Annotated in this window: 118 protein-coding genes (2 of these 118 only partly in view); 53 read left to right on the top strand and 65 right to left on the bottom strand. The window is 59.5% G+C overall.

Annotated elements, in window-relative coordinates; genetic code table 11:
• The 5 genes in view from ACXHRN_RS15320 to ACXHRN_RS15300 are tightly spaced (at most 54 nt apart) and all read left to right on the top strand, a layout consistent with a single transcriptional unit that may run on beyond the window.
• Positions 1-223, top strand: partial view of a GFA family protein gene (locus ACXHRN_RS15320; RefSeq protein WP_488637172.1) — the 3' portion only. The gene continues 281 nt to the left of window position 1, outside the view; 223 of the gene's 504 nt are visible here — the last part of the coding sequence; its start codon lies beyond the left edge, outside the window; it ends in the stop codon at positions 221-223.
• On the top strand, positions 220-1176 hold the full coding sequence (gene pip / locus ACXHRN_RS15315; protein ID WP_488637171.1) for a prolyl aminopeptidase: 957 nt from the start codon (positions 220-222) through the stop codon (positions 1174-1176). Before ACXHRN_RS15320 ends, pip begins: the two co-directional genes overlap by 4 nt.
• 33 nt (positions 1177-1209) lie before the next feature.
• Entirely contained in the window at positions 1210-2829 is a 1620-nt protein-coding gene (gene cimA / locus ACXHRN_RS15310) for a citramalate synthase (RefSeq protein WP_488637170.1), read from the top strand.
• Positions 2830-2883: 54 nt separating this feature from the next.
• Positions 2884-3213 (top strand): type II toxin-antitoxin system RelE/ParE family toxin, encoded by a 330-nt coding sequence (locus ACXHRN_RS15305; protein ID WP_488637169.1) that lies wholly within the window; start codon positions 2884-2886, stop codon positions 3211-3213.
• A complete protein-coding gene (locus tag ACXHRN_RS15300; protein ID WP_488637168.1) occupies positions 3210-3494 on the top strand; it encodes a helix-turn-helix domain-containing protein in 285 nt (94 codons plus the stop codon). Before ACXHRN_RS15305 ends, ACXHRN_RS15300 begins: the two co-directional genes overlap by 4 nt.
• Positions 3495-3535: 41 nt before the next feature.
• On the opposite strand, the gene ACXHRN_RS15295 is transcribed toward ACXHRN_RS15300, so the two are convergent.
• The 3 genes from ACXHRN_RS15295 to ACXHRN_RS15285 all read right to left on the bottom strand — a co-directional run bounded on the left by ACXHRN_RS15295 (position 3536) and on the right by ACXHRN_RS15285 (position 6154).
• The gene (locus ACXHRN_RS15295; RefSeq protein WP_488637167.1) at positions 3536-3745 is read right to left on the bottom strand and encodes a hypothetical protein; all 210 of its coding nucleotides are present in this window, start codon (positions 3743-3745) and stop codon (positions 3536-3538) included.
• Positions 3746-3911: 166 nt separating this feature from the next.
• A complete protein-coding gene (locus ACXHRN_RS15290) occupies positions 3912-4946 on the bottom strand; it encodes an aldo/keto reductase (protein ID WP_488637166.1) in 1035 nt (344 codons plus the stop codon).
• Positions 4947-4978: 32 nt separating this feature from the next.
• Positions 4979-6154: an MFS transporter gene (locus tag ACXHRN_RS15285; protein ID WP_488637165.1), complete on the bottom strand. Its 1176-nt coding sequence runs from the start codon at positions 6152-6154 to the stop codon at positions 4979-4981.
• A 103-nt stretch (positions 6155-6257) separates the two neighbouring features.
• Here ACXHRN_RS15285 and ACXHRN_RS15280 point away from each other — a divergent pair, with 103 nt between their 5' ends.
• A complete protein-coding gene (locus tag ACXHRN_RS15280) occupies positions 6258-7163 on the top strand; it encodes a LysR family transcriptional regulator (RefSeq protein ID WP_488637164.1) in 906 nt (301 codons plus the stop codon).
• A gap of 107 nt (positions 7164-7270) precedes the next feature.
• Entirely contained in the window at positions 7271-8197 is a 927-nt protein-coding gene (gene rarD / locus ACXHRN_RS15275) for an EamA family transporter RarD (RefSeq protein WP_488637163.1), read from the top strand.
• Between the two features lie 10 nt (positions 8198-8207).
• Here rarD and ACXHRN_RS15270 read toward each other — a convergent pair whose 3' ends face one another.
• Positions 8208-8819 (bottom strand): LOG family protein, encoded by a 612-nt coding sequence (locus tag ACXHRN_RS15270; protein WP_488637162.1) that lies wholly within the window; start codon positions 8817-8819, stop codon positions 8208-8210.
• Between the two features lie 156 nt (positions 8820-8975).
• Here ACXHRN_RS15270 and ACXHRN_RS15265 point away from each other — a divergent pair, with 156 nt between their 5' ends.
• The 10 genes from ACXHRN_RS15265 (at position 8976) to ACXHRN_RS15220 (ending at position 20981) form a co-directional block, all read left to right on the top strand.
• Entirely contained in the window at positions 8976-11318 is a 2343-nt protein-coding gene (locus ACXHRN_RS15265) for a LysM peptidoglycan-binding domain-containing protein (RefSeq protein ID WP_488637161.1), read from the top strand.
• Positions 11319-11430: 112 nt separating this feature from the next.
• Complete coding sequence (locus ACXHRN_RS15260) at positions 11431-13320, top strand: ABCB family ABC transporter ATP-binding protein/permease (RefSeq protein ID WP_488637160.1); 1890 nt, start codon at positions 11431-11433, stop codon at positions 13318-13320.
• A gap of 60 nt (positions 13321-13380) precedes the next feature.
• Entirely contained in the window at positions 13381-13698 is a 318-nt protein-coding gene (locus ACXHRN_RS15255; RefSeq protein ID WP_488637159.1) for a hypothetical protein, read from the top strand.
• Positions 13685-13996 carry a type II toxin-antitoxin system RelE/ParE family toxin gene (locus tag ACXHRN_RS15250; RefSeq protein ID WP_488641917.1) on the top strand — a complete coding sequence of 104 codons (312 nt, stop codon included), beginning with the start codon at positions 13685-13687 and terminating at the stop codon, positions 13994-13996. Before ACXHRN_RS15255 ends, ACXHRN_RS15250 begins: the two co-directional genes overlap by 14 nt.
• 29 nt (positions 13997-14025) lie before the next feature.
• Entirely contained in the window at positions 14026-15429 is a 1404-nt protein-coding gene (gene radA, locus ACXHRN_RS15245; protein WP_488637158.1) for a DNA repair protein RadA, read from the top strand.
• Positions 15430-15522: 93 nt separating this feature from the next.
• Positions 15523-16146 carry a CvpA family protein gene (locus ACXHRN_RS15240; RefSeq protein ID WP_488637157.1) on the top strand — a complete coding sequence of 208 codons (624 nt, stop codon included), beginning with the start codon at positions 15523-15525 and terminating at the stop codon, positions 16144-16146.
• A 300-nt stretch (positions 16147-16446) separates the two neighbouring features.
• Entirely contained in the window at positions 16447-17937 is a 1491-nt protein-coding gene (gene purF / locus ACXHRN_RS15235; RefSeq protein ID WP_488637156.1) for an amidophosphoribosyltransferase, read from the top strand.
• Positions 17938-18016: 79 nt separating this feature from the next.
• Positions 18017-18754: an SDR family NAD(P)-dependent oxidoreductase gene (locus tag ACXHRN_RS15230; RefSeq protein WP_488641916.1), complete on the top strand. Its 738-nt coding sequence runs from the start codon at positions 18017-18019 to the stop codon at positions 18752-18754.
• An 89-nt stretch (positions 18755-18843) separates the two neighbouring features.
• Complete coding sequence (locus ACXHRN_RS15225) at positions 18844-20649, top strand: AMP-binding protein (protein ID WP_488637155.1); 1806 nt, start codon at positions 18844-18846, stop codon at positions 20647-20649.
• Entirely contained in the window at positions 20556-20981 is a 426-nt protein-coding gene (locus ACXHRN_RS15220; RefSeq protein WP_488637154.1) for a hypothetical protein, read from the top strand. The genes ACXHRN_RS15225 and ACXHRN_RS15220 overlap by 94 nt, the downstream gene beginning before the upstream one ends.
• Here ACXHRN_RS15220 and pssA read toward each other — a convergent pair.
• The 5 genes from pssA to alr all read right to left on the bottom strand — a co-directional run bounded on the left by pssA (position 20973) and on the right by alr (position 24426).
• Positions 20973-21839, bottom strand: a complete 867-nt coding sequence (gene pssA / locus ACXHRN_RS15215) for a CDP-diacylglycerol--serine O-phosphatidyltransferase (protein WP_488637153.1) — start codon at positions 21837-21839, stop codon at positions 20973-20975. The genes ACXHRN_RS15220 and pssA overlap by 9 nt on opposite strands.
• A gap of 20 nt (positions 21840-21859) precedes the next feature.
• Entirely contained in the window at positions 21860-22558 is a 699-nt protein-coding gene (locus tag ACXHRN_RS15210; protein WP_488637152.1) for a phosphatidylserine decarboxylase, read from the bottom strand.
• Positions 22559-22682: 124 nt separating this feature from the next.
• Positions 22683-22982, bottom strand: coding sequence for a CcdB family protein (locus ACXHRN_RS15205; RefSeq protein WP_488637151.1), 300 nt, complete (start codon positions 22980-22982; stop codon positions 22683-22685).
• Positions 22982-23209, bottom strand: coding sequence for a type II toxin-antitoxin system CcdA family antitoxin (locus ACXHRN_RS15200; protein ID WP_488637150.1), 228 nt, complete (start codon positions 23207-23209; stop codon positions 22982-22984). The genes ACXHRN_RS15205 and ACXHRN_RS15200 overlap by 1 nt, the downstream gene beginning before the upstream one ends.
• A gap of 83 nt (positions 23210-23292) precedes the next feature.
• Positions 23293-24426, bottom strand: coding sequence for an alanine racemase (alr, locus tag ACXHRN_RS15195; RefSeq protein WP_488637149.1), 1134 nt, complete (start codon positions 24424-24426; stop codon positions 23293-23295).
• 100 nt (positions 24427-24526) lie between these two features.
• On the opposite strand from alr, the gene ACXHRN_RS15190 reads away from it, so the two are divergent.
• The 3 genes from ACXHRN_RS15190 to ACXHRN_RS15180 all read left to right on the top strand — a co-directional run bounded on the left by ACXHRN_RS15190 (position 24527) and on the right by ACXHRN_RS15180 (position 26456).
• Complete coding sequence (locus ACXHRN_RS15190) at positions 24527-25387, top strand: AraC family ligand binding domain-containing protein (RefSeq protein ID WP_488637148.1); 861 nt, start codon at positions 24527-24529, stop codon at positions 25385-25387.
• Positions 25388-25461: 74 nt separating this feature from the next.
• Positions 25462-26154 carry an AzlC family ABC transporter permease gene (locus tag ACXHRN_RS15185; protein ID WP_488637147.1) on the top strand — a complete coding sequence of 231 codons (693 nt, stop codon included), beginning with the start codon at positions 25462-25464 and terminating at the stop codon, positions 26152-26154.
• The gene (locus ACXHRN_RS15180; RefSeq protein WP_488637146.1) at positions 26154-26456 is read left to right on the top strand and encodes an AzlD family protein; all 303 of its coding nucleotides are present in this window, start codon (positions 26154-26156) and stop codon (positions 26454-26456) included. The genes ACXHRN_RS15185 and ACXHRN_RS15180 overlap by 1 nt, the downstream gene beginning before the upstream one ends.
• 5 nt (positions 26457-26461) lie before the next feature.
• On the opposite strand, the gene ACXHRN_RS15175 is transcribed toward ACXHRN_RS15180, so the two are convergent.
• The 12 genes from ACXHRN_RS15175 to ACXHRN_RS15120 form a co-directional block, all read right to left on the bottom strand.
• On the bottom strand, positions 26462-26863 hold the full coding sequence (locus tag ACXHRN_RS15175; protein WP_488637145.1) for a type II toxin-antitoxin system VapC family toxin: 402 nt from the start codon (positions 26861-26863) through the stop codon (positions 26462-26464).
• Entirely contained in the window at positions 26860-27126 is a 267-nt protein-coding gene (locus ACXHRN_RS15170; RefSeq protein WP_488637144.1) for an AbrB/MazE/SpoVT family DNA-binding domain-containing protein, read from the bottom strand. The genes ACXHRN_RS15175 and ACXHRN_RS15170 overlap by 4 nt, the downstream gene beginning before the upstream one ends.
• A gap of 59 nt (positions 27127-27185) precedes the next feature.
• Positions 27186-28685, bottom strand: coding sequence for a replicative DNA helicase (locus ACXHRN_RS15165; RefSeq protein ID WP_488637143.1), 1500 nt, complete (start codon positions 28683-28685; stop codon positions 27186-27188).
• A 248-nt stretch (positions 28686-28933) separates the two neighbouring features.
• The gene (locus ACXHRN_RS15160; protein ID WP_488641915.1) at positions 28934-30211 is read right to left on the bottom strand and encodes a cyclopropane fatty acid synthase; all 1278 of its coding nucleotides are present in this window, start codon (positions 30209-30211) and stop codon (positions 28934-28936) included.
• Between the two features lie 68 nt (positions 30212-30279).
• Positions 30280-30615 carry a hypothetical protein gene (locus tag ACXHRN_RS15155; RefSeq protein WP_488637142.1) on the bottom strand — a complete coding sequence of 112 codons (336 nt, stop codon included), beginning with the start codon at positions 30613-30615 and terminating at the stop codon, positions 30280-30282.
• 67 nt (positions 30616-30682) lie between these two features.
• Entirely contained in the window at positions 30683-31258 is a 576-nt protein-coding gene (gene rplI / locus ACXHRN_RS15150) for a 50S ribosomal protein L9 (RefSeq protein ID WP_488637141.1), read from the bottom strand.
• 14 nt (positions 31259-31272) lie between these two features.
• Positions 31273-32247 carry a DUF2232 domain-containing protein gene (locus ACXHRN_RS15145; protein WP_488637140.1) on the bottom strand — a complete coding sequence of 325 codons (975 nt, stop codon included), beginning with the start codon at positions 32245-32247 and terminating at the stop codon, positions 31273-31275.
• 300 nt (positions 32248-32547) lie between these two features.
• Positions 32548-32799: a 30S ribosomal protein S18 gene (gene rpsR, locus ACXHRN_RS15140; RefSeq protein ID WP_258161540.1), complete on the bottom strand. Its 252-nt coding sequence runs from the start codon at positions 32797-32799 to the stop codon at positions 32548-32550.
• A 12-nt stretch (positions 32800-32811) separates the two neighbouring features.
• Positions 32812-33252, bottom strand: coding sequence for a 30S ribosomal protein S6 (gene rpsF, locus ACXHRN_RS15135; protein WP_488641914.1), 441 nt, complete (start codon positions 33250-33252; stop codon positions 32812-32814).
• 326 nt (positions 33253-33578) lie between these two features.
• Positions 33579-33866: a protealysin inhibitor emfourin gene (locus ACXHRN_RS15130; protein ID WP_488637139.1), complete on the bottom strand. Its 288-nt coding sequence runs from the start codon at positions 33864-33866 to the stop codon at positions 33579-33581.
• Positions 33867-33956: 90 nt separating this feature from the next.
• Entirely contained in the window at positions 33957-34988 is a 1032-nt protein-coding gene (locus ACXHRN_RS15125) for a M4 family metallopeptidase (RefSeq protein WP_488637138.1), read from the bottom strand.
• A 140-nt stretch (positions 34989-35128) separates the two neighbouring features.
• Positions 35129-36175, bottom strand: a complete 1047-nt coding sequence (locus ACXHRN_RS15120) for an aldo/keto reductase (protein ID WP_488637137.1) — start codon at positions 36173-36175, stop codon at positions 35129-35131.
• 181 nt (positions 36176-36356) lie between these two features.
• On the opposite strand from ACXHRN_RS15120, the gene fabD reads away from it, so the two are divergent.
• The 7 genes from fabD (at position 36357) to gmk (ending at position 42902) form a co-directional block, all read left to right on the top strand.
• Positions 36357-37301: an ACP S-malonyltransferase gene (gene fabD, locus ACXHRN_RS15115; protein ID WP_488637136.1), complete on the top strand. Its 945-nt coding sequence runs from the start codon at positions 36357-36359 to the stop codon at positions 37299-37301.
• Positions 37302-37325: 24 nt separating this feature from the next.
• Complete coding sequence (gene fabG / locus ACXHRN_RS15110; RefSeq protein ID WP_488637135.1) at positions 37326-38063, top strand: 3-oxoacyl-[acyl-carrier-protein] reductase; 738 nt, start codon at positions 37326-37328, stop codon at positions 38061-38063.
• A 325-nt stretch (positions 38064-38388) separates the two neighbouring features.
• Positions 38389-38625, top strand: coding sequence for an acyl carrier protein (locus ACXHRN_RS15105; RefSeq protein ID WP_488637134.1), 237 nt, complete (start codon positions 38389-38391; stop codon positions 38623-38625).
• 100 nt (positions 38626-38725) lie between these two features.
• The gene (gene fabF / locus ACXHRN_RS15100) at positions 38726-39988 is read left to right on the top strand and encodes a beta-ketoacyl-ACP synthase II (RefSeq protein WP_488637133.1); all 1263 of its coding nucleotides are present in this window, start codon (positions 38726-38728) and stop codon (positions 39986-39988) included.
• 124 nt (positions 39989-40112) lie between these two features.
• Positions 40113-41291, top strand: coding sequence for an endolytic transglycosylase MltG (gene mltG, locus ACXHRN_RS15095; protein ID WP_488637132.1), 1179 nt, complete (start codon positions 40113-40115; stop codon positions 41289-41291).
• A 67-nt stretch (positions 41292-41358) separates the two neighbouring features.
• Complete coding sequence (locus tag ACXHRN_RS15090; protein ID WP_488637131.1) at positions 41359-42246, top strand: YicC/YloC family endoribonuclease; 888 nt, start codon at positions 41359-41361, stop codon at positions 42244-42246.
• A gap of 8 nt (positions 42247-42254) precedes the next feature.
• Positions 42255-42902 carry a guanylate kinase gene (gene gmk / locus ACXHRN_RS15085; RefSeq protein ID WP_488637130.1) on the top strand — a complete coding sequence of 216 codons (648 nt, stop codon included), beginning with the start codon at positions 42255-42257 and terminating at the stop codon, positions 42900-42902.
• A gap of 51 nt (positions 42903-42953) precedes the next feature.
• Here gmk and ACXHRN_RS15080 read toward each other — a convergent pair whose 3' ends face one another.
• The 7 genes from ACXHRN_RS15080 to ACXHRN_RS15050 all read right to left on the bottom strand — a co-directional run bounded on the left by ACXHRN_RS15080 (position 42954) and on the right by ACXHRN_RS15050 (position 50799).
• Positions 42954-43115, bottom strand: a complete 162-nt coding sequence (locus ACXHRN_RS15080) for a Thivi_2564 family membrane protein (protein WP_488637129.1) — start codon at positions 43113-43115, stop codon at positions 42954-42956.
• Positions 43116-43297: 182 nt separating this feature from the next.
• Positions 43298-44137 (bottom strand): 16S rRNA (adenine(1518)-N(6)/adenine(1519)-N(6))-dimethyltransferase RsmA, encoded by an 840-nt coding sequence (rsmA, locus tag ACXHRN_RS15075; RefSeq protein ID WP_488637128.1) that lies wholly within the window; start codon positions 44135-44137, stop codon positions 43298-43300.
• Entirely contained in the window at positions 44124-45155 is a 1032-nt protein-coding gene (gene pdxA, locus ACXHRN_RS15070; RefSeq protein WP_488637127.1) for a 4-hydroxythreonine-4-phosphate dehydrogenase PdxA, read from the bottom strand. Before pdxA ends, rsmA begins: the two co-directional genes overlap by 14 nt.
• A gap of 2 nt (positions 45156-45157) precedes the next feature.
• Positions 45158-46102 carry a SurA N-terminal domain-containing protein gene (locus ACXHRN_RS15065; protein ID WP_488641913.1) on the bottom strand — a complete coding sequence of 315 codons (945 nt, stop codon included), beginning with the start codon at positions 46100-46102 and terminating at the stop codon, positions 45158-45160.
• Positions 46103-46187: 85 nt separating this feature from the next.
• On the bottom strand, positions 46188-48536 hold the full coding sequence (locus ACXHRN_RS15060) for an LPS-assembly protein LptD (RefSeq protein WP_488637126.1): 2349 nt from the start codon (positions 48534-48536) through the stop codon (positions 46188-46190).
• Positions 48536-49624, bottom strand: a complete 1089-nt coding sequence (gene lptG / locus ACXHRN_RS15055) for an LPS export ABC transporter permease LptG (RefSeq protein ID WP_488637125.1) — start codon at positions 49622-49624, stop codon at positions 48536-48538. The genes ACXHRN_RS15060 and lptG overlap by 1 nt, the downstream gene beginning before the upstream one ends.
• The gene (locus ACXHRN_RS15050) at positions 49621-50799 is read right to left on the bottom strand and encodes an LptF/LptG family permease (protein WP_488637124.1); all 1179 of its coding nucleotides are present in this window, start codon (positions 50797-50799) and stop codon (positions 49621-49623) included. Before ACXHRN_RS15050 ends, lptG begins: the two co-directional genes overlap by 4 nt.
• A gap of 393 nt (positions 50800-51192) precedes the next feature.
• Here ACXHRN_RS15050 and ACXHRN_RS15045 point away from each other — a divergent pair, with 393 nt between their 5' ends.
• On the top strand, positions 51193-52692 hold the full coding sequence (locus ACXHRN_RS15045) for a leucyl aminopeptidase (RefSeq protein WP_488637123.1): 1500 nt from the start codon (positions 51193-51195) through the stop codon (positions 52690-52692).
• A 10-nt stretch (positions 52693-52702) separates the two neighbouring features.
• Positions 52703-53149 (top strand): DNA polymerase III subunit chi, encoded by a 447-nt coding sequence (locus ACXHRN_RS15040; RefSeq protein ID WP_488637122.1) that lies wholly within the window; start codon positions 52703-52705, stop codon positions 53147-53149.
• A 49-nt stretch (positions 53150-53198) separates the two neighbouring features.
• Here the strand turns inward: ACXHRN_RS15040 and ACXHRN_RS15035 are convergent, their stop codons facing one another.
• The 4 genes from ACXHRN_RS15035 to ACXHRN_RS15020 all read right to left on the bottom strand — a co-directional run bounded on the left by ACXHRN_RS15035 (position 53199) and on the right by ACXHRN_RS15020 (position 56780).
• Complete coding sequence (locus tag ACXHRN_RS15035) at positions 53199-53789, bottom strand: TadE/TadG family type IV pilus assembly protein (protein WP_488637121.1); 591 nt, start codon at positions 53787-53789, stop codon at positions 53199-53201.
• On the bottom strand, positions 53789-54298 hold the full coding sequence (locus ACXHRN_RS15030) for a TadE/TadG family type IV pilus assembly protein (protein WP_488637120.1): 510 nt from the start codon (positions 54296-54298) through the stop codon (positions 53789-53791). Before ACXHRN_RS15030 ends, ACXHRN_RS15035 begins: the two co-directional genes overlap by 1 nt.
• Before the next feature lie 19 nt (positions 54299-54317).
• Positions 54318-55712, bottom strand: a complete 1395-nt coding sequence (locus tag ACXHRN_RS15025; protein WP_488637119.1) for a TadE/TadG family type IV pilus assembly protein — start codon at positions 55710-55712, stop codon at positions 54318-54320.
• Between the two features lie 141 nt (positions 55713-55853).
• Positions 55854-56780: a Gfo/Idh/MocA family protein gene (locus tag ACXHRN_RS15020; protein ID WP_488637118.1), complete on the bottom strand. Its 927-nt coding sequence runs from the start codon at positions 56778-56780 to the stop codon at positions 55854-55856.
• 144 nt (positions 56781-56924) lie between these two features.
• Here ACXHRN_RS15020 and ACXHRN_RS15015 point away from each other — a divergent pair, with 144 nt between their 5' ends.
• Together ACXHRN_RS15015 and ACXHRN_RS15010 are read left to right on the top strand one after the other, a co-directional pair.
• Positions 56925-57797 carry a GNAT family N-acetyltransferase gene (locus tag ACXHRN_RS15015; protein ID WP_488637117.1) on the top strand — a complete coding sequence of 291 codons (873 nt, stop codon included), beginning with the start codon at positions 56925-56927 and terminating at the stop codon, positions 57795-57797.
• A 136-nt stretch (positions 57798-57933) separates the two neighbouring features.
• Positions 57934-58485: a DUF1269 domain-containing protein gene (locus ACXHRN_RS15010; RefSeq protein ID WP_488637116.1), complete on the top strand. Its 552-nt coding sequence runs from the start codon at positions 57934-57936 to the stop codon at positions 58483-58485.
• A 15-nt stretch (positions 58486-58500) separates the two neighbouring features.
• Here ACXHRN_RS15010 and ACXHRN_RS15005 read toward each other — a convergent pair whose 3' ends face one another.
• Positions 58501-58923: a DUF1801 domain-containing protein gene (locus tag ACXHRN_RS15005; RefSeq protein WP_488637115.1), complete on the bottom strand. Its 423-nt coding sequence runs from the start codon at positions 58921-58923 to the stop codon at positions 58501-58503.
• A 32-nt stretch (positions 58924-58955) separates the two neighbouring features.
• A complete protein-coding gene (locus ACXHRN_RS15000; RefSeq protein WP_488637114.1) occupies positions 58956-60851 on the bottom strand; it encodes an ABC-F family ATP-binding cassette domain-containing protein in 1896 nt (631 codons plus the stop codon).
• Positions 60852-60986: 135 nt separating this feature from the next.
• Here ACXHRN_RS15000 and ACXHRN_RS14995 point away from each other — a divergent pair, with 135 nt between their 5' ends.
• The gene (locus ACXHRN_RS14995; RefSeq protein WP_488637113.1) at positions 60987-61505 is read left to right on the top strand and encodes a GNAT family N-acetyltransferase; all 519 of its coding nucleotides are present in this window, start codon (positions 60987-60989) and stop codon (positions 61503-61505) included.
• Between the two features lie 96 nt (positions 61506-61601).
• The gene (locus ACXHRN_RS14990; RefSeq protein ID WP_488637112.1) at positions 61602-61892 is read left to right on the top strand and encodes a hypothetical protein; all 291 of its coding nucleotides are present in this window, start codon (positions 61602-61604) and stop codon (positions 61890-61892) included.
• On the opposite strand, the gene ACXHRN_RS14985 is transcribed toward ACXHRN_RS14990, so the two are convergent.
• The gene (locus tag ACXHRN_RS14985; protein WP_488637111.1) at positions 61889-62401 is read right to left on the bottom strand and encodes a DinB family protein; all 513 of its coding nucleotides are present in this window, start codon (positions 62399-62401) and stop codon (positions 61889-61891) included. The genes ACXHRN_RS14990 and ACXHRN_RS14985 overlap by 4 nt on opposite strands.
• A gap of 155 nt (positions 62402-62556) precedes the next feature.
• Between ACXHRN_RS14985 and ACXHRN_RS14980 the strand changes: the two genes are divergently transcribed.
• The 3 genes from ACXHRN_RS14980 to ndk all read left to right on the top strand — a co-directional run bounded on the left by ACXHRN_RS14980 (position 62557) and on the right by ndk (position 64529).
• On the top strand, positions 62557-63249 hold the full coding sequence (locus ACXHRN_RS14980; RefSeq protein ID WP_488641912.1) for a glutathione S-transferase family protein: 693 nt from the start codon (positions 62557-62559) through the stop codon (positions 63247-63249).
• A gap of 130 nt (positions 63250-63379) precedes the next feature.
• On the top strand, positions 63380-63979 hold the full coding sequence (locus ACXHRN_RS14975) for an NADPH-dependent F420 reductase (RefSeq protein ID WP_488637110.1): 600 nt from the start codon (positions 63380-63382) through the stop codon (positions 63977-63979).
• A 127-nt stretch (positions 63980-64106) separates the two neighbouring features.
• Positions 64107-64529: a nucleoside-diphosphate kinase gene (gene ndk / locus ACXHRN_RS14970; protein WP_201653640.1), complete on the top strand. Its 423-nt coding sequence runs from the start codon at positions 64107-64109 to the stop codon at positions 64527-64529.
• A gap of 73 nt (positions 64530-64602) precedes the next feature.
• Here the strand turns inward: ndk and ACXHRN_RS14965 are convergent, their stop codons facing one another.
• The 4 genes from ACXHRN_RS14965 to ACXHRN_RS14950 form a co-directional block, all read right to left on the bottom strand.
• Positions 64603-66021, bottom strand: a complete 1419-nt coding sequence (locus ACXHRN_RS14965; RefSeq protein ID WP_488637109.1) for a hypothetical protein — start codon at positions 66019-66021, stop codon at positions 64603-64605.
• 153 nt (positions 66022-66174) lie between these two features.
• On the bottom strand, positions 66175-67605 hold the full coding sequence (locus ACXHRN_RS14960; RefSeq protein ID WP_488637108.1) for a hypothetical protein: 1431 nt from the start codon (positions 67603-67605) through the stop codon (positions 66175-66177).
• Positions 67606-67779: 174 nt separating this feature from the next.
• Complete coding sequence (locus ACXHRN_RS14955) at positions 67780-68280, bottom strand: hypothetical protein (protein ID WP_488637107.1); 501 nt, start codon at positions 68278-68280, stop codon at positions 67780-67782.
• Positions 68277-68840 (bottom strand): CGNR zinc finger domain-containing protein, encoded by a 564-nt coding sequence (locus ACXHRN_RS14950; protein ID WP_488637106.1) that lies wholly within the window; start codon positions 68838-68840, stop codon positions 68277-68279. The genes ACXHRN_RS14955 and ACXHRN_RS14950 overlap by 4 nt, the downstream gene beginning before the upstream one ends.
• Positions 68841-68887: 47 nt before the next feature.
• Here ACXHRN_RS14950 and ACXHRN_RS14945 point away from each other — a divergent pair, with 47 nt between their 5' ends.
• Positions 68888-69799: a branched-chain amino acid ABC transporter permease gene (locus ACXHRN_RS14945; protein WP_488637105.1), complete on the top strand. Its 912-nt coding sequence runs from the start codon at positions 68888-68890 to the stop codon at positions 69797-69799.
• Here the strand turns inward: ACXHRN_RS14945 and ACXHRN_RS14940 are convergent.
• The 3 genes from ACXHRN_RS14940 to pgsA are packed head-to-tail and all read right to left on the bottom strand — an operon-like array spanning position 69796 to position 71109.
• Positions 69796-70263, bottom strand: coding sequence for a molybdenum cofactor biosynthesis protein MoaE (locus tag ACXHRN_RS14940; RefSeq protein ID WP_488637104.1), 468 nt, complete (start codon positions 70261-70263; stop codon positions 69796-69798). The two genes, ACXHRN_RS14945 and ACXHRN_RS14940, sit on opposite strands and share 4 nt — an antisense overlap.
• A gap of 1 nt (position 70264) precedes the next feature.
• Positions 70265-70522, bottom strand: a complete 258-nt coding sequence (moaD, locus tag ACXHRN_RS14935) for a molybdopterin converting factor subunit 1 (RefSeq protein WP_488637103.1) — start codon at positions 70520-70522, stop codon at positions 70265-70267.
• Positions 70519-71109 (bottom strand): CDP-diacylglycerol--glycerol-3-phosphate 3-phosphatidyltransferase, encoded by a 591-nt coding sequence (gene pgsA, locus ACXHRN_RS14930; protein ID WP_488637102.1) that lies wholly within the window; start codon positions 71107-71109, stop codon positions 70519-70521. The genes moaD and pgsA overlap by 4 nt, the downstream gene beginning before the upstream one ends.
• Before the next feature lie 253 nt (positions 71110-71362).
• Here pgsA and ACXHRN_RS14925 point away from each other — a divergent pair, with 253 nt between their 5' ends.
• Positions 71363-72286: a hypothetical protein gene (locus ACXHRN_RS14925; protein ID WP_488637101.1), complete on the top strand. Its 924-nt coding sequence runs from the start codon at positions 71363-71365 to the stop codon at positions 72284-72286.
• 60 nt (positions 72287-72346) lie between these two features.
• Complete coding sequence (locus tag ACXHRN_RS14920; protein WP_488637100.1) at positions 72347-73030, top strand: outer membrane beta-barrel protein; 684 nt, start codon at positions 72347-72349, stop codon at positions 73028-73030.
• 6 nt (positions 73031-73036) lie between these two features.
• Here ACXHRN_RS14920 and ACXHRN_RS14915 read toward each other — a convergent pair whose 3' ends face one another.
• Positions 73037-73642, bottom strand: coding sequence for a hypothetical protein (locus ACXHRN_RS14915; RefSeq protein ID WP_488637099.1), 606 nt, complete (start codon positions 73640-73642; stop codon positions 73037-73039).
• Between the two features lie 328 nt (positions 73643-73970).
• Here ACXHRN_RS14915 and dnaE point away from each other — a divergent pair, with 328 nt between their 5' ends.
• Entirely contained in the window at positions 73971-77462 is a 3492-nt protein-coding gene (gene dnaE / locus ACXHRN_RS14910) for a DNA polymerase III subunit alpha (protein WP_488637098.1), read from the top strand.
• Positions 77463-77721: 259 nt separating this feature from the next.
• Here the strand turns inward: dnaE and ACXHRN_RS14905 are convergent, their stop codons facing one another.
• Positions 77722-78951 carry a L,D-transpeptidase family protein gene (locus tag ACXHRN_RS14905; protein ID WP_488637097.1) on the bottom strand — a complete coding sequence of 410 codons (1230 nt, stop codon included), beginning with the start codon at positions 78949-78951 and terminating at the stop codon, positions 77722-77724.
• A gap of 411 nt (positions 78952-79362) precedes the next feature.
• Between ACXHRN_RS14905 and ACXHRN_RS14900 the strand changes: the two genes are divergently transcribed.
• The gene (locus ACXHRN_RS14900) at positions 79363-80586 is read left to right on the top strand and encodes a hypothetical protein (RefSeq protein ID WP_488637096.1); all 1224 of its coding nucleotides are present in this window, start codon (positions 79363-79365) and stop codon (positions 80584-80586) included.
• 193 nt (positions 80587-80779) lie between these two features.
• Here ACXHRN_RS14900 and ACXHRN_RS14895 read toward each other — a convergent pair whose 3' ends face one another.
• Entirely contained in the window at positions 80780-81187 is a 408-nt protein-coding gene (locus tag ACXHRN_RS14895; protein WP_488637095.1) for a hypothetical protein, read from the bottom strand.
• A 182-nt stretch (positions 81188-81369) separates the two neighbouring features.
• Positions 81370-82656: a DNA polymerase IV gene (locus tag ACXHRN_RS14890; RefSeq protein WP_488637094.1), complete on the bottom strand. Its 1287-nt coding sequence runs from the start codon at positions 82654-82656 to the stop codon at positions 81370-81372.
• An 84-nt stretch (positions 82657-82740) separates the two neighbouring features.
• On the opposite strand from ACXHRN_RS14890, the gene ACXHRN_RS14885 reads away from it, so the two are divergent.
• Positions 82741-83331 (top strand): GNAT family N-acetyltransferase, encoded by a 591-nt coding sequence (locus ACXHRN_RS14885; protein WP_488637093.1) that lies wholly within the window; start codon positions 82741-82743, stop codon positions 83329-83331.
• Here the strand turns inward: ACXHRN_RS14885 and ACXHRN_RS14880 are convergent.
• A complete protein-coding gene (locus ACXHRN_RS14880) occupies positions 83312-83977 on the bottom strand; it encodes a hypothetical protein (RefSeq protein ID WP_488637092.1) in 666 nt (221 codons plus the stop codon). The genes ACXHRN_RS14885 and ACXHRN_RS14880 overlap by 20 nt on opposite strands.
• Positions 83977-84294, bottom strand: coding sequence for a DUF3572 domain-containing protein (locus ACXHRN_RS14875; protein ID WP_488637091.1), 318 nt, complete (start codon positions 84292-84294; stop codon positions 83977-83979). The genes ACXHRN_RS14880 and ACXHRN_RS14875 overlap by 1 nt, the downstream gene beginning before the upstream one ends.
• Positions 84295-84416: 122 nt before the next feature.
• Here ACXHRN_RS14875 and ACXHRN_RS14870 point away from each other — a divergent pair, with 122 nt between their 5' ends.
• The 3 genes from ACXHRN_RS14870 to ACXHRN_RS14860 all read left to right on the top strand — a co-directional run bounded on the left by ACXHRN_RS14870 (position 84417) and on the right by ACXHRN_RS14860 (position 86516).
• Positions 84417-84788 (top strand): response regulator, encoded by a 372-nt coding sequence (locus tag ACXHRN_RS14870; RefSeq protein ID WP_488637090.1) that lies wholly within the window; start codon positions 84417-84419, stop codon positions 84786-84788.
• 14 nt (positions 84789-84802) lie between these two features.
• Entirely contained in the window at positions 84803-86176 is a 1374-nt protein-coding gene (locus tag ACXHRN_RS14865) for a PleD family two-component system response regulator (RefSeq protein ID WP_488637089.1), read from the top strand.
• Positions 86177-86387: 211 nt separating this feature from the next.
• Positions 86388-86516, top strand: a complete 129-nt coding sequence (locus ACXHRN_RS14860) for a hypothetical protein (RefSeq protein ID WP_488637088.1) — start codon at positions 86388-86390, stop codon at positions 86514-86516.
• Between the two features lie 389 nt (positions 86517-86905).
• Here the strand turns inward: ACXHRN_RS14860 and uvrC are convergent, their stop codons facing one another.
• On the bottom strand, positions 86906-88945 hold the full coding sequence (uvrC, locus tag ACXHRN_RS14855; RefSeq protein WP_488637087.1) for an excinuclease ABC subunit UvrC: 2040 nt from the start codon (positions 88943-88945) through the stop codon (positions 86906-86908).
• Positions 88942-89709 carry an SDR family oxidoreductase gene (locus ACXHRN_RS14850; RefSeq protein WP_488637086.1) on the bottom strand — a complete coding sequence of 256 codons (768 nt, stop codon included), beginning with the start codon at positions 89707-89709 and terminating at the stop codon, positions 88942-88944. The genes uvrC and ACXHRN_RS14850 overlap by 4 nt, the downstream gene beginning before the upstream one ends.
• Positions 89710-90069: 360 nt before the next feature.
• On the opposite strand from ACXHRN_RS14850, the gene ACXHRN_RS14845 reads away from it, so the two are divergent.
• Together ACXHRN_RS14845 and ACXHRN_RS14840 are read left to right on the top strand one after the other, a co-directional pair.
• Positions 90070-90708, top strand: coding sequence for an outer membrane protein (locus ACXHRN_RS14845; RefSeq protein ID WP_488637085.1), 639 nt, complete (start codon positions 90070-90072; stop codon positions 90706-90708).
• A 171-nt stretch (positions 90709-90879) separates the two neighbouring features.
• Positions 90880-91203 carry a hypothetical protein gene (locus ACXHRN_RS14840; RefSeq protein WP_488637084.1) on the top strand — a complete coding sequence of 108 codons (324 nt, stop codon included), beginning with the start codon at positions 90880-90882 and terminating at the stop codon, positions 91201-91203.
• Positions 91204-91215: 12 nt separating this feature from the next.
• Here the strand turns inward: ACXHRN_RS14840 and ACXHRN_RS14835 are convergent, their stop codons facing one another.
• From ACXHRN_RS14835 to ACXHRN_RS14815, 5 genes are all read right to left on the bottom strand, one after another.
• Positions 91216-91812 (bottom strand): glutathione S-transferase family protein, encoded by a 597-nt coding sequence (locus tag ACXHRN_RS14835; RefSeq protein ID WP_488637083.1) that lies wholly within the window; start codon positions 91810-91812, stop codon positions 91216-91218.
• 7 nt (positions 91813-91819) lie between these two features.
• Entirely contained in the window at positions 91820-92473 is a 654-nt protein-coding gene (locus ACXHRN_RS14830) for a ribonuclease T2 family protein (RefSeq protein WP_488637082.1), read from the bottom strand.
• A gap of 13 nt (positions 92474-92486) precedes the next feature.
• Complete coding sequence (locus tag ACXHRN_RS14825; protein ID WP_488637081.1) at positions 92487-92936, bottom strand: hypothetical protein; 450 nt, start codon at positions 92934-92936, stop codon at positions 92487-92489.
• Positions 92937-93042: 106 nt separating this feature from the next.
• Positions 93043-93846 carry a phosphodiesterase gene (locus ACXHRN_RS14820; protein WP_488637080.1) on the bottom strand — a complete coding sequence of 268 codons (804 nt, stop codon included), beginning with the start codon at positions 93844-93846 and terminating at the stop codon, positions 93043-93045.
• An 84-nt stretch (positions 93847-93930) separates the two neighbouring features.
• Positions 93931-94779, bottom strand: a complete 849-nt coding sequence (locus ACXHRN_RS14815; RefSeq protein WP_488637079.1) for a 23S rRNA (adenine(2030)-N(6))-methyltransferase RlmJ — start codon at positions 94777-94779, stop codon at positions 93931-93933.
• An 84-nt stretch (positions 94780-94863) separates the two neighbouring features.
• Between ACXHRN_RS14815 and ACXHRN_RS14810 the strand changes: the two genes are divergently transcribed.
• Positions 94864-96978, top strand: a complete 2115-nt coding sequence (locus tag ACXHRN_RS14810) for a molybdopterin oxidoreductase family protein (protein WP_488637078.1) — start codon at positions 94864-94866, stop codon at positions 96976-96978.
• A gap of 63 nt (positions 96979-97041) precedes the next feature.
• Positions 97042-97629, top strand: coding sequence for an NUDIX domain-containing protein (locus tag ACXHRN_RS14805; RefSeq protein ID WP_488637077.1), 588 nt, complete (start codon positions 97042-97044; stop codon positions 97627-97629).
• A 10-nt stretch (positions 97630-97639) separates the two neighbouring features.
• Here the strand turns inward: ACXHRN_RS14805 and ACXHRN_RS14800 are convergent, their stop codons facing one another.
• The 4 genes from ACXHRN_RS14800 to purM all read right to left on the bottom strand — a co-directional run bounded on the left by ACXHRN_RS14800 (position 97640) and on the right by purM (position 101414).
• A complete protein-coding gene (locus ACXHRN_RS14800; RefSeq protein WP_488637076.1) occupies positions 97640-98569 on the bottom strand; it encodes an omptin family outer membrane protease in 930 nt (309 codons plus the stop codon).
• 54 nt (positions 98570-98623) lie between these two features.
• Positions 98624-99451 (bottom strand): hypothetical protein, encoded by an 828-nt coding sequence (locus tag ACXHRN_RS14795; RefSeq protein ID WP_488637075.1) that lies wholly within the window; start codon positions 99449-99451, stop codon positions 98624-98626.
• Between the two features lie 278 nt (positions 99452-99729).
• Positions 99730-100341 carry a phosphoribosylglycinamide formyltransferase gene (purN, locus tag ACXHRN_RS14790; protein ID WP_488641911.1) on the bottom strand — a complete coding sequence of 204 codons (612 nt, stop codon included), beginning with the start codon at positions 100339-100341 and terminating at the stop codon, positions 99730-99732.
• The gene (gene purM / locus ACXHRN_RS14785) at positions 100341-101414 is read right to left on the bottom strand and encodes a phosphoribosylformylglycinamidine cyclo-ligase (protein WP_488637074.1); all 1074 of its coding nucleotides are present in this window, start codon (positions 101412-101414) and stop codon (positions 100341-100343) included. Before purM ends, purN begins: the two co-directional genes overlap by 1 nt.
• Before the next feature lie 716 nt (positions 101415-102130).
• Between purM and ACXHRN_RS14780 the strand changes: the two genes are divergently transcribed.
• The 4 genes from ACXHRN_RS14780 (at position 102131) to ACXHRN_RS14765 (ending at position 105335) form a co-directional block, all read left to right on the top strand.
• The gene (locus tag ACXHRN_RS14780) at positions 102131-102988 is read left to right on the top strand and encodes a DUF4118 domain-containing protein (RefSeq protein WP_488637073.1); all 858 of its coding nucleotides are present in this window, start codon (positions 102131-102133) and stop codon (positions 102986-102988) included.
• Positions 102989-103091: 103 nt separating this feature from the next.
• On the top strand, positions 103092-104228 hold the full coding sequence (locus ACXHRN_RS14775) for an AI-2E family transporter (RefSeq protein ID WP_488637072.1): 1137 nt from the start codon (positions 103092-103094) through the stop codon (positions 104226-104228).
• A 14-nt stretch (positions 104229-104242) separates the two neighbouring features.
• Positions 104243-104941 carry a DnaA regulatory inactivator HdaA gene (hdaA, locus tag ACXHRN_RS14770; protein WP_488637071.1) on the top strand — a complete coding sequence of 233 codons (699 nt, stop codon included), beginning with the start codon at positions 104243-104245 and terminating at the stop codon, positions 104939-104941.
• A gap of 181 nt (positions 104942-105122) precedes the next feature.
• On the top strand, positions 105123-105335 hold the full coding sequence (locus tag ACXHRN_RS14765) for a helix-turn-helix domain-containing protein (RefSeq protein ID WP_488637070.1): 213 nt from the start codon (positions 105123-105125) through the stop codon (positions 105333-105335).
• Between the two features lie 238 nt (positions 105336-105573).
• On the opposite strand, the gene ACXHRN_RS14760 is transcribed toward ACXHRN_RS14765, so the two are convergent.
• From ACXHRN_RS14760 to ACXHRN_RS14735, 6 genes are all read right to left on the bottom strand, one after another.
• A complete protein-coding gene (locus tag ACXHRN_RS14760; RefSeq protein ID WP_488637069.1) occupies positions 105574-105795 on the bottom strand; it encodes a hypothetical protein in 222 nt (73 codons plus the stop codon).
• Complete coding sequence (locus tag ACXHRN_RS14755) at positions 105792-106073, bottom strand: hypothetical protein (protein WP_488637068.1); 282 nt, start codon at positions 106071-106073, stop codon at positions 105792-105794. Before ACXHRN_RS14755 ends, ACXHRN_RS14760 begins: the two co-directional genes overlap by 4 nt.
• Positions 106070-106276, bottom strand: a complete 207-nt coding sequence (locus ACXHRN_RS14750) for a hypothetical protein (protein WP_488637067.1) — start codon at positions 106274-106276, stop codon at positions 106070-106072. The genes ACXHRN_RS14755 and ACXHRN_RS14750 overlap by 4 nt, the downstream gene beginning before the upstream one ends.
• The gene (locus ACXHRN_RS14745) at positions 106255-106551 is read right to left on the bottom strand and encodes a hypothetical protein (RefSeq protein WP_488637066.1); all 297 of its coding nucleotides are present in this window, start codon (positions 106549-106551) and stop codon (positions 106255-106257) included. The genes ACXHRN_RS14750 and ACXHRN_RS14745 overlap by 22 nt, the downstream gene beginning before the upstream one ends.
• The gene (locus tag ACXHRN_RS14740) at positions 106545-107663 is read right to left on the bottom strand and encodes a phage major capsid protein (protein WP_488637065.1); all 1119 of its coding nucleotides are present in this window, start codon (positions 107661-107663) and stop codon (positions 106545-106547) included. The genes ACXHRN_RS14745 and ACXHRN_RS14740 overlap by 7 nt, the downstream gene beginning before the upstream one ends.
• Before the next feature lie 547 nt (positions 107664-108210).
• Positions 108211-108947, bottom strand: the 3' portion of a protein-coding gene (locus ACXHRN_RS14735) for a TIR domain-containing protein (protein ID WP_488637064.1). The gene runs 463 nt beyond the window's last position; 737 of the gene's 1200 nt are visible here — the last part of the coding sequence; its start codon lies off the right edge, out of view; its stop codon occupies positions 108211-108213.

Below are 108947 nucleotides of genomic sequence, written 5' to 3'. Positions count from 1 at the left end.
AATCGTGCTTGGTTCGCTTGACCGGCCCGATCTCGTCAAGCCCACCTGGCAGTCCGATATTTACGCCCATATGCCGTGGTTCGATGAACTGCCCAATCTTCGCGCGCCCGAGAGCAGCGACGTGAGCGAGGAAGAGCACAGCCGTTTCCAGGCCATCCGCGTCACCAACCACCAGCATCCCGACCACGACACCAAATCCTGGCCGCCGGAGGAACATCAATGACCGAGCTGAGAGGCCTCTATCCCGAGATCGAACCGTTCGAAACCGGTTTCCTCGACACTGGCGACGGCCACAGCATCTATTGGGAGCGCTCAGGTACCAAGGATGCCAAGCCGGCAGTCTTCCTGCATGGCGGACCGGGCGGCGGCTTTTCGGCCAAGCATCGCCAGTTGTTCGATCCCAAGCTTTACGAAGTCGTTCTGTTCGACCAGCGCGGTTGCGGCAAGTCGACGCCGAATGCCTCGCTCGACAACAACACGACCTGGCACCTGGTCGCCGATATCGAGCGTCTGCGTGACATGATCGGCGTCGACAGGTGGCAGGTTTTCGGCGGCTCCTGGGGTTCGACATTGGCGCTGGCCTATGCCGAAGCCTATCCGCAGCATGTCAGCGAACTCGTCGTGCGCGGCATCTACACGCTCACCACGCCTGAACTCGACTGGTATTATCAGTTCGGTGTCTCGGAAATGTTTCCCGACAAATGGGAGAATTTCCTCGCACCCATTCCGGCTGGCGAACGCCACGAGATGATGGCCGCCTATCGCCGCCGCCTGACCGGCGCTGACCGCAATGCTCAGATCGAGGCAGCCCGCGCCTGGAGCCTTTGGGAAGGCCAGACAATCACCCTGCTGCCGGAGCCCGAAACATCGGACAAGTTCGGCGAGGACGATTTCGCACTGGCCTTTGCCCGTATCGAGAACCATTTCTTCGTCCATGCCGGCTGGATGGACGAGGGCCAATTGCTGCGCGATGCCGGCAAGCTGGCCGATATTCCCGGCACCATCGTCCATGGCCGCTATGACATGCCATGCCCGGCAAAATATGCGTGGGCTCTACACAAGGCCTGGCCGAAGGCCGAGTTCAAACTGATCGAGGGGGCAGGGCACGCCTATTCCGAGCCCGGCATTCTTGATGCGCTGATACGGGCGACGGACCAATATGCGGGTAAACGATAAGGGCTGAAGGCCCATCACGACGGAAACACTGTAATGTCCAAGGAACGCATCTACCTCTTCGACACGACCCTGCGCGACGGGCAGCAGACGCCCGGAGTGGACTTTTCGGTCGAGGACAAGATCGCCATTGCCAACATGCTCGATCAGTTCGGCATCGACTATGTCGAGGGCGGCTATCCCGGCGCCAATCCCACGGACACCGCTTTCTTCGAGAAGAAGCGCACCGGACGTGCTTCCTTTGTCGCGTTCGGCATGACCAAGCGCGCCGGAATCTCCGTCTCAAATGATCCCGGCATGTCGCTGCTTTTGCAAGCGAAATCCGACGCGATCTGTCTTGTTGCCAAGAGCTGGGACTACCACGTCAAGGTGGCGCTCGGCTGCACCAACGAGGAAAATCTCGAATCCATCGAACAGTCGGTGAAAGCCACGATCGAAGCCGGTAAGGAAGCGATGATCGATTGCGAGCATTTCTTCGACGGCTTCAAGAACAACAGAGACTATGCGCTGGCCTGCGCCAGGACGGCCTATGACGCGGGCGCCCGCTGGGTGGTGCTGTGCGACACCAACGGCGGCACCCAGCCCTCCGAGGTCAGGGAAATCGTTGCTGCCGTCATCGCTTCGGGCGTGCCGGGCGACCATCTCGGCATCCATGCCCACAACGACACGGGGCAGGCGGTCGCCAATTCGCTGGCCGCGATCGAGGCGGGCGTCCGGCAGGTGCAGGGCACGCTGAATGGCATCGGCGAGCGCTGCGGCAACGCCAATCTGGTGACGATCATCCCGACGCTGGTGCTGAAGCCGGCTTTCAATTCGCGTTTCGAGACGGCGATCGATGCGGATAAACTGCAGGGGCTGACCACACTCAGTCACGCCTTCGACGAGATGCTCAACCGTTCACCCGATCACCAGTCGCCTTATGTCGGCGCTTCGGCTTTCGCGACCAAGGCAGGCATCCACGCCTCCGCGCTGCTCAAGGATCCGCGCACCTATGAACATGTGCCGCCGGAAACGGTGGGCAATCTGCGCAAGGTCATGGTGTCGGACCAGGGCGGCAAGTCCAACTTCATCAATGCACTCAAGCGCCGCGGCATCGTGGTTTCCAAGGACGATCCGAAGCTTGATCAACTGATCAGCGTCGTCAAGGAACGCGAGGCCTCGGGCTATGCCTATGAAGGGGCCGATGCGAGCTTCGAGATGCTGGCGCGCCGCATCCTCGGCTCGGTGCCCACATTCTTCGAGGTGGAAGGATTCCGGGTCATGGTCGAACGACGCTTTGACGCCAATGGCCAGTTGAAAACCGTCTCCGAGGCTGTTGTAAAGGTGAAGATCGACGGTGAGCCGATCATGTCGGTGGCCGAGAGCATGCACGGCCCGGTCAATGCGCTTGACATTGCACTGCGCAAGGATCTCGGCAAATTCCAGACCGAGATCGCCGATCTCGAACTCGCCGACTTCAAGGTTCGTATCCTAAACGGCAGCACCGCGGCAGTCACCCGCGTGTTGATCGAATCCACCGATGCCACCGGCGCCCGCTGGTGGACCGTCGGCGTCTCCGACAATGTCATCGACGCCTCGTTCCAGGCACTGATGGATTCCATCGTCTACAAGCTGATGAAGAACCGCGATCAGGCGGGGCAGATCGCCGCGGAGTGAGCTTAGTTCTTCATTCGGTCGAGTTGCATTTATATCGAAACGGATATATTTTGTATGAAGCTGGTGTCCTTTCTAGGAAATTCTCTCGATGAAATTCGTGATTTTCCAGTGGGCGCGCGTCGGCAGGTCGGTTTTCAAATCGACAGGCTTCAAAATGGACTGGATCCGAACGACTGGAAGCCGATGAAAACCATCGGACCGGGTGTTCGGGAAATACGGGTACGCGATGTCAACGGCGCATTTCGCGTAATCTATCTCGCCGCTCTCGCTGACCGGGTCTATGTGTTGCATGCGTTTGCGAAAAAATCTCAGGCGACATCGCGATCGGATGTTGAGATTGCCACAGCGCGGTTTAAAGAACTGATGCGAGGAATAAGGGCATGACCGAATTGAATTTTGAAAGCATTTGGGATGCTATTGAAGACACATCGGTTGAAGCCGCAAACATGAAGGCCAGATCGGAGCTTCTAGTTGCTATTCAAGCGTCTGTTGAAAGCTGGGGATTGACCCAAGTTGAAGCCGCTGCTCGACTTCGCATCACCCAACCGCGTATGAACGACCTGTTGCGCGGCCGTATCGACAAGTTCAGTCTCGATGCCCTGATGAATTTGGCATCGGTCGCAGGCCTTGCGGTCAAATTGGAAGTTACGCGCAACGCTGCCTGAATAGGTATCGTGATCGCTCAGAAGGCGACCACCGCCGCGTCTCAGTTCTCCGATATGCTCGAAAGCGTCGGGGACTGCTGGCTGTAGTGCTGGCCGCTCTGCATGTGATGGCAATCGACGCCGGCGTCGCAATCGGTGTAGCGCTTCTCGATCGGCGATTCGATGCAGTAGCGATTGCCGCCCTGGTCGATGCGGCAGCCGCGCCCGCTGGTGCTCGTGCTGTAGTCAGCCGCAAAAGCGAAAGCCGGCATCGCCACTCCAACCAAAAGCGCATATTTGAACATCGATAAAGCCTTTCCGAGCAACAATTGCGGTGCACAATACTTGGAACCGGCATCAATGCAAAGCCCAATTCGGTGCCTCAACTGCTGATATTTGCAGGCTTTTGGGGAGGGAGCCGTGCTCCCTCCCATGTTCTCAAACCAGCGGCGGGTTCAGCCGCGCAAAACCTTCCTGCCTGTGATAAGGGAAATGCGGGTAAGGCGCGGTGGTGGCGCTGGCCTTGTCGAGCTTGGCGATCTGCTCCGAGGTCAGCGTCCAGCCGATGGCACCGAGATTCTGGCGCAGCTGTTCTTCGTTACGGGCGCCGATGATCACCGATGAGACGGTCGGTCGTGTGGTCAGCCAGTTCAGGGCGATCTGTGGAACGGTCTTGCCGGTTTCCTCCGCGACCTCATCCAGCGCATCGACGATACCGTAGAGCTTCTCGTCGTCAACGGGCGGGCCGAAGTCGGCCGTCTCGTGCAGGCGGCTGTTGTCCGGCATCTTCTGGCCGCGGCGGATTTTGCCCGTAAGCCGTCCCCAGCCGAGCGGACTCCAGACGAGCGCGCCTAGTCCCTGGTCGGCACCGAGCGGCATCAGGTCCCACTCATAGTCGCGGCCGGCGAGCGAGTAATAGACCTGGTTGGCGACATAGCGCGGATAACCGTGCTTGTCGGCGACGGCCAGCGACTTCATGATCTGCCAGCCGGCGAAGTTGGAGACGCCGATATAGCGGATCTTGCCGGACCGCACGAGCTGGTCGAGGGTCGAGAGCACTTCCTCGACCGGGGTATGGGCATCGAAGGCATGCAATTGCAGGAGATCGATATAGTCTGTGCCAAGACGCGTCAGCGCGTCTTCTGTCGATTTGATCAGCCGCGAGTGGGACGAGCCCCAATCATTTGGCCCGTTACCCATCGGCAGCGAGGTCTTAGTCGAGATCAGCACGTCGCCGCGTCGGCCCTTGATCGCTTCGCCGAGGACTTCTTCAGATGCGCCGTTGGAATAGACATCAGCGGTATCGAAGAGGTTGACGCCGGCCTCAAGGCAGATGTCGACGAGGCGGCGTGCTTCTGTAGCGTCAGACGTTCCCCAGTGGCCGAACAATGGGCCGGAGCCGCCGAAGGTGCCGGCGCCGAAGCTGAGGACCGGAATCCTGAGGCCGGATTTTCCGAGTTGACGATATTCCATGGGAGTTTCCTTTCGAGTTCGTGCAGGAGAGTTCAGGCGGCTGCGACGCGGGCTGTCGGTTGGCGCGCATCCAGTCGGATGGCAAAGGCAGAGACGATGATAGCCGTGAGCGGGAAGGCGGCGGCCACCAGCGGCGTGTAGGCAAGGCCGGGACCGTGATCGATGGTCATGCCGCCAGCCCAGGCGCCAATGGCGTTGCCGAGATTGAAGGCGGCGATATTGAGGCTCGAGGCAAGGCTCTGGCCGGCGCCTTCTGCCTTTTGCAACACCCAGACCTGTAGCGGTGCGACGGTGGCAAAGGCTGTGGCACCCAGCAGGCCAGCAAAGATGATCGCGGCGATCTTGTCGTTGAGCGCAAAGGTCATCAGGCCCAGAGTGATTGTCAGCGCGACCAGCGTGCCGAACACGGCGCGGATCAGGTTGCGGTCGGCGAGCTTGCCGCCCACCAGATTGCCGAGCACCAGCCCACCACCGAACACAAGCAGGATCGGCGATACGGCGGCATCGGAAAAGCCGGTAATCTCGGTCAGCGCCGGAGCAATGTAGGTAAAGACCGCGAAAACACCGGCATAACCAAGGACGGTCATCAACAGGCCAAGCAGCACCGGGCGGCGGCCCATGGCCTTGAGGTCGGCGCGCCAATCGCTGGCTTCAGGCTTTGCCCTGTCCTTCGGCACCAGGGCCGCAATGATCACCAGAGCGAGCAGGCCGACGGCGGTAACCGCCCAGAAGGTCATGCGCCAGCCGAACTGCTGGCCAAGCCACGTACCGATCGGCACGCCGAGAATGTTGGCAACGGTCAGGCCGGTAAACATCACGGCGATCGCCGAGGCTTTCTTCTCGGGCGCGACGAGGCCGGTGGCAACCACCGAGCCGACACCGAAGAAGGTGCCATGCGCCAGCGCCGTCAGCAGGCGCGCCGCCATCAGCAGGTCATAGGTCGGTGCGAGCGCACAGGCAAGATTGCCGGCGACGAAGATGGCCATCAGGCCGATCAGCACCGTCTTGCGCGGCCAGCGGCTCGTGAGCGCGGTCAGCACTGGCGCGCCGACCACGACGCCGAGCGCATAGCCCGATATCAGCAGGCCAGCGGCGGCGATGGAGACGCGCAAATCCTGGCTGACATCGAGCAGCAAGCCCATGATGACGAATTCGGTAACGCCGATCCCGAAGGCACCGGCGGTAAGAGCATAGAGAGCGAGAGGCATTGCGGCGTCTTTCCAGAGTGAGTTGGTGTCTCTGAGATAGACAGCGTTTGGCTTGTGAACTAGAATGACCAAAGTAAAAGCATTTGTGAGTTGAATTCACAGTATGGCACGCATCGATATCAACCGGTCCGGCGAGATGGAAGTGTTTGTCCGCGTGATCGAGCGCGGCGGATTTTCAGCCGCGGCCCGCGAGCTGCGGATGACGCCGTCTGCCGTCAGCAAACTGGTGGGGCGGCTTGAGGCGCGGCTTGGCACGCGGCTGGTCAATCGCACGACGCGCAAGCTGTTGCTGACGCCCGAGGGCGCAGCCTTCCACGAGCGTGCCTTGCGCATCCTCTCCGATATCGAGGAGGCCGAGCAGAGCGCGGCTTCTGCCGACAAGCCCCAAGGCCGCATCCGCATCAATACATCAGCTGCTTATGGCACGCATATTCTCGCGCCTGTGCTGGGTGAATTCCTTGCGCGCTATGCCGGCATCTCCATCGACATCTCCCAGACCGACAAGGTGGTGGACCTGCTTGCCGAGCGCGCCGACATCGCCATCCGTGCCGGCCCGCTGGCAAGCTCGACGCTGGTGGCCCGCAAACTCGGCGACACACGGCTGATGATCGTCGCCTCGCCGGGATACTTGGAGCGCTGCGGCACGCCGCGGACGGTCGCCGACATGGAGAAGCATCACCGTCTCGGCTTTTGCTATGTTCGGGCCTCGGAGAGTTGGCGGATGGCGGAGGACGGCAAGGTCTCCGACATCTCGACCAAGGGCAGGGTGCTGGCAAGCGATGGCGAGGCGCTGCGTTATCTGGCGATTGGCGGCGTCGGCATGGCGCGCCTGGCGGCCTTCACCGTCCGCGCCGATCTTGACGCCGGACGGCTGGTCGAAGTGCTGCCTGACATGTTCGTCTCAGAGATCGAGGCGTTTCATGCCGTCTATGTCGGGCAGGGCGGACCGTTGCCGGCCCGCGTCCGGGCGCTGCTAGACTATCTCGCCGAGCACGGCCGAGTCAGCTGACCAAATGTAAGCGGTCTCTTTCGAAATATTGATAATGCCATCACGGGAATGAATTGGTCGCCGACCAGCAGGTAAAATAAACCGCTGCCAACGCGGAGGAGCTTACCATGGCAACGACGGATTCAGCGGCAAAGCCCGTGGTTTCGAATGAAGACACGCTGCCCGGCTTCCTCTTCGCACTGGCGGCGTACCTGCTCTGGGGTGTGCTGCCCCTCTATCTTCATCAAGTCGCACACATCCCCGCCTTCGAAGTCGTCGCCCACCGGATCATCTGGTCGCTGCCGATTGCCGGCGCCGTGCTTGTTGTCATCGGCCGCACCTCCGAGGTGCGCAAGGCGATCAAGACGCCGTCGATGCTCGGCATGGCCTGCATCACGGCAGCCTTCGTGACCGTCAACTGGTCGATCTATGTCTATGCCATCGGCTCCAACCACGCGCTGGAAGGCGCGCTCGGCTACTATATCAATCCGCTGATTTCGGTCGTCATCGGCGCGCTGCTGCTTGGTGAACGGCTGAAAGTACCACAAGTCATCGCCATTGGATTGGCGGCAATCGCGGTGGCAATCCTCGCCTATGAAGCTGGCGGTCTTCCGTGGATCTCGCTCGGCCTTGCCTTGAGCTGGGGCTTTTATGCCTATTTCCGCAAGACCTTGCCGATCGGCCCCAACCAGGGCTTCTTTCTCGAGGTGCTGATCCTGGCGCTGCCGGCTCTGGCTTACATCATCTATCTCGAAGCCACGGGCGCAGGCCATTTCTTCCATGGCGACGGATGGAGCGACATGGGCCTCTTGATTTTCAGTGGTATCGCCACAGCCGTGCCGTTGATGATCTATGCCAATGGCGCAAAGCTGCTGAAGCTATCGACGATCGGCATCATGCAATATATCGCGCCGACCATGGTGTTCGGCATTGCCGTGTTCGTGTTCCACGAGCCGTTCGGCACGTCGAAGCTGGTTGCCTTCTGCTTCATCTGGGCAGCACTGGTGGTCTATTCGTTGCCGATGCTGCGGCGCATCGGCAGGTCCGATAAATAGAAGGTGGGGGTTAAAGCCGGGCGATCACGGCTTCGTCGCCGTCGTCAACCATGCCGGCCTTGATGATCTCGGGCACGATCGCCTCGACATCATCGATAACCATCGGCTTGACGAGATGGGACGTGTGGATGAATCCCTCGCTGGTCATGTGCTCCAGGAGCTCCAGCATCGGCTGCCAGAAATTCTTGATATTGGCAAACACCATCGGCTTGCGGTGACGGCCAAGTTGCGCCCAGGTCATGATCTCAACGATCTCTTCGAGCGTACCAATACCGCCGGGCAAGGTGACGAAGGCGTCGGCTTCCTGGAACATGCGATGCTTACGCTGGTGCATGTCCTGGGTGACCACCAGTTCGGTCAGCGATCCCAGCGAATGCTTGGAAGCCTCCTTGTCCATCAGGAATTCTGGTATAATGCCGGTGACTCGGCCACCATTCGACAGCACGCCGGAAGCAACCGCTCCCATGATGCCTTTGGTGCCGCCGCCGTAGACCAGCCTGAGGCCATGATCAGCGATGGATTTGCCGAGCGCGCGACCTGCTTCCATATAGGACGGATCTCGTCCGGGCTGGGAGCCACAATAGACGCAGATGGATCGAATCGAGACATTTTTGGTTTGCATGGGGTCGAGATGACAATGCTGCGCCCGCACAGTCAAGAAAAATGACGGGAAAATGACGTATGCAATGGGTGCAAGGCGGTGTGACGCTTGAGAATACAATAGGAAACCGCTAGCCCTTTGATGGGGAATGGCGGATTCTCACCGCTCCGGAGATAAATGATGATGAAAAACCGCGCCGTCTGGGTCGCACTTGCCGTAATCGCTGCAGCCGCCGCGCTGATGTTCTTTGTCGTGCTGCCGCAAATGCGCGGTGACAAGGTCGCCCAGGAGGCCGCCAAGAAGGCGCAAGAAACTGTCGAACAGGCCAAGGATGCAGCCCAGAAGACGGTCGAGACGACAACGGAAGCCGCCAAGAACACGGTTGGCGAGACGGTTGCCGACGTCAAGTCTGGCGCCCTCGCCAAGATGGCCCGCCTGAAAGCCGATACCGCTACAGCGACCGGCGAACTGCAGGCGCTGCTTGTCGAAGGCAAGGCCGCGACGCCCGAGCAGATCGGTGCTGCCAAGGCCAAGGTGACCGTAGCGCTCAAGGCAGCCACCGAATTCAAGGCGCCGGAAGGCGTCGATGCTCTGACCGGCGGCATGATAGCCAAGGCCCAGGAAGGTGCCGCCAAGGCGCTTGCATCGATCGAAGCGATGCCGACTGATGCCGAGGGCGCCAAGAAGGCTTATGAAGGCATGAAGTCGAGCCTGCTTTCTGCACTCGATGGCGGCGATGCTGCCAAGACAGCCGACGCAAAGCCTGCTGAAGCCAAGGTCGGGTTGCCGGCGTTCGACGTGCTGCGTGTCGAGCCCGATGGTTCGACCGTGATTGCCGGCTCGGCCGAACCCAACACCAAGCTGGAGGTCATGGACGGCGGCAAGGTTATTTCATCGGTCGAGGTCGGCCCGACAGGCGACTTCGCCGCGGTACTCGACAATCCGCTTGGTGTCGGCGACCATCAGATAACGTTGCAGGCCACCAGCAAGGACGGCAAGTCGAAGGTCTCCGAGGAAATCGCCACCGTCTCCGTGCCGAAGGACAAGTCTGGTGAATTGCTGGCCATGGTCACCAAGCCGGGCGAAGCATCGCGCATCATGACCATGCCGGAAGCCAAGGCCGAAACCCAGGTTGCTGCCAATACGGAGGCCAAGCCTGCCGCCGACGCGGCCAAGTCGGCCGACGCGGTCAAGACGCCGGATCTTCCGGCTGCGTCCTCCGAGCTCTCGGCGGCTGCGCCGGCTGTGGATGCCGCCAAGACCACCGACCAGGCTGCAAAATCTGCGGATACAGCGGTCCAAGCCACTGCGGCTGAAACCAAGGTGACCACAGCTCCCGAAGTGCAAGTCAGTGCAGTGGAAATCGAAGGCAGCAAGCTGTTCGTGGCCGGCAGTGCCAAACCGAATTCGCTGGTGCGGGTCTATGCCGACGACAAGCTGGTCGCCGAAGTCTCCACCGACAAGAACGGCCGTTTCGTTGCCGACAACACGTTGCCGCTCGCCGTCGGCAATCACACTATCCGCGCCGACGTGCTGAGCACCAATGGCACCAAGGTCGAGTTCCGCGCCTCGGTGCCGTTCTTCCGCCCGGAGGGCGAGCAATTGGCTGCTGTCGCCGGCGATCCATCGACGGCGAACAAATCCGAGATGACCCCGTTGGCCGATGGTGCCTATGACAAGGCGCGTGCCGAAGTCAGCAAGGCAACCGGCCTGCTGAAGGATCTTTATAAGGACGGCAAGACGCCCACTGCTGAAGAACTGGCCGCGGCCCGCTCGTCGACCGAGATCGCCCTGAAGACCCTCTCCGAGATTCGCGTGCCCGTCGAAGCCGATCAGATCGCCAAGGACATGGCCGCCAAGACATCAGGCGAGGCGGCCAAGGCTCTCGCGCTGTTGCATGGCCTGCCGCAGGATGCGGCTGCCGTGAAGCAGGCGCTCGGCTCGATCGATAACGCTGTTTCCTCTGCCACTGCGCCGTCGATGCAGGCCTCGTCGGAAGCCGTTGCCCACGAAAAGGCGACAGAAACCGGCGTGGCCGATGCCGGCAAGACGACGGCTACGGAAAGCACCGAGGTCGCCCAGAACGGCAATGATGCCGGCGCCAAGAATACCGCCGATGCTCAGGCTGCCGACACCGCCAAGACACCTGCCAAGGCTACCAATGGCGCTTCGACGACTGAGCAGGAACAGGCCTCCTCGGCCGCATCCAGCGAAACCAGCCAGACTGCGCATGCCGACGCGACCACCGACGTGGCTTCGACCGACGACAAGCCGAAGATCATCGAGCAGGCGCCGCTGAAGCCGAGCGAAACCTCGGTGATCATCCGCCGCGGCGACACGCTCTGGCAGATCTCGCGCCGTGTCTACGGGCAAGGCGTTCGTTATACGACGATCTATCTCGCCAACGAGAAGCAGATCGCCGATCCCGACCGCATCCTGCCAGGCCAGATTTTCGGCGTTCCGGACAAGCCGTTGCCGAACGCGGAAGAATTGCACCGCAAGCGCCTCCACCTGAAATAATATTCGGGTTTTGGCGTTGTAGATCACCAAACCGTGACCTATTTACGAGGTATAAGCGGCGGCCCGGAGGGGTCGCCGCTCTTGTCATTTACATCAGACTGGTGATTTCCCCATGGCGGGCAAAGAGAAAATCGTTTCTTCCGAATCCGGCAAGACGCTGCAAACCATCGTCAATCTGTGGCCCTATATGTGGCCGACCGGGCGCATGGATCTCAAGATGCGCGTGGTTTGGGCGACCTTCTTCCTGCTGATTTCCAAGATCGTGCTGCTGCTCGTTCCCTACTTCTTCAAGTGGTCGACCGATGCGTTGAACGGCAAGCTCAGGGCACCGGATCTCCTGCCGACATTCATGCTCGGCGCGCTGATGCTGGTGGTCGCCTATAATGCCGCCCGTCTGCTGCAAGGCGGTCTCAACCAGCTGCGCGACGCGATGTTTGCCACTGTCGGCCAACACGCCGTCCGCCAGCTCGCCTACAAAACCTTCGTCCATCTCCACCAGCTCTCACTGCGTTTCCATCTCGAGCGCCGCACCGGCGGCCTGTCGCGCGTCATCGAACGCGGTACCAAGGGCATCGAAACGATCGTCCGCTTCACTATCCTCAACACCGTCCCAACACTGATCGAGTTCGTGCTGACGGCGGCGATCTTCTGGTGGGGTTACGGTTTCTCTTATCTGTTCGTCACGGCGATGACCGTCTGGATCTATATCTGGTTCACGGTGAGGGCCAGCGACTGGCGCATCAACATCCGCAAGGACATGAACGACAGCGATACCGACGCCAACACCAAAGCTATCGACTCGCTGCTTAACTTCGAGACCGTCAAATATTTCGGCAACGAGGAAATGGAAGCCAAGCGCTTCGATGCCTCGATGGCGCGCTACGAGAAGTCGGCGACCCAGGTCTGGACGTCGCTCGGCTGGCTGAACTTCGGCCAGTTGGTGATCTTCGGCGTCGGCACGGTCGTCATGATGGTCATGTCGGCGATCGCCGTGCAGAACGGTACGCAGACCATCGGCGATTTCGTCTTCATCAACGTCATGCTGATGCAGCTGTCGATCCCGCTGAATTTCATCGGCTTCGTCTATCGCGAAATCCGCCAGGGCCTTACCGATATCGAGCAGATGTTCGACCTGCTCGCCGTCGATGCGGAAATTGGGGACGCGCCGGATGCACAGCCTTTGATCGTCACCAATGGTGCGATCTCGTTCAAGGACGTGCATTTTGCCTACGATCCGGCCCGCGCGATCCTCAAGGGCATTTCCTTCGACGTGCCTGCGGGCCATACGGTCGCCGTCGTCGGTCCCTCAGGCGCCGGCAAGTCGACGATCTCGCGGCTGCTCTATCGCTTCTATGACGTCCAGAAGGGCACGATCACCATTGACGGCCAGGACGTCAAGAACGTCACCCAGAAGAGCCTGCGCAAGGCGATCGGCATGGTGCCGCAGGACACGGTGCTGTTCAACGACACCATCGCCTATAATATCCGCTACGGTCGCCCTTCGGCGAGCCAGGAAGAGGTGGAAGCTGCGGCCGATATCGCCCAGGTCGGCCGCTTCATCAAGTCGCTGCCGGAAGGCTACAAGGCCATGGTTGGCGAGCGCGGCCTGAAACTCTCTGGTGGCGAGAAGCAGCGTGTCGCCATTGCCCGCACGATCCTCAAGTCGCCGCCGATCCTGATCCTCGACGAGGCGACCTCGGCGCTCGACACCGGCACCGAGCAGGAAATCCAGTCGGCACTCGACGTGGTCTCGAAGGATCGCACGACCCTGGTCATCGCCCACCGGCTATCGACCGTGGTCGGCGCCGACGAGATCATCGTCCTCAAGGATGGCGGTATCGCCGAGCGTGGCAATCACCAGGACCTGCTGGCCCGCAACGGCCTCTATGCCGCCATGTGGAACCGCCAGCTCGAAGCGACGGAAGTCGAGGAGCACCTCAAGAAAGTGCGCGAGACCGACGACCTCGGCATCATCATGCGTGGCGCGCCGGCGGCGGAATAGGGTGTTGCTATTTTGTTCTTGTTTTGCTAGCGTGCCGATCATCGAGCAAGGATAGAACTGATGAACCAGCACGCGATTTCGATCTCGCTTTCTGAAGACGAGCAGGCCTCTGTTGAAGAAGGGGTTGCAAGTGGACGCTTTGCGGATGAACGCGAGGCTTTGCATGCTGGGCTCGCGAGTCTGGAGCTCGAGGCACAGCTTGGCGCGCTCTATCCGTTGGTAGCCGAGCCGGACTTCGTGTCACACTATGTTGCTGATAACGCCCCTTTGCTTGCCGAGCATCTCAAGTCGACCGAATCCGAGGGCGTGAGCTCACGCGGAACTCCTGACATTATGGCGGCGGTAAAGCAAAAGTTGCGTGCTGATGGCAAGCTATAGGCTGACAAAGACAGCCGACAAGAAAATCGCTGTGATCTATGAATATTCTCTGCAGCATTTTGGCGAAGCGCAGGCCGACTCCTACTTTCTCGGAATGCATGGTGTCTTTCACCTGCTAGCGGACCGGCCTGATCTGGGACGACCGTCAGCTGAGCTGGGGGAAGGCGTCAGGCTTTCTTTATCGCAGCCATATCCTGTTCTACAAAACCACATCCTACGGCATTCTCGTGCTCGATATTTTCGGCGTCCGACAGGACATCGGCAATCTGAAGCCATCCCGCTGAACAACGTTCTTTAAAGGCGGGGCAAAGCTCCGATATTCTAGTAATGGCAAAATCCAAAACTCAGTTCATCTGCCAGAATTGCGGCACTGTGCATTCCCGTTGGGTGGGCAAATGCGACGGTTGCGGCGCCTGGAACACGATCATCGAGGAAGATCCGACCGGCGGCATCGGTGGCGGTCCGGCCAGGTCGCCGAAGAAGGGCAGGGCGGTGGCCTTGACCACCCTTTCCGGCGAAATCGAGGATGCGCCACGCATCGAGAGCGGCATTTCCGAGCTTGATCGGGTCACTGGCGGCGGCTTCGTGCGCGGCTCGGCAATCCTGATCGGCGGTGACCCCGGCATCGGCAAGTCGACGCTGCTGATGCAGGCTGCGGCAGCGCTGGCCCGGCGCGGCAATCGCGTCATTTATGTCTCGGGTGAAGAAGCGGTGGCGCAGGTCCGGCTGCGCGCCCAGCGACTGAAGTCGGCTGATACCGGCGTGCTGCTGGCCGCCGAGACCAATGTCGAGGACATTCTCGCTACGCTCGCCGATGGCCCGCGCCCTGATCTGGTCATCATCGATTCGATCCAGACCCTGTGGAGCGACGTTGCTGACGCTGCTCCCGGCACGGTCACCCAGGTGCGGGTAGGCGTGCAGGCGATGATCCGCTTTGCCAAGACGACGGGCGCCACGGTGGTGCTTGTCGGCCATGTTACCAAGGACGGCCAGATCGCCGGCCCGCGCGTAGTCGAGCACATGGTCGATGCCGTGCTCTATTTCGAGGGCGATCGCGGCCACCACTACCGCATTATGCGCACGGTCAAGAATCGCTTCGGGCCGACCGACGAGATTGGCGTCTTCGAAATGTCCGACATGGGACTGCGCGAAGTCGCCAATCCCTCCGAATTGTTCCTCGGCGAGCGCAATGCCAAGGCGCCGGGCGCTGCGGTGTTTGCCGGCATCGAGGGCACGCGGCCGGTGCTGGTCGAAGTCCAGGCGCTGGTGGCACCCACGTCGCTCGGAACCCCGCGCCGCGCCGTCGTCGGTTGGGATTCGAGCCGGCTGGCAATGATTCTCGCCGTGCTCGAGGCGCATTGCCGCGTCAGGCTCGGGAGCCATGATGTCTACCTCAACGTTGCCGGCGGATACCGCATTTCGGAGCCTGCGGCCGACATTGCCATCGCCGCCGCCCTTGTTTCCTCGCTTGCTGGTCTTGCTCTTCCGCATGATTGCGTCTATTTCGGCGAAATCAGCCTGTCGGGAGCGGTGCGGCCGGTTAGCCATACGGGACTTCGCCTTAAAGAAGCCGAGAAATTGGGTTTCCAGAGAGCGGTGTTGCCGAGTGGTTCGGCCGAATTGCCGAAGACGCTGGCGGGCAGCTTGAACTCGATTGAAGGCCTGATGGATCTCGTCGTCAGGATCGCGGGCTCGAAACCTGTGGGACAGCCTGAATCCGACGAGGATTGAGGCTTTTGTTTCAGGAGCTTGCGGTGCTATATGGGGCGCGGCCTGTCGGAATAGCGGCGGACGAATAGATCAGCCGTCTTGGAGAAAAGATATATGCCCATTACAGGTTTTGACGGAATTGTTCTTGCAGTAGCCCTGTTTTCCGCCGTTCTTGCCATGGTGCGCGGCTTTTCCCGCGAAGTTCTTTCGGTCGTGAGCTGGTTCGGCTCCGCTTATGCTGCATACAAACTCTATCCGCTCGGTCTGCCCTACGCCAAGAATTTCATCGCCGAGGAAAAGTTTGCCATCATTGCTTCGGCAGCGGCGATCTTCCTCATTGCACTGGTGGTCATCTCGTTCATCACCATGCGCATTGCCGACATGATCATCGACAGCCGCATCGGCGCGCTCGATCGCACGCTCGGCTTTATCTTTGGCGCCGCAAGGGGTATCCTGATCCTCGTCGTTGCCGTACAGTTCTTTAACGAATGGGTCCCGCCGGCCAATCACCCCGCCTGGATCGCCAATGCCAAGTCGAAGCCGTTCCTCGATGATCTCGGCGAGAAGCTGAAGGCAGCGCTGCCGGAAGACATCGCAGCCCTGCTGCGCAAGAAGATCGAAGAGAAAATGGGCGACCCGGCCGCAACCGATGGTGCCGCGACGCCGCCGGCTGATGGAGCGACCGATCTCGCGCCGGCTGACGATACGAAGAACAGCACGACGACGCCCCAGCAGTAAGCTGGGTGTCCTTGGGGGGACCGAATTTTCCAGGTGGCCCGGTTCGAAGACGCCGGGGCATATGGAGGTAGGCAGCGGCAGGAGGGAGAAAATTCTCGCACGCCATTGCCATCCAAAGGCAGTTCATGTCTTCAAGTCCTGAGACGGAGGCTGATTTCGTCCTGAATGCGTTGGAGCGATTGAAATCGCGGGGAGGGCCCCCATATTTCCAGCTTGTTCCGGCGCCGGATCTGCTTTTCGGATGGATCATCGACGGGTCCTGACCCCCTAGTCTACATCGAGCCAAAGGCCGTAAAACCAATGAGCGAAGACAGTTCTGTCAGATATATCGACGATATCGACGGTGACACCCTCCACGAAGAGTGCGGGGTGTTCGGCATTTTGGGGCATCCCGACGCAGCGGCGTTGACGGCTCTTGGCCTGCATGCCTTGCAACATCGCGGTCAGGAAGCGGCGGGCATCGTCTCATTCGACGGCAAGCAGTTCCGCGCTGAAAAACGGATGGGTCTGGTGGGCGACCATTATACCGATCCGGCAACGCTGGCAAAGCTGCCCGGCTCGATGGCCATCGGTCACACCCGCTATTCGACCACCGGCGAAGTGGCGCTGCGCAACGTCCAGCCGCTGTTTGCGGAACTGGAAGTCGGCGGCATCGCCATCGCCCATAACGGCAACTTCACCAATGGCCTGACGCTTCGCCGCCAGATCATCTCGACGGGCGCCATCTGTCAGTCGACGTCGGACACCGAAGTCGTGCTGCACCTGATCGCCCGCTCCAAGCAGGCGTCCTCGTCCGATCGCTTCATCGACGCCATCCGCCAGATGGAAGGCGGCTATTCGATGCTGGCGATGACGCGCACCAAGCTGATTGCCGCGCGCGACCCGATAGGCATCCGGCCACTGGTGATGGGCGAACTCGACGGCAAGCCGATCTTCTGCTCGGAAACCTGTGCCCTCGACATTATCGGCGCGAAATATGTCCGCGACGTTGAAAATGGAGAAGTCATCATTTGCGAGATCCAGCCGGACGGTTCGGTTTCGATCGACTCGCGCAAGCCCCTCGCTCCGCAGCCGGAGCGGCTCTGCCTGTTCGAATATGTCTATTTTGCGCGCCCCGATTCGATCGTTGGCGGCCGTAGCGTTTATGTCGCACGCAAGAACATGGGCAAGAACCTCGCCATGGAAGCGCCCGTCGAAGGCGATGTCGTGGTGCCTGTGCCCGATGGTGGCACGCCGGCCGCGATCGGTTATGCGCAGCAGAGCGGCATCCCGTTTGAACTCGGCATCATCCGCAACCATTATGTCGGCCGCACCTTCATCGAACCAACCCAGTCGATCCGCGCCTTCGGCGTCAAGCTGAAGCACTCGGCCAACCGGGCGATGATCGAAGGCAAGCGCGTCATCCTGGTCGATGACTCCATCGTCCGCGGCACGACCTCGCTGAAGATCGTGCAGATGATCCGCGATGCCGGCGCCAGGGAAGTGCATATCCGTGTCGCGAGCCCGATGATCTACTACCCCGATTTCTACGGCATCGATACGCCGGACGCCGACAAGCTGCTGGCCAACCAGTATGCCGACGTCGATGCGATGGCTCGATATATCGGTGCGGATTCGCTGGCATTCCTGTCGATCGATGGTCTTTATCGCGCCGTCGGCGGCCAGGATCGCAACAATGCCCGGCCGCAATTTACCGATCACTACTTCACCGGCGACTATCCGACCCGTCTGCTGGACAAGGATGGCGAGACCGTTTCCGCCAAGCTCTCTGTCATGGCGAGCCACGGCTGAGGCCGTTTCTTCACGGATTGAAGACCACGAAGGGCACTATGCCCTTCGTTCTATGAGATAGTGCAGTCAAGGGGGAATGATGAGCGTCAATCTTACAGGTCGCATCGCTGTTGTGACCGGCGCTTCGCGCGGCATCGGCTATTTCACGGCGCTCGAGCTTGCCAAGGCCGGCGCGCACGTGGTGGCTTGCGCGCGCACCGTCGGCGGCCTCGAAGATCTCGACGATGCCATCAAGGCTGTGGGCGGCAACGCCACGCTGGTGCCTTTCGATCTCGCCGACATGGGTGCTATCGACGCGCTTGGCGGAGCCATCTTCGAACGTTGGGGCAAGCTCGACATCATGGTCGCCAATGCCGGCGTGCTTGGCACGATCGCGCCGATCGGCCATGTCGAGGCCAAGACCTTCGAAAAGGTGATGACGGTCAATGTCACGGCGACATGGCGGCTGATCCGCTCGCTCGATCCCTTGCTGCAGAAATCCGACCAGGGCAGGGCGCTGATCCTGACCTCCAGCCTGGCGCACAAATGCAAGCCGTTCTGGGCGCCTTACTCGGCCTCCAAGGCGGCGGTCGAGGCGCTGGCGCGCACCTGGGCAAACGAGAGCGAGCGCCTGCCGCTCAAGATCATCAGCGTCGACCCCGGCGGCACGCGCACCGCGATGCGCGCACAGGCCTATCCAGGCGAAGATCCCGAGACGCTGCCGCATCCGCGCGACGTTGCCAGGGTGATTGCCGGCCTGACAGGTCCGGATATGAACGAGACCGGCAAGCTTTATCTCGTGCGTGAACAACGGTTTGCTGACTACGTGCTGCCCTGATCCGTCAGCATTGCGGGCGGAACCGCCCTTCAACCAGCCGTGATTTTCTGGCAAGCTGCCGCTGCATCCAGGAATAGAAGGAGGAGCCGGTGCTGAACGCCATTATCGCCGTCATCGGCGCAGCACTGGTGGCCTGGGCCGTCACGGCGCTTCGACAGAAATCCGTCACTGGCCTCACCTACGTCCAGGCACTCGGCTACACCTTGTTCCGGTTCCTGTTCGGCGCACGCTTTGTCGGTTTCGAGACTGAGTCCGACACCAGTAGCCCGACTGCCTTTATCCTCCCGGCCCAGTCCCGGCTCGACAAGTGGCTGCTGAAATCCTACCTGCCGATCGGCACGTTCCATCTCGACCCGATGCGGGACCGTGAGCAGATACTTACGCTGATCAAGTCGGTTTTCGCCGGACGTGGACACGTCTGCCTCTATCTGCCGCCTGAGGTCGAGGCCAAACCTGAAACGATGGCGGTGCTCGCCGATATCGGCCGCTTGCTGCGCGAAAGCACGGCCCGCGTGGTCCCGATCCATGTGCGCGGCTCACGCATGTCGCTCTACTCCTACTGGAATCGCGAGAAGGCGCCGCGCAGCCTGTTGCCGCAGATCACCGTAGCGGCAGCCCCTTCCCAATCCATGGCAACGATCAGCGACAGAATGCTTGGTGACAGCCTGTTGGATGGCATGATGGCGGCCAAGTTCCGCTCCACCAATCTTGCGCAGACGCTGCACGAGGCGATCGTGACCTCAGCCCGGATCTTCGGGCCGTCGCGGGAAATTGCCCAGGACGCGCTGGGTTCGAAACTGAGTTATCGGCAGGTGCTGATCGGCGCCCGCGCGCTGGCCACGCGCTTCCAGAAGGTTGCGGAGAAAGGCAAGCCCGTCGGCGTGCTGCTGCCGAACTCCAACAGTGTTGTGCTGGCAATCTTTGCGCTGTTCTCGGCCGGCAGACCCGCGGCATTGTTGAACTACACCGCCGGCACGGCTGCGGTGGTTTCGGCGATCAACACGGCGGGCATTCGCGCCGTCGTCTGCGCCCGCGGCTTCGTCGATAAGGCGGACCTGCAGCCACTGGTCGATGCGATCGTGGCCAATGGTACCAGCATCCTCTACGTCGAGGATGTCAGGGCGTCATTGACATTCAAGGAGAAGGCCAAGGCCTGGCTCTTCTGGCGCAGGCCTGTCGTCAAGACCAAGGCCGAGGATGCTGCCGTAATCCTGTTCACGTCGGGCTCCGAGGGTGCGCCGAAAGCAGTCGTGCTCTCTTCGCGCAACCTGATCGCCAATGCCTCGCAGGCCGATTGCCGCGTCGATATCTCGCCTGCCGACAGCCTTTTCAATGTCCTGCCGGTGTTTCACTCCTTCGGCCTTCTCGGCGGTACGCTGCTGCCGCTGCTCTACGGCATCCATCTTTTCCTCTATCCGTCACCCCTGCATTACAAGATCATCCCTTCGGTGGCACGCAAGGTGGCGCCCACGGTGATGTTCGGTACCGACACGTTCCTGATGGGTTATGGTCGCGCCGCCAGGGACGGCGATTTCGACAGCTTGCGGATGATTGTCGCCGGCGCCGAGGCGGTAAAGCCCGAGACGCGCAAGATGTTTGCCGATCGTTTTGGTGCAGCAATTGTCGAAGGCTACGGAATGACCGAATGCGCGCCGGTGGTGGCCGTCAATTCTGCTGTATTCTCCAAGGATGGTTCGGTCGGCAAGCTGTTGCCCGGCATGGAGATGAAGCTCGAGCCGGTCGAAGGCATCGAAGATGGCGGACGGTTCTATGTCGCCGGACCGAATGTGATGATGGCTACATGCTCGCGGACAAGCCGGGCGTGCTGCAACCGCTCACGGACAAATGGCATGATTCCGGCGATATCGTTGCCGTCGACGAGCGTGGCTTCCTGACGATCAAGGGCCGCGCCAAGCGCTTTGCCAAGATCGCCGGCGAGATGGTGTCGCTCGGTGCGGTGGAACTCATGGTGCAGAAGCTATGGCCACAGGCAAACCATGCCGCCATCGCCGTGCCCGACAAGCGCAAGGGCGAGCGGATCGTGCTGCTGACCACCCAGGCACGGCCGATGAAGGAAGAGTTGCTCACCTATTCCCGGCGCTATGGTGCCACCGAACTGATGGTGCCGCATGACATCGTCAATGTCGACGCCATTCCGGTGTTGGCCAGCGGCAAGGTGGATTACGGCGCGGCCACCACGATGGCCGCTACGCAACTGTCATTTTAGATCGTCGTCTTCCGGCGGCTTGACGTCTGGCACCACGCCCTCCTCGACATCGGTCTCATGTGACGGGAGGTAACCGTATTTCTTCGTCCAGTGCCGCGCGCCGAAGGGCAGGGTGCAGAGGTAGAAGATGGACGTAAGGGCAAGCACTTCCCAGGTGAAACTCATCAGCAGTGCGACATAGACGACAACGATGAGAATGAAGGGCAGCGCATTCTCGCGGCGGATCACGCCCTGCGCCTTGCCCGACCACACAGGAATGCGCGAAACCAGCAAATAGCCGATCCCGACCGTATAAATTGCTGCGCCGTAGGCGACGAAGCGCGTTACCTCCATGCCGAGGAAACCGAGATAGACCGGCAGCAGCACCAGCAGCGCGCCGAGCGGCGCCGGTACGCCGACAAAGTACTCCGAGAGCCATTTCGGCTTGTTGGGCCGCTCGGTCATGACGTTGAAACGCGCGAGCCGCAGGCCGGCCGAGATCGCATAGATCAGCGCCGCGATCCACCCAATCGAACGCGCCTGGTCGAGCATGTAGACGTAAAGCACGAGCGCGGGCGCGACACCGAAATTGATGATATCGGCGAGCGAATCCATCTGCACGCCGAAATTCGACGTCGCGCGCATCATCCGCGCGATGCGTCCGTCGATGCCGTCGAGAAAGGCCGCCAGCAGCACCATGCCGACGGCAAGTTCATAGCGTCCCTCGAATGCCAATCGAATGCCTGTGAGGCCGGCGCAGATGGCGAGCACGGTGATCAGGTTCGGCACCATCATCCTGAGCGGAATCTCGCGCAGGCGCGGTCCACGGCCGGTATCGTCCTTTTCGTGTTCGTTCGGCGGGGTGGCGACGTTGTCCATGAATTTATCGTCTCCCATGGTCAAAGGCGGCGGCTCAGGACCGGACCCTTGGCGCCCTCATATTCGGCCAGCACGGTTTCTCCGGCAATGGCGGTCTGGCCGACGGTGACCCGCGGTGTGAAGCCTTCCGGCAGGTAGACGTCGAGGCGAGAGCCGAAACGAATAAGACCGAAGCGCTCGCCTGCGACCAGCGACGAATACGGCGCAGTCCAGCAGACAATGCGCCGGGCGACAAGGCCGGCTACCTGCACGACGCCGATGCGGCCGTGGACTGTATCGATAACGAGGCCGTTGCGCTCGTTTTCCTCGGATGCCTTGTCGAGATCGGCACTGACGAACTTGCCCTCGCGATAGACGATGCTTTCGACGCGGCCGCTCATCGGCGCGCGGTTCACATGGCAGTTGAAGACATTCATGAAAATCGAGATCTTCAGCATCGGCTCGCCGGAAAGCGCCAGCTCGGCGGGCGGCGGCGTCACGGAGATCAGCGACACCCTGCCGTCTGCAGGGCTGATCGCCCAATCCTCTTCCTGCGGCACCATGCGCTCGGGGTCGCGGAAGAAATAAACGCACCAGGCGGTCAGCAGCATGCCGACCCAAAACAGCGGCATCCACAGGAAGCCGAGGATCACGGACGCGATGAAGAAGGCGAGGATAAACTTATGGCCTTCCCGATGGATCGGTACAAATGTGCTCTTGATCGAATGAACCAGGCTCATGGATCCGATTTCTCCTTATTATTGTCGCAGACGGCCTAGCGCGAAATAGGTCGTGCATCAACCGTGTTCAATGCGCGAGAGCCAACAAGACGGGATGGGATGGGGATAAGAAGGCCGCAGCGGCTCAGAAGCCATGGAAGAGCATGTCGAGGGCGGACGTAATGCGATAGTTCTCATGCAGTAGGTTGGCGATTGGGTTGCGCAGATCGCGCGCGGGAACAGAGAGTATGTAATGCGTCATCATCACATACACGTCGCCGTCGACGCTAAATTCCGGGTTTAATTGCGGCGACGTCTTAAGGAAAGGACTCTTAATCTGCAGGGGGACGCAGGCCTTCGTGGCGAGATCATCCAATATTCGGCTTTGCACGTCGAGCAGAAAATGGGACGCATTGGGTCGCCGATACACATCGAACTGCCCCATTAAAACCGCCGATACTCTGGAAAAGGTAGTCCCTCTTTCTCAAAATGCTCGTTGAGGGAAGCGATAACCTCGGCATTCTCCAGTTTCCAGATGCGCTCCTTTTCCTTACGAACCGCTTCGAGAAGACCCTGCTCAGCAGCACGCGAAATGTTGATCTTCAAGTTTCGCGCTTGCTCAAGCAATTCGCTGTCGATGCTGAGATTTGCTGCTTTACGTTCTGAAGCCATGAGACTGTATCCTTTCAAGATATGCGCATGAATATACGCATATCTAGCGGAAGTTCAATCGCGACCCGAAGGCCCGGGAAGGCTCAGACATACCGCCTGACGTATCGCTTCCCCATGCTCGTCAGCAGTTCGAAGCTGATCGTTCCGGCGCTACAGGCAGCATCGGTGATCGCGATCTCGCTGCCGAACAGTTCGACATAGTCGCCAGCCGCGACCGCGCCTTCGGGCAGGTTGCTGATGTCGAAAGTGGTGAGATCCATCGTCACCCGGCCGACCACCGGCACCAGATGGCCGGCGACATAGCCCATGGCACCGGCGCTACCATCATTACGCGCAGCGACGCCAGAACCCGACATGGCGCGATGCCAGCCGTCGGCATAGCCAGCCGCGGCAACAGCAACGCGGCCGTCACGCGAAAATGTGTGGGTCGCGCCATAGCTGGCCACTTCGCCTTTACGAACGTTTCTCACTTGCAGCACCCGCGCTTCAGCCGTCACCGCCTGCAGGGTTGGATAGCGTACGCCGTCAATATCGAGCCCGCCATAAAGGGCGATCCCCGGCCGCGTCAGGTCAAAATGATAATCTGCGCCCAGCAGAATTCCGCCAGAACTTGAAAGGCTTGATTCAACGCCTTCGAACAGTCCAGCAACCTGTTGGAAAGATTCAAGCTGCCGTCGATTCATCACATGCGCGGGATGGTCGGGGCAGGCGAGATGGCTCATCACCAGCTGTGGCTTGGGACCGGGTGTGGCAGCCAGTTCCGCGGCCTCCGCAAGGGTCAGGCCCAGCCGGCTCATGCCGGTATCGACATGCAGGGCGTAAGCGTGATTGCCGCCAACGGCCTTCAGCAGCTGAAGTTGCTCCGGCGAATTGATCACGGGGATCAAATTGGAGTGGAATATAGTCTCTTCGGCGCCGCTCCAAAGGCCGGTCAAGACGAAGATCCTGGCATCGCCGACCTCCCGTCTGAGCTCCGCACCCTCTTCGGGTGTCGCTACGAAGAAGTCGCGGCAACCGGCGCGATACAGGGCGCTGGCCACAGGTCCTGCCCCCACGCCATAGGCATCCGCCTTGACGACGGCGGAGGTGCGCGCCTTGCCGGAGAGCTTCGAGAGTAGGCGCCAGTTGTCGACGATAGCCGAAAGATCGATCGTCAGGCGTGCCGGTGCGGCATCGAAGCTGGAGGTGCCGGTTGGGCGGGAGATCATTTCTTGCATGGACCGCTCTTAATTCCAAACCCGCGGCAGGGCAATGGTGCTGCGCTCAGAGAGCACTTTTGTTCAAGACCGGCCGCCTGAAATCGGCTAATGATCCGATATGCACAACGTTTCGCAGCGGCAGGCCACCGACGCCATGCCGGTGACCGCATCGGAGACGACCAAGTTCTGGAGGGATCGCCGCTTCCGGAACATGGAATGCATGGCCGCAACCTTCATCACCCATGAATTTGCCCCGCATGCGCATGACACATTCTCCATCGGCGCGATCGAGGCCGGCTGCCAGATCGCCAGCATCCGCGGCGCGCGAGAATTCACCGGTCCCGGTGCGCTCTACCTGCTCAATCCCGGTGAAATCCACGACGGTGCCCCGGGCATCAACGAGGGTTATCGCTATCGGATGATCTATCCGGATATCGATCTCTTCACTGGGATCCTGGAAGACGTGACGGGTCGGGAATTCAATGGCATGCCAAGCTTTTCGCGGCAGTTGCTGCATGATCCGGAACTCGCCGCGCGCTTTCACCATGCCCATCGGCTGGCGGAGCAAGGCATCGATGCGCTGGCTGCCGAGGAGGGGATGTTCAATGTCTTATCCTCGATGTTTGCCAGATATGGCAGCGTTATCATCGCTCCGCCGAAAGCAGACGACCGCTCTGGCCTCAGGCGCGCCCGCGACTATCTCGCCGACAATTATGCTGATGATATCGGCCTCGAAGAATTGTCCGGAATCTCCGGGCTCAGCCGCGCGCATCTGATCCGCGCCTTCCGCAAGCACTATTACATCACCCCGCACGCCTTCCAGACGGACATGCGCATCCGCCATGCGCGACGCATGCTGCGCTCCGGCATCAGCCCGTCGGAGACGGCGCTGAATTGCGGCTTTGCCGACCAGGCGCACCTTACGCGCCATTTCAAGGCGCGCACAGGCGTGACACCGGCGGCATTTCGCAACGGCTGAAATTCCCTTCGAGCACTTTCGTTCAAGACGGCCCTTGCCGCACGCGTTACAAGTCTGCATTTCGAGGAGGAATCATGACCTGGCGAACGGAATTTTTCGATGGCGTGAAGACGATTGCGCCGATCATCGTTGCGGCCGTGCCGATCGGCCTCGTCTTCGGTGCGGTGGCTGCGTCGAAGGGGCTTTCGCCGCTTGAGGCGACGCTGATGAGCGCCATGGTGTTTGCCGGCGGCTCGCAATTCGTCGCCATGGATATCTGGACGCATCCGGCCTCGTGGACCGCACTCGGCTTTGCGGCGCTGCTGGTCAATATTCGCCATGTGCTGATGGGTGCCTCGATCGGCCGGAAAATGCAGGCTTTCAAGCCCTGGCAGAAATATCTCGGCGTGCTGGTCATGGCTGATGAGAATTGGGCGATGGCTGAGGCCCGCGCCGCCAAGCGCAAGCTGACGCCGGCGTTCTGGGCCGGGCTCGCGGTGCCGTTCTATTTCAACTGGGTGATCTGCAGCCTCATTGGCGCGCTGCTCGGAGCGTTCCTCGGCGATCCCGCCGCAATCGGCCTCGATTTCGCCTTTCCCGCTGTCTTCATCGTGCTGGTCATGGGGTTCTGGAAAGGACCGGCGACGGGCATGGTGTTGATCGCCAGTGCAGCGGCCGCCATCCTCGTGCATCGCTACGTGCCCGGCGCTTGGTATATCGCAGCCGGTGCGGCAGCCGGCCTTGCGGCCGCGTTGCTCCATGGGCGCTTCAGAACGGTGGCAGCATAATGGCCCTCGACTATCAGACATTCCTGGCCATTCTGGCGATGGCCGTCGCAACGTCGCTGACACGGCTTTCAGGCGTTTTCCTGCTACGCTATCTCTCGATCGGCGAGCAGACGCGTGAGGCGCTCGATGCGATCCCGCCCGCAGTGCTGATGGCAGTCATCGCGCCTACCGCGCTCGCGACCGGCTGGGCGGAAACGATCGCCTGCGTCATCACAGCGCTCGTTGCCACGCGACTGCCGCTGCTCGCCTGCGTGGTGATCGGGGTGGTGTCCGTGGTGGCTTTGCGGGCTATGGGGCTTTAGTGGCGTCAGCTCGTCAACAATTTCGTCGGTCGACCTTGCCCCGCCAAGATCTTTGACGCTTTTTTATCAAATGTCACGAAGGTTTCACCGCCGAGCCAATCGCCTTCAAAGGCAATAATGCCGTCTGCGAAATCTCCTCCCGCTTCCAGCACTGCCAATCCGGCCTCGACGGCCGGGCGATTCATTGTGACCTTTTGAGTGCCAAGCAATTGCCGCAGCGCAATGGAAATATCCGACCGTGACGTTTCGTAGTGGCGATCCAACACCCATACGAATTCGCAGAGGGCTTGCAAGGTAACCGCAAGGACTTCGGCGTCATCCAGTACTTTCAGCGCAGCCTGGGCTTGCTTCGGATCATCATCGACAAATGTGCGCAGCAGCACATTTGTGTCGATTGTGACCTTCATCTGCGACCTCCGCCGGCTAAAGCGCCACTATCGGCGATTGCCTCGCCGATTTCGTCGATGGTTAGCATTCGCCCATTGGTCTTGCCCTTGAGAAGGCCATGCAAGTCCCTGAACGTTCCGCTCGGCTTGTCGGCTCTCAGCTCGGCGCGTCCATCAGGCAGAAGATCGATGTGGATCTTACCGCCTGGCTCGATGCCGAGATGTTGCAGAACATCCTTGCGAAAGGTGACTTGTCCACGCGTCGTTACGCTCAAAGTCGTCATAGTTCTGATCTCCGTTTCAACAAAAGTAATGCATATTTGCATTACTTTCAAGGAGTCGTTCAATGCTCGTACTGCGTAAAGCTCGGGTCGGCGAGGTCGGTGAACCGGGTGAATTCCGACTGGAAGGCGAGCTTGACGGTGCCCGTTGGTCCGTGGCGCTGCTTGGCGATGATCACGTCGGCAGTGCCCTTGACCTTGTCGAACTGCTGTTCCCACTCGGCATATTTCGGATCGTCGGGATCGCGCGGTTCGAGGTTCTTCACGTAATATTCTTCGCGGAACACGAACAGCACCACGTCGGCGTCCTGCTCGATCGAGCCTGATTCACGCAAGTCCGAGAGCTGCGGGCGCTTGTCTTCGCGGCTTTCGACCTGTCGCGACAGCTGCGAAAGGGCAATGATCGGCACGGCGAGTTCCTTGCCGAGCGCCTTGAGGCCGGTGGTGATTTCGGTGATTTCCTGCACTCGGTTTTCGCCGGATTTCTTCGATCCCTGCATCAGCTGGATGTAGTCGATCACCAATACGTCGAGGCCGCGCTGCCGCTTCAGGCGGCGGGCGCGTGCTGCAAGCTGCGCAATTGAGATACCACCGGTCTGGTCGATGAACAGCGGCACCTTCTGCATCATCTGCGAGCAAGCGACGAGCTTTTCGAAATCGGCTTCGGTAATGTCACCACGGCGGATCTTGGAGGAGGAGACTTCGGTCTGCTCTGAGATGATACGGGTGGCGAGCTGCTCGCCGGACATTTCGAGCGAGTAGAAGCCGACGACCCCGCCATTCTTGGCCTTGAATGAGCCGTCCGGCAAAACTTCCGGCTCGTAGGCTGCGGCGATATTGTAGGCGATGTTGGTGGCAAGCGACGTCTTGCCCATGCCGGGGCGTCCGGCAAGCACGATCAAGTCCGACCGCTGCAGACCGCCCATCTTGCCGTCGAGTGCATGAATGCCGGTTGATATGCCCGACAGATTGCCGTCGCGCTCGAAGGCAGCGCCGGCCATGTCGATCGCCTGTGCAATGGCATCGGCAAACGACTGGAAGCCGCCATCATAGCGGCCGGTTTCAGCCAGTTCGAACAGCCGGCGCTCGGTGTCTTCGATCTGGGTCTGTGGCGGCATGTCGAGCGGCGCGTCGAAGGCGATGTTGACCATGTCTTCACCGATGGTGATCAGCGAGCGGCGCAGCGCCAGATCATAGATCGCGCGGCCATAATCCTCGGCATTGATGATCGTCACGGCGGAGCCGGCAAGCGCGGCCAGATACTGTGCGACCGTCATGTCGCCGACCTTCTCGTCGGCTGGCAGGAAGGTCTTGATCGTGACCGGATTGGCCGTCTTGCCCATGCGGATGATGTCGCCGGCCACCTCGTAGATGCGCCGATGCAGCGGTTCGTGGAAGTGCACAGGCTTGAGGAAGTCCGATACCCGATAAAAGGCGTCGTTGTTCACCAGCATGGCGCCCAGCAGGGCCTGCTCGGCTTCAATGTTGTTGGGTGCCTCGCGATAGTGCGGGGTGGCATCCGTGTTGCTGATGGCGCTCAGTTTGCGCGCTGCGTCCTTCATCGTCCCTGCCTGTCATCCGTCGGTCATCTCATCCGATCCTATAGACCGGTCGGGGCGTTTGCGCAGATCAAAGTTGCCATCGCGTTAACTTGTGGACGATGTCCACAGGGCGACCGAGATGGTGGATAACATTCGTCATCTTTCCATCGTCGGATTGACTCCGAATTACGATTCGCTTGGTACAAAAATAGAACAAAAAAGCCCACATCGGAAGATGCGGGCTTTGATGAACTGCGGGATCACAAGGCCTATTCGGCCGCTTCCTGCGGGAACGACGCTGCGCCGACAGCCTGCTTCTGCTCCATGTTCTTCAGGCAGTTTTCTGCCGTCTGGATATAGTCGCGCGTCAACGGTACGGCTTGCTGATCGTGGGCGATTTGCACCTGGAAAATCACCAGGTTCTGCCAGCGGAAAGCACTCTCCGACGAGGCGAGATAGAACTCCCAGATCCGGCAGAACTTCTCGTCATAAAGCGCCTTGGCTTCAGCGCGATGAGCCATGAAGCGCTCGCGCCACGCCTTCAGCGTTTCGGCATAATGCAGCCGCAGGATCTCGATATCGGTGATCTTGAGGCCGGAGCGTTCGATCGCCGGCATTACTTCCGAGAGAGACGGGATGTAGCCGCCCGGGAATATGTATTTCTCGATGAACGGATTGGTGGTCGAGGGCACGTCCGTGCGACCGATCGTGTGCATCAGCATCACGCCGTCTTTCTTGAGCAGTTTGGCCGACTGCTTGAAATACTGGTCGTAGAACGGTCGGCCGACATGCTCGAACATGCCAATCGAGACGATGCGATCGAATGTCTCCTCGACATGGCGATAGTCCTGCAGCTCGAAGCGCAGCTTGTCTTCCATGTGGCTTTCGACGGCACGCTTCTTGGCGATCGCCAATTGCTCGTCGGAAAGTGTCACTCCCTTGACCTTGGCGCCAAGATAGCGGGCGAGATAAAGCGCCATGCCACCCCAGCCGCAGCCGATATCCAGCACGGAAAGGCCCGGACGGCTCATCACCATCTTGGCCGCGATGTGGCGCTTCTTGGCGAGTTGGGCCTGTTCGAGATCGGCATCCGGCGTCTCGAAATAGGCGCAGGAATATTGCCGGTCGCTGTCGAGGAACAGATCGTAGAGCGCGCCTGTCAGGTCATAGTGATGCTGGACGTTCTGGCGCGAACGCTTGGCCACGTTGTTCTCGCGGAAGTTGCGGAACTTGAAGCGTATGGCGGCCAGCGCTTTCATCCATGGCTTGTATTCGAACTCACCATGCGGATTGCCGGTGAACACCGCTTCCAGCAGGTCGTACATGTCACCTTCGATGATGTCGAACCCGCCATTGGCGTAACCTTCGCCAATGTAGAACTCCGGGTTGGTCAGGAGCTGCCGTTGCGCCTTGCGCGAATTGAAGCGGAGATGGACGGGTTTTCCAATGCCTCCGCCATAAGTCTTGGTCTTGCCGTTAGCATAAGTGACCGTCAGGTTTCCCTGGCGGACGATCGTCGAAATAAAGCGGTCCAGTATCGCGTTCAACATGTCAGCACCACACGCATTCGAGGTTTGCTGGCCGAGATAGCATCGCGACGCCATTCGGCAGCACGTTACAAAACGTTAATCTTTGGTAAACTTAGCAAAAAGAAAAGGAATTTCAACCAGAGGAAAGAAGGTTTTATGTCGGTGAAATCTCTTAAGGCGAAAAATTCGCTTTTATGGTTAATCGCACTAAAAAACGCCCCATGCGCGGGCAGGGAGCGCTTTTCCGATTCAATTGCTGCCTGACGAGGCAGAACAGGCCATTTCGCGGCCCGCGCAGAGCCACGTTTCGATTTCGGCCAAGGGCTGCACACGGCGTAAATTATCATCCGCCAATAACGCAGTTTGGCCGCCTTGGTTCCGACCGAATCTGAATTTTTCGACATCAAAGATGTCAAAAACAAAAACGCCTCCTGCGAGATGCAGGAGGCGCTTGTCTGGTCACTCCGCCGGGCAGGCCGGCAAAGCAGATTACATTTCTTCGCCGTCGTCCATCTGGCTAGCGTCGAAGAAGTCTTCCGGCTTCAGGGCGTCTTCGTCGACGCCGTAGATGGCGTCGGCCGAGGTCAGGCTTTCGCCCTTGGCCTGGCGGGCCGCTTCGTCGGCCGAGCGGGCGACGTTGATCTCGATCTTGAGAACGACTTCGGCGTGCAGGTGCAGTTCGACTTCATGCAAGCCGATGGTCTTGATCGGGGTGTTGAGGTCGACCTGGTTGCGGCCGATCAGGAAGCCTTCGGTCGACAGCGTCTCGATGATGTCGCGGGCGGCGACCGAACCGTAGAGCTGGCCGGTTTCGCCGGCGGAGCGAACGATCACGAAGGACTTGCCTTCGAGCTTGTCGGCGACAGCCTGGGCTTCGGACTTGCGCTCGAGGTTGCGGGCTTCAAGCGTGGCGCGCTCGGCTTCGAAGCGGGCCTTGTTGCCGGCGTTGGAGCGCAGCGCCTTGCCGAGCGGCAGCAGGTAGTTACGGGCGTAGCCGTCCTTGACCTTGACGGTTTCGCCCATCTGGCCGAGCTTGTTGACGCGTTCGAGAAGAATGACTTGCATTTCCCTGGTTCCTTTCAGTTTTGATTGGCTGGATTCTGGTCTGGTTTATTCGGCGTCAATGCGATCGCACGACGCGGATTGGCGAGGCCGCCGGCAATGATCAGCACGATCGGAATGATCGGAACCATCATCGTCAGTAGGTATGCGAGAATGAGCCCTGGCAGCCGCCAGCTCTTGTCCCGCAATGTATTGTGCAGGATGGCGAAACCGGAAAGCAGGTAGCCGCCTGCAACGGCGCCGGCAAAGCCTGCACCGATCACTTCGATCTTGTCGCCGGCAAACATCAGTGCGATGCCGGCAAGGAAGACGGCGATCGACAGCCGGTTCATGCGCAGGCTCGAACGGATGTCCTCGCGTGGGCGGGCGCTGCGGCCAGTCGCGGTCAGGATGCGCATGGCGACATAGAAGCCGGCAAACAGCGAAATCATCATCTGCAGGCTTTGGATCAGCGGAAACAGCACCTGCAGGAAACCGACGATCTGCGTCTTGGTCTCCGTCGTCATCGGAACATTCGGATCGACCTCGCTCATCATCTGTCCGACCATCTCGGCGACCGCGATATAGACGGCGTTCATGTCGGAATGCAGAAGCAGCGTCGCAATCGTGCCGAGAGCGGTCATCACGGCGCCGGCCAGCAGGACGTCTGATAGCGGATACCATGCCATTGCGGCATCGGGGCCGCCGAGCTCATTGGCCGGGCGCGCCATATTGGCGAGGTAGCTCATGACCACCGCCGGCAGCAGGATCAGCGCCATGCCGAGCGCGCTCATGGGATTGGAATAGAGAAGGCCGCTCGCAAGCCCAGCCGTGGCAACGGCAACAAGGCAGGCGACGAGGCCAAAGCCGAGGCCGGCGACAAAGATCGCGGCCATGGCGGCAATCGACAGCACGATGGCGAACAGCGACGCATACGCAGCCACGCCCAGCAAAATAGCTGAGGCCAATCCGGCAATGATGCCGATCAGGATCGGGTTCTTCGGTGCGTTCATCTCTTCTCGCTGTCCTGCTCATTCAATCGAATGAAGCAGTTAGGGGTGTTTCCTGATCTATTGATTCAGGCCCCAACATGGGATTTTCAGCGCATAACCCCATAAATCAATACCGATTTATGGGAAAGGATTATGCGCCACTAAAATGCTACTGCGTCCTTTGCGCGTCCAAACGGACGCGCGGCGCAGTAGATTCCGATCCGCGCCCATCGCGGAAGGGAGAGGGAAGGCTCAGCGCCTTCCCCGGAGTCAGTTGCCGCAGAGTCAAGCTCTGAGACAGGCCTTACATTACGGCGCTAATTAAGCGACGACGTAGGGCAGGAGGCCGAGGAAGCGGGCGCGCTTGATGGCCTGGGCCAGTTCGCGCTGCTTCTTCTGCGAAACCGCGGTGATGCGGGACGGAACGATCTTGCCACGCTCGGAAATGTAGCGCGACAGGAGCTTGACGTCCTTGTAGTCGATGCGCGGCGCATTCTGGCCCGAGAACGGGCAGGTCTTGCGGCGGCGATGGAAGGGGCGGCGTGCTGCCGGTGCGGACGAAGTGTCAGCCATGTCAGGATCTCCTTAGTTTTCGCGCGGGCGGAACGGACGGTCACCGTCGCGACGCGGCGGACGATCGCCATCTTCGCGGCGCGGACGGAACGGACGGTCGCCATCTTCGCGGCGCGGACGGTCGTCACGGTCGCGCTTCTGCATCATGGCAGACGGGCCATCTTCGTGGGCTTCGACCTTGACGGTCATGAAGCGCAGGATGTCTTCGTTGTAGCGCTGCTGGCGCTCGACTTCCTGGAGGGCCGCCGCCGGAGCATCGACGTCCATGAGCACGTAGAAGGCCTTGCGGTTCTTCTTGATGCGGTAGGTGAGGGACTTGAGGCCCCAGTTTTCGATGCGACCAACCTTACCACCGGCTGCTTCGATCACGCCCTTGTAGGTTTCGACGAGAGCGTCGACCTGCGGAGCGGCGATATCCTGCCGGGTAAGGAAAATGTGTTCATAGAGAGCCATGAAACTTTTGCCTTTCTTGCGTTTCATCAATCCCACCCGGATTGGCGCCAAGCCTCAACGACTGTTCTTTGGTTGCGGGCAGGGCCCACGGGCAAGAAAAGCGTCTGTTCGGTACGGTCGAGAGCGGAGACACGGGAAGCCGGAACCCTGTGGTTCCTAACGGTTTCGACGAAGAAACCGGCCTTCCGTAAAGCCACCAGCCAGATGACCGGGTGTTTGATGAGGCGGCTTATACAGGGAAATCGGTGGAATGCAAGAGGGCGGCCGGAAAACGACGAAAGCAGGCCGTGTTCAGTCCGAGCGGTGTTGTCGAAACCGAAGCGAAGCTATTCGATCTCGTCTCTTACGACGGAAGCAAGCGCATGCGGCACCAGGTTTTCGGGAACCTCGATGGTCTTGCCGCCAGAATCCGTCTGCCAGGTAATCCGGTAGGTGAAGCCGTCGCGGGTTTTAGAGTGACCGGCCTTAAGGTTTTCGGCAAACAGTCTTTCCACCGCGTCCTTGTCCGCACGGGACAACTGGTCGAACGAAACGCTGCCACGGCTCTTTAGGCGGGAGTTCGGCAATCCAAATCCCGCCAGCCCGCCCGTACGCTCTATCTTGAGATCATCCATGCAGGAACACTAGAACCTTTCACGGCTAAAGTGAAGCAATTCGGCCAGCTCGCCGTGAGCCCGTCATGAAGCAAGAGTTGCAGGTGCGCCTCAAAGGCCGACGGCTTTCCAACCATCGTCGATGGCCTTTTGTACTGCCGTGTCCTTTGGATAAAGCTTTTTAGCGGCCGCCCTGGTCACTCTGGCAAACCTTCGCATCCTCATATTGGGAGCGGGACCTGTGGTGGTCAGAGCGTCATACCAAATGTGCCCAGCCTTTTCCCAACTCTTACCGCCGATCGCCTTGGCGATCTTGTAAAACGCAAAGTTTGCGACCCCGCTGCTTTCATGCGGGTCCATGCCTTTTACGAAGTCCTTGATATGCATGATCTGCGGCGCCAGACAGTGTTGGGCTTTTGGATTCGACATGTCGCGCAGGCAGGTAAGGCCTTGCGATGTAGCGGCTGGCCCCATGATGTCTTTTCCGATCAGCCAGTCTGCCGTATTGACTGTTTGCGATGCATGCCATTGTCGAAACATCGAGCCGAATACATCGGACAGGCTTTCGTTAAGCCCGCCTGCTTCATTGGCATATGTCAGCTGCAACGTATGTTGGGTGACGCCATGCGTCAGCTCGTGGCAGACGACATCGTCACCGCCGGTGAAGTCGATGAATATGGCACCATCGCCATCGCCGTATGCCATCTGGAAGCCATTCCAGAAGGCGTTGTTGTATTTCGAACCATAATGAACGGATGATTGCAAAGTCATGCCGGCATCGTCGATGGAGTTGCGACCGAAGGCCGTCTTGTAGAAACTGACGACGTCCGCTGTCACTTTCGCCGTCTCCTTGACTGTCGCGTCTACCGACGAGCCCGGATTTGCCATCGGGGCGCCCGGAAGCGTCGTTGTATTCCTGCAGTCATAGACAGTAACCGCAGGCGCCGCCGCAAGTGCAGCCAGGCTTCGATTTATACCAAGGGATGCGGTGGTCAGCTTCCTCGCCTGTTCTCGGATTTTTCGGGTCTCGACGTCAAGCTTGGCGGTCTCGGCCAGTCCCTGGCGGACATCTGCCGGAAATCGATTGTCCTTCGATAATCTCAAGAGGACGTCTTCAGGGACAATCTGGCAAAATTTGCACATATCGATCTCCTAAATTAGAGATATAATAATATGAGCTTGGATTGAGAGTGCGTCAATCTTGGATAGTATAAGGAAGTGTCCACAATTGGGATGCGGGGCGTGCCCGGAGCGACTTGCGTCTGCCCTGGGCCGCGCCTGCGTCAGATCGGCATCGGATGTTGTCTTATCACCTTGCGGATCTCGCGGATCACCTCGTCTGAGAGCGTCAGGTCCTTGGCCGAGATGTCCACGTCCAACTGTTCCATACTAGTGGCGCCGATGATGACCGACGTCATGAACGGCCTGCTCAGGCACCATGCCAGCGACATCGCGGCGAGGTCGAGCCCGTGCCTATTGGCGATCTCGGCATAGGCGGCCACGGCCGGCTCCTGATGCGGGCTAAGGCGACCCGCCAGGTCACGATTGATAGTCGCGCGCGAACCTTCCGGGCGGGCGCCGCCGAGATACTTGCCACTCAAAATGCCGGCGGCCAGCGGAGAATAGGACAGCAGCCCGACATCCTCGTGATGCGACAGCTCCGAGAAATCGAGATCGTGGGGATGGTAGAGGAGATTGTACTCGTTCTGCACCGAGGCGACGCGCGGCAGGCTGAACTTGTCGGCCAGGTCCAGGAACTGCATGGTGCCCCAGGTTGTCTCGTTGGAAAGGCCGATGGCGCGAATCTTACCAGCCTTCACCGCTTCGTCTAGCGCATGGAGAATATCATGCAGATTGTCCAGGACCTCGGCGCGGGGCGGTTGCTTCTCCGGCTGATAGGTCCAGTTCTGGCGGAAATGGTAGTGGCCACGGTTCGGCCAATGCAACTGGTAGAGATCGATATAGTCGGTTTTCAGACGCGAAAGATTGAGTTCCAGCGCCTTGCGGATCTCGTCGCCGCTGATCCTGGCACCACCCCGGATGTAATTGCGGCCGGGCCCGGCGATCTTCGTGGCGAGGATGATCTTGTCGCGATTGGCCCGCGCCTTCATCCAGTTGCCGATATAGACTTCGGTCAGCCCTTGCGTATCGTCCGATACTGGCGTGGTCGGGTAGAGCTCGGCTGTGTCGATGAAGTTGACGCCATTTTCGGTGGCGTGGTCCATCTGCTCGAACGCTTCCGCCTCGCTGTTCTGGCTGCCCCAGGTCATTGTGCCGAGGCAGATCTGGGAAACGGACATGCCGGTGCGGCCGAGCGGATTGAACTTCATGGGGAAAACCTTGTCTGGAAAATCGGCGGCAATGTAGGCCGATTTTGCTGCAGTGCAAGAGCGCCAGGCAGCAGTAAGTCTGACTTTTCCAGCGAAAACTGCCTGGTAGAAAGTCCACGAAGCTTGACTCGTTGCAAGATTGCGTGAATGGGGAAAGAAAAAGTCACGAAGGGAGACCCCAATGGCGGTCGCATTCACGTTTCCCGGCCAGGGCAGCCAGGCCGTCGGCATGGGCAAGGAACTCGCCGATAGCTTTGCAGAAGCCCGCGCGGTGTTCGCCGAAGTCGATGAGGCGCTCGGCGAGAAGCTGACCTCTGTCATGTGGGATGGCCCGGAAGAAACCTTGACCCTGACCGCAAACGCCCAGCCGGCATTGATGGCGGTTTCGATCGCGGCGATCCGGGTCATGGAAGCGCGTGGGCTCGATCTCAAGTCCAAGGTCGCCTATGTCGCAGGGCACTCGCTCGGCGAATATTCCGCACTTTGCGCCGCCGGCGCATTCTCGCTGGCCGATACGGCCCGCCTTCTGCGCATCCGCGGCAATGCCATGCAGGCCGCCGTGCCGGCCGGCAAGGGCGCCATGGCTGCGATCATCGGCCTCGAACATACCGACCTGGAAGAGATCTGCGCCGCAGCCTCTTCTGCATCCGGCTCCTGCCAGATCGCCAATGACAATGGCGGCGGCCAATTGGTGATTTCGGGCGAAAAGGCTGCCGTCGACAAGGCCTGCGCGCTGGCCACGGAAAAGGGAGCCAAACGCGCCATCCTGCTGCCGGTCTCCGCACCCTTCCATTCGTCGCTGATGGCGCCGGCCGCCGATGCCATGCGCGAAGCGCTTTCCAAGGTCGCGGCCAAGGATCCCATCGTGCCGGTCGTCGCCAATGTCCGCGCCGCACCCGTAACCAAAGCCTCCGAGATCGTCGATCTGCTGGTCCAGCAGGTCACCGGCCAAGTCCGCTGGCGCGAGACGGTCGAATGGTTTGCCAAAAACGATGTCACCACGCTTTATGAGATCGGTACCGGCAAGGTGCTGACCGGTCTTGCGCGTCGCATCGACAAGACGGTCAGCGGCATTGCCGTCAATACATCGGCCGATATCGAAACGGCGCTCGCCGCCTTGCTTTAATTCACTGTTTTGGGGAAAACGGATATGTTCGATCTGACGGGCCGCAAGGCACTTATAACGGGTGCAACGGGTGGCATCGGCGAGGAAATCGCCCGCCAGCTGCATGCCCAGGGCGCGATCGTCGGCCTGCATGGCACCCGCCAAGAAAAGCTTGAGGCGCTTGCCGCCGAGCTAGGCGACCGGGTCAAGATCCTGCCGGCAAACCTTGGCGATCGCGACGCCATCAAGACCCTCGCCGCCAAGGCTGAGGCCGAACTCGAGGGCGTGGATATCCTCGTCAACAATGCCGGCATTACCAACGACAAGCTGATGGTGCGGATGAGCGATGCGGACTGGGACACGGTCCTCAACATCAATCTGAATGCCGCCTTCGTCCTTACCCGCGAACTGACGCATCCGATGATGAAGCGCCGCTACGGCCGTGTCATCAACATCACCTCTGTAGTCGGTGCGATCGGCAATCCGGGCCAGGCCAACTACTGCGCCTCCAAGGCGGGCATGGAAGGCTTCACCAAGGCTTTCGCGGCTGAGGTCGCAACGCGCAACATCACTGCCAACTGTGTTTCGCCCGGCTTCATTGAATCGGCCATGACTGAAAAGCTCAATGAGAAGCAGCGCGACGGGATGCTGTTCAAGATTCCGATGAACCGCATGGGCAGAGGTCCGGAGGTCGCCGCCGCCGTCTGTTTCCTGGCGTCTTCCGAGGCTTCCTACATCACCGGCCACACGATCCACGTGAATGGCGGCATGGCGATGCTTTGACAAATTAGGGTAGTGGACGAGGGCACATTTCCCCGCCTCTGCCGTTTACGGAAAAGATGGGCCAAACCCGGCGATATCTCGTGGATAACAGCCGGGGAAAGGCTCATTTTCTGGCTTTGCGCGGGGATTAAACCGTGTTAAGCCGCAGGTGACTGGGTCCAGTCGTTTTAAAGCTCGGCCTCTATCAAATCGGTTTAGGCTGGATTTTGATAGTAAGAGCAGTTAAACGGGGCTGCCGATCGTTCCCTTTAGGAATGGTGGCCCAAAACGTGGTTATAGCCGCCATCATGGCGCTGAGAAATGAACGAAGGTCGAGGAAACCGACATGAGCGACATCGCAGAACGCGTAAAGAAAATTGTTATTGACCACCTCGGCGTCGAAGCCGACAAGGTCACGGAAGGTGCCAGCTTCATCGACGATCTGGGTGCAGACTCCCTCGACACGGTCGAACTCGTAATGGCGTTCGAAGAAGAATTCGGCGTTGAAATCCCCGATGACGCAGCAGACTCGATCCTGACGGTCGGCGATGCGGTGAAGTTCATCACCAAGGCCCAGGCCTGATTTCTGATCACGCGACTGCCTGTGGCGCCTGACGCCGGGGTGGTCGCGTTTTCGTAAAATGAAATAATAAGAATTTGATTGCGTAGGGTGGAGACTGGCCATGAGACGTGTCGTCATCACGGGAATTGGCATGGTGACCCCGCTTGGGTGTGGCGCGGAAGTTACCTGGGCAAATCTCATCGCGGGCAAGAACGGCGCCCGCCGGGTGACTGAATTCGAAGTCGATGACCTCCCAGCGAAAATTGCCTGCCGCTTGCCGTTTGGCGACGGCACGGATGGCACGTTCAACGCCGACGACTGGATGGAGCCCAAGGAACAGCGCAAGGTTGATCCTTTCATCGTCTATGGCATGGCTGCCGCCACGATGGCGCTCGCGGATGCCAATTGGCATCCCACCACAGATGAAGACCAGATCATGACTGGCGTGCTCATCGGCTCCGGCATCGGCGGCGTCGAAGGCATTGTCGAAGCCGGCTATACGCTGCGCGACAAGGGTGCCCGCCGCGTTTCGCCGTTTTTCATTCCTGGTCGGCTCATCAACCTGGTCTCCGGTCAGGTATCGATCCGCCACAAGCTGCGCGGCCCCAATCATTCCGTTGTCACGGCCTGTTCGACCGGTGCGCATGCAATCGGCGATGCGAGCCGCCTGATCGGCCTCGGCGATGCCGACGTCATGGTTGCCGGCGGTTCTGAATCTCCCGTCAGCCGCATTTCGCTCGCCGGCTTTGCCGCCTGCAAGGCATTGTCGACCGATTTCAACAACGATCCGCAACGCGCCTCACGTCCCTATGACAAGGACCGTGACGGTTTCGTCATGGGCGAGGGTGCCGGCATCGTCGTGCTTGAGGAACTCGAACATGCGCTGGCGCGTGGCGCCAAGATTTACGCCGAAGTCGTGGGCTATGGCCTGTCGGGCGATGCGCACCACATAACGGCGCCGTCCGAGGATGGTGAAGGCGCCGAACGCTGCATGCGCATGGCGCTGAAGCGCGCCGGCCTCCAGCCCTCCGACCTCGACTACATCAATGCACACGGCACATCGACCATGGCCGACACGATCGAACTGGCGGCCGTGGAGCGTCTGCTCGGCGATTCCGCCAGGGATGTCTCGATGTCGTCGACCAAATCCGCCACCGGCCACCTGCTGGGCGCCGCCGGCGCAATTGAAGCGATTTTCGCGACCCTCGCGATCCGCGACAATATCGTTCCGCCGACGCTCAACCTTGATAATCCCCAGGTTGAAACGCCGGTCGATCTGGTTCCGAAGGTTGCCCGCAAGCGCAAGGTCGACGTTGCGCTGTCCAATTCCTTCGGCTTTGGCGGCACGAATGCCTCGCTCGTTTTGAAGCGATACACGAATTGATGATGCCCGCGGCGACAATGTTGCCCGCCGCGTGCTCCATTTCCAGTTTTTTGCCGCAATGCCGATTTAGTGAATTCCGGTTAAAATTCGTGATTCCGCTCTACTCTGGATTTGAGGAATTTGAGTGACCGATCCAAGTCAGCACAATGATGGTCAGTTCGGACGTCCCGCGGACGATGGGGCCCAGGGCCGTATCATCCCGAAGTCGCCCAGGGAAGCGTTGCGGCCTGAAAAGGTACCGTCGCCGCCGCGCCGTTCGCGCGAGGCGCGCAGCCAGTTGGTGATTTTCCTGAATTTCGTCATGAGCATGGTGACCTTCCTGACAGTCGCGGCCGTGGCGCTGGTCTATTATGCCTTCCATGAATACCAGGCCCCGGGTCCGCTCGAAGCCGACACCACGTTCCTGGTCCGCGAAGGCGCCGGCATCACCGAGATCGCCAACAGCCTCGAACGCAAGAACATCATCAGTCAGGCACGCATCTTTACCGGCGTCACCAAGTTCCTCGGCGACGACCAGAGCGCGCGTCACGGCGAGTATGAGATCAAGGCCGGCTCGTCGATGCTTGCCGTCATGGAATTGCTGAAATCCGGCAAGTCGATCCAGTATTCGGTGACCCTGCCTGAAGGGCTGACCGTCAAGCAGATCTTCAGGAAACTCGCCGACGACCAGATCCTGGAGGGTGATCTGCCTGGCGATCTGCCGCCGGAAGGAAGCCTGTTCCCAAATACCTACAAGTTCACGCGCGGATACAAGCGCGCCGCCGTCGTCGATCAGATGAAAGCCGCCCAAGCCAAGGTGCTTGATCAGGTCTGGGACAAGCGCGACAAGGATTTGCCGATATCAACCAAGGAAGAACTGCTGATCCTCGCCTCGATCGTCGAGAAGGAAACCGGCAAGTCCGACGAGCGGCCTCAGGTCGCCTCCGTCTTTCTCAATCGCCTCAAGAAGGGCATGCGGCTGCAGTCCGATCCGACGATCATCTACGGCCTCTATGGCGGTGATGGAAAGCCAGTGGATGGCGCGATCCTGAAGTCGGACATCGACAAGGAAACGCCCTACAACACCTATGTAATCAAGGGCCTGCCGCCGACGCCGATCGCCAATCCGGGCCGCGCCGCGATGGAAGCGGTGGCCAATCCGTCGCGCACCAACTACCTCTATTTCGTCGCTGACGGGTCAGGTGGACACGCCTTTGCCGCGACGCTGGAAGAGCATAACGCCAACGTCAAGCGCTGGCGCAAGATACAGGCCGACACCAATACCGGCGAGACCGACCCGAGCGGTATTGTCCAGGAAAACTAGGCCGGGTATGCGCATCGGGCAAGGCGTCCGAGCAGCACGCTACCGGCACGAACGCGTGGGGACGAAGATGGCATTGCAGTCCATGACGGGATTTGCCCGTTTGGACGGCCAGAGCGGCCGTTATCAATGGGCGTGGGAACTGCGCTCGGTCAATGGCAAGGGGCTCGACGTTCGGCTCAGACTGCCAAGCGGTTTCGAGCGACTGGAAGCCGAGGCCCGCAAGGTCATGGGCAGCCATTTCTCCCGTGGCAATATCCAGGCAAGCCTGACGGTGACCTCTGCGGAAAATCGTGTCGAGGCGCAGATCAACCAGGCGGCACTCGACGCGGTACTGGCGCTTCGTTCGCAGCTTGCCGGCATCATCGATCCGGCGCCGCTCAAGCTCGACACGCTGCTTGGTATCCGTGGAATCATCGACTTCAAGGACGCCGGCGATGAACCCGGCGCACTCGAAGTGCTTGACCGCGATCTCATGTCGGCCCTGGAAAGCGCCTCGGCCGGCATGCGGCGGATGCGCGAGGCCGAAGGCACGGCGCTTGCCATCGTGCTCAATTCGCAAGTTGACGCGATCGAGCGCCTCTCTGGCTTGATCGAAGGCGATCCGTCTCGCTCGCCGGAGATGATCCGGGCGCGGTTGGAAACGCTGATTGCAGCCATTATCGAGGCGCCCGGCAATCTCGACCGCGACCGCCTGCATGGAGAAGTGGCGCTGCTCGCGACCAAGGCCGATGTCCGCGAGGAACTCGACCGCCTGAAGGCGCATATATCAGCCGCCCGCGATCTGCTGCGCGTCGGAGGCCCGGTGGGTCGCAAGCTCGATTTCCTCGCGCAAGAATTCAATCGCGAATCGAACACGATCTGTTCTAAATCCAATAGTGCGGCGGTCACGGCGGCGGGGATTGAGCTGAAAGTCGTGATCGACCAGTTTCGGGAACAGGTGCAAAATCTGGAGTAGGGCAGCGAATGGCTAAGCCGGGTGGAAACGCCGTTGAAATAGCGCGGCGCGGATTGATGCTGGTGATTTCGTCACCATCCGGTGCGGGCAAATCGACGATTGCCCGCAACATTCTCGAAGCGCAGATCGGCATGAAGCTGTCGGTTAGCGTGACGACGCGCCAGCGGCGCGCCAGCGAGATCGAGGGCGTGCACTACCATTTCGTTTCGCACAAGGAATTCGACCGCCTCAAGTCGGGCGATGCGCTGCTCGAATGGGCCGAGGTGCACGGCAACTTCTACGGCACGCCACGCGAGGCCGCCGAAGTCGCGATGTCCGAAGGTCAGGACATGCTGTTCGATATCGACTGGCAGGGCGCCCTGCAATTGCAGGACAAGATGCCGGCAGATGTGGTGTCGGTCTTCATCCTGCCACCGACTATGGAAGAGTTGCAGTCTCGCCTCAATCGCCGTGCGGAAGACAGCCAGGAGGTCATCGCGACCCGGCTTTCCAACGCGCGTTCGGAAATTGCCCATTGGCGGGAATACGACTACGTCGTCGTCAACGACGATCTGGACCGCGCCTATAGCTCCGTCCGCGCCATCGTCGAGGCTGAACGCCTGCGCCGCGATCGTCGCCATGGCTTGTTTGATTTCGTCAGCACGCTGGTGGAATGAGAAACTGGTTACCCACCGCGGACAAGCGGTGGGTATATTTCTCGGGATCGACTAAAAGACAGCGAGGTATTTTAGCAGCGATACGATGCCGATGATGATCACAATGATCTGCACAATCTGTTTTGCGCGGCCATCAATGGGCAATCTTGTGACGAGATACAGCACCAGGAAGATAACCAGGAATGTGATCAGAATGCTTATGATGAGTGACATGGTTATGCTCCACAATAACTGAGCCTCTGTCTTCACAGCGCTGCTAAGAAATAATCTGGTTCATCCTCTTAGGCTGAACACGCAATTTGCACCGCCGGACGGCGCGGTTATACAATGCGGTCGGAGCGCAAAAGTTCCTTGCGCCGCCTGAAGTTAAAGAGAAACAATTTTGTTGGTTGAGGTCAGCCTGAGCCGAGCAAATTCGCCAGTCGGCAGAATTCCTCGATCGACAAGGTCTCGGCACGGCGCGAGGGATCGATACCGGCCTTGTTCAGCAGCGCTTCGCCACCGATCGACTTGACGCTCTGTCGCAGCATCTTGCGGCGCTGGCCGAAGGCGGCGGCAGTGACTTTCTCGAGCTTGGACAGAGTGCAGGGCAGGGGATTGGCGCGTGGCTCGAGATGAACCACCGTGGACGTCACCTTGGGCGGCGGGGTGAAGGCTTGCGGTGAAAGGTCAAACATCATTTCCGCATGCGTCAGCCAGCCGCAGAGGATGCCGAGCCGGCCGTAGTGATCGTCGCCGGCCTCGGCTACGATCCGCTCGCCAACTTCCTTCTGGAACATCAGCGTCAGCGACCGCCAGAAGGGCGGCCAGGTGGGAACGGTCAGCCAGTTCACCAGCAATTGCGTGCCGATATTGTAGGGCAGGTTGGCGACGATCTTGATCGGCTCGCCGGGAGCAACCAGCGTCGTCGGATCGATCATCAGCGCGTCGCCCTCGACAATCGTCAGCCGACCCGGATAGTGAGCGCCGATTTCCTCAAGCGCGGGAATGCAGCGGCGGTCGCGTTCCACGACAATCACATGCTTTGCGTCAAGCGCCAGCAACGCCCGCGTCAGTCCGCCCGGGCCTGGACCGATCTCGATGACGGTGACGTCATCGATCTTGCCGGCAGTGCGGGCAACTTTCTGGGTGATGTTGAGGTCGAGCAGGAAATTCTGGCCGAGCGATTTCAGCGCATCAAGGCCATGCTTGGCAATCACCTCGCGCAGCGGTGGCAATCCGTCAAGCGCGGCCATCGATCCGGCCTTTCCCGGCCATTTCAGCCGCCATCTTCAGTGCCGCGATCAAGCTCGTCGGCCTGGCCTTGCCGGTGCCGGCAAGCGAGAACGCCGTGCCATGATCCGGTGAGGTGCGGATGAAGGGCAGGCCGAGCGTGACATTGACGCCATCGTCGAAACCGAGCGCCTTGGCTGGGATCAGTGCCTGGTCATGATACATGCAGATCGCCACGTCATAGGTGCGCCGTGCAGCCTCGTGGAACATCGTGTCGGCCGGAAGAGGCCCGACAGCGTCGATACCATCGGCTCTGAGCCTGGCGATGGCCGGCGCGATGATGGCGGCGTCCTCGAGCCCCAGCGCGCCGTCTTCACCGGCATGCGGGTTGAGGCCGGAAATCGCCAACCGGGGATTTACGATACCGAAGCGAGCCGTCAGGTCATGCGCGGTGATCCGGCAGGTCTGGTAGATCATGTTCTCGGTCAAAGTTTCAGGGACGTCTTTCAGCGGGATGTGGATGGTGACTGGCACCGTTCGCAACAACGGACCCGCGATCATCATCACCGGCAGCACGCCGTGGCCGAATGCCTTGGCGGCAAGATCCGCAAGAAACTCGGTGTGGCCAGGAAAGGCAAAACCTGCTTGATAGAGCACGGACTTGGCAATCGGGTTGGTCACGACGGCAGCGGTCTTGCCGGCTATCGTGAACTCGACCGCCCGCTCGATTGCATTGATCGTACCCCGCGCGGACGCACTGTCGGGTGCGCCGGGACGGACTTCGGCATTTGCTGGAATGGCAAAATAAGGAAGGGCATCGGCAAACCGGCTGGTGGCTTCTTCCGGCGTTGCTTCCACTAGCGACACGTCCAACTGAAGTTGGCGCGCGCGAGCGGCCAGCACGTCGGCATCGCCGAAATAAAGAAACGGCGGAATATCCGCCGTCCGTCTTTGCGTCCATGCCATCAATGCAATATCGGGGCCGATCCCGGCGGGATCACCCTGGCTCAATGCCAACGGCAAAGGAACGTCTTCACCCATGATCAACGCAGATCGATCGTGGAATTCTTGCGAAGGCTCTCAAGATACTTTTTGCTGTTCGGGTCTGCAGAATCCTTCTCGGCCGTCTGCAGGTCCTTGGCCTGATAGACCACCTGTGCCGCGAGATCGTCCGAGACCTCCCGCTTCTTGCAGATGCCGAGATACTCGACCCCCATCTCCGACACCTGGGTACCGGTTGTGCCACCGACCTGGGTCTTTGAGATTTCCGCCTTCCAATTGTCCGGCAACTGAGGTTCGAGCACGCGGCCAATGTTGATGATTGATACATCCTTCATCGTCGCGGCAAAGACTTTCGCCTGCTCACATCCGGGATAGCTCTTGCGTGAAGCTTCGGCTTCAGACTTGCGCTTGCCGGTAATTTTGCCCCGCTTTGATTCCGGTATGACGAAAATCACTTTTTGCAGAAAGTACTCGGTGGTCGTCGGCTTCTTGCCACCCTCCTTGCGGAGGCGATCGACGAGCTCATCGTTGGTCATTCCCTGGCCGCCATAGCGCGCCTGCACGACGCGTGGCCAACTCATCTGCACGCCAATATAGGCCTTGAAATGATCGGCGCCGATACCGGCTTGCGTCAGGATACGCGACAGTTGTTCCAAGCTCATCTTGTTGCTCTTGGCAAACCGGCCATAGGCAGAGTCGACATCGTCTGTGCTGACAGAATTGCCTGTTCGAATGATTTCCTGGCGCATCAGCACTTCATCGACCAGCTCATCCCGCGCAATCTTCTGCAGATTGCCCTTCGTTTGTCGGAGCTTCAGGAAGTTCACGCGCTTGCCCACGTCGCCGCTGGTGATGACCACGCCGTTGACGATGGCCCTGATAGCAGATGCACTTTCCGACATCGCCGCCTGAGGCATGGCAATGGCCGCGATCACCAATGACGCGGCGCCAATGATCAGCGAACGCAAATTGGTCATTCTCGACATCATACGCAAACCTTTCGCGAAGTTTTCAATGTCTGTTCCCAACAGATTGCTGCTGGGATTGCACATTCCTTGCGGCAAAACAATGTCAATTGAAGCCGGGAAGCTTAGAATCTCCGACATTGATGTCGCCGAGCGTCCTGAAGCTCAGGCGCGCGCCGATCTGCCAGTCGTTGGCTGTCTTGTCACCAATATCGGTAGACTGCTGGAAGGCAACCTGAAGGACCGTGCAACTGTCGTCGTAGCCGAAGCCGATGCCGCGCTGGGTCAGGACGTTGCTGTCCATGTCCCAGGTGAGCGAACCATAGAGCGACCAATTCTGCTTGAACTTGATGGCGCCGGTCGTCTGGACCTCGTTGCTATCTTTCGGAAATCCATAAGCCGGCTGTGCAGCGATCTGCGAATAGGTGACTTCGGTCTGCAGCCACGTCGAATTATAACCGACGGTCGAATCCGTGCGCTGGATCTCCAGGTTTTTCTTGTCAGCGCGTCCGCCGAGAGAAAACGACATGCCGTTTGGCACTTCGATGCCCGCCGAACCGACGTAATCAGAACGGGCGTGTTCGAGGCCAGAATTAGCGCCGACATTAACCAGATCATGGGTGGCGAACGAGTTCTTGCCCGCGAGTTGGTAGGATTGGCCGAATATGCTGCGCACGGTATAGCCGTTATCGAAGGTTCCGGTGTAGCGGAAACCGACATTGGCGCGTGTTCCGCCTTCCACGCGGTCAAAGCCGGAGAATTTGTCGCGTTCGAACAGATTGGCTGCGTCGAATACGAAGCTCTGTGCGTCCTCATTCGGCAGCGCCCCGGCGAGTTGCTCGTCGGGTCTTGCGTAGATCTGCACGATCGGCTCGAATATATGGCTGGAATTATCCGTCGTCATCAGGATCGGGTAGCGTGCTTCGATGCCAGCGGTCAGCATGTAACGGGTGGGATCCGTGCCGGTATAGTAGTCGCCGGTATAGGACGATGGAGGCGCGTTTGTGTCGAGCCGGAAGCCGTCCCCGCGCGCCGCGAGCAGCGGTGTCACCACCATCCCGCCCGGCACAACAAACTGGCGCTTCCATTCGGTTTCGGCGGTGAGCCGATCGCTGCTGCCCGCAAGGCCAGGGAAGCGATCTGCAACATTGATCCCGCCGAGCCAGCTCACTTTGTCGGTGGACGTGCGTGTCAGGCTGGTGAAGTTCACATCAGTCTTCAACTGGCCGCCAAGAATCGGCTGCGGTGCATAGTGGGTATAGTCAAGGACTGGATGGACAATCGCCTGTTCGTGTTCGGCCCGATTGTTGAGCGTTGCGTCCTGCACATCGAAATAATAGGAGCGCATGTCGAACGAATTGCGGTTGCCGAGACCGGTCAGGTACATCTGGTTGGTATGAACGGCCTCGTCGGAATCGAACAGCGAGTAGGTGCGCGCGAAGTTGTTGTCGCTTTGCAGCAGCGCATCCCAGCCGAACGTCCAGCGCGGATTGAACCTGAAGTCAGCCTTCGAGGAAAGTCCGACGCGCTGCGTTTCCTCGGCGTCCGAAGTGCCGGCCGTGAAATTCTGGCGGTTCATCTGATCGATGCCGGCAATGTGGAGGGTGTGCAGGCCGTATTTGAACTGCTGGCGGAATTCCGCGTCGATCAATGCGCCTTGTGCTGTATAGCCCATGACCGTCAGCGTCGCGTCCATATGCGGACCGAGCGTCTGGTAATAAGGGATGCCGAGGCCAAAGCCGAGATTCTGTGATGAACTCATCGTCGGAAACAGGAAGCCGGATTTGCGCTTCACGGTCTGGTCCGGCAGTTCGAGCACCGGAATATAGGCAATCGGCTTGCCAAACAGTTCGAACTTAGCGTTTTCCAGCCGTACCGTATGAGTCTTGCCGTTCTGGATGACCCGCTCGGCCTTGACCTGCCAGAGCGGCGGCTTTTCCGGATGCTGCTTGCAGGGTTCGCAGGCCGTGTAGACGCCGTTTTCGAGGATCATCTCCTCGGCATTGACGCGTCTACCCTTCACGGCGACGAGCCGCGTATTGTCTGTCGTTTCGATCCTCAGCGCGTCGATGAAGCCGTTGCCGAAGTCGTCGGTGACGTCCATCTTCTGGGCATAAAGGCGATTGCCGCCCGGCTCGATAAGTTCGATATCGCCGAGCGCCATCATGCGGCCGGTCTTCTGATTGTATTCGACGCGCTTGGCGACCAGCCTGTAGCCGCCATAATTGATCTGAACGCCGCCGACGGCAACGATCTTTTCATTATCCTTGTCGTAGATCAGTTCAGAAGACGTGAGCAACAGCTTCGCGTTCGCCGGCATCTTTGGATTGGCAAGCGACTGTTCCGATTGTGCATGCGAGAACTCAACGGAAGACAGCATAAGACCGAGCGCCGCCATCCCTGCAACGAGGGTCGCGCCCAGCTTGGTCTTCAACTCGCGGGCGCCTGCCGCCACTAACCATCCTCCTGATGAAGCAACAGCGTAGTTCCCAGAAACATTGCGATCACGACTGGAATCCAGGCTGCAACGAACGGAGGCACAACACCACTGCTCCCAAATGCTTTGATAAGCACGGTAGCCACATAAAGCACGAAGCCTGCGAAGACGCCACCGAAAATCATCGTCTGGGATTGGTTGAACCTACTGAATTTTAACGAGACTGTTGCCGAAATGAGAGTCATGGCGATGAGCAGGAATGGCATCGACATAAGCGAATGAAATTGCGTTTCGAGCGCTGTGGTTGAGACCCCGAACGAGCGCGCCGCCTCGATTTTTTTCGGAAGCCCGAGAAAACCAACGGTTTCCGGTCGCGACAAGCGCTCCTGCACGAACTCGCGTTTCAGATTGGTGCGCACCTGTGCCGTTTCGAGCGCAACCGACATCTGGCCGGGGCGTGTCTCCTTGACCTTGTTAAGAAGCCAGTAACCATCTTTCAAATTAGCCGTGACGGCATCCTGTCGCAGGATGATTCGGCTCTCCGGCCCGAAATGGATGAAGACGGCGTTGTGGAGCGAGGTTCCATCCTGACCGACATTCTCGGCACCGATGATCACGTCATCGTCGGCCGTGATCTGGCGAAGCCAGGGAATCGGCTGGTTGCGGCGATTGAGTTGCTTGGCAGCCTTGGCGTTCGCCTCGATCTGGGTCGCCACCCGCATGCCCGCCGCAGCGATCGGATTGAGTGCAAACAGCGTTATCAGCCCGGTGATGATGGCCCCGGTAACAAACGGCATCATGAACTGCCAGACGGATATGCCCGCCGCACGCGTCACCACCATCTCCTGGCGGCGATTCAGCGTCACCAGCGTGGTGATTCCCGCAAATAGCATGATGAACGGCACCGTCTGCTGCAGGATCATCGGCAGCCGCAACATTGTCAGCCACAGGCTGTCAAACAGCGTGAAACCCGGAATCGTGCCCCGGAGCGCGGAATTTTCGATGAAATCGATCAGGAAGACGAGGGCAGACACGCCCAGGGTAAACCAGAGTATCGTCATCAGGTGGCGCTTGAGGAAATAGCGAAAGAGCGTACCTGTCATCATTGTGACGCCTCCGGCTTATCCCGCGAGGAGCGCCGAAAGCCCAGCAGCCGGCTGATGGGTCGATCGAAACGCTCGGCCAGCGGCCTGGATTTGCCGAGCTGCTTGGTGCTGCGGTGGATCGCGGCGATGAGCAGCAAGTTCACCAGGATCAGGAATATATAGAGCATGGCAACATTTGCCGTCGATGCTTCGATCCGGTTGGCCAGGAAGAAAGAGCCCCAACGAACGGCAAACGCAATCGTCAGCGCCGGTATCAGCGGCGGCACCGTGCGCTCCCGGTTGGAATGCGCACTTCCGGCCACTGCAAGTGAGATCAGCGCGAATGTTACCGGAAAGAACCAGTCTGTCAGTCGACGGTGCAGTTCAGCCGTGTATTCCAGCGGCTTTTCCATATAGTCGGGATCGGCGGGATCCGGACTGAGCAGAAAGCCAAGGTTACGGTCGGTCGCCCTGAGCTTTGCTTGCCCGCGCGTTTCGGAAAGCTCCGACAAATCAAAGGAATACGAATCAAAGTGGATGATCGACACCGAGCCGTCCAGCGACTTGCGGTGGATCTCTCCATCTTTCATAATCAGCGTGCCGCCGCTTTCATCAACCGCCCCTTCACGCGCATAATAGACCATCTCGAATCGCGGATCGCGGGAATCGGCGACGAACAATCCGCGCATCACCCGGCCTTGCACGCGCTCGGAGATCTGGACGTAAAGACCCTCGTCGATCTTGCGGAAGGCCTTCTCCTCGATCACCGACGACAGCAGATCGGCATAGGTCGCGGCGATCGTCTTGCGCATGCCGAGGCGGGAAACCGGCTCCAGGAAGTTGTCGATCGAGAACGATGCGACACAAAGCAGGGCGGCGAGCAGCAGCACCGGATTGTAGAGCCTCTTGCGCGGAGTGCCTGCACCGTCAATGACGGCAAACTCGGAATCGGTGTTCATCGTCTGCAGCGTCTGCGTCACGCCGATGACCAGCGCAAAGGGCAGCACGACGGGAATGATCGTCGGCAGGATGAACGAGGCAAGCAGCGCGAACGACCCAATAGACTGGCCGCTGTCGGTCACGAGGTTGATCCGTGACAGAACCTGCGTCGTCCATATGATGGCGAGCACTGGAACCAATGCCACCAGAAACATCCGGAAGACCCGGCGGAATATATAGGATTCCAGCAATGTCATGCAAAACCCGAGAATTGGCTGTGGAACCCGCCCCACCGCCGGGGACGATGCGTTGATGCGGTTTGGCACTTTTGCCGGTTTCGATCAAGTCGTCTCGACCGGTTGTTTTTTCAAGTGGCAGACTCAGACCTTTTCAAGGCGCAGCCGGCATTCGAAGACTTGCCTCAGAGATGAGCATCGGCCGATGATCTCTATGTAATCGAATGCTGTTTTGCTCATTATTGCGACGTTCGTTGCGATATTTCGATCGTCATCACGTGCCGTTGGAGAAAATTGCGGCAAACTGCGCAGATTCTTGAGGCTTGAAGCGCAAAATAAGGCACCCAGCACTTGCAATGACGATTTCATTCATGCTGACTCGTTGAAATTCTTCCCAATTGCCATGGTGTGTTGATGAAATCCCGCTTTGAAATCTCTTTTGTCCGCTCCGCAAAGCAAACCGGCGGTACGGCGGTTGTTCTAGGCTTGAGCGACGAGGGGAAAATTTCGGGCGGTGATATCGTCGATCCGTCGGCGACCTTCGCCAAGGCGGCGAAGATCGCCAAGTTCAAGCTCGGAAAACTCACGAAACTCGACATGCTTGCGCCTGCCGGCTCTCCGGCCGACAGGATGATCGCGGTCGGACTCGGCAAATCGGGCGATATCACCTCGCATGATTGGCTGAAGGCCGGCGGAGTTGCGGCAGCTGCGCTCGACCAGGCCGACGGCAAGGCATCGATCTACCTCGATGTGCCGGGCGCCACCGTCTCGGCCAAGGAAGTTGCGGATTTTACGCTCGGCATGCTGCTGCGCAGCTACCGCTTCGACAAATACAAATCCGGCAAGAACGACGTCGAGGACAACGGCTCCTCGAGCCCCTTGAAGATCACCATCCTGACATCGGTGGCCACCGCCGCCAAGCGCCATTTCGAGACCGCCACCGCCGTTGCCGATGGCGTCATCCTCGCCCGCGATCTGGTCAATGAGCCTGCAAACATACTCGGTCCCTCGGAATTCGCAGCCAAGGCCAAGGAGCTCGAAGCACTCGGCGTTACTGTTGAGATCCTCACCGAGCGGGAAATGCGCAAGCTCGGCATGGGCGCGCTTCTCGGCGTTGCCCAGGGTTCGGTGCGTCCGCCGCGGCTGGTGGTGATGCAATGGAAGGGCGGCAAGCCCAAGGACAAGCTCTGTGCCTTCGTCGGCAAGGGTGTGGTGTTCGACACCGGCGGCATCTCCATCAAGCCTGCCGCCGGCATGGAGGACATGAAGGGCGACATGGGCGGCGCCGCTGCCGTCACCGGCCTCATGCACGTGCTGGCCGCCCGCAAGGCGCGGGTCAATGCTGTCGGCATCATCGGCCTTGTCGAAAACATGCCCGATGGCAACGCCCAGCGTCCGGGCGATATCGTCACCTCGATGTCCGGCCAGACGATCGAGGTGATCAACACCGATGCAGAGGGCCGTCTCGTGCTCGGCGATGCACTCTGGTATTGCAACGACCGATTCAAGCCTGCCTTCATGATCAATCTGGCGACATTGACCGGCGCGATCGGCGTGGCGCTCGGCTCCTATCATGCGGGACTGTTCACCAACGACGACACGCTTGCCGCCAATCTGCTGATATCCGGCATCCAGACCAATGAGCGACTCTGGCGCATGCCGCTCGGCCGCGATTATGACAAGATGATCGACAGCCGCTTTGCCGACATGAAGAACACCGGCGGCAGCCGCCAGGGTGGCGCGATCACCGCCGCACAGTTCCTGAAGCGCTTCGTCGGCAACACGCCTTGGGCGCATCTCGACATCGCTTCCACCGCCATGGGGGCGCCGGGCGATGAGATCAACCAGTCCTGGGCCTCGGGTTTTGGCGTACGGCTGCTGGATGAGCTGGTGAGAAGCTATTACGAAGGATAAGATCCTCGACATGGATATCCTGTTCTACCACCTCACCGAGACCAAGATGGAGGACGCGCTGCCGCCGTTGCTCGAAAAGAGCATCGAGCGCAATTGGCGCGTTGCCGTCCAGACGGTGAGTGAAGAAAGAAGCGCCTTCCTCGATGGCCATCTCTGGACCTTCCGGGCGGAGAGCTTCCTGCCGCACGGTACCGAACAGGCGCCGCATGCCGATGCCCAGCCGATCCTGATCACCACGGGCGAGGGCAATGCCAATTCCGCAACGGTCCGGTTCATGGTCGATGGCGCCGAGCCCCCCGACCTCGCAGGTTATGAGCGCGTCGTCTTCATGTTCGATGGCTATGACGAAACCCAGCTCGGCCTTGCGCGAAATCAGTGGAAGAAGCTGAAAGGGGAGGGCCATGCACTTTCCTATTGGCAGCAGAATCGCGACGGCCGCTGGGAGAAGAAAGCCTAGGCAGATCGAGTTCGGCATCCCGCAAAGCGCGGTGAAAAGACCCCGCGTGTCAATCCAGCGTTATCGTGTCCTTGACGCGCGGCCGCATGATGAAGGTCTTGTTGTAATGATAGGCGGTGACGCCGGTCACGGGCTTCAGCAGCGTCGAAAATGGCGTAGTCAGGTCGTAGGTCGCCTTGACCGCGATCAATTGCACGCCGGCTTCGGCGATGTCCTTTGAAATCGTCACCGGCGAGGCGGCGTTTTTGGCCAGAGCGGTGACGTTGTAACCCTTCGCCCAATTGACCTTGGTGGAAAGATCGGTTGCGACGTCGAGCACGGCAAGCTGGATCGTCAGCTTCGATTGGTCGAAAGGCTGGATGATAGTGGAAGAGCCGGCAATGATCGCGTTGACGTCGGTACTCGTCCAGTCCGATTTCTGCGAAACCATGTCGCCGAGCGTGCCGGCAATCTGGTTCATCTTGCGCGAAACCATCAAAGCCTGACCGAAATCCACCGTTCCGGCGAGCAGGGCCACCAGAATCGGGAAGATCAGCACGAATTCGATCGCCGAGACGCCCCGTTTGTCGGATTTGAGCTTCCGGAGCACAGGTAAGAAGCGGCCCTGCGAACACATGTGGATGAAATCTCGCGTCAGCATCAGAAGGGCTCGTTCTTGAAGAGTTCAGCGGCGCCCAGTACGTAACGGCCATCGGAAAGGCGTCCGCCGGAAAAGGCATAGAGCTTCATGACGGGGTCCCAAGGCAAGAAGGTCTGGATCAGCACATAGTCGCCCGATCCTCCGATGTTGAAATCTTCGGTGACGGTGAGCGTGCCGCCGCTGATGCCCGAGATCTTGGTCACCGAATTCATGTCGGTGATCACGCTCGCCCGAACCTTGAGGTTTGCCGAGCAGGAGAAGGAAAAAGAAAGCTCGGTGCAGACCGCCGTTTTGAATTTGTTGATATCCCAGGACGCGCTTTTGGCCGTGCCGACGCGCACCTGGCGCACCGCCTTGTGGACGGCGGCATCGAGGCCGGAATCGACGAAATACATGATCGACAGCTCGACAATCGCAAAAATCAGCACAAGGAACGGCAGCGCCAGAATGGCGAACTCGATCGCCGCGCTGCCCTTCCTGTCCTTGATGAGTTGGCGAAATGTCTTCATGACATCGGTCCTTGTCGGGTCATTGGGTCAGCCTGACCGAACCCAGATATTGCTGGAAAAGCGATGAGAGGCCTTGCTCGATCGCGTCTTGGTCCGCTGCAGAAATGAACATGTCCTTGGACGTGGCGCAGCCCTTGAGCGCATAGGGGATGTAATTCCGACGGGTGATCGTGTTGGAAACGCCCGTTTCTAGCGTTCCACCCCACTTCGAGGTGAAGCTGCTTGTCTTCATGGTGTCTCCGACCGTACCGTTGTAGCCCCAGTCATAATCGATCGACAAATATTCGGTATAGAGAACGCCAACTGTTGCGCCGGCGTTCTTGAGGTCCTTGCACCAAGCCGGATTTAGCGGCGAAGTGTATGTCTGGTTTGGGAAATATGTGCTGTTGTATTTGACGCACGTTCCGCTAACCGTGGAAACGCATTTCCAGATCCCATCCGGATTATCGGTAACCCAGGGTCGTTCGGACTGCACCCCGTCGGTCAGGAGCAGCACCAGCTTAAGCGGTTTGCTTGCCGAGGAGCCGTCGCCGGCGGAACCGACCAGCGTTTCGAGCTTGTCGAGCGAGGTATTGAAATAGGTCGTAGGTTGTGAAGTCGCGCTCGTGAGTCCCTTTGAATCGTTGAGCAGCGTGGTCTTGACCGTTGTCATTGAGGAATTTGGAGCCAGAACCTCCGCGGCGGTGCTGCCGATCGAGTAGAGCCCGACCTTGATGCGCGACTGCGTCGGATCGGAAGCCGAAACCATGTCCAGCACCTCTTGCGCGGCGGTCACCGCTACGTCCGACCGAAGCGTTACACCCATCGCCTTCGCAACGGCATAGTTAGTGCTGTACGTGCCGCCGTTGTATTTCCAGGGACCACCTTCTGCAGTATGGCATGCGAAGACGCATTTGCTTTTGTTGCCGTTTTTGTCGACTACATTGTACATCGCGGTCTGACCCGCCGTCGTTGCGGCCAGCATCATCGACGCCGACTTATCCAGGACCAGGTACACTTCGAGATATGACGTCGCCGGCCCAGCCACGGATGTGGTGACGGAAACAGGCACCGACTTAATGTTTGCCAATCCGAGGAAGGTTGTCGGCACGATACCGGTGGCCACCGCTTTGATCGTGCGATTGGTCTTGCTGATCGTGATAGTATTGGTTGAGAGCACATAGCTGGAGGCCTCAACCGAGTCCGCCTGTGCGGAAAACCACTTCGTGACTTTGTCTTTGATCTGGTCTTCTGTGAGGCTATCGACTTCCTTGACGCTGGCGATCAGCGCCGCGTCGAGATCGGCCTGCATCTTGACCTTGACGTTGTAGGTGCGAGCGTAGTCGATGCTGACGCCGATACCGAGCAATGTCGGCACCGCGACAAGCGCAAACGTCATGGCAATATTGCCGCTGCGATTGCCGAGCAGGCGCAAAAATTGGGCGCGAAAAGTCCCGAGGGCATTCAGAAATGCATTGGTATGGAGACGCATGAAAAACCCCGGGCACAAAATTGCACCCGGGGACGGTAGCATTCAAGCATTGCCAGCAGGTTAAGCCACCGGCCGCAGCTTGCCTCAATCCTCAAAGGCTTCGACGATCTTGCGGCGGCCGAGCATGAAGGCGTCGGCCACATGCGTCAGCGGCGAGATGTCGGCATCGCTGACGCCGGCTTTGACGATTTCGGCAAAACGCCGATAGAGGTTGGGATATTCCTCCTCCGGCGCTTCATAGGCAAGCGTGCCGTCGATGAACAGCTTGGCACCGCCATCGGCGAGCCGCATCTTGCCAGCAGCCGTCTCGGCTTCGATATCCCAGCTTTGCTTGCCGGTCTGGCGCCAGTCGAACACCGCATTGACGACATGACGGTCAGCATTGCTGAAGGTCATGCTTGCGGCGATCGGCGCTGCGCGGTTTTCCGGGAATTCAAGCGTCGCTTCGGTGATGAACACCGGCTTCGGCAGGATATGGGTGACGATCGACAGCGCATTGATGCCGGGATCGAAGACGCCGAGGCCGCCCGGTTCCCAAATCCAGGCCTGATTGGGATGCCAGTGGCGCACATCTTCCTTCCAGGTGACGGTCATCGATTTCAGCGGCGAGGCCGCAATGTAGCTCTTGGCCTGTTCGACGGCCGGAGCATAGCGCGAGTGCCAGCTGGCAAACAGCGATACGCCTTTGGCATCGGCGATCCGCTTGAGGTCCTCGACCTCGGAAATGGTTGCGCCCGGCGGCTTTTCCAGGAAGACATGTTTGCCCGCATTCAGTGCTGCGAGCGCCGCTTCATAGCGGTATTGTGGCGGCATGCACAGCGAGACGGCCTCGATCTCGGGATGCGCGGCAAGCATATCCTCGATGGTCTTGTGCGCCGGCACGCCGTCCACCGTTCCATGGCGGCTCGCCGTCGCCACGAGCTGAAAATCCGCGTTCCCGGCGATAGACGGCAGATGCTGGTCGCGGACGATCTTGCCGACCCCGACGATCGCGAGCTTGATGGGTGCCATGTGGTGCCTCTTCCCAATAAGTATGACAATTGCGAACCGCTTTTAGCAGAAAGCCGCATTTCGGCAAGCATATCACAGGCGGAAAAACCAAATATGCCGCGGTTGGTTGACTGCGCTGGAATTTCGCTAAAACCTGTGCTGCACATGCGAAATGCGAATGCGAGGAGCGACGACTTGACGGCAATCCAGATAAAACAGGCAGGACCCGGTGACGTCGCTGACATGATCGACTGGGCGGCACGCGAAGGCTGGAATCCCGGCCTGGATGATCTCGGCCCGTTCCTTTCAGCCGATTCCTCGGGCTATTGGCTGGCTGAACTTGACGGCCGCACCGCCGCCTCCATCTCGCTCGTCCATCACCATCCGTCCTATGCGTTCCTCGGCTTCTATATCGCCGAGCCGCATTTTCGCGGGCAGGGGATTGGGTACCGGCTCTGGAACGCCGTTATCGGAAGCAGCCGCGCGACGACAATCGGGCTGGATGGCGTCGCTGCCCAGCAGGACAATTACCGCAAGTCTGGTTTTGCCTATGCCCATGCCAACTGGCGCTATGGCGGAGAGATCGAGGTGGGACAACAGGATCCGGAGATCACATCGATCCCTGCCGACCGCATCGAAGATTTCATCGCCTACGATGCACAGCACAATCCGGCGCCACGCGCGAACTTCATGAGAGAGTGGTTGTCGGATACGCCGACGCGCAGCAGTGTGGGTCTGATCGAGGATGGGGAGATCGTTGGCCTCGGCACGATTCGCGCCTGCCGCCAGGGTCACAAGATTGGGCCACTGTTTGCCGCAAACGAACAGGTCGCCAACCGGATTTTTCGGCATCTGGTGAGCTTGGCTGGCGGTGGGATGATCTATCTCGACATTCCCGAACCCAACATTCAAGCGCGTGCGCTCTGCGAATGTCATGGCATGGCGCCCGTATTCGAGACCGCGCGAATGTATCGCGGCACGATGCCAAATCTGCCGCTCGCCAACATCTTCGGCATCACCACATTCGAGCTGGGCTGATCGTTCCTGTTTCGTTGAGCGCGATCCCCAATCGATCCCCAATCATTGTTGCACGCCCTTCACATATTTATACTCTAACTGGCGAGCGGTCATTCCAGCCGCCCAGATCGAGATGATCCAGTGAGAGGAAAAGCAAATGTCTGAACTCATCGTGTTTGGTTACGACAATCAGGCGCAGGCCGAAGATGCCCGCACCGGCCTGTACCAGCTTTCAAAGGAATATCTCCTCAACATCGGCGATGCCGTGGTCGCGACAGCCGAGGCCGACGGGCAGATCAAGCTCCACCAGATGGTCAATCTCTGGGCGCTCGGCGCCAGCGGCGGCGCCTTCTGGGGCCTGCTGGCCGGCATCCTGCTCTTCAATCCGCTGATCGGTGTCGCAGCGGGCGCGGCCTCCGGCGCGCTGGCCGGTGCGCTTTCGGATTACGGCATCAAGGATGATTTCATGAAGGACGTCGCCTCGGTGCTGCAGCCAGGCCAGGCGGCGCTTTTCGTGATGGCGGAGCGCGCTTCATCCGACCGCGTCATCGAGGCGATGGGCAAGCATGGCGGCCGCATCATCCGCACCAATCTCGACCGGTCGCAGGAACAGAAGTTGCGTGAGATCTTCGAAAAGGCCCGCGTGGATCAGCTTTCGGCGGCCCCAGCGGAATCCACCACCGACGTTTCCGCAGGTTCGGATGTCTGATATCTCGGCCGTTGCCTAACGTCGTCCGGGCTTCTTGCGGCGATGATAGGTCAGCGCATCGGCGATGCAGATTTTCAATCGTGCATCGTCGAGATCGTCATCCAACTTGAGATGCAGGCTGCGGTCGCCGCCGAAGCTGAATTCAACAAACCGCTCGCGCCATTCGCTGACGAGGCTGGTGTTGCAGTTCACGTAGAGAGCGATATCACCGCCGTGCGTCTCATCGCGGTCGATACGGATCGTCGTTCCGCTGGCGCAGAGATAGGATGGCTGGCCCCATTTCAACGTCTCTTCGACCGGGCCGACGTTTTCCTCGTGGGCCACCGCCAGGACGACAGCTCTGAGTGCGAGCAGTTTGGCACGGACCTCAGTGGAATAGCGATCAAGGACATCCGCAACCGATGTGGCGATGGGATGGAGGGCGTTGGGATCATGCATGCAATTCCCTCCATCTTTTCAGTGCGTAACGATCAGCCCGCCATCTCCTCGAGATCACCTGACAATAACAACCATTCTTCTTCGGTATCGGCAAGCTTTTGTGCCGCATTCGCCCGTGCCTTGGTGAGTTCGGCGGCGCGCGACGGGTTCTTCGCGTAGATTGAGGTATCGCCAAGCTCGGTGTCGATGCCCTGGATCAATCTCTCGATTTTCGCCATCAACGTGTGGAGATCATCGACCTTCTTGCGGAGAACGGCGGGATTGATGCGCGGCCTTGCTTCGACCGGCTTTTCGGGTTCCGGCGCGACAATGGCAGCAGCAGCAGCGGCGGCTTCCGCCTGCTTGGCCTTCTTGCCCTTCTTGGTCGTTCCGACGACGAGGTCGCGGTATTCGTCCATGTCGCCTTCGAAAACGCTGACCGTGCCCTTGTTGACCACCCACAGGCGATCGACCGTGGCTTCGATCAAGTTGCGATCGTGCGAGATCAGGATGACGGCACCGGTATAGTCGTTGAGCGCCTCGATCAGCGCCCGGCGGCTATCCATGTCGAGATGGTTGGTCGGTTCGTCGAGGATCAGCAGGTTCGGCGCATCGAAGGCGGCAAGGCCCATCAGCAGGCGTGCCTTTTCGCCACCGGAAAGATCCTTGGCCGGTGTGTCCATCTTCTGCGTCGCAAGGCCCATCTGCGCGGTGCGCGCACGCACCTTGGCTTCAGGCTCGCCGGGCATCAGCCGGCGCACATGTGCAACAGCGCTTTCTTCCGGCATCAGGTCATCGAGCTGGTGCTGGGCGAAGAAGCCGATCTTCAGGTTCGGCGCGATGGTCAACGATCCGGTTTCCGACTTCAACCGGCCGGAGACGAACTTTGCAAACGTCGACTTGCCGTTACCGTTCGACCCGAGCAGGGCGATGCGGTCATCGGTGTCGATGCGCAGGTTGAGGTGCTTGAGGATCGGCTGGCCGGGCTGATAGCCGACCGAGCCGCCTTCGACCGCGATGATCGGTGAAGCAGCTTCGCGCTTGGGATCGGGGAACTTGAAACCCTGCACATGGTCATGGACCACGGCCGACACAGTGCCCATTCGCTCCAGCGCCTTGACACGGCTCTGCGCCTGCTTGGCCTTGGATGCCTTGGCCTTGAAGCGGTCGATGAAGGTCTGCAGGTGCTTGCGCGCCGCTTCGTTCTTGACCTTGGCCTTGGTCTGCAACTCCTCGGCTTCCGCCTTCTGGCGCTCGAAGGAATCGTAGGTGCCGCGATAGAAGGTTAGCTTCTTCTGGTCGAGATGCACGATCGAATTGACCGCCGAGTTCAGCAAGTCGCGGTCATGCGAGATGATGATGACCGTGTGCGGGTAGCGCTTGATATACTCTTCAAGCCACAGCGTGCCTTCAAGGTCGAGGTAGTTGGTGGGCTCATCGAGCAGCAGCAGGTCGGGCTCGGCAAACAGCACGGCGGCAAGGGCGACGCGCATGCGCCAGCCGCCTGAAAAGCTCTTGGCAGGCCGTTGCTGCGCCGCTTCGTCGAAGCCGAGGCCGGCCAGGATCGAGGCGGCGCGCGCTTCTGCCGAATAGGCGTCGATATCGGCAAGCCGGATCTGGATTTCGGCGATGCGATGCGGATCGGTCGCGGTTTCGGCTTCCGCGAGCAGGGCGGAGCGTTCCTTGTCTGCCGCCAGCACGATTTCAATCAGGGATTCATCGGTGCTGGGTGCTTCCTGTGCCACCTGACCGATGCGGGCATTCTTGGGGATCGATATCCCGCCGCTCTCGGGTGCCAACTCGCCGACCAGAATACGAAACAGCGTCGACTTGCCCGCACCATTGCGGCCGACGAGGCCAGCCTTGGTGCCGGAAGGCAGCGCGACACTGGCGTGATCGAGCAGGAGGCGCCCGGCAATGCGGGTCGAAAGTTCGGAGATTGTAATCATGATGCGCCCTTAGCGCAAAAACGGGGTGAGGGAAAGGTGGTGCGGTGCAATGCAGCAATGTTCTGCAGGGATCGGCTTGGTCCTCACCGAAAAATATGTGTAGATGCCTCTCCCCATCTTAATCGGGAGTGCCGCATGGATACAATCATCGAGACGCCGAGGCTGATCGTCCGGCCGCTCTGTGCGGAAGACCTCGACGATCTCAGCCGGCTGTATGCCGATCCGGCGGTGCGCCGCTATTTTCCAAATGGAACGCTGAGCCGCGAGCAAACACGCGACGAATTGCTGTGGTTCGTCAACGGCGACAATCCGGGCTTTCCTGCGCTTGGCCTATGGGCGACCATCCATCGTCCCACGGGGCGCTTCATCGGGCGATGCGGGTTGCTGCGATGGTTGATCGAGGGCAGGGAGGAGACGGAGATCGGCTATATGATATCAAGTGAATTCTGGCGCCAGGGTCTGGGCGAAGAAGCGGCGAAGGCCCTGGTTCGCCATGGCTTCGAGACGCTCGGCTTGCGGCGGCTGATCGCGCTCATCGCTCCCGAAAACCTTCCTTCGATGCGCACTGCGGAAAAGGCAGGCCTTCGCTTCGATCGGGTGGTCGACTTGGAAGATGGTTCTGCCCGCCTATACGCCATCGACAAAACAGCCTGACGCCATATGGAAAACCGACGGATCGACCGTGATCTCTGGAACAGGTGGCCCCGCCGAACGTTGTTGTTCTGGCAATCGCGCCCGGGGCAATACGGCATGAAACAATCACCCCTTGGTATGTTCTTCGATCTCTCCCGGCTCGCCATGGAATCCAACATGGTCGTCGGCCTGCGGATGATGAAGCTCGCCGCCGGCGGCACCAATGCTGCGACGGAGGCTCAATTGATGGTTAGCGAAAAGATGCAGATGGCAACCACGCTGGCGATCGAAAATGCGATCGCGCTGGCCACAGGCCGCACTGTCGAGGCCGTTCACAAAAGCACCGTTGCCAAATACACCAAGGCGGTACGTGCCAACCGCAAGCGGCTGACCCGCTATCGGTCCTAGAGAAAGCGGCCGCCTTCGAATTGGCGCTGGAACGACACCATATCCAGCGTGACGCTGGGCTTGCCCAAGGCGGTCAATATCATATGGCACTGACCCCTGTGATGGGTCTGATGGTTGAAGACGTGAAACAGTGCCGAGCCGAGCTTCTGGCTGACGGGATCCGGCGTGGTGATCGGCGTATAGGTGAAATTCTCTGAAAATGTCTGCTCATCGAGCCCGTCAACCACATTGATGATGCGGGCATCTTCATTCGAGCGCGCCTCGGTCAGCGGTCCTAGTTCGGCAAACAGTATCGTATTGAGCGCGGCAGGTGCCTCGCCCCGCTTGGTGATCCGCCGCAGCCAGATCCGGTCGGCGCACAGCAGGTGATTGAGCGTGCCCATCATCGAGCCGAAAAACGCTCCCTTATTTGCGGTAAATTCCTCCGGCGTCAGGCCTTTCGCAGCCGTATAGACGACATCGTTGGCCCATTTGTTGTAGGCGGCGAACATCTGCAATGTGTTTTTCATCGACATATTCCTGCGGCAATCGTCGCGGCAGGCTAGCCCTACCGTCAATGGCCGATCAAGCCGCTTTTCCTGATGGTTCCCATGACATTTTTTGAATTGCGACAATAGCGCATTTGCGCTCAATTATCGCTCTGAAACCTGCTTGCGAGGCCATGATGACCCGACTCCTCTATTCGCTCTGCGGCGCCGACGCCGATTGCCGCTTTTCGCCTCACGTGTGGAAAGTCGTCATGGCTCTCAGCCATAAGGGGCTGGATTTCGAGGAAGTGCCGACGCCGTTCACTGCGATCAAGGCGGTCGAGGGCGGCTTCTCGCAGACCATTCCGGTAATCAATGACAATGGTCATCTGGTGCGCGACAGTTTCGACATCGCCCTGTATCTCGAGGAAAACTATCCCGATGCTCCCAGCCTGTTCAAAGGCGAGGGCGGCAAGGCGATCAGCCGTGGCATCGAGGGCTACTCGCAATTCATCATCCAGCCGGCGCTGGTGAAGATCGTCGTCAAGGACATCCATGATCGGCTGGCGCCAGCCGACCAAGCCTATTTCCGCCCGAGCCGCGAGGCGCGCCTTGGCAAGACACTGGAGGCGGTGGATGCCGCGTCCGGCGAGGAGCTGGCGGCCTTTCCGGCCAAGCTCGAGCCGATGCGGCATGCCCTGCGATTCCAGCCCTTCCTCGGCGGCGAAAGCCCGCTATTTGCCGACTATATCCTGTTCGGCGCGCTGCAATGGGCGCGTGTGGCGTCGCCCAAGCCAATCCTCAAGGCGGACGACCCCGTGCGCGACTGGTTCGAGCGCTGCCTCGATCTCCATGGCGGCAGAGGGCGGGCCATGAAGGCGGCGGCTTGAGGTTCTTTCATAGCGATGCTGCTTCCGCTCCAAAAGTGAAACACAGTGGTTCGAAATAGCCGGCTTTCGTCCTTCATGCGCCACGGTCATAGTGTTCTCCTCGAAATACTTCACGGGAAGGAACACCGACATGTCCATAGGGATCATCGGCGCAGGCTCCATCGGTTCGGCTATCGCATCCGCCTTGGCACGGGCCGGTCAGCATGCCATCATCGCCAACAGCCGCGGGCCTGAGAGCCTGGCTGCGCTCACCGCCAAGCTCTCGCCCTTCATTACGGCTGGCACGAGAGAGGAAGCTGCTGCCGCCGACATCGTCTTCATCGCCGTCAATTGGTCAAAGATTCCCGGTGCGCTTGAGGGCCTGCCAGGGTGGGGCGGACGCATCGTCATCGATGCCAACAACCCGATCGAGGGGCCGGCCTTCAAGCTCGCGGAACTCAACGGCAAGACCTCAAGCGAGGTTGTGGCTTCGCTGGTGCCTGGCGCCCGCGTCGTCAAGGCCTTCAATCACCTCCTGGCGCCGGTGCTTGCCACTGATCCGGCCGCGGAAGGCGGCAAGCGCGTTCTCTTTTACGCAGGCGACGATGTCGATGCCAAACGCGATGTCGGCGATTTGATCGAGCGGCTCGGCTTTGCCGCCATCGATCTCGGAAATCTCGTCGAAGGCGGCAAGCTCATACAATTTCCAGGCGGCCCGCTGCCGGCGCTCAACCTGGTGAAGTTCGGCTAGGACGAATTATGACAAAGGGGTGAAAATCAGCCTTTTCAGCCTGCCAAACTGGTGGCCCTCTTGTTTTCGACGGCGAAGGCGGTTATTGAGCCGCCCACCTAAGGAATTCAACATAAAGGGATATGAAATGGCGATTGAACGCACCTTTTCGATGATCAAGCCGGACGCAACCAAGCGCAACCTGACGGGCGCCATCACCAAGATGCTCGAAGATGCCGGCCTGCGCGTCGTCGCTTCCAAGCGCGTCTGGATGAGCAAGCGCCAGGCTGAAGGCTTCTACGCCGTTCACAAGGAACGCCCCTTCTTCGGCGAACTGGTCGAAGGCATGACGTCCGGCCCGACCATCGTTCAGGTGCTGGAAGGCGAGAACGCCATTCTTCGCAACCGCGAAATCATGGGCGCCACCAACCCGGCCAATGCCGACGAAGGCACGATCCGCAAGACCCATGCTTTGTCGATCGGCGAAAATTCGGTCCACGGTTCGGACGCTCCGGAAACGGCTGTCGAAGAAATCGCCTACTGGTTCTCCGGCACAGAAATCGTCGGCTGAATCAAGCTTTGAGGTGATTGCCTCAAGTGACTGGATTGATTTGTGAAACCGGGGCGGAAACGCTCCGGTTTTTTCATTTCGGCGTGTCGAATTTGAAGATCGGCGTGTCTGCCAGGAAGACCGCTTCCCCCGCCGTTTTCAGATAGCCCGCGCAGGCGCGATCCATGCGGGCGGCGAAATCCTCGGCAAGCACGATTGTCGGCGCCGCGGGCGTCGCGGTTGTGACGAGCCTTGCCAGGACATCGGTCTTTCCGGCTGCCAACAGAAGCTCGGATGTTATCGCCAATGCTTTGGGATCGGATTTGAATTGAGCCAGGTCGCGGCCGTCGCGCACGGCTGCGGCGATTGTTTTCCAAAGCCGCAGATCGGCCTCGAAACTCTTCGAAAAGCCACCGGACAGAGCATCATCCTCCGTTTCGCCCTTTATGTAGGGCGTCAGCCTTTCCACCGCGATCATCCAGTCGAGCACCTCGCGGATTGATCCCCTGTAATGCTGGATGCCGCCGAATTCGATGCTCGACAAGATGTCCTCAACCGCTTTCTTGTCGGCCGACGCATCAAGCAAAGCGCGGTAGACCATGGGCCACGCTTGCTGCATCGACCATGGATTGCCTGCATCGTGCCGGGCAGCCTCTGCCAGGATCGCCGTGGCGACCACCAGTGCCTCATCCACTTTGCCGGTCTGGTTGACATAGGTCATCAAGAAATCGCGCTCGGGCATAGCTGCGCCAGCCTGCCAGAGGTGGTTGAGCTTGTCCCGGGCTTGCCTGATCTCGTCGTTGGCTGCCTCGCGCGGCAGCGGCGGATTGCCGATCAATGCCGGGATCCAATACCAGTATTCCATCTGCATTTTGGTCTTTGCCGGATCGTTCAGCCGCTCGGCAAACCGCGCCCAGGCGTCCCGATCTCTTTGCGTCGCCGCGAGCCCCGCGGCGAGCTTGATCTGATCATGTGTCTCAGCCTGCTTCGCCAGCTCTTCCTTGAATGCGTCGGGCTGGTCGAGAAGTGCGTATACGATAGCGCCCTGATACAGAAGCCGCTGTTCTTGTGGCAGGCTGGCGAGCGCGCCGAACAGGATCGGCCGGTCCTGCGACAGAGCCAGTGCCCGTAGAACCGACGGCATAAAACCGTACTGCGAAAGAACCGTAGTCGTTCCAATCCCCGATCGCTTTAAGGCGGATTGCACGCCAAACTCGTGAATGGCCCAGGCCAGCGCCAGTTCATCCGCGCGGCTGGTCTTAGTCTCGACGAGTGGCTTCAGCAGTGCCTCGGTCTGGGCGGCATCTAGCGACTGATATCGAATTTTGAGATAAGCCGGGATCGTGCCGTGTTGCCGCTTGCGAAATCTCGGCAGGTCTTCGCGATGGGCAAGCACATAATCCGAAAGCGCAATGATATCGTTTTCGGCGTTGCAAGCCTTTTCAGCAGCGGTCGCTGCAGCCGGCAGGCTGATGCCGATGATGACGGCGCAGGCGCCAAGCAGGGCTCTCATTGGGCTCGCCTTTCCAGATTGATCACAGAGGGATCACGTGTCAGACGATGCAACTATTTGACGACATGTCCGGAAGATCTGAAATAGACTTTGAGGCGATGGCCTCAAGTAACTGAATGGGAAAAGAAAACCGGGTGGAGACGCTTCGGTTTTTTATTTCTGGCTGTCGAAACGGTGGATCGTCGCGTTGCGCAGGAAGATAGCCGCTCCGGGGAAATAGAGCTTGCTGTCGCAGAGCCGATCGTAGCGTGCCATGAAGTCGACCGTCAGTCTCTGCCGAAAGCCCGGATTCGCTTCGGCGGCGATCAGTGCCAACAGTCGATTGTCGTCACCCCAAGCATAGAGCAAATCCGCCGCCATGCCGCGGCGCGTGAAGTTTCTGTCGAGATTGCCGGGATCGCTACCCGCCTGGAGCGCTTCGGCCATGGCTTTCCACTCCGGCCACGATGCCCTCAACTTGCTGCTCGCAAGCGGGGGGATGGCTGGAAAGACCTTGCGCTGACCCCGCATCCACGGGCCAATCGCTTCTGCTGCGAGCATGGTGTCGAGGATGTCACCGGCATTGCCCTGCAGGTAATGGCGAGACGCGACGAAGACGCGTTGCATCCTCCGTGCTATCATTGCGGGATCGCCGGATGCCTTCGCAAGCGCGCGAAAAGTAAAGAGCCAGCCTCTGTCCATCGGCCCCTCGGGGCGAAGCTCACCCTGCTTGGCGGCCAGCATGATCTGCGCAGCACGTTTTGAATAAAGGATCTCGAATTTGTATCGCCATTCAAACGCACGCAGCAGAGATGCTTCGGGTTCGTGCCATGTGGCGGCAGCGACAATCTGCACGAACTTCAGGTACATGTGGTAATTCGCGCGATTGCGGGGGTCTGGGAGTGGCTGGCTATCAGGATTGTAGCCTGAGAACAGGATATAGTTATCGCGCCGATCCTTGAAGCCCTCCTTCTCCACATTGCGTTTGAGGAACCCCGGCCACGCCTCGTGGGTCGGCAGCGAGGCGTAGAGGCCGCCCGCCAGCAGGGTCTGGTTGTCCCGATCGGCTCTCTCAGCAAAAGCCCGCCGTTCGGCAACAGGGAACGCGATCATCGGTAAGGCCGGGGGGTATTCGTAGCGCCGATCCTTTGGCCAATCGACCCGCTTCAGATTTTCGAGGACAAGATCATATCGTCCGATCGTCGCCAGTTGACGCATCAGAGTCAGATCATAGGGATGGTTTTCGAAGTAAAGCAGATCGTCGTGGCCTAGTCTCGCGGTCGCGCTTTCATAGCCGTATTTCGAAATCAGGTAGGCGAAGATGAAGTCCTTGATTCCGCGAATGCCGACAGCGGGAAGCCGGAAGAACATTGCGTCGATCTCGGCATCGCTCATGCGGCCGTACTGCATTTTAAGATAGAGAGCATCGGTCGCCGAATAGCTGGCATTGTAAGGATCGGCGCTCGTCAGATCCTCCAGCAGACTGTCAGCAAGCGAGACGATCGGGTCCTTATGAATACAGGCCGGACTTTCCGAGAGTGCCGCCGATGGTAGCATGGCAAGACTGAGCAAAAGGAATGCAAGAAATCTGATCTTGATAAGCACGAAAGCACCATGGCACACAGTATGGTGCGTATCAGGCGGCCGCCTGTGCCAAAGTCAAGTGCAAAGACGCCAGCCGACTCCTTTTCGTTGTATCGTCGGTGCCCGTTGAGTCGAAAAGCCAGCCGCGCGGCGTAAACCTTTGATCAGACTTAGCCTTTGGAGGAAGGCGTGACCTTACTCCTTCTTGCAGGCCTGCTGAAACTTGATCTTGCCGTCCTTGTCAAACGCTTCCGGGTTCTTGTCATAGGCGGCGCCCAGTACCAGCGAGTGGGCCGGCAGCACCGTCTGGTCGAGCGTCGAGGTTAGCGTCGTATCGAGCGTCTGCAACACCTTGCCGTCTGGCGCCTTGACGATGATGTGGATCGCATAGGGCTTGTCGGCGACAACGCAAGTCAGATCCGGGCTTTGGAGGTCTATCCGCGTCATTTTCGGAAAGACCCTTTGCTCCGTGATAAGCGCTGCTCCACCGGCCGGGTTTTCGAATTCCGCGCGCACGACTGCGTCATCGGGAACCGCCTCCAGACGATTGAGCGTCAGCATATAGAAGGCGCGCGCCAACCGGACGTTGAAGATGAACACTTTGCCGTTGACGGTGATGTAGTCGGTGTCCTCGCGTTGGCAGCCGGCGGCAAGGGCAAGCAGGGCCAGCGTCGAGACCAGAAGCATTTTCCTCATAATGCACCTTCCTTTCGCTTCCTTGAATAATGCAGCCTCGCCTTGGTGCGATTTCCGCAGACCGCCATGTCGCACCAGTTGCGGCTACGGTTGCGGCTCTTGTCGATAAATAGCCATTCGCAATTAGGGCAGATCTTAAGCCGGTCCGGTTCCGGATGGCATATGAGTTTGAGCGCCGAACGCGCCGTCGCCAGATCGACGGGGCAGGGCGGGGGCTCATCGCCATAGTACTTGAGCGTGCGCGCTATGCCTTCCAGCAATCCGGCCAGCAGCGTGCTATCATCCCGGCGATGCAAGACACGATGCCGGAAGAAGCTGTCGATGTTTTCACGCAACGCCATGAACGGTTCGCGGCGACCGGGTTCGACCGTTTTGAGCTGGGGAAAATCCTCGCGCTCGCTGGTCAGCCGTTCCGCCGCGCTCGCAAAAGCGTCCATCTGCGCCGGCACGGCAAAGCGATCGGTCCGCGCTGCATCGTCGAAGCGGAGAATCACGCTGTTGGCCACATCCAGCGCCAATGCGCCGCCGGTGAAGCGGTGAGGGGTCCAGGAGAACGTCATTGGCAAATTATAACTGGCAAAACTGCTTTTACCAGTTATAATTTCGCATGATTTCCGAAGGCGACCTCGCTTATTTCATCCAGCAGACTTTGAACGCCGCACCCATGGCGGCGCTCTACGCGATGTTGGCCTTCGGCTATTCCCTCAGCTTCGGCCTGACCAGGCGGGCCGATTTCACGCCCGGTGCGCTATTTGCCTTTGCCGGGCAGATCTTCGTGTTCTTCACCGCCTTCGGCTATGACGGGTTCCGGCTGATCTATCCGGCTGCTCTGGGGCTAGGGGCGGTCGCGGCGTTGTCTTATACGCTGTTGACTGCATCTGTGGTCGGCAGCCGGGTGATACGGCCGCCGTCGGCGGTGTCGCCCAATTCGGTGATCATCGCCTCCCTGGCCATCATGATCGTTTTGATGGAACTCGTGCGCATCGCCGCCAATGCCCGCGAGCTCTGGCTGTCGCCGTTTCTCAACGCGCGCATCACCTTTTGGGCGGCGGACGGTTTTCCGGTCATCCTGACGCAAATCCAGCTGATCAACGCAGTTGTCATGACGACGATCGTGCTCGTCTCGTCACTCTACATCGTCCGCAGCCCGTTTGGACGGAATTGGCGTGCGGTCGCCGACGATCCGGGCGCGGCGCGGCTGGTGGGCGTCAATTCCGACCGCGTGCTGCTGGGGGCAACCATGCTCACCGCGACGTTTTCGGCCGTAGCCGGCATCATGGCCACGGCCTATTTCGGCTCGATGGATTTTGGTTCGGGGCTGATGTTCGGGCTGAAGGTGGTGATGATCGCGGCGATCGGCGATCAGTCTTCGCCGGCCAAATCGGCACTGGGTGCGGCGATCTTCGGCCTCATCGAGACCTTCTGGGGCGCCTATATGCCGTTTCTCTGGCGCGATTTCGCTATGTTCTCGATGCTGGTGCTGCTGGCGGTATTGGTCAGGCAGGAGAGGCGGATCTAGTCCTTCTCCCATTTCTCCCGCGCCGCGTCGTCAGCATCCTTGGCGCTGACCCAGCCGCCTTCGGATCCATCGGCGAAGTGCTCCTTCTTCCAGAAGGGTGCGGAGGTCTTGAGGAAGTCCATGACGAAATTGGCCGCATCGAAGGCTGCTTGCCGATGGCTGGATGTGGCGATTACCAGCACGATATTCGCTCCCGGCGCGATCCTGCCGTAGCGATGAATGACGCTAATGCCGAAGAGTGGCCAGCGCTCTGTTGCTTCGTTGCAGATACGGGTGATTTCGGCTTCCGCCATGCCGGGATAGTGTTCGAGTTCGAGTGCGGCAAGCGTGCCGGCCTCGTCACGGCAAAGGCCCGCAAAGGTCACCACGGCGCCGACATCCGTTCGGCCTCCGGTCAGTTTGGCGGTTTCGGCTGATGTGTCGAAATCCTCGCGCTGCACCCGGACATGAACCGGCGTGTCCATCTCAGCCACCTGTCATCGGCGGGAAAATGCCGATCTCGCGGGCGCCCGCAATCTTCTCGTCATGCTCGGCATGTTCCTGGTCGATGGCAACCCGGATCACCCGGTCATGCTGAAGCGCTTCCTGATACTCTTCGCCCAGGCCCTTGAGATAATTCAAGAGTTCGCCGACATTGGTCACAGTAGAAGGCACATCGATCGTCTCGCCGGATTTGCCGATCTTTTCCCTGACCCAGGCGAAATAGACGAGATCGAGCTTCATTCGTCCTCGTCCACCATGTGCTTGAGACCGGCCTTGAAATAATCATAGCCGGTATAGATGGTCAACAACGCGGCCACCCAAAGCAGGCCCTGGCCGATCAGCGTCGTGTAGGGAAGCACCTTTTCGCCTGCAGGACCTGCCAGCAGGAAGCCGATCGCCACCATCTGCGTCGTCGTCTTCCACTTGGCGATGCGGGTCACCGGAACCGAAACCTTGAGCGCCGCGAGATACTCCCGCAGCCCCGAAACCAGTATTTCACGGCAAAGGATGATGATTGCCGCCCACAGCGACCAGCCGGCGATCGTGCCATCGGCAGCCACGAGCAGCAGCACCGAGGAGACCAGCAGTTTGTCCGCAATCGGATCGAGCATCTTGCCGATATTGGAGGTCTGCTTCCAGATCCGCGCCAGATAGCCGTCAAAGAAATCGGTGATCGACGCCGCGGCGAACAGGCCGAAAGCCGTCCAGCGCGCGAAATCGGTGCTTTGCAGTCGTCCTTCGATGAAAAAACACAAGACGATAAGCGGTACTGCGAGAATCCGCCCGTAGGTGAGCATGTTGGGAATGTTGTATGCGCGCTTTGCCATATGATCGTGACTTGGACTCAGATTTTCACCAGATGATGGCCTTGGCGCCGAAAGGTCAAGCCGCTTTGGCCGCCTCCGGAGCATTGCGCCGCCCATGCAGCACAAATAAGTGCTGACATCGAGTCTTTCAAATCGATTTGCACCCACATCTATGTTTCACGGACTGTTCCCGAGGAAACATCGTCCTGAAACATCGTCGGTACATTGATGTCATCAGCGGATTTCGTTCCGCACGACATTTTGTGAGGCTGACATGATGCGGATTTTGCAAACCGGTCTTGAGACCCATGAAGCGCTTTTCGCCGTTACCAGGCGACAGGCTGAGCGTGCGCTGGATTTCCACTGCCGGCACAACAGGTTCCTGCGCTTTGTCGACACGCACCAGAAATGGCTGCTGCTGCACCTCATTGCCGACACCGACGCCGGCAATGGCGGAGGCATCGCGGTCAACTGGATCGCCCAGCGCGCCCACGAACTTGGCGTCGCGAGCCGCAACACCACGTTAGCCTTCTTCGGCCAGCTTTCGGCTTACGGCTATCTCGTCCGCCGCGACAGCCGCTCGGACCGGCGCATGCGGCTGGTTTCGCTGTCAACCGAGACCGAGGAAATTCTCGCGGATTGGGCGATGGCGATGGTCGCCAGCCTGGGCCCTGCCATCGGCCGGGACACGAGCGTCGGCTGCGACACCGAGCGCGGTGAATTCCGCGGCATCTACCTTTCTGCAATACGGGCGTTGCTCGACATGCCGCAATTCATCCGGCCGCCAGTCGATGTCAGCCTGATGCAGGATATCCGCGGCGGCTGGCTGGTGATGAACCACCTGCTCTCCGGCATCGAAGTAGCCGACTGCTGCCGCGACAATGTTCTCATTCCTGATTTCACACTTGCGGAGCATGCCAGGCTGTATTCGATGTCGCGCAGCACCATCTACCGGCTCTTCCGGCTGGCCGAGGATTCGGGCCTGCTCGGCTGGCAGCAGGAATCCAGTGCGGCTATGCTGTGGATGAGTGGCTACCACCTCAGGCAGTATTGCCGCTGGAACGCCCGACTTCTGGCTGCCGTCCGGTTCGCCATGGACGAGGCCGCGATGAGAAATCTGCCGGTTGCGGCCGAAAGATCGCACTATTTCGTCCCAACCGCCGCCGAAATTAGGGCTCCAGCAACCGGATTGGCCTAGAACCATCCCCAGAGGCCGCGGGCGGGCAAGGGCGCGCCGCCGCGCTGCCAGAGGGGCAAGATGAAGCAGATAATCTGGGGCTTGGCGTTTTTGCTCGCCACGGCTGGCGCCGAGGCGAGGGCCGCAGGCCCTTCGCCATATGATCAACTGACATATGATCAAGTGACGTGGGCGGTGAATTTCGGCACCCTTGGTCCCGGTATCGAGGCAGGCTATCGTTTCAACGAGAATTGGGGTGCCCGCGCCGGCGTCAACGGCTTTGCCGGCAACTTCACCTATCATGATCACAACAGCGATCTGGTCAACCGCATGACGCTGCTGAGTGCCGGCCTCACTGTTGATTACTATCCCTATGGCGGCGACTTCCGTCTCTCCGTCGGCGCCCGTGCCAGTGCCAGCAAGATCGAGGGCAAGGTCCGCAACCTCGACGCTACCGTCAAGAACGGCGGCATGAGCTTCCACCGGTTCATCGATGATCCGCTGACGAATTTCACCGTTACACAGAACCCGCTGCAGCCCTATATCGGCGCGGGCTATTCGGTGAAACTGAAGGAGCGCCTGTCGCTCGATTTCGACCTCGGTGTGCTTTATGCCGGTACACCGGATCTGGACGTGCGCTCGCGCGCCGGTCGTTTCGGTTTCACGCATGACCAGATCCAGCGCGAAATCGAACGCGCCCGCGACCGGATCGCGCCCTTCAAGGTCGATCCCGTTGTCCAAGTCGGGTTGAGGTTCAGCTTTTGAACGACGTCATTCACCGATGCCGCAGGCCTTCATGGCGCCATCATCCGGCCAATCCTTGAACGGCACGAATTCCGGTGCGGCTGAAATCTGCAGTTTGATCTGGCCGCCCTTGCCATCCGGTTTGTTGGCGACGCCCTTGCCGGTCAGCACATTCAAGTCGCAGTCGCCCGTGGTGTTCAGGTCGAGCGTGTCATAATAGCGATAGGTGAAGCCCGCGACCACGAAATCGGTGTTGCGATAGGCAAGTGTCAGCGTCTGTTCCCAGCGATCTCGCCCAATGCTGTCGTTGCGGATGATGACCTGGATCGAACCGTTCGGCAGCGCTTTCACCTCGGGCTCCTGGCCGTCAATAGTGTCGGCGCCCATCCTGCCCCAGACCTTTCCGATCGCCGCGCCCGCCGGCTTGAGATAGGCTCCGTCCTTGTCCTGCAGGAAGAACAGCAGATCCATATATTCGCTGCCGCGCGTCAGCAGCACCAGGTCCTCCGCACCGTCCCTGTTCCAGTCGCCGACCACGGCCTGGAGAATATTGGCAGGATCCAGTGGCTCGGCCAGAGCCGGCGCGGCCGTCACGCAGAAAAGGGCAAGGCTTACGGACAAGTATGTTTTCACGGGCGATTCCCTTCAGAATTGTCTTTCCCCGATAAAGACAAGAGCGCGGTGCCGGATCAACCCTTTTTTAACCTTGCGGCTGTGGAGATCGTTGACAAAGGAACAATAACGGAACATAAAAGAAACATAACGGAACAGGAGGCGTAAATGACCGATTTTCTTCGTGATATGGCAGCGTTCACCTCAATCGTCATGTTTGTGACGAGCTTTGCCGTACTGGCAATGTCACTCTGAATTGTGAGTTACTCCCGTTCGTCCGGCTCGGCGCTGGACGGCTGGGCCTGATCGCCGCTACAAGGGGAGAAAGCGAATCCCGGAGCAGTGCGGCATGGATGAAATCGAACATATCGATATACGTTCGGGAATGGCGGAAAGCCCGCTCTTCGTCCATCTGCGCATCCACTCGGCTTTTTCCTTGCTTGAAGGGGCGCTGCCGGTCAAGAAGATCATTGCCAAGGCAGTTGCCGACCAGCAGCCGGCACTTGGCCTGACCGACACCAATAATCTCTTCGCCGCGCTTGAGTTTTCCAAGACCGCATCCGGCGAAGGCTTGCAACCCATCATCGGCTGCCAGCTCTCGATTGATTTCGAGGAGGACGCCGGTGAGGAACGCGGCAACCGACAGTCGCAACTCAGGAAGCTGCCGTCAATCGTGCTTCTGGCCGCGACGCCGGAAGGCTATCAGCAGCTCTCAGGTCTGGTCAGCCGGGCCTATATGGACGGCGACGGGCATGGGACGATTCATATCAAGCGTTCCTGGTTCGAAGGCCAGGCGGCCGGGCTGATCGCGCTGACCGGGGCTGCGACTGGTCCCATCGACATGGCGCTGCGCGACGGCAATGAGGGTTTGGCCGAACGGCGGCTCGCGATGCTTTCGGAGCTGTTCGGCGACCGGCTCTATGTCGAGATCCAGCGTCATGGCGCCTATGACCGTCAGCATGAGGCGAAGGTGATCGATCTCGCCTATCGGCTGAAACTGCCTGTTGTCGCCACCAACGAGCCGTTCTTCCCGACGGCCGGCGATTTTGAGGCGCATGATGCGCTGATGGCGGTGGCGCAGAATACGCTGGTCTCGGACGACAACCGCCTGCGGCTGACGCCGGACCACTATTTCAAGAGCCGGGCAGAGATGGCGGCTTTGTTTGCCGACCTGCCCGAGGCGATCGACAACACGGTCGAGATCGCCCGGCGTTGTGCATTCGCCCTCAAGACGGTCGCCCCGATCCTGCCGCGCTTTACCGCCGGCAACGAAGACGGCGAGGCGGCCGAGAAGGCAGAAGCCGACGAACTCAACCGACAGGCTTGGGAAGGCCTCGATGCGCGGCTTGCCGCCATCGGCGTCGCCGACGGCTATACGGAGAAGGACTACCGCAATCGGCTCGAATTCGAGCTCGGCATCATCGAGCGGATGAAGTTTCCGGGCTACTTCTTGATCGTTGCCGACTTCATCAAATGGGCCAAGTCCCATGACATTCCGGTCGGCCCGGGCCGCGGTTCGGGTGCAGGCTCACTGGTCGCCTATGTCTTGACCATCACCGATATCGATCCGCTCAGGTTCTCGCTGCTGTTCGAACGCTTTCTCAATCCCGAACGCGTCTCGATGCCCGACTTCGATATCGACTTCTGCCAGGATCGCCGCGAAGAGGTAATCCGTTATGTGCAGGCCAAATATGGCCGCGAGCAGGTAGCGCAGATCATCACCTTCGGTTCGTTGCAGGCGCGCGCGGCTCTGCGTGACGTCGGCCGCGTGCTCGAAATGCCCTATGGCCAGGTCGATCGCATCTGCAAGCTGGTGCCCAACAATCCGGCCAACCCGACGCCTTTGTCCAAGGCGATCGAGGAGGAGCCACGCCTGCGCGAGGAGGCGGAGAAGGAACCCGTCGTCGCAAAACTTCTCGATATCGCCCAGAAGATCGAAGGCCTCTATCGCCACGCCTCTACCCATGCCGCGGGCATCGTTATCGGCGACCGGCCGCTGGCAAAACTGGTGCCGCTCTATCGCGATCCGCGCTCGGACATGCCCGTCACCCAGTTCAACATGAAATGGGTCGAGCAGGCCGGCCTGGTAAAGTTCGACTTCCTCGGCCTGAAAACGCTGACGGTGCTCAAGGTCGCCGCCGATTTCGTCGCCAAGCGCGGCATCACTATCGATCTGCCGGCGCTGCCGCTCGACGACGTCCTGACCTACGAGATGCTGTCGCGCGGCGAGACTGTCGGTGTGTTCCAGGTTGAAAGCGCGGGCATGCGCAAAGCGCTGCTCGGCATGAAGCCCGACTGTATCGAGGACATTATCGCGCTCGTGGCGCTCTACCGTCCGGGTCCTATGGAGAACATCCCGGTCTATAATGCTCGAAAGCATGGCGACGAGGAAATCGAGTCGATCCATCCGAAGATCGACTATCTCCTGAAGGAGACACAGGGCGTTATCGTCTACCAGGAACAGGTCATGCAGATCGCCCAGGTGCTCTCGGGCTATTCGCTAGGCGAAGCCGACCTGCTGCGCCGCGCCATGGGCAAGAAGATCAAGGCCGAGATGGACCAGCAGCGCGCCCGCTTCGTCGAAGGCGCGATGGCCAACAAAGTGTCCAAGGGCCAGTCCGACAACATCTTCGACCTGCTGGCGAAGTTCGCCAACTACGGCTTCAACAAGTCGCATGCCGCGGCCTATGCTGTGGTCTCCTATCAGACGGCCTATTTCAAGGCGCATTACCCCGTCGAGTTCCTTGCCGCGTCGATGACGCTGGATATGGCCAACACCGAAAAGGTCAATGATTTCCGCCAGGACGCCAAGCGGCTCGGCATCACGGTCGTGCCGCCATCGGTGCAGACCTCGTTCCGCCAGTTCGAGACCGGAGACAACCGCATCTATTTCTCGCTCGCCGCCATCAAGGGCGTGGGCGAAGCGGCGGTCGAGCACATCGTGGCCGCCCGCGGCGACAAGCCGTTTGCGAGCCTCGAGGATTTCTGCCTGCGCACCGACCCGAAGATGATCAACCGGAGGGTCTGGGAAAGCCTGATCTGCGCCGGCGCCTTCGATTGTTTCGGCGTCGACCGTGCGCTGCTGTCCAATGGGTTGGACCGGCTGATGGCCTATGCGCAGCGAGCGGTTGCCGACAAGGTCAGCGGCCAGAGCGACATGTTCGGCTCCTCGTCGTCAGGCCCTGAGAAGCTGACATTCCAGCCGATCTCGCCTTGGCTTGCCTCCGAAAAGCTGCTCAAGGAATTCCAAGTGCTGGGCTTCTATCTCACCGCCCATCCGCTTGATACCTATTCGGCAACGCTCGCAAAGCTGCGTGTCCAGAATTTCGCCAATTTCTCGGGAGCAGTGAAGCAGGGCGCGGTCGCTGGTCGACTTGCCGGCACGATGATTTCCAAGCAGGAGCGCAAGACGCGCACCGGCAACAAGATGGGTATTTTCGTGTTCTCGGATGCGTCGGGCCAGTTCGAGACGGTGCTGTTTTCAGAAACGCTGGGGCAATACCGCGATGTACTCGAGGTTGGCAAATCCTACGTTGTGACGGTCGCCGCCGACGAGCGGCCGGAAGGCATCAGCCTGCGCCTTCAGACGGCGCAGTCGCTTGAGGAGAAATCGGTGCAGATGCAGAAGGCGATGCGCATCTTCGTGCGCGATGCCGCGCCGCTCAAGACGCTGGCCAGCCACCTCGCTGTCAAGGGCGAGGGATTGGTGTCCTTCATCGTCATCAAGGATGACGGCAAGAAGGAAATCGAGGTGGCGCTATCGGAAAAGTACCGTATTTCGCCCGAGGTCGCCGCAGCGATGCGCGCCAGCCCCGGCGTGGTGGATGTCGAGCTGGTCTAACCACGGTCGGCGTGCAATTGCCCCTCATCCCGGCGCAACTTGTTGCGCTGTGCTGCCGCCACCTTCTCCCCGTAAAAACGGGGAGAAGGGAAATGGAGCGCCGTTTTCCTCCCCATCGAACCTTGAGTGACACTCAGATAGAGAGGCAACCTCGAAGGAGATTCCCTCTCCCCGTCCTTACGGGGAGAGGTCGGAGCAACCTTGTTGCTCCCAGGGTGAGGGGCATGATCAGGCTGAGAGCGGCAGAATTTATCGAACCTCAGCCGTTCGGCAGCTTCTTGGTGATGGTGATGAAATCGGTGCCGAGGCCGGTTTCGCTTTCGGTGCCGGTGTCGGCGATGGTCAGCGACGAGCCGTCGCCCATCATGGTCTCGATCCGCTCGCGGATATCGCCTGATATATCGACACGGGCCAGTGCCTGTTCGGCGGCATCCGGCGCAGTGGCGTCGGAGAAGCTGGTAATGCCCAGGCGCTTGGCGGTCTTTGCCGGAATGTAGTTGTCGAGCGACACACCATACCATTCAGCATGGTTCTGCGCGGCATTGACGTGCTCGGCGTGGAAGAAATGCGTGCCGAGCGAGACTTCAGGATCGGCGATATCGACCGGCGCATCGAAGACCGGCTTGAAATTCTGGCGGACGTAGATCCAGCCGGTCGGTACCTTGCGGTTCATGACCTTGTAGAGTGAGGCGACGAATTTCGCGTTCATCTCACCGTTGACGGGCTGGCCGTGGATTTCCTGGTAGGCCTTGATCGCAGCGCGCGTCTTGCCGCTGACAACGCCATCGACCGGGCCGGCATCGTAGCCGAGACGGTTCAGCATTGCCTGCACCGTGGTCGCTCGGTCCTTGTCGGTCGCGCGGGTGATCAGGATGCGCACGGGCTTCTGCTCCTGGGGCAGGGCCACGGCGGCCATGGCGCCTGCTTTTGGCAGTGTTTCCGCCATAGCGATCTCGCCCTCGGTGATCGCCGGACGAAGCTCGGCGTCGCTCAACAATTCACTTTCCGGCTTGGGATAGCGGGGCTGGAAGAGCGTGGCATTGAGAACCGCGCGCGGAGTGACTTCGCGGTCGGAAATGACCACATGGAAGCCGCGCCTGGTCATGCCGTAGAGCTGCTTGGCAAAATCGCGCGGCATGCGGACGCAGCCATGCGAAGCCGGATAGTTCGGAACATGCTTGGATTCGTGCAGTGCGACGCCAGACCAGGTGATGCGCTGCATGAAGGGCATTTCCGCATCGTCATAGAGATTGGAGTGATGCATCTTCTGCTTCTCGAGGATCGAGAAAATGCCGGATGGCGTCGTGTGGCCGGCCTTGCCGGTCGACACATTGCTGGTCGCCACGACCTGGTCACCGTCGTAGACGACGAGACTCTGGGTATCCTTGGATACGAAGATCTGTAGAGGACTTTCGCTTGCGGCGAGTGCCGTTGTGCCAAAGAGAAGCGATGTCGCCAATGCGACGCTGAAAGTCAGACGTGTAAGCATGATATGTCCCACGCAGTACTGGTTGCCCCGGAGAGTAGAATTCAAGATTTAATGAATCTTTGCAGGGCGGTAAGTTCCCGGGGGAACTCACGCCTCAGTGGGTTCAAGGTTAATTTATGGTAAATGCTCTGGGATTGGCCGGCCGTCGCCTGTACGGCAACCTCTTTGCCATTATGTGCCTGAAGCCGGTCACCAACCTAAGCGCCATAACGCAGTCCCGAACTCACAAAACGTCCGCTCGAATGGCGCTGCATTTAAGCGAGGCACAGCCAACTTGGGATTCAACCAGGCCGTAGGCACCGACAGCGCTGAAGAGTAAGATCTCAACGCCTTCCAACCAGAGCGGTCTGACTTGGCAGAGTTGGTAACGCGAGTTATACGCATGGTAGCAGGACTTAATGGCGTGGCTAAATGAAACTTGTTCTCCATATCGGCACCGAGAAAACCGGCACGACCTCCATTCAGAAGTTCATGCACAGAAATGCTGGATGGCTCTCCTCGGAAGGCTTCTTTTATAGCGAGATTCTAGGGCGACCGAACAACATCGACATTGCTGTCTATGGCATGGATGTGGATGCGGATGATCAGTTTTTTCTGCACCGTGCAATTTCTGACGCGTCCGACCACAATGAATTTCGGCTGCGAGTTGAACGCGAGTTGGCAAATGAAGTAGCGGCAGCCCGCAATGCCGGCTGTCACACGTTCATCATCAGCAATGAGCATTGCCACAGCAGATTGTTGCGATCGGATCAGGTTCAATCCTTGTATAGCTTGCTCAGGCCGCTCTTCGAGCGCGTCGAAATATTCTGCTATGTCAGACCTCAAGTGGACCTTGCGGTTTCGCTGGGTTCCACATTGGCGCGGCAGCAGCGGATAACATCGGAATATTTCGAACTGATCCGGGCTACTGACGCCTATTTTGACTATCACGCGCTGCTCGGCCGTTGGGCTGGAATTTTCGGCAGAGACACAATCAATGTTGCGGCTTTCAAGTCGGTCGACAACGCTGCGGCCGACTTTGTTCGCCGCATCGGCTTTACAAGCTGGCAAAGTGTTGCGAACGACCGCCATAATGCCTCCCTCGACGTTCACACGATTGCGATCTTGAATGCCGTCGAAGCAAAACCGCGTATCCTGGCTGGCCGAGTTACTCGCCATCCCATGCCCTTCGTTGACTCGCTTCCGGTCGTCGAGAAAATCAAGCTGCCGCTCCGGCTGGCGCGGGCTATCCAGTCTCAGTTTGCCGAAACCAACCGCATGCTTGTTGCCGAGTGGCCGCTGATCAGTATCGATGACCTGCAGCCGGAATGGTCCAACTATGACGAACACGGCAACTTGGAAAAGCTAATTTTGCCATCCCCATTTGATCAGTATCTCAAGCCACTGGTGAATGGCTTCAATCAGCGCAACTGGGTGGACGACGCGTTGCTCAATCTGGCTTACAGCCAGCGGGCAGAGGCCCGGGGCAACTTACCGAATGCCCAGGCGTTCTTCATCAAAGCAACAGACCTCGCAGCGCTCGTCCGGCAGACTTTTGGATCATCTGACGCGTTGAATAAAGCCGAGAAGGCGATCGAAAAACACGGCGAAGTTCTGGCAAGAAAACTCAACGCCGGCAACAAGGCCGACTCTTGAGCTAATTTAGGATTTGGTGGGAAGTGAGGAAACCTCAACGACTTCCATGAGCCTGCCCAAGCACCCTGAATTCCCGTGACACAGGAGGCGGCAAGCCCGGATCGGTGTCTTGCTGTGCTTGTGGCACACAAATGCCAAACGGTGCGACTGCACAAGGGCCGTCGCACCGTTTGCTTCGCTGACGAAAGCGCGATCAGCTAATATCGAAATGGTCTGCGGGGTTCTTCTTGAGGTCCGCCAGCTTTACGAATTTGAGCGTGATTTTGTCGTTCTTGCCGAGGTCGATCTCAACATGGTTGCCCTTCTGCTTAGCGTGGGCAAGCACGTCCTCGACGGTCGAAATACCCTTGACGCCTTTGATCGCGATGACATCCTTGGTGACGTCAAAATCGTTGACAATGTCACGACCATCGCCGGTTTTGAATACGAACGTATCGGAGCCGTTGCCGCCCCAGAGCTTGTCGTTGCCCTTGCCGCCCTCGATAACATCGTCACCATTCATGCCTTTGATCTTGTCGTTACCCCCAAAACCAAAAAGCTTGTCCTTAAAACTGCTTCCGATAAGTTTGTCAGGTTTATTGGTACCGGTGTTCGTGGCCATTCTTCGTTCCTTCTGTGAACCATGCCTTCTGCTTATATGCGGGGAAGCTGATGCGAGGCCGACGAATTGTCAAACGATTCTAAAAGTTCACAGCGTGCGATTGATCTCGCGGTTAAAGAACGGTAACCGGGGTTGGATTTCATCGCTACTTGAACGTGCGCGCCGAGCGATTTTGCGCGCGTTCAAGGCGCGTGACCGCGTTTGCCGCGGCCGAATGTGTAGCCGGTCTCGATGCTCTTGACGCCGAATTTGTCACGCAGCGAATCCATCGCCGCCTCGGCCGCCGCGCGCTTTCCGGCGCCTTCGTCGATCAGGTCAGGCGGATCGGCCTGGGCCGCATCCGACAGGTCGGTGACGCCAATGCCGATCAGGCGGTATTTGGTGCCGTCGATTTCCTTTTCGAGCAGCGAGATCCCTTCGCGAAAAATCCGGTCGGCGAGCTGCGACGGTGCGTCGAGCCGTCGGTTGCGAGTGCGGGATTTGAAGTCCGATGTCTTGAGTTTGAGCACCACGGTATGGCCGGCGATCGCCGCCTTCTTGAGCCGCCGCGAAACCTGCTCGGATAGCGCACGGAGCGGCGAGACCAGCTCTTCGAAGCTGCCATAGTCCTCGAAAAATGTGGTTTCGGCCGACACGCTCTTGGCTTCGTCGTTGAGATGCACCTTGCGCTCGTCGATGCCGCGGGCGAGGCTGTAGAGCCGCTTGCCCATCACGCCATAGCGGCGCATCAGGTCGCCTTCCTCCATCTCCTGCAACTGGCCGATATGGGTGATGCCGTCCTTTTCGAGCGAGGCGGCAAAGGCCTTGCCGACGCCCCAGATCAACGTCACCGGCTTGGTCTTCAGGAAGTCGACCGCTTCGGCCTCGCCGATCACCGAAAAACCGCGCGGCTTGTTCATATCAGACGCCACCTTGGCGAGAAACTTGCAGTAGGAGAGCCCGGCCGAGACGGTGATCCCGACTTCGTTCTGGACGCGCAACGCGAACTTGGCGAGTGTCCGCGCCGGCGGATCATGATGGAGCCGCTCGGTGCCGGCGAGATCGAGAAAGGCTTCGTCGATGGAGATCGGCTGCACCAGCGGCGTCAGATCGTGCATCATCGTGCGGATCTGGCGTCCGACCCGGACATATTTCTCCATGTCGGGCTTGATGACCACGGCGTTGGGGCAAAGATCGAGCGCCTTGAACATCGGCATAGCGCTTTTGACGCCATAGATGCGCGCGACATAGCAGGCGGTGGACACGACGCCACGCTTGCCGCCGCCGATGATCACCGGCTTGTCGGCAAGTTCGGGATTGTCGCGTTTTTCCACCGAGGCGTAGAACGCGTCGCAATCGATATGCGCGACCGTCAGGCGGTTGAGCTCGGGATGCCGGAGGAGGCGCGGGCTACCGCATTTGAGGCAACGGGTCTTCGTTCCTGATGCCAGTGTGAGGCAATCGCGGCAAAAGCCCGGAACAGTCTGCAAATCCGCCATATCGCCCGGAACAAATGTTGAACATCGCTACGATACATTCTATCTTCGGCGCACTCAAGACCGGAGATTCGTTGCATGCGGGAAGATATTCATGCGCTGCCGCTGACGCCGGACCGTTGGAGAGACTTCGAGTTGCTGTTCGGCCCGCAAGGTGCCTGCTACGGCTGTTGGTGCACCTATTTCCGTGTGCCATCTTCTGAGCGCAAGCTGCTGGACGCCGGCGGCAAGAAGGAGTTCATGCATCGCCGCATAGCAGGTGGACCGCCGCCAGGTGTGCTCGGTTATTTCGGCGATACGCCAGTTGCCTGGGTGCAGGTCGGTCCACGCAGCGAATTGCCGCAATGGAATTCGCCCAAAGTGGTGTCGCGGCCGCTCGATCCAGGAGATGTCGAGGATCCCGGCGTCTGGGCGGTCTGCTGTTTCTTTATGGCAGGGAAAGAGCGCGGCAAGGGGCTCAGTCATCGCATGCTGTCGGAAGCGGTGGTATTTGCCGAGAAGAATGGTGCCAGGATTCTGGAGGCCTGTCCGATCGACCGGACCAAGCAGTCGAAATCCGTGGGCCTCTACGTCGGCTCGTCGCGCATTTTCGAAGCTGCCGGATTTTCGGAAGTAGCGCGGCGCAAGGATGGTCGGCCGCTGATGCGCCTTAGCCTCGTCGCATCGTGAGCGACTCAGGATGCGTTTGGAAATGGCTGCGGATCAGGTCGCCGGCATGTTGCCAGTCGCGCGCAATCGCGACGTCGTCACCCGGATACGGCGCGAGCGCACGGAAGGTCTCGTTGGCAGCCAAGCTGATCAGCTTGCAATCAGGAGCGCTGGCACGAACGGAATGGTGATTGGTATGGATATCGTCGATGAACACCGAACGGACCTCGCGCTCCCCGATCAGCCGTGCCGCGATCGGCCCCTTGGCCTCTTCGGTGGCGATCATCGGAAAGCGAATGTCGAGGCTGTCGAGCAGCGTCCGCCGCACGGTCTGGTGCCGGGGCGGCATGGCTGTGAGGAAGACGATATCGGCCTGCTTGCCGAGACTGTCGAGCACCAGCTTGGCATCGCGGGCAGGGCGCTGCCAGATGTCCTGCGCAGCGAAGAAGGACTCTTCGAACTCGCGGATCATTTCCTGCGTCGCGGGAGCCCCATCTGCTATGCTGCGGATGTTGCCGGTCAGTCGGTAGGAGTCCGGATGCAACCGGTGGGAGACCGTTTGCAGGTATTCGTGGAAAGGGTCGAGGAATTCGAGCACGACCTCATCGATGTCGCAGATGACGAGCGGGCGCGTCGAGGCGCTGAGTTTTGCAAAAATATTGTCCATCACAGCCACATGCCTTCGCTGGGGCCAGCCAAATGTCGGTGACAGGATTGAACGAATTCGACGCCAACACCGTTATCCCCGCAAAAGGCCATCAGGGTTGGTTCGTGATTCATCAGGAAGCCGGTCAGTCCACCTGCAAATCCGGGCTCGCCCGCCACATGTCTGAGATCGCCGATATCGATGCCGGTGAGTGCCAGGAAGCGGCCCATCAGGTCGGGCTGATTGGAGAGCCATGTGAGGATGGTTACCGCGAGAGCATCGGCATCATCGGGCGTGGTCGCTGGCACTTTGGATCGTTCCGGCATTCTGCTGGTCATATTACGTCTTTTTAAACCTAATTCCCGTAAGGTGAGCTCACGGGATGATGAAGAATCTGCATGCAGACCCAATATAGGGCTGAATGGCCCAGCATGCAAAATCGGAGATCGAGTAAAATACCATGCCCAAGCAGGTAATGATTGTCGAAGATAATGAGCTGAATATGAAGCTCTTTCGCGACTTGATCGAGGCATCCGGCTACACGACCATCCAGACCCGCAACGGCATGGAAGCGCTCGACCTCGCCCGCAAGTACAAACCCGATCTCATTCTCATGGATATCCAGCTTCCGGAAGTCTCCGGGCTCGAAGTCACCAAGTGGCTGAAAGAGGATGACGAATTGCATGTCATCCCCGTAATCGCCGTGACGGCCTTTGCCATGAAAGGCGACGAGGAGCGCATACGCCAGGGTGGATGCGAGGCCTATGTCTCCAAGCCGATTTCAGTGCCGAAATTTCTCGAAACCATCAAGACCTATCTGGGCGACGCTTAGGGAAACATGTTCTTATGACCGCGCGTATACTCGTCGTCGATGATATCCCCGCCAATGTGAAACTGCTCGAGGCACGGTTGCTCGCGGAATATTTCGAGGTCCTGACTGCCGAGAACGGCTATCAGTGCCTCGATATCTGCAGCAAGGTACCGGTCGATGTCGTGTTGCTCGACGTGATGATGCCCGGCATCGATGGTTTCGAAGTCTGCGAAAAGCTCAAGGCCAACCCGAAAACCGCCCACATTCCCGTTGTCATGGTGACCGCGCTCGACCAGCAGGAAGACCGGGTGCGTGGGCTGAAAGCCGGTGCCGACGACTTTCTCACCAAACCGGTCAACGACCTGCAGCTGATGGCGCGCGTCAAGAGCCTAGTTCGGCTGAAGATGATGAGCGATGAGCTGCGCCTGCGCGCAGAGACCGCCCGCAGCATCGGCCTCGATGATTCACGCTATGAGATTTCGGCGCATTTCAACGAGCCCGCAAGCGTGCTGCTCGTCGATGGCCGCGCCAACTCCCAGGAACGCATTTCCCGCGCGCTGAAACCGATCGCCGAGATCGTTTCGCAGAGCGATCCGCAGGCGGCGGTGTTCGAGGCGGCCGAGGGTGCTTTCGACATGATCATCGTCAATTCCAATTTCGACGACTACGACCCGTTGCGGCTCTGCTCGCAGCTCCGCTCGCTGGAGCGCTCGCGCTTCATTCCTATCCTGCTCGTTGTCGATCAGGGCGGTGAACAGATGGTGGTTCGCGCGCTGGAGCTTGGTGTCACCGACTATATTCTCCGACCCATCGAACCCAACGAACTGATCGTGCGCTGCCTGACGCAGATCCGCCGCAAGCGCTTCAACGATCAGCTCCGCGACAACGTCCAGCAGACGATCGAATTGGCAGTGACCGATGGCCTGACCGGGCTGAACAATCGCCGCTATCTCGATAAGCACATGAAGCTGCTCTACGATCGCGCCGTCGCGCGCGAGCGTCCACTTTCGCTCTGCATCACCGATATTGATCGCTTCAAGGCCGTCAACGACACCTATGGCCACGATGCCGGCGACGAAGTGTTGCGCGAATTCGCGGCCCGCGTGCGCTCGACCGTGCGCGGCGCCGATCTCGCCTGCCGCTATGGCGGCGAGGAGTTCGTTGTCGTCATGCCCGATACTCCGCCGGAAACAGCCGCCGCTGTGGCCGAACGCCTGCGCATGGTGGTCGAATCCGAACCGTTCGTTCTGAAACAATCTGGGATTTCGCTGGCGATCACCGCGTCGCTCGGGATTTCGTCTACGGCGTGGGGTGCGGAATCGCCGGAGCAATTGCTGAAGCAGGCCGACCGGGCGCTGTATGAAGCCAAGCATGCCGGGCGGAACCGAGTCGTCGCCGCCGCCGCATAACGCTTGTTTTTATTAGACAATTAGTCAGATTTTTGAGTTATCCACAGATTTGTTGATAGCCCGTGAAATGCTGCGTCATTTTCGCAACAACCATCTGCTTGGTCGTGGCCGCCGTTGGAAAGTATTTCGATTCCAACAAATAGGCTTAAATGAAATCGCCAAAGTCCTTTTGAAACCTTAAGTTTTCCCGCCTCGGATTCCAAATAGAAACATGGGCGTCGCTGAGATGTTCTCCAAACGCCAAGAAATATCGATGCACTCTCAAAGAAGAATGCGCCCATTTGAGTTCATCGCTGATTTGGCTGAAAAACTGGCGATGCAAGCGCTTTTGCCTGCCTGAAAATGTGCCTTTCTGTCCTGTATAGGCACAAAGGGTTGTGGGCAATTGAGGAAAGCATATTAATAAACCGTTGATTTCCTCACGATTTCGCGTCATGTTCCGGCTACGAGATAAGCATAGACAGTTTGTCGGTGACGAGTTTGTCTACCCCATGATGTTCAGGTCCGCCGCATCCCCTGTATCGTGGGGCCGGTCGGCCAGCGAGTAATCCCGCGGAGTCCTCGTTCTGCTTTTACCTGCTGGCCGACCCCCAATTGACACGCCACCATTCCCGGGAATGGTGGCGTTTCCACTTCAGATTAGCTCTCCAACACTATCAGAGTTGAGGCTGGGGAATGTGATCGGCAACCTTTGCGATGTTTTCCACAGTCGCCGATGACGGCTTGCTTTCACTGCGTCTCAGGCACCGCATCGTGAAAATGCGCATAGATCAATCTGGCCACAGTTTCGGAGATGCCGGGAACTGACAGCAGGTCGGGAATACCGGCGCGCGATACGGCCTTGGCGGTGCCGAAATGTTGCAGCAGCGCGCGCTTGCGTGTCGGGCCGATACCTGCGACCTCATCCAGCGGGTTCTTCACCAGTTCTTTCTTGCGGCGCGCGCGATGCGAGCCGATGGCAAAGCGGTGCGCCTCGTCGCGCATGCGCTGGATGAAATAGAGCACCGGATCGCGCGGCGGCAGCGTGAACGACGGCTTGCCCAATTGGAAGAAACGCTCGCGCCCGGCCTCGCGGTCGGCGCCCTTGGCGACGCCGATCGCCACGACGCTGTCGGTAATCTCAAGTTCTTCGAGAATCGCCCGCACAGCCGTCATCTGCCCTTGGCCGCCATCGATCAGGATTACATCCGGCCAGGCCGGGATCGTGTCGTCCTCGCCGGGCGGCAGGCTGCGATCGGGCTTGCCTATTTCCTTGAGTAGGCGGGAAAAGCGCCGCATCATCACTTCGCGCATCATCCCGAAGTCGTCGCCGGGCGTCAGCTCCTCGGATTTGATGTTGAACTTGCGGTAGTGGTTTTTGGCGAAGCCTTCCGGCCCCGCCACCACCATGCCGCCGACGGCATTGGTGCCCATGATATGCGAGTTGTCGTAAATCTCGATACGCCGTGGTGGATGGGGCAGGCCGAAGGTCTCGGCAAAGCCCGCCAGCAATCTGGTCTGCGACGAGGTCTCGGCCAGCTGGCGGCCATGCGCCTCGCGGGCATTGTTGAGCGCGTGCTCCACCACTTCGCGCTTTTCGCCGCGCTGCGGCGCATTGATATGAACGCGGAAGCCGGCGCGCTCGGTCAATGCATCCGAGAGCAGGGTCATTTCCTCGATCGGCTCGGAGAGCAGGATCTGGTGCGGGCAGGGCTTGTCGTCGTAGAACTGTGCAAGGAACGCGTTCAGCACCTCGGCGCCGGTCAGGGAAGGATCGGCTTTGGGGAAATAGGCGCGGTTGCCCCAGTTCTGGCCAGTGCGATAGAAGAACACCTGGATGCAGGAGAGACCGCCATCGTGATAGATGGCGAAGACATCGGCTTCATCGATCGTAGCGGTACTGATGCCCTGATGGCCCTGGACATGCGAAAGCGCCGCCAGCCTGTCGCGATAGACGGCAGCCCGCTCGAAATCCAGATCCTCCGCGGCGGCATTCATGGCCGTGGCGATCGTCGCCTTGACGTTCTGGCTCTTGCCGGAAAGGAAGTCGCGCGCTTCCGTGACCAGTTCGTCATAGTCGGCATCACTGACTTCATGGGTGCATGGCCCCGAACAGCGCTTGATCTGGTAAAGCAGACAGGGCCGCGTCCGGCTTTCGAACACCGAATCCGTACAGGTCCTGAGCAGAAACGCCCGTTGCAGCGAGTTGATTGTCCGACCGACGGCCACGGCAGAGGCGAAGGGTCCGAAATAGTCGCCCTTGCGGGTGCGGGCGCCGCGATGCTTCATAATCGCCGGCGCACGGTGATTGCCAGACAGCAGAATATAGGGAAACGACTTGTCGTCACGCAACAGCACGTTGAAGCGCGGGCGCAGCCGCTTGACGAGGTTGGCTTCGAGCAACAGCGCCTCGGTTTCCGTCCTGGTGATGACGAATTCCATATTCGCCGTCTCGCGCACCATCCGGGCAGTGCGGTTGGAATGCACCCGGCCGGCCGCGTAGTTGCCGACGCGCTTCTTCAGCGAGCGCGCCTTGCCGACATAAAGTACTTCGGCATCCGCATTCAGCATGCGGTAGACACCGGGCCGGTTGGGCAGGTGCTTGACGAATTCGCTGATCAGTTCCATGCCGGTCAGGCCGGTTTCCGGCAACGGGGTCTCGCGCCAGGCGATCGGCGCGCCCTTGTCGATCGAGGCAGGCACTTCAACATCCAGCGTATCGTCTTCGTCCTCGTCGACGAAATTCTCGTCGTATAAGATGCCACCCTCATCGGGTAAGCGGGGTGTCATTCCTTGATCTCCGCAATATCAGGCGTTTGCCAGGCCAGATGCTGGCCGCCATCGAGCGCGATCATTTGCCCGGTGATCGACGGCGTGTCAAAAAGAAAGCGGATGGTTTGTCCGAATTCTGTCAGCATTGGGCCAGCCTTTAATATAAGGGCGTTGACCTGCGCTTCAAAATCCTCGTCGGCCTGGCCGACGCTTTTCAAGGTCGGGCCGGGCCCGATGGCGTTGACGCGGATGCGCGGTGCAAGGGCCTGTGCCAGCGTTTGTGTCGCGGTCCACAGCGCAGCCTTGGAAAGCATGTAGGAATAGAAGCGCGGGTTCAGCTTCCAGACCCGCTGGTCGATGATGTTGACGACAAGCCCGTGGTTTTCGGCCGGCAATTGCTTGGCGAAATCGCCGATGAGAATCGACGGCGCCTTCACATGGATCGAAAAGTGCCGGTCGAAAACCGCCTCCTGGAAGTTTTCGATGGAATCGTCCTCGAACACCGACGCATTGTTGACCAGAAGGCCGATCGGACCGATTGCCGCAGCCGCCTCATGGACGATTTTCTTACACTCTTCAAACCGCGTCAGGTCGCCGGTGACGACGGTGGCCGTGCCACCTTTGGCCCGCACCGCGTCGGCCAGCGCTTCCGCTTCATCGGTTGATCTGTTGGAGTGGATGGCAACGGCGAAGTCGTGGCTAGCGAGATCATGGACGATGGCTGCGCCTATTCTCGCAGCCCCACCTGTCACCAATGCAGTCCTAAGTGTCTTCGAGGTCAAATGCAGGCCTTGTGAATCATCTCTTGTCATTGGTTAAAAGATATAACGTCGGAACCGAAGCGACAAACCCCAGTGAAAATAATTTCTTTACCATAATTTACATAAATATATCTGTCGAAGTACTTAGTAATAAATTTACGGATAACAAATTGTAAATGAGTTTAACTAACGAAATGTTAGTAACAATTAAGCAACTGCGAGAAAATGCCATAACATTGCCATATTTTTTTCACGGTTTGGTAACTTCAAGTCCTCATTTAGTAAGCATCAATTCTATTAATCCAAACAGGGATTGTAGTTGAACAATGACGTTGTTGCTCGTGTATAGCGTACCCGGCGCCAGCATATAAGGAGACTAAAATGCGTATTATGATCAAGACCCTCACCGCCACCGCGCTGGTACTCGGCGCTTTCACCATCGCCCACGCCGCCGACGCTATCGAAGAAGTGCCGCTCGCTCCGGAAGCCCAGGATAACTACACCAATGCAGCCGGCTGGGACGGCGCATATGTCGGCGCCAAGGGCACCTACCAGTGGGGCAAGGTCAAGAATGGCGGCGAGTACGATGCCAAGGGCCTGGGTGGCGGCCTGTACGGCGGCTACAACATGCAGAACGACAAGATCGTCTACGGTGCTGAAGCCGACCTGAACTACTCCGGCATCAGCTCCAAGACCAATGGCGTCGAAGCCGAACAGCGCCTCAACGGCTCAGTTCGCGGCCGCGTCGGTTACGATCTCTCGCCGGCACTGGTTTACGGCACGGCCGGTGTCGCTGCCACCAGCCTCAAGGCGAGCGACAAGACATCTGACGACAGCAAGACACTGTTCGGCCTGACCGTTGGCGCCGGTGTTGAAACCAAGATCACCGACTCGATCACGGCCCGCACCGAATATCGCTTCACCAACTACCAGACCCAGACTTTCAAGCTCGACAGCGGCGCGCGCGATCGTGGCCTGACCGAGCACCAGGTCAATGTCGGCCTCGGCGTTCGCTTCTAATCTAGAAAAGGTCCGGCAAAACCGGATTCATGACCTCCATTCTACCCCGCCGGCAACGGCGGGGTTTTTTATTGCAAAGCCGTGGGTCGGAACCAAATCCGTTGATCTGCCGTTGTCCATGCACAGCCTCCGCCACATAGGCGCTGGGGCATATCCGAAAGGAGCAAGGCCATGGCGAAATATCTGGACGACAGCAACGATTATTTCGAACGGCGCATGGAACCGGAAGTCAGGGTGTCGGCGACCGAGGCCCGGCAAGGACGGCTTGGCCGTCCCGTGTTGATAGTGCTGGTGGCCAGCCTGGTTCTGGTCCTGCTGGCCTGGGCCGCTGCCGAGCTTTGGGGCATGTACATCGCGTCCGGCGATCAAGCGATCGATCCGGCCACGACATCCTCGACGACAGCTGATCCCGCCGGCAATGTGATCAACAACAACCCTCCGGCCGGCGACAAGATCCAGACCGCGCCCGCGATCAAGGATAGCCAGAAGATGTAACGTCGGCGTTGGCTAGGCCTGCGGCTTTAGCTGCGCATAGTCAGCGAAGAACTTCTCGAACTTCTTCGGCCAGTTCTTCAACTTGCCCCGGCCTTTTTCCCACTGGCCGGGGAACCTGAGTTCCAGATATCCCATCAACCCAGCGAGTGCGAAATGGCCGCCATGCAGGCTCTTGGTGGTTCTTGGCAGGTTGTCGTTGAGATAATCGAGGCCGCGCGCCACCTTCGACCATTGCTTGTCGATCCAGGGCTGGTGGATCTTCTCTTCCGGGCGAAAGCGCCTTTCATAGATGATGGCGAGCAGGCAATCCGTGATGCCGTCGCACAAGGCTTCCAGCGTTTCCGCCTCCGTGCGCTTCTCGGGGCTGCGGGGATAAAGCTTGCCCTTCGAATCGCGATTGAGAAACTGCATGATGGCGACGCTGTCGAAGATCGCCGGCTTTTCCTCGCGGATCAGCACAGGGATCTTGCCGAGAGGATTGTTGGAAAGCAGGATGGATGGTTCGTCATCCGTCTTCACCGCCTCGCTCTCGATGCCAAGGTCGAGATAGTGGGAAGCCATCCGCACCTTGGCGGAATAGGGCGATGTCGAGGAGTAAAGCAGTTTCATGATTCTCTCATTGGATTGCAGGAAGTGTTACGATTTTCTGGCGGCAGGAGCGACGATCGACCTCCGGACATGACGTGAATCCGAGGGATTTGGTCATGCAGATACGGATTTCGCTGAGTTGATTGGCCTCGCAGGACACCGAGATGGCATCCCGCGTCAGGCCGGGATTTGAGGTCATGAACAGCTGTTCGACCTGGTCGGTGGCGAGCCGGCGATCCAGCAACCCGTTGAAGACGACCGGCGGCACGACAATCGTTTCATAGGCGCGGCGCAGGGTGCGGAAGTAGTTGCTCTGGCTGAGCCCGGAGCAGGTGCCGTGCTTACGCCATTCATGGCCCGCGAGGCCCGCCGATGGGATTATGTCGAAGTAGCTGCGCGCCAGAGCATCCGGCACGCGATCTGGCTCCTCACTGGCGCAATCCTCCAGCCAGCCGCGATTACGCTGTGGCCAGAGCCCGTGCGCGATGAAGGTGTAGCGCTTCCTGCTGCTGCATTGGGCGGTCCGTCCGCTGCGGTCATGGCCCTCACACCAGCTCGGCGACCAGGAAAGCGACAGCACGTAATAATCGAAATCGGCCGCGTGGGTCGCGTCCGCGCTCAAGGGCAGGGGGAAGCCGACAGCGACCAGCAGCAGGAACAGCACGCGTTTCAACTGCTGCATCGCACAGTCTCCGTCAGGGCGTCGTTTGCCAGCCAATCGTCTGGCGAATGGTCGAGCAGTTCTTGCCGTAGGTGTGCCACGGGTCGAGGCCCGCAATACAGAATTCCACGCCAGCAAGCGGCGGTACGCCGCCGAAGCTCCAAGGCGTTTCAAGCAGATACCACATGTCGCGCTTGCTGCCGTCGCTCATGCGCACCTTTGCCTGGCAGAACTGGCGGCCAACCGTGTGGTCTTCGTCGCGTTGCACTTCATGCTTCAGCGTCGGATTGATGATATCGATCAGAAACAGCTTGGTGCCGTTGTACTTCCGGTATTTGCCGTCGACCTTGACTTTCAGGTGTTTGAGCACCCAGCCGGTGTCGCAATAGTCCTTGGAATTTGGCAGCTGGAATGCGCGCGCGGGCTGAAACGACAGCGAGGTGACGATCAGGCCGAGAGCGAGCGCAAGGCGGGAGGCGAGCATGAAAAATCTCCGGAATTTATGCGGCGACATTGGTCCAGATGGCTGTTCGCGGTCAAGTGCAAAGCGGCCACAGTCACCATCCCGTTGAGGGTTGTCAGCTATCCCGTCAATCCGTCCAGAGCACCTTGCCTTCGTCGAGGAAGTCGATGGAATGGATGACGGTTCCCTCCTCGCCGAGAAAGCAGACATTGTAGTTGGGACTGAAGGCGCCGTAACCCATCCGCTCGGCAATCCCGGAGAAATCCGGCCAGCAGACATGGTTTGTTGAACGCGGCGCTGAAAATGGGATGCCGACAACTTGGCCGCTCAGTGTGAAGTGGCAATGGCCAAAGAAGATATGGCGGATCGTGCCCCGGTATCGCTTCAGGATCGTCTGGAATTCGGCTTCCTGCACGAGCCCGATCTCGTCGGCATTGGCGACATGCACCGAGATCGGGTTGTGATGCATGAAGATCCACACCGACTTGTCGGCACTTTCTGCGCCTTCCAGCACCTGTATCAACCATGCTTGCCGGGCGGCGCAATAGTGCCCCGCATGCGTGCCAGGCTCTGATGTGTCGAGGTAGGCGAACAGGCCGGCATCAGTCTCTTCGACCCATTGGATGAAGCCGTTTTCATCCCTTTGGGCGGCCTCGAAAACACCGACGAAGTTCTCCCGATTGTCGTGATTGCCAACCATCAACTGCGGCGACAACCGGCCCTGCAGTGGCGACCGCTCAAGGATCGCCTTCAACCGCTCATAGCTTTCGACGCCACCGCGATGCGTCAGATCACCCGTGATGACGATGCGGTCGGCATCGCTCTGGAACTCGGCGACATGCGCGAGGCAGGCTTCGAAATTGGCAATGGGATCAAAGCCCAGGATGGGCGCGGGGGAAATGTGGATGTCGGAGATATGGATGAGTTTCATGTGAGCCCCAATGTTAGCGCGACAACTTTAAGGGGATTCTTTTCAACATAAAAAGCGCAAAGTTTGCACAACTGAGCGAGAGGCTCATTCGCCCCTGATCCAGAAGGTGCTGGCGCTGCCGAACCTGTCCTGCGCCAGCTTTTCCCTGAGATATGGCAGCAGCACGTCGAGTTCGCCCTTCAGCGTGAAAGGCGGGTTGACGACGATCAGGCCCGAGCCGGACAGTCCGGTCGTATCACGCTCGCTTTTCACCGACAATTCCGCACAGAGTATTTTGGGGATATCGAGTTCGGCAAACGCGTTGTGGAATTCGGCGATCGGCGCGCCGTCCTTCAGGGGATACCAGAGGCAATAAACCCCGGTCGGAAACTTGCGGTAGGCCTTCGCGAAATTATCGACCAGTCTCTTGTACTCCCCTGCCAGCTCGAAAGGCGGATCGACCAGGATCAGGCCACGTTTTTCCTTGGGCGGCAGATGTGCATTCATCGCCAGCCAGCCATCGAGATGGGTGGCGCGGGTCTGGAAATCGCCGTCGAAATTGCGATGCAGCTCTTCGAAATCGGCGGGATGCAGTTCCATCAGCGACAGCCGGTCCTGGCCCCGTAGCAGCATGCGCGACAGCTTTGGCGAGCCGGGATAGAAGGTGAGGCCGCCATCGGGATTAAGCGCGCGGACTGCATCGAGATAAGGCGCGAGCAATGGCGAGATCTTTGCAGGCAGAGGGCCATCCATCAGCCGGCCGATGCCATCCAGCCATTCGCCGGTCTTCTGCGCTTCCTCGCTCGACAGGTCATAGACGCCGATGCCGGCATGGGTGTCGAGCACCCGGAACGCCTTGTCCTTCTGCTTCAGATACTCGATCAACTGCGCCAACACCGCGTGCTTCAGGACATCGGCAAAATTGCCTGCGTGATAGATGTGGCGGTAATTCATGATATCCGTTGAAGTCTGGATGATATTTTTCAATGTGCGGCGCAGCAACTTCCCCGGCACAGCAGCTTCGATTATACACATCGCATGAACATTGCGACCCGTCCTGCCGAAAATATCACCATCCGTCATTCCGCCTGCCCGCACGACTGTCCCTCCACCTGCGCGTTGGATATCGAAGTCCATGCCGATGGGCGGATCGGCAAGGTGCGCGGCGCCGCCGATAACAGCTATACGGCCGGTGTCATCTGCGCCAAGGTCGCCCGCTATGCCGAGCGGCTCTATCATCCCGATCGGCTGATGCATCCCTATCGCCGCAGCGGCGCCAAGGGTGCGGGCAGCTGGCAGCAGATCGGCTGGACCGATGCGCTCGACGAAATCGCCGATGCGTTTATCAAGGCTGAAGCGAGGCACGGCGCCGAGACCGTCTGGCCCTATTATTACGCCGGCACGATGGGCTGGGTGCAGCGCGACTCCATCGATCGTTTGCGGCACGCCAAGAAATACTCCGGCTTCTTCGATTCCATCTGCGTCAATCCGGCCTGGACAGGTTACTTCATGGGCACGGGCGCTCTGCGCGGCCCCGATCCCAGAGAGATGGCGAAATCCGATTGCGTGGTGATCTGGGGCACCAATGCGGTTGCCACCCAGGTCAATGTGATGACGCACGCGATCCGCGCTCGCAAGGAGCGTGGCGCCAGGATCGTGGTTGTCGACATCTACGACAACCCGACCATGAAGCAGGCCGACATGAAGCTGATCCTGAAGCCGGGATCGGATGCGGCACTTGCCTGTGCCGCCATGCATATCGCCTTCCGCGACGGCTATGCCGACCGCGAATACATGGCAAAGTTTGCGGATGATCCCGTCGGGCTCGAAGCGCACCTCAAGACCAAGACACCGCAGTGGGCCGCAGTGATCACCGGCCTTTCGGTCGATGAGATCGAGGCCTTCGCCCGGCTCATCGGCACGACGAAGAGAAGCTATTTCCGCCTCGGCTATGGCTTCTCGCGCAGCCGCAACGGCGCTGTTTCCATGCATGCCGCGCTAAGCCTGCCCACCGTGCTCGGCTCCTGGCAATATGAGGGCGGTGGCGGCTTTCATTCCAATTCCGGCATCTTCAAGATGGACAACCGGCTGCTGACAGGCCAGTCCTTCGCCGATCCCAATGTTCGCAATCTCGATCAGGCCGAACTTGGCGCAATCCTTACCGGCGATGCAAAGGCGCTGCGCGGCGGCCCGCCGGTGACGGCGATGTTGATCCAGAACACCAATCCCGCCAATATCATTCCAGAGCAGCGGCTGGTGAAGAAGGGTTTTGCGCGCCAGGACCTGTTCGTCGCGGTGCACGAGCAGTTCATGACCGAAACGGCGGAGATCGCCGATATCGTCCTGCCGGCCACCATGTTTGTCGAGCACGAGGATATTTATCGCGGCGGCGGTCAGAACCACATCATGCTTGGCCCGAAACTGGTCGACGGGCCTGAAGACGTCCGCACCAACCTCTTCGTCATCGAGGAACTGGCCAAGCGCCTCGGCGTCGCCGACATGCCGGGTTTCGGGCTGACGGAGCGGCAGCATATCGATGCGATCCTTGATGTTGATGGCTTGCCGGACTACGACACGCTTCTGAACGACAAGTGGTTCGACCGTCAGCCGGACTTCGAGACCAGCCACTATCTCAATGGGTTTGCGCATCCAGACAAGAAATTCCGCTTCCGTCCGGATTGGTTGGGGCAGATCGGTTCTGTGCGCACGCCCGACAATATCGGCCTGCTCGGCCCCTATGCGCAATTGCCGGAGTTTCCGGACTTCTGCCCGGTGATCGAGCTTGCAGATGACATGCATCCGTTCCGGCTGGCAACGCCACCGGCGCGCAATTTCCTCAACTCCACCTTCGCCGAGACCAAGACATCGCGCGAAAAGGAAGGCCGGCCGGAGGTGATGCTGTCACCCGCCGACGCCGCGAGGCATGATGTCGCCAATGGCGATATCGTCACCATCGGCAATGTCCGTGGCTCTCTACGCATCCATGCCAGGGTCACTGATGCCGTCAAGCCCGGTGTTCTGGTGGCGGAGGGCCTCTGGCCCAACAAGGCGCATCTTGATGGTGAGGGTATCAACGTCCTGACCGGCGCCGACAATGTCGCCCCGTTCGGGGGCGTCGGGCTGCATGACAATCGGGTTTGGCTGAGGAAATAGCTCGACCCTTCCTTCGTTTTATGCGAACGGGAGGCGGGAGGATTTTTTGCGGGAAGACAGATAATGGACGCCAAGGTCGAACCGAAAGTAAAAATCCTGAAATCGGAAACGCTGCACAAGCGTTTCGTCCACCTCCAGAGGCTCACGGTCGAGCATGAGCGGCAGGACGGCGGCCGCCAGACCGTCGAGCGCGAGATCCATGATCACGGCAATGCCGCGACCATCCTGCTCTACGATCCCGCGCGCAAATCGGTCATTCTTGTCCGCCAGCTTCGCATTCCGGTATTCCTGAATGGCGGCGAAGGCTGGCTGATCGAGACGCCTGCAGGACTGCTTGATGGCGACGACCCGACCAGCGCCATCATCCGCGAGGCGATGGAGGAGACTGGCTACCGCATCGACCGCGCCGAATTCCTTTTCGACGCCTACATGTCGCCGGGCGCCGTGACCGAGCGGGTCAGCTTCTTCGCCGCCGAGATCGACGTCAATGCCAGGGCAGGCGAGGGCGGCGGGTTGGAAGATGAAGGCGAGGACATCGAGATCCTCGAAATTCCGCTGACCGACGCCTATGCGATGATCGGCTCAGGCAAGATCGCCGACGGCAAGACCATTATGCTGTTGCAATGGGCGGTGATGAAATACGGGGTTTGAGGCTTTTGCCTCAAAACGTCCCCTTCAGCCCGACCGACACCGTCATCGACTGGAAGTCGCCGCCGGCACCGTTCTTGTACCAGGCTGTCGCGTTGTTCGTCGTGTCGATTTCCTTGGTGTCGGCCCGCGCCCGGAACATCTTGTCGAACGAACCGCTGACGAAGACCGAGATGTTTTCGCGGACGGCGTAAGCCGCCGAAGCGCTCACGGACATCGCAGGCTTGGTGAAGTAGTAGTCATAGAAACGCAGCTGGCGCACCCAATGGTCGTCGGTGCCATAGGCATCGACGGCCAGCCCGCCCTGAAGCGAGCCCGCGAACGTCCAGTCGCCTTCGGTATGCTTGAGATTGACACCGATATAGGGCACAGGCCACGACTGGCGATAGGAGATGCCTTTCTCCTTGGGATCGAAATTGCCGCGCGTATCCCGGAAACCGCCTACCGAATAGACATAGGAGCCACCCCAGGCGGTCCATTTCACATCGGTGTATTTGAAGCCCGCTCCCAGCGAGAGATCCGTGCCGTCATAAGACAGGACCTGCCGGCCGGCTTCGACGCCGCCGACGAGATAGTGGTTCAGGCGCGTATCGGGGTGCAACGAGCGATCGGACCAGGATTTCCCCGCGACCAGCCAATCGAAATCCGCCATATGGCCATCGCCGCCAAAGCCGACTGTGGCGCGCGCGCTGAGGTACCAGTCCTTCGGCAATTCGACCTTCAGGTCGGCGTTGAAGGTGGAGACATAGCTGCTCTTCCAGATCAGTTGCGAGACCTTGGTCTTGCCGGCCCAGACGAATTCGTTGGACTTAATCGATGTCAGGCCATAACTGCCGGAGAAGGAGACACCACCGTCGGGCGAAAGAAATGTAAGATCACTGGCCTGGGCAGCTGTCGCCACTGAGAGAGCAGCGCCAAACGCCACTGAAATCCGCATATTCATTCTCGATCCCCCGATCATTGCGCTGCAGACGATACAGGAAGTCGGGGGCATGTTTCAATGTGTCACTGCGGCGAGCTCCGATGCCGTTACAAGGCTCGCGTAAGCTGCGGACGCCGACAACCGCGCCATCGGCGTACCGCGGTCGAGCTTTGAGGCAATCGACAGGCCCGTGACGCTGCAATTGCCGGATTTCCGGCGGATCGCCGCACAAGTCTCCGCGACGTCTTCATAGATGCGTTGGCGTTCGCGAGCGGATTGCCCGAAATAGATTCGCTGGCGCGTCGCCGCCTTGCCGGGGCTCGAACGGCTGACGATGAACTCATAGGACTTTGCGACATCGGTCTTGCCGAAAGGATTTTTCTCGGCGAAGGCGAGTTGAAATTGGTATTCATAGGCCTGGTCGCCGACGGGCCGTCCCGTTGCCGCCATCACCGTGCATTGCGAGGCAAGCGAGCCGATCAGCAGCTTGCATTCCTCCTCGCCCATCACCTGGATGTTTTCTGCGGCATGGTTGAGAAGTTCGTCCTGCGTGATCGTGCTTCCCTTCTTCGGCTTGAGGTCGCCGAGCGGCACCTGCACCGTCACCACCACGCGCCGCTCCGGCACGAGTTCGCCATGCATGGACAGCAGGCGATAGGCATATTGGTTGGACGGGCTCTTGAAGCTCTCCGGGTCGACTTTGGCATTCAGCGCATGTGCATCGGCCTTCCATGCCCCGGCGCGGGAGGCAATCTCGCTGCCCAGCATCGCCAAGGTGGCAGCATTGTAGACCTGCAGGCAAAGCAGGGTGGTGAATGGCAGGAGCACCAGAACCAAAAGCGCAAGCAGGAAACGCTGCTGACCCTTGGTGAGCGAGGCGAAATAAGCAAAAAGTTTTTTCATGATCCGCCAACTTCAAATTACCGGATCATCAAGCAACCGGTGCTGTTAAGGCGAGCTTAACAAAGACCGCGCTTGCGGAGATGGATTGTTGGCGCGGCTTATAGGATGTTGGCGTGGAAATGAAGATTTTAGCGGAGTGTTTCGTTTTGGGACGGATCGGTGTTTGCGGCTCTTTGCCCCTCACCCTAGCCCTCTCCCCGTAAGAACGGGGCGAGGGAAACCCCTCCGCATTTGCCGCAGGCCGCCGGATGAGGGGCAATCGCAAATGCCGATGCCTTTTATCCGAACGACACCACGCGGGCACTCTCATCCGTCGCAAGCGTACCGCCCGCAAACTTCCTGAGCGCCTCGCGGTAGAGCCGGTGCTCCGCCGTCAATACCCTGGCGGCAAGCGCATCGGAGGTGTCACCATCCAGCACCGGCACCACCGCCTGGGCAATGATCGGGCCTTCATCCATGCCTTCGGTGACGTAATGTACCGTGCAACCCGCTACTTTCATCCCGGCATCGATGGCGCGCTGATGAGTGTGCAGTCCGCGAAACAGCGGCAGCAGCGAGGGGTGGATGTTGATGATGCGGCTCTCGTAAGCGCCGATAAAGGTACCCGACAGCAGCCGCATATAGCCGGCCAGGCAGAGGAAATCCGGCTGCAACTCGGCGAGCAAGGCGAGGATGGCGCCTTCATGCTCTTCCTTCGAGCCATAGTCCTTGCGCTCGAAAGCAGCGGCGCGGATGCCCGCGGCTTCAGCCTTTGCGAGCCCGCCGGCATTGGCCTTGTCTGATATGACGGCGACGAATTCGACGGGGTAGGCGGGATCCTTGGCAGCGTCGAGCAGGGCCGCCATGTTGGACCCGCCGCCCGAGATGAAGATCGCCGCCTTCTTGCGCATCACAGTGCCAGGCTGCCCTGGTAACTGACGCCTGCAGCGCCGTCGTCACGGGCAATCATCCGGCCGAGTGTCACGACGGTTTCACCTTCGGCGGTCAACACCGTAATGACGGCTTCGGCCTTGTCGGCCGGTACCACGGCAATCATGCCGATGCCGCAATTAAAGGTGCGCAGCATTTCCTTTTCGGCGACGCCACCGGTCGAGGCCAGCCAGCGGAACACCGGCTTGACCGGGATCGCGGCAAGATCGATCTCGGCAGCCAAGGTCTTCGGTAGCACGCGGGGAATGTTCTCTGGAAAGCCGCCGCCGGTGATGTGGGCAAGCGCCTTGATTGCGCCGGTCTCGCGGATCGCCTTGAGTAGCGGCTTCACATAGATCTTCGTCGGTTCCAGCAGCGCTTCGGCCAGCGACTTGCTGGGCTCGAACGGGGCGATCGCTTCCCAGCCGAGGCCGGAAATCTCGACGATCTTGCGCACCAGCGAATAGCCGTTGGAATGCACGCCGGAGGAGGCGAGCCCGAGGATCACGTCGCCCTCATTGATATCGCCGGCGGGCAACAACTGGCCACGCTCGGCGGCGCCAACAGCGAAGCCGGCGAGATCATAGTCGCCATCGCGATACATGCCGGGCATTTCGGCGGTCTCGCCGCCGATCAGCGCGCAGCCTGCCTGGCGGCAGCCCTCGGCGATGCCGGCGACGATCTCGGCGCCCTGGTCGGGATCGAGCTTGCCGGTGGCGAAGTAATCGAGAAACAGCAGCGGCTCGGCCGCCTGCACCACGAGATCGTTGACGCACATGGCGACGAGGTCGATGCCGACCGTATCGTGCTTGCCGGCGTCGATAGCCACTTTCAGCTTGGTGCCGACACCATCATTGGCCGCGACGAGGATGGGATCGACAAAGCCCGCGGCCTTGAGGTCGAACAGCCCACCGAAGCCGCCGATCTCGGTGTCGGAGCCGGGACGCTTGGTCGAGCGCACCAGCGGCTTGATCTTTTCCACCATCAGGTTGCCGGCATCGATATCGACGCCTGCATCGCTGTAGGTCAGGCCGTTTTTCTTCGCGTCGGTCATCGCGGTCTCCGCTGGGCTGGTTTGTTCCCCGCGCAATGGCATGACGAGCCCGAGGTTTCAAGCATTTGCTCGCGCAATCCAGATGAAATTGGGGAAATACCTTGTAGCAAGCATCAAAAGCCCGGCGAGGTGAGACATCCTCGGGGGAGACGCATCATTCCACTTTGATGCTGACGCGATATGCGTCGCCTTATGATTTCCTTATGGCCCGTCCGCGAACTTCCAATCGAATATTTAGGTCAAATTGGCTAAAAATAGCATCGTTGCAAACAACTCAGATCAGAACGATGGCGCAGAAGTCGAAGGATCCGAAACGGTCGTTGTCGACGCGGTTGGTTGTGGTGCGTCATGCGCTTGCACGCCACGCATGGCTTCGTCGTCATCCGAATGAGCCGGGCAAAAGATCTCCGCCAGCCCAACACACAAGCGGGCCGCCGCATAAATTCAACTTCCTGATGCTCGCGTTGCTCGTAGCGATAGGCTTTACAGTTGCCGTGAGCGTCGTGCAGCTTTTGGAGGCAATGCTAGGGAAAATCTTTTAGGCGAACCTGCTCTGTCGTGCCGCATCCAGGCCTTGGCGCGTGATGTCTGGACGGGTTCGAAACGGCAGCACACGGGGGCGGGGTTGGCCGCCGAATTTGCATTTTTGTCGCGCACGCTGGGAGGGAGCGGGCGTATACTCGGTTAGCCCAGCGCATTGAGCAGGAGTCGAAACAATGGCCGGTGTTGAATCGGAGCTGCAACAGGACATCGCACCGATGCCAGATGCCGATCCACTTTTGGGCTCGGCACCATCGGAGGCTCCGGCTGTGGTGCATTACCTTGCTTCGTTTGCGATGACCGCCGTCGCGGCAGTCGTGGCGGTCGGTATCGATAGCGGGGTAACGATCCCAAACGTCTCCCTCGTGTTTGTAATTCCGGTGATCATCGCTGGCATCGTCTTCGGTTTGGGGCCTTCCGTCTTCTCGGCCTTTCTTGGTGCCCTTGCCTACAATTTCTTCCTGACTGAGCCTCGCTACACCCTGATCGTCGACGATCCGGCAAACATCTGGGCGATTGGACTACTTTTTGTCGTTGGACTTATCGTAAGCAGTATTGCCTACACCTCCCGGCGGAGGGCAGCAGATGCGAGACGCCTGAAAAGGCAGGTGAGCGTGCTGGAAAGCTACAGCCGCGACGTCGTGGCCGCCGACAATATCAAAGCGATCCTCTCAATTGCGGCCCGAGCTCTTGCAGCGCTGTTTCAAGTTCCCGTCGTCGTGATGCTCGTAGCCGAGGGCGAAGTGGTTGCGATTAACCGAGTGGGCGACCTGGAGCCCCAGGCGGCAGATTTCGAGGCGGCGCGATCGTCGCTGGAGATCGAAACTGTCACGCGCGCAGGTATTTACCCTGTCCTGGCCTCGCGCTTTGACTTTTGGCCTGTAGCAACGGCAGCGGGGCAGACTGCCGCGATTGGACTCGCATTCGGCGCTGATGAACGTCCTTCAACGCCCGATCCGCTCATCGACATCGTCGGGAGTCTTTTGGCGATGGCACTCGACCGTCTGCATTTCCGAGTTGGTCGCGACGCCTAGCCCTTTGGCGACCTCATACAACAGTCATTCTCCTCTCTGACCTTGACCAGTCTCCCCCATGCGTCCTATTTCGTGGCATAATCAATCACGAAGCGGAACATCCATGGTCACCCACATCACAGGCCAGAGCCTGCGTCGCCAGATCTACTTCTGGCTGGTCGTGCTGGCGCTGTTCGTTGGCTTCCTTTATCTGTTCTCCTCGATCCTGCTGCCCTTCGTAGCCGGCATGGCGCTGGCCTATTTCCTTGATCCGGTTGCCGACCGGCTGGAAACCTGGGGCCTGTCGCGAATGGCGGCGACGGCGGTGATCCTGCTCTCCTTCATTGTGTTGCTGGTGCTGGCGCTTCTGATCATCATCCCGCTGCTCGCGAGTCAGGCCACCGATTTCGCCGAAAAGGTGCCCGGCTACGTGGCTACGCTGCAGCAAATGCTCAGCGACGCACAGATCCATTACATGCCGTCCTGGCTTAAGGGCGAAATGGGGACGCTGAAGGAGAACTTCTCGAAATATATCGGCGAGGGCGCGAGCTTCATCGCCGGCCTGTTCGTGCAGATCTGGGCGTCCGGCAAGGCGCTCGTGGACGTGCTGTCGTTGTTGGTGATCACGCCCGTGGTCGCGTTCTACCTGCTGCTTGACTGGGACAACATGGTCGCCAAGCTCGACAGCTGGGTGCCGCGCGATTGGCTGCATGTGGTCCGGCGACTGGCTGACGAGATGAACGACGCCATCGCCGGCTTCGTGCGCGGCCAGGGCACGATCTGCCTGATCCTGGCGGTCCTCTACGGTGGTAGCCTGTCGCTTGCCGGGCTGAATTTCGGCTTGCTGATCGGCATCGTCTCCGGTCTGGTCTCCTTCATCCCCTATCTTGGCTCGCTGCTCGGTCTGGTGCTGTCGGTGGGCGTGGCGCTGGTGCAGTTCTGGCCGGATTATCCGTGGGTTATCCTGATTGCCGGAATCTTTTTCTTAGGCCAGATCATTGACGGCTATGTGCTTCAGCCCAAGCTGATCGGTGAGAAAGTCGGTCTGCATCCCGTCTGGCTGATGTTCTCCCTGCTTGCCTTCGGCGCGCTGTTCGGGTTCGTCGGGCTGATGGTTGCAGTGCCTGTCTCGGCATGCATTGCGGTTCTGGTGCGCTATGCGATTTCGCGCTATCTTCAGAGCGATCTTTACCACGGCGCGGCCTCGCCGGACGCGCCGGAAGGCAAGACCGAGACGATCGTCATCGCGGTCGAGAAATAGACGGATCTCGGTTCATGAATACGCCTGACCAGAGGAAACCCCAGCAGCTGCCGCTCGCTTTCGAGCACGAACCGGCAAGCGGCCGCGACGATCTGGTGATTTCCGATCCCGTGAGTGCTGCGGCCGGCATCATCGACCGCTGGCCGGACTGGCCGTCGCCGGTGGTGGTGATCACCGGGCCTGCGGGCTCCGGCAAGTCGCATCTCGCCAATGTCTGGCAGCAGGCCAGCGACGCGCACGCTATTTTCGATGGCGGCCCGGACGACGCCGTGACGCTGGCTGGGCAGGGGCCGGTTCTGTTCGAGGATGCAGACAGCCGGACGTTCGACGAGACATTGCTGTTTCACGTCATCAATCAAGTGCGCAGTGCCGGTACGAGCCTGCTGATCACCGCGCGCGGTTGGCCGGTCAGCTGGGGCGTCACTCTGCCCGACCTCCTGTCGCGGCTGAAGGCGGCGACCGTGGTCGAAATCGGTCCGCCCGACGATGCGCTCCTTACGCAAATCCTGTTCAAGCTGTTTTCCGACCGGCAATTGCTGATCGACGAGAAACTTGCTGCCTATATCGTCAGCCGCATGGAGCGCTCGCTCAAATCTGCGCAGGAGATCGTTGAAAGGCTCGACCATCTGGCGCTGGCGCGTGGCGTCAAGCTCAGCCGGGCACTGGCCGGCGAGGTCCTCAATGAACTGGGCAAACTCGAGCCTGACGCTTGACTGTCATGTAACTGTCAAAATCGCCGAACGCCGTTGAAAACAAACAGAAAAAACGCAAAACAGCAACGTGATTTGCGCCAGATTTGCGCCTGTAGCGAAAAAACAGGCGCAAATCCTTTCGCCAAGCGCTGCAAGGGCGGCCTTCTTTCCCTTTCCCGGCGTCGGCGTTATCCTTGCCCGCATGCCCAGCGAACCCAGCCCCAGCGACAAGCTTTCCTCGATGCTCTCGGGCTTGCGGCAGTCCGGCCTTGGCCCATCCGCCATCGCCCGCGAGGCAGGCGTCAGCCGCACGTCGCTGCATCGGTTCGAAAACGGCGATTGCCGGATGCCGTCCTTCGCAGTGTTTCAGCGGATCGAGCGGTTGTTTCGGCAGCGCGTCGAGCCGGGGAAATAGGCAAGCCAGAAGGCGATGCTGCTGGCGGTCGAATTTCCAGAAGAGGGAAAAGTCGGACGAGGCGGCGACAAAAATAGCAGCGCACAAATCGCCAACATTGTTGGCAATTTCTCCCGCGAGCTACTTCGCCAAGCCCGCGTCATCAACAAACACAATCCCGATATGGTGGCCAGCCACCGCCCGGCCCGCATGACATGCCGCGCTGGGCCGGGCGAGGCTCACGCTCGCATCCGGGTCATCAGGTTGGACGGCGAGGCGCGAGGGCGGTTTTGCGGCGTTCCTCCATCCGCGTAAAGGCGGCAGCGACGGCAACATCGGCGCGCGTCTGCAGGAACCGTTTTCGCTGGGCGGCAACATCGGCGAAGGCATTGCGTACATCGGCGAGCGTCGCAGCCCCACAGAGCCATGCGAGCGCCGACCAGAGCAGCAAACGCAGATAGGCGAGCGGCCCGACCATCATCGCAATCGCCTCACGGGAGCGGCCAGCTTGGCGCGCGCTGCGCGTGGCGAGCCGCCTTTCAACGACGCGATCTCGCTGCGCAGCGCCGTGATTTCGGCCGCCATCAACGCCAGCTCGCCGCGCCATTCGGCCCGGTCAAGCCCCAGCGCCTCGGCGATCCGTTCGCGCTCCTCAGCGAAGCGCTGGCCGATAAAAGTGCCGGTCTTGGTGGCCTGATCGACGCGCTCGGCTTTGAGGATTTCCCGAATGGCGAGGGTCAGGGGATCGTTGTCGCTCATCGCCACCGCCCTCCGGGGAAATACTTTGGCCGCTCGGCGTCGATCCGGTCGAGCGCGGTCTTCAGGCCGACGACCAAATCGGCGCCGCTGAGCAGCCCGGTCTTAAACTCGACCTGCTCGCCAATCACGCTAAACCATGTGCCGAAGCCGGGCCGCATAACTTCAAAGCACGCCTCGGCGATCATTTCTTGCCGGTCTGGCATTGCCTCGTCCTCCATTCGCAACCGTAAATTCGTATCGCCCGCTCGCAACCGGCCACGACGTCCGCAATGCGCTGGTGGCCAAGATCGAGAAACAGTGCATCGACCAGCCCGGCCGTTTCGTCGCTGCCGCTCGCTTGCCGCAGATAGGCCAGCGCCCATGCGCAAATCGCGTCCTGCGCCTTTGCGGGCGGCAAGCGAAACGGCACGACGTTATGCCAGCGATGGCGTCGGTGGCGATAGAGCGGCGGATAATCCCAGTCGCCCCGGCTTACCATGTGACGCTCGCAATCGTGGCGATCCTGTTCGGGCGGCGCATGACCCACGAAACCCCAAAGATCGACCGGATGCCGAGCGAAGCTGTCTGGAACGTCGACATCGTCGCCATTGTCGACAAATCCGGCACCGGCGTTGAGTCGCTCATGACAAGCGTCGCTTCCTCGGAAATCGAAAAATCGGCCGCAGATTCGGCAAGCGCCAAATCGTCAGCATCGATGGCAACGACGGTGCCTTCGGCCAGCGCCGGAGCGATGACGACGTCTAAGGCCGCAAAACCCGGCGACCACAGCGCCGCCCTAGCGGCCATGGCTTGGCTCATCAAAAACACGACCGCGCGCGCCTTCGGGACGGCAACTGAAAGCTTGCCGATATCGGCGATCAATGCGGCAGCGCCACCGCCAGCAGTCGGGGTTAACGGCGCGATGCCATTCAGCAAGCCGGGTGGGCGCAGCGCCGTTCCAGCACTGGCGTCGAGCAGGGCGGCATCGACGACGATTGCGGTATCGTCGGACATGGCTCGCTGGATGATCGTTTCGATCTGCGGCGTCGACTGCTGCGCCATTTCCCGCGTAAAAGCCGAGATGACGCCCATTTTGTAGTTAATCAAATTGACCGCGCCGAGGCCGAGACGCCGCATCGGGATGCCTTGAGCCTCGCCAACAAACGCGCCGCCAAGCTCGCCGGAAGAGGTGCGGAACGGCAACCGGATGCTGGTCACGCCTTGGGGAAAAGAGACGGCCAAGCCGCGCTTCGCAAGCTCCGAGAAAACCGAAAATGGCGCGACCGACTGCAGCGCCGAGTTCAAGGCGGAGGTGGTCAACTCGGCAGCCCAGCCCGCGACCGTGGTCATTGCCGGTGGGGTGGCCTTGGTGACGAACGCGCCGGGATCGGCGAGGCATTCGAGCACGGCGGCATTGCCCGGAAAACGTCGCTCGGCAATCGCCCTGGCATCGTCGTGGCGCTCGGCGACGGCGAGCAGTTTGCAAAGCATTGATCGGACCAAAGTTCGCTGCCGCGCTTCGGCTGGTTTGCCGGTCTGGCGGCGCGTCAGGCCGATAACCATCTGCTTGGTTTCGTGCAGATCGCGCCGGATGCAGTCGAGTTCGGACATAAAAATACCTCCATCGCCGGGAGGTCGGCGCGGAGGTTGAAACAATCCCCAGGCGCTGGCCGGTCAGCTATCCACGGCACGCAAACCATAGCACGGTTCGCGAAAAGAATTAACCTGATTTCGGTTCACCAATTTAAAGGCCGCTGACGCGCGTTTCGACGCGGCCGGGATAGTTGCCGTCAATTTTCGAAGAACCGCGTCACCGCCCGTTTGTGGCCGGAAGCGCCGGGTTTTGGCCGGGTCCGAGGCGGGTGCCAGCGGCCCCGCAGGCGCGGCGGCATGTATCAGAAGTGCGAATAACGCGGATTCTATAACGCTTCTACCCCCGCCGTTCCCCGGCCGAGGGGGGTCTTGTTATTCGCTACCCCCCTGCGGGATGCCCGGTGGTGGTCGCTGCCGTTTGGCAAATCGCGCGTCTATAAACTTCTCGGAATTGCTAAAACGAACACAAATCCCTTGATGCCCTCGCCACCGCTAGGCCCGATGCGGCATCGTTCGTTGCTCGCGTGCAGACAGCAGTTCTCAAAATAAGTGAGAAAGGCCGCGACTACCGAGGGTCAGTCGGCTCTGTCGCATTCTTTACTAGCTCCGAGAAATTTACCCATTCCAAACCCAAGGCTGATTGGAACGAAGGCTTCAGGTGCGCTCCGAATACGGCATGCGGGACTTCAACTGTATGAGGTCCAAAAACATATGGCGCCACCTGATACGGTGCGAACAAGAATTCGATCCCCTTATCATTGAAGGTGAATGCCTCAAAATGCTTCCAACCGGCTGTTCCACCTTCGACATGTTCAGCGTCAAGCGATTCGTCATCGTCCCATCTAAGCTTCAAAAGCGCGTCACGCACGAACGACTGAATTGCTAAAAATGCCTGATCAGCATCTTCAAAGAGCAACTCTGCGCTGTCGATTCTAAAAAGCGGATCGATTATAAAATTGAAGGTTCTAAAGTGCGTGTTTGGATGCGCGGCACCTGCGAAATAAGTATGCACACTATAATCCAGCGATAGCACGCGCCCGTTTATTTTCGGTCCCCAGCTTTGGGCATCAATCGTGTTGGTTCGAGAATATCGTGCTTGGCCATAGTTGTAAAAGCGGGTAGCAGGTTCAAACGTTGAGCGGCGGAAATCCATCACTTCTGCAAGTAGCTCAGCCTTCACAATGTCGCCGACCTGCGCGATGTAGGGGTACACTGTCGAGCTAAACCGAAACAGGCGCAGCTCCGCCTCGTAGCCCGGCAACCCATCTCGATATTCGTGGTATGGAAGAGCCTGCCATTGTA

It is taken from the genome of Shinella sp. OV683 (assembly GCF_057787725.1).
This window is presented reverse-complemented; position numbering and strand designations above follow the sequence as displayed.

Coding starts and splice junctions, on each gene's coding strand:
- pgsA (WP_488637102.1), bottom strand. CDS start 71,109: ATGGCAAAGCGCGCATACAACATTCCCAACATGCTCACCTACGGGCGG.
- ACXHRN_RS14805 (WP_488637077.1), top strand. CDS start 97,042: ATGGACGCCAAGGTCGAACCGAAAGTAAAAATCCTGAAATCGGAAACG.
- ACXHRN_RS14900 (WP_488637096.1), top strand. CDS start 79,363: ATGAAACTTGTTCTCCATATCGGCACCGAGAAAACCGGCACGACCTCC.
- ACXHRN_RS15030 (WP_488637120.1), bottom strand. CDS start 54,298: ATGAAGACATTTCGCCAACTCATCAAGGACAGGAAGGGCAGCGCGGCG.
- ACXHRN_RS15170 (WP_488637144.1), bottom strand. CDS start 27,126: ATGACGACTTTGAGCGTAACGACGCGTGGACAAGTCACCTTTCGCAAG.
- ACXHRN_RS14795 (WP_488637075.1), bottom strand. CDS start 99,451: ATGAAAAAACTTTTTGCTTATTTCGCCTCGCTCACCAAGGGTCAGCAG.
- ACXHRN_RS14800 (WP_488637076.1), bottom strand. CDS start 98,569: ATGAATATGCGGATTTCAGTGGCGTTTGGCGCTGCTCTCTCAGTGGCG.
- ACXHRN_RS15090 (WP_488637131.1), top strand. CDS start 41,359: ATGGCATTGCAGTCCATGACGGGATTTGCCCGTTTGGACGGCCAGAGC.
- ACXHRN_RS15125 (WP_488637138.1), bottom strand. CDS start 34,988: ATGTGCAAATTTTGCCAGATTGTCCCTGAAGACGTCCTCTTGAGATTA.
- cimA (WP_488637170.1), top strand. CDS start 1,210: ATGTCCAAGGAACGCATCTACCTCTTCGACACGACCCTGCGCGACGGG.
- pip (WP_488637171.1), top strand. CDS start 220: ATGACCGAGCTGAGAGGCCTCTATCCCGAGATCGAACCGTTCGAAACC.
- ACXHRN_RS15285 (WP_488637165.1), bottom strand. CDS start 6,154: ATGCCTCTCGCTCTCTATGCTCTTACCGCCGGTGCCTTCGGGATCGGC.
- ACXHRN_RS15185 (WP_488637147.1), top strand. CDS start 25,462: ATGACCTGGCGAACGGAATTTTTCGATGGCGTGAAGACGATTGCGCCG.
- ACXHRN_RS14885 (WP_488637093.1), top strand. CDS start 82,741: ATGCGGGAAGATATTCATGCGCTGCCGCTGACGCCGGACCGTTGGAGA.
- ACXHRN_RS14985 (WP_488637111.1), bottom strand. CDS start 62,401: ATGAAAAACACATTGCAGATGTTCGCCGCCTACAACAAATGGGCCAAC.
- ACXHRN_RS15260 (WP_488637160.1), top strand. CDS start 11,431: ATGGCGGGCAAAGAGAAAATCGTTTCTTCCGAATCCGGCAAGACGCTG.
- dnaE (WP_488637098.1), top strand. CDS start 73,971: ATGGATGAAATCGAACATATCGATATACGTTCGGGAATGGCGGAAAGC.
- purN (WP_488641911.1), bottom strand. CDS start 100,341: ATGCGCAAGAAGGCGGCGATCTTCATCTCGGGCGGCGGGTCCAACATG.
- hdaA (WP_488637071.1), top strand. CDS start 104,243: ATGAATACGCCTGACCAGAGGAAACCCCAGCAGCTGCCGCTCGCTTTC.
- ACXHRN_RS15180 (WP_488637146.1), top strand. CDS start 26,154: ATGGCCCTCGACTATCAGACATTCCTGGCCATTCTGGCGATGGCCGTC.
- gmk (WP_488637130.1), top strand. CDS start 42,255: ATGGCTAAGCCGGGTGGAAACGCCGTTGAAATAGCGCGGCGCGGATTG.
- ACXHRN_RS15010 (WP_488637116.1), top strand. CDS start 57,934: ATGTCTGAACTCATCGTGTTTGGTTACGACAATCAGGCGCAGGCCGAA.
- ACXHRN_RS14765 (WP_488637070.1), top strand. CDS start 105,123: ATGCCCAGCGAACCCAGCCCCAGCGACAAGCTTTCCTCGATGCTCTCG.
- ACXHRN_RS15295 (WP_488637167.1), bottom strand. CDS start 3,745: ATGCCGGCTTTCGCTTTTGCGGCTGACTACAGCACGAGCACCAGCGGG.
- ACXHRN_RS15305 (WP_488637169.1), top strand. CDS start 2,884: ATGAAGCTGGTGTCCTTTCTAGGAAATTCTCTCGATGAAATTCGTGAT.
- ACXHRN_RS14875 (WP_488637091.1), bottom strand. CDS start 84,294: ATGACCAGCAGAATGCCGGAACGATCCAAAGTGCCAGCGACCACGCCC.
- ACXHRN_RS15270 (WP_488637162.1), bottom strand. CDS start 8,819: ATGCAAACCAAAAATGTCTCGATTCGATCCATCTGCGTCTATTGTGGC.
- rpsR (WP_258161540.1), bottom strand. CDS start 32,799: ATGGCTGACACTTCGTCCGCACCGGCAGCACGCCGCCCCTTCCATCGC.
- ACXHRN_RS14750 (WP_488637067.1), bottom strand. CDS start 106,276: ATGCCAGACCGGCAAGAAATGATCGCCGAGGCGTGCTTTGAAGTTATG.
- ACXHRN_RS14745 (WP_488637066.1), bottom strand. CDS start 106,551: ATGGTAAGCCGGGGCGACTGGGATTATCCGCCGCTCTATCGCCACCGA.
- ACXHRN_RS14920 (WP_488637100.1), top strand. CDS start 72,347: ATGAAGCAGATAATCTGGGGCTTGGCGTTTTTGCTCGCCACGGCTGGC.
- ACXHRN_RS14895 (WP_488637095.1), bottom strand. CDS start 81,187: ATGGCCACGAACACCGGTACCAATAAACCTGACAAACTTATCGGAAGC.
- ACXHRN_RS15080 (WP_488637129.1), bottom strand. CDS start 43,115: ATGTCACTCATCATAAGCATTCTGATCACATTCCTGGTTATCTTCCTG.
- ACXHRN_RS15255 (WP_488637159.1), top strand. CDS start 13,381: ATGAACCAGCACGCGATTTCGATCTCGCTTTCTGAAGACGAGCAGGCC.
- ACXHRN_RS15130 (WP_488637139.1), bottom strand. CDS start 33,866: ATGGATGATCTCAAGATAGAGCGTACGGGCGGGCTGGCGGGATTTGGA.
- ACXHRN_RS14815 (WP_488637079.1), bottom strand. CDS start 94,779: ATGAATTACCGCCACATCTATCACGCAGGCAATTTTGCCGATGTCCTG.
- rsmA (WP_488637128.1), bottom strand. CDS start 44,137: ATGGCCGCGCTTGACGGATTGCCACCGCTGCGCGAGGTGATTGCCAAG.
- ACXHRN_RS14865 (WP_488637089.1), top strand. CDS start 84,803: ATGACCGCGCGTATACTCGTCGTCGATGATATCCCCGCCAATGTGAAA.
- ACXHRN_RS14740 (WP_488637065.1), bottom strand. CDS start 107,663: ATGTCCGAACTCGACTGCATCCGGCGCGATCTGCACGAAACCAAGCAG.
- ACXHRN_RS15065 (WP_488641913.1), bottom strand. CDS start 46,102: ATGTCGAGAATGACCAATTTGCGTTCGCTGATCATTGGCGCCGCGTCA.
- ACXHRN_RS14870 (WP_488637090.1), top strand. CDS start 84,417: ATGCCCAAGCAGGTAATGATTGTCGAAGATAATGAGCTGAATATGAAG.
- rpsF (WP_488641914.1), bottom strand. CDS start 33,252: ATGGCTCTCTATGAACACATTTTCCTTACCCGGCAGGATATCGCCGCT.
- ACXHRN_RS15290 (WP_488637166.1), bottom strand. CDS start 4,946: ATGGAATATCGTCAACTCGGAAAATCCGGCCTCAGGATTCCGGTCCTC.
- lptG (WP_488637125.1), bottom strand. CDS start 49,624: ATGATGACAGGTACGCTCTTTCGCTATTTCCTCAAGCGCCACCTGATG.
- ACXHRN_RS15175 (WP_488637145.1), bottom strand. CDS start 26,863: ATGAAGGTCACAATCGACACAAATGTGCTGCTGCGCACATTTGTCGAT.
- ACXHRN_RS14810 (WP_488637078.1), top strand. CDS start 94,864: ATGAACATTGCGACCCGTCCTGCCGAAAATATCACCATCCGTCATTCC.
- purM (WP_488637074.1), bottom strand. CDS start 101,414: ATGACCGACGCGAAGAAAAACGGCCTGACCTACAGCGATGCAGGCGTC.
- ACXHRN_RS15205 (WP_488637151.1), bottom strand. CDS start 22,982: ATGGGGCAGTTCGATGTGTATCGGCGACCCAATGCGTCCCATTTTCTG.
- radA (WP_488637158.1), top strand. CDS start 14,026: ATGGCAAAATCCAAAACTCAGTTCATCTGCCAGAATTGCGGCACTGTG.
- ACXHRN_RS14825 (WP_488637081.1), bottom strand. CDS start 92,936: ATGCTCGCCTCCCGCCTTGCGCTCGCTCTCGGCCTGATCGTCACCTCG.
- ACXHRN_RS14995 (WP_488637113.1), top strand. CDS start 60,987: ATGGATACAATCATCGAGACGCCGAGGCTGATCGTCCGGCCGCTCTGT.
- ACXHRN_RS14835 (WP_488637083.1), bottom strand. CDS start 91,812: ATGAAACTGCTTTACTCCTCGACATCGCCCTATTCCGCCAAGGTGCGG.
- ACXHRN_RS15050 (WP_488637124.1), bottom strand. CDS start 50,799: ATGACATTGCTGGAATCCTATATATTCCGCCGGGTCTTCCGGATGTTT.
- uvrC (WP_488637087.1), bottom strand. CDS start 88,945: ATGACACCCCGCTTACCCGATGAGGGTGGCATCTTATACGACGAGAAT.
- ACXHRN_RS15280 (WP_488637164.1), top strand. CDS start 6,258: ATGGCACGCATCGATATCAACCGGTCCGGCGAGATGGAAGTGTTTGTC.
- ACXHRN_RS14845 (WP_488637085.1), top strand. CDS start 90,070: ATGCGTATTATGATCAAGACCCTCACCGCCACCGCGCTGGTACTCGGC.
- ACXHRN_RS15035 (WP_488637121.1), bottom strand. CDS start 53,789: ATGCTGACGCGAGATTTCATCCACATGTGTTCGCAGGGCCGCTTCTTA.
- ACXHRN_RS14940 (WP_488637104.1), bottom strand. CDS start 70,263: ATGGACACGCCGGTTCATGTCCGGGTGCAGCGCGAGGATTTCGACACA.
- ACXHRN_RS14840 (WP_488637084.1), top strand. CDS start 90,880: ATGGCGAAATATCTGGACGACAGCAACGATTATTTCGAACGGCGCATG.
- ACXHRN_RS14880 (WP_488637092.1), bottom strand. CDS start 83,977: ATGGACAATATTTTTGCAAAACTCAGCGCCTCGACGCGCCCGCTCGTC.
- ACXHRN_RS14905 (WP_488637097.1), bottom strand. CDS start 78,951: ATGCTTACACGTCTGACTTTCAGCGTCGCATTGGCGACATCGCTTCTC.
- ACXHRN_RS15105 (WP_488637134.1), top strand. CDS start 38,389: ATGAGCGACATCGCAGAACGCGTAAAGAAAATTGTTATTGACCACCTC.
- ACXHRN_RS15250 (WP_488641917.1), top strand. CDS start 13,685: ATGGCAAGCTATAGGCTGACAAAGACAGCCGACAAGAAAATCGCTGTG.
- ACXHRN_RS14780 (WP_488637073.1), top strand. CDS start 102,131: ATGGCCGGTGTTGAATCGGAGCTGCAACAGGACATCGCACCGATGCCA.
- pssA (WP_488637153.1), bottom strand. CDS start 21,839: ATGGACAACGTCGCCACCCCGCCGAACGAACACGAAAAGGACGATACC.
- ACXHRN_RS14925 (WP_488637101.1), top strand. CDS start 71,363: ATGATGCGGATTTTGCAAACCGGTCTTGAGACCCATGAAGCGCTTTTC.
- ACXHRN_RS14820 (WP_488637080.1), bottom strand. CDS start 93,846: ATGAAACTCATCCATATCTCCGACATCCACATTTCCCCCGCGCCCATC.
- ACXHRN_RS14775 (WP_488637072.1), top strand. CDS start 103,092: ATGGTCACCCACATCACAGGCCAGAGCCTGCGTCGCCAGATCTACTTC.
- ACXHRN_RS15220 (WP_488637154.1), top strand. CDS start 20,556: ATGCTCGCGGACAAGCCGGGCGTGCTGCAACCGCTCACGGACAAATGG.
- ACXHRN_RS15015 (WP_488637117.1), top strand. CDS start 56,925: ATGCGAAATGCGAATGCGAGGAGCGACGACTTGACGGCAATCCAGATA.
- ACXHRN_RS14830 (WP_488637082.1), bottom strand. CDS start 92,473: ATGCAGCAGTTGAAACGCGTGCTGTTCCTGCTGCTGGTCGCTGTCGGC.
- ndk (WP_201653640.1), top strand. CDS start 64,107: ATGGCGATTGAACGCACCTTTTCGATGATCAAGCCGGACGCAACCAAG.
- ACXHRN_RS14955 (WP_488637107.1), bottom strand. CDS start 68,280: ATGAGGAAAATGCTTCTGGTCTCGACGCTGGCCCTGCTTGCCCTTGCC.
- ACXHRN_RS15005 (WP_488637115.1), bottom strand. CDS start 58,923: ATGCATGATCCCAACGCCCTCCATCCCATCGCCACATCGGTTGCGGAT.
- rplI (WP_488637141.1), bottom strand. CDS start 31,258: ATGCAAGTCATTCTTCTCGAACGCGTCAACAAGCTCGGCCAGATGGGC.
- ACXHRN_RS15120 (WP_488637137.1), bottom strand. CDS start 36,175: ATGAAGTTCAATCCGCTCGGCCGCACCGGCATGTCCGTTTCCCAGATC.
- ACXHRN_RS14950 (WP_488637106.1), bottom strand. CDS start 68,840: ATGACGTTCTCCTGGACCCCTCACCGCTTCACCGGCGGCGCATTGGCG.
- fabF (WP_488637133.1), top strand. CDS start 38,726: ATGAGACGTGTCGTCATCACGGGAATTGGCATGGTGACCCCGCTTGGG.
- ACXHRN_RS15200 (WP_488637150.1), bottom strand. CDS start 23,209: ATGGCTTCAGAACGTAAAGCAGCAAATCTCAGCATCGACAGCGAATTG.
- ACXHRN_RS14860 (WP_488637088.1), top strand. CDS start 86,388: ATGGGCGTCGCTGAGATGTTCTCCAAACGCCAAGAAATATCGATGCAC.
- ACXHRN_RS15210 (WP_488637152.1), bottom strand. CDS start 22,558: ATGAGCCTGGTTCATTCGATCAAGAGCACATTTGTACCGATCCATCGG.
- ACXHRN_RS15040 (WP_488637122.1), top strand. CDS start 52,703: ATGGATATCCTGTTCTACCACCTCACCGAGACCAAGATGGAGGACGCG.
- alr (WP_488637149.1), bottom strand. CDS start 24,426: ATGCAAGAAATGATCTCCCGCCCAACCGGCACCTCCAGCTTCGATGCC.
- ACXHRN_RS15045 (WP_488637123.1), top strand. CDS start 51,193: ATGAAATCCCGCTTTGAAATCTCTTTTGTCCGCTCCGCAAAGCAAACC.
- pdxA (WP_488637127.1), bottom strand. CDS start 45,155: ATGGGTGAAGACGTTCCTTTGCCGTTGGCATTGAGCCAGGGTGATCCC.
- ACXHRN_RS14760 (WP_488637069.1), bottom strand. CDS start 105,795: ATGATGGTCGGGCCGCTCGCCTATCTGCGTTTGCTGCTCTGGTCGGCG.
- ACXHRN_RS15190 (WP_488637148.1), top strand. CDS start 24,527: ATGCACAACGTTTCGCAGCGGCAGGCCACCGACGCCATGCCGGTGACC.
- ACXHRN_RS15000 (WP_488637114.1), bottom strand. CDS start 60,851: ATGATTACAATCTCCGAACTTTCGACCCGCATTGCCGGGCGCCTCCTG.
- ACXHRN_RS15300 (WP_488637168.1), top strand. CDS start 3,210: ATGACCGAATTGAATTTTGAAAGCATTTGGGATGCTATTGAAGACACA.
- ACXHRN_RS15265 (WP_488637161.1), top strand. CDS start 8,976: ATGATGATGAAAAACCGCGCCGTCTGGGTCGCACTTGCCGTAATCGCT.
- ACXHRN_RS14980 (WP_488641912.1), top strand. CDS start 62,557: ATGACCCGACTCCTCTATTCGCTCTGCGGCGCCGACGCCGATTGCCGC.
- ACXHRN_RS15165 (WP_488637143.1), bottom strand. CDS start 28,685: ATGAAGGACGCAGCGCGCAAACTGAGCGCCATCAGCAACACGGATGCC.
- ACXHRN_RS15240 (WP_488637157.1), top strand. CDS start 15,523: ATGCCCATTACAGGTTTTGACGGAATTGTTCTTGCAGTAGCCCTGTTT.
- purF (WP_488637156.1), top strand. CDS start 16,447: ATGAGCGAAGACAGTTCTGTCAGATATATCGACGATATCGACGGTGAC.
- fabD (WP_488637136.1), top strand. CDS start 36,357: ATGGCGGTCGCATTCACGTTTCCCGGCCAGGGCAGCCAGGCCGTCGGC.
- ACXHRN_RS14965 (WP_488637109.1), bottom strand. CDS start 66,021: ATGAGAGCCCTGCTTGGCGCCTGCGCCGTCATCATCGGCATCAGCCTG.
- ACXHRN_RS14975 (WP_488637110.1), top strand. CDS start 63,380: ATGTCCATAGGGATCATCGGCGCAGGCTCCATCGGTTCGGCTATCGCA.
- ACXHRN_RS14990 (WP_488637112.1), top strand. CDS start 61,602: ATGAAACAATCACCCCTTGGTATGTTCTTCGATCTCTCCCGGCTCGCC.
- ACXHRN_RS15145 (WP_488637140.1), bottom strand. CDS start 32,247: ATGAACGCACCGAAGAACCCGATCCTGATCGGCATCATTGCCGGATTG.
- moaD (WP_488637103.1), bottom strand. CDS start 70,522: ATGAAGCTCGATCTCGTCTATTTCGCCTGGGTCAGGGAAAAGATCGGC.
- ACXHRN_RS15230 (WP_488641916.1), top strand. CDS start 18,017: ATGAGCGTCAATCTTACAGGTCGCATCGCTGTTGTGACCGGCGCTTCG.
- rarD (WP_488637163.1), top strand. CDS start 7,271: ATGGCAACGACGGATTCAGCGGCAAAGCCCGTGGTTTCGAATGAAGAC.
- fabG (WP_488637135.1), top strand. CDS start 37,326: ATGTTCGATCTGACGGGCCGCAAGGCACTTATAACGGGTGCAACGGGT.
- ACXHRN_RS15020 (WP_488637118.1), bottom strand. CDS start 56,780: ATGGCACCCATCAAGCTCGCGATCGTCGGGGTCGGCAAGATCGTCCGC.
- ACXHRN_RS14755 (WP_488637068.1), bottom strand. CDS start 106,073: ATGAGCGACAACGATCCCCTGACCCTCGCCATTCGGGAAATCCTCAAA.
- ACXHRN_RS14945 (WP_488637105.1), top strand. CDS start 68,888: ATGATTTCCGAAGGCGACCTCGCTTATTTCATCCAGCAGACTTTGAAC.